Below are 115,343 nucleotides of genomic sequence, written 5' to 3' on the forward strand. Positions count from 1 at the left end.
ATGAACAGTTAACGACATTGTTTGATAAAAATGTTTATAAGTATAAATAATGCTTAAATATAAAAACAATTTTGGCGTTATTTTTGTAAAATAAAGAAGACATACTAAAAGATCTTTTATTTAAAATTAGTCGTATATAGTAACTAAAAACAAACTTTTAAATTTTATGAAGAAATTACTTTTATTTTCAATTGCATTATTAGGCTTCACATTTGCATCAAGCGCTCAAAGCATTTCGGAAAATGCTATTGGGTTACGTTTAGGCGACAGTGACGGATTAGGAGCAGAAATCTCTTACCAACACGCCCTTGGTAGTAGTAACAGATTAGAATTAGATTTAGGATGGCGAAATGGCAATAATTATAGCGCTTACAAACTTACAGGCTTATACCAATGGGTATTTCCTTTAGATGGAGATTTTAACTGGTATGTTGGTGCTGGCGGAGGTTTGGCTTCATATTCTGGCAAAAGCAACTCGATTTATGATGATCAAACAAGTTTTTTTGTTGCAGGTGATATTGGGATTGAATATAATTTTGACATTCCGTTAATGCTTTCTTTAGATTTCAGACCAGAAATTGGTAATAATGATTATATCAATAATACTGTTTTTGATATTGCATTAGGAATTAGATTCCAGTTTTAAGTAAATATCTATAAAAATAAAAGGCGCCAAATAAGGCGCCTTTTTTATTGTCTAAATTTTTAATTGATACTATAATACTAAACATTTAGCCAAAGTATCTTCGTAAATAGCTTCATATTGAGGTACAATAGCGTGTAAATCGAATTTTAATGCTGCTTTTCGCGCATTTTCTTTAAAGGTTTTCAACCTATTGGCATCACTTAAAATATAAAGCGCGTTTTTAGTCATATCGGCAACATCGCCCACGTTGCTTAAAAAACCTGATTTGCCATGAATATTCACTTCCGGAATACCTCCAGTATTGCTAGAAATTACAGGAACACTTGATGCCATAGCTTCAAGGGCAGCAAGCCCAAAACTTTCAGTTTCAGAAGGCAATAAAAACAGATCGCTAAAACAAAGAATTTTATCTATTTCGTTACTTTTTCCAAAGAAAATAACCTTATCTAAAATGCCTAATTCCTGACATTGGTATTCTATTTTTTCGCGTTCTGGTCCTTCACCAATCAACATTAACTTTGCTGGTAATTCTTTTTGAATATTATAAAAAATGCTAATAACATCTTGCGATCGTTTTACCGGACGTAAATTACTGATATGCGTAATAATTTTTTCGTGATCTTCTGCCAACATAGCACGCTGGCAATCGGTAAATTTATGATTATATTTTTCTAAATCTATGAAATTAGGTACTACATGAATATCGTTTTTGATTTCGAATAAACGCAAGGTGTCTTCTTTTAAACTTTGAGAAACCGTGGTAACCGCATCCGATTTATTAATACTAAAAGTAACTGCAGGTTTGTAAAACGGATGACTCCCTACCAAGGTAATATCGGTACCATGTAAGGTTGTTACAATAGGCAATAAAATCCCTTCGTCTTCTAATATTTTTTTGGCCATATAGGCGGCATAGGCATGTGGAATGGCATAATGCACGTGTAAAATTTCGATGTTATGAAGTTTTACCATATCCACCAATTTACTAGACAAGGCCAACTCATAAGGTTGATAATGAAATAAAGGATATTCTGGTACATTTACTTCATGATAATGCACATTATTACTCAATAATTCTAAACGTACTGGCTGATTATAAGTAATAAAATGAATCTCGTGCCCACGTTTTGATAGCTCTAATCCTAATTCTGTGGCAACAACACCACTTCCTCCAAACGTTGGGTAACATACTATTCCTATTTTCATGATTTTTTATTTAAAACTTTAAGTGCTCCTTTTTATTCAATAATCGCTTCGTAAATTAAGCGTTGTATTTCTGTTCTAATATTTTCTTTAAGCAACAAGTTTTGTCCCGCATTTGGGTAAGTTCTATTTGCTAAAAACACATAAACAATGTCTTTTTCTGGGTCTGCCCAAGCATAAGTTCCGGTAAAACCAGAATGCCCAAAACTGGTCATAGATATACATCCGCAGGTTGGACCATCGTCGCCTAACTGTGGTTTATCGAAACCTACACCTCTTCTATTTCCATTTTCACAGAAATAGCAGGTATTAAATTTATCGAGTGTTTCCGATACAAAATAACGTTTCCCACCATAATAACCTTTTTGCAAAAATAGCTGCATAATTTTAGCAACATCGTTGGCATTACTAAAAATACCGGCATGTCCACCTACACCATTTTGCATGGCAGCACCCATATCATGTACATAACCATGTACTTCTTGAAAACGATAGTAATCGTCTATCTCTGTAGGTACAATTTTTTTACTGCTTATTTTTCTATATGGATTATACATGGTATAATTAGCGCCTAATGATTTATAAAAATGGTCTTGAACTAAATCTTCTAACGATTGGTCGTAATACTTCTCTATATATTTCTTTAAAATATAATAAGGGAAATCGCTATATCTATATCTAAGACTAGGCAACAGGTCTGAATCTTTAATTATTTTCTGTATAGTATCTTGATAATCAGAACGTAAAAACAAATTATCGGTAACCTCTATATTGAATTTTTCGCTACGCGTAGTTCGATAATATTTTTCACTAGGTTTTTTAGTAATACTATCTAGTGTGTGGGCGTAAAACGGTTCCCAAGGTCGCAATCTCGCATAATGCGACAACATACTTTTTAAAGTAATGTTTTTCTTGTTCGAGTTTTTATAACTTGGTAGAATCTGAGACAGTTTGGTATCTAAACTCACAACTCCTTTCTCTTCTAACTCCATTAAAAGTGGTAAAGTGGCTAGTATTTTTGTTAAGGATGCGACATCATAAATATCATCGGAAGAAACTGGAGTATCGCCATCATAGGTATGTTTACCAAAATTTTTATTGTAAATAACCTTTCCGCCGCGAGCTATTAATAGCTGAATGCCCGGAGTCATTTTATTAGCTACTGCTTTTTGAGCCAACTCATCCACTTTTTTCAGTTTTTCTGAATCCATGCCAGCGCGTTCGGGCACCGTGTAGCTTAACAGTTTTAAAGCGTTAAGATGAATACCATCGCCCACTTTAAAATGCTCACCAATTGAAACGGGCAATTTACCGTTCGCTTCAATGGCACCAAATAGTAATTGAGCCGATTTTTCTTGAGCTATTTTGCTGTTTTGATAACTTACCACCATGCCCTCAATGTTTTCAATACTTAATAAATCTGAAAGCGCATAAGGTTTTACAAATACATCTAAAATAACTTTATGTGTTCTGGCAATTTCGTAAACCCAAGTTAATTCTGTATCTGAAAATTGGTATTTTTTCCAAGGACTTTGATTAGAACCGTGCAACCCAATGATTACGGTATTATAATCTTGTAGTTTCGCCATAAGTTCGTCTAGCAGTTCTGCCTGAACCTGATGCACTTTGGTATATTTTTTAAGTTCATTTAAAAACACAGACCCATCATCGTCACCCATTTGAACATAGGCAATCGATTTCGATTCAAGTTGACGAATTGGCAGCAAATTACCTTCGTTTTTTACAACGGTTATGGCATTTTCAATCAGCTCTTCATATAAAATATCGTCTTTCAGTCTATTTAAGTCTTTCACTAAATTATTGACTTCAATGGGTTTATACGCATTCAAACCCACCTTATATTTAGCCTGCAATATCTTCTTAACAGAAAGCGCTAATCGTTCTTCCGAAATTTCACCAGTGTTATATGCTTCAATTATTTTTGAAATTCCAACACCCACATCTTCCGACATCAGCATCACATCATTCCCTGCTTTAAAGGCTGCCAAATCTATTGCACCTACTTCTTTAAAATCGGCAGCACCTTTCATCGTTAAGGCATCTGTAAATATTAATCCTTGAAAGCCTAAAGAATTTTGTAACAAGTCCGTCACAATCGGTTTAGATAACGAAGACGGATATCCTGAAGGTTCTAAACTAGGTACTTTTAAATGCGCTACCATCACACTTGAAAGGCCTTCTTTAAAAAGCTTTTTATACGGATACAATTCAATCGAATCGATTCGTTTTTCATCAAAGTTTATGGTTGGCAGTGTTTTATGCGAATCTTGATCGGTGTCGCCATGCCCAGGAAAATGCTTGGCATTCGCTAACACACCCGCACTTTGCATGCCTTTCATAAATGCCAAGGCTTTATCGGTAACATTATCTCTGTTTTCACCAAAGGAGCGATTTCCAATAATCGGGTTTAACGGATTGGTATTAATATCAACAACGGGCGCGAAGTTAAAATGAACCCCCAATCGCTTGCAGTGTTCGCCAATTTGTCTGCCTGTTTGTTCAATAAGTTTGTTATCCTTAATGGCGCCTAATGTCATATTCCACGGAAAGGCATAGGTAGAATCTAACCGCATACTTAATCCCCATTCGGCATCCATACCAATTAACAATGGCAATTTAGAAAACGCTTGTAGTTCATTATCTAATTTAGCTTGCCTTACCGGACCACCAAGCGAATAAATAATTCCGCCAATATGATTCTCTTTTATGGTGGCGATAATTTTTTCTTTGGTTGCTTTATCCTGATTAGACATGACTTGTACCATATACAATTGTCCAACTTTTTCGGCTAAAGTCATGGATGAATATACACTATCGACCCATTTTTTTTGTGATAATACATCTTTTGACAACAACGGATTCGCTGTGTTTTGAGCAGCTATGGATGTAATTAAAAAAAGAAAGATTAAACTAACAGAAAATTGACGCATATAAGGTATTGATTAAGGCATGAATAGCAATAAAACTATATTACTAATAATCATGCCAAAATAATACTTTTAAGGTGAAGATAAAAAGACTTTAAGATAGATTTATAATAAGTTTGTAAACACTTTTAATCCATAACAAATTTAACCCCTGCCGATATAATATTTGCCTTAAGCCCTGTGTTTCTACTGTAACTATTATATTTTAAATCGATACTTTTTAATCCTAATTTCCAGATGTGCGATGTTGTAAAAATATCAGTATAACTTACTCCAAAACCATATTGATTCGCCGTAAATTTAGACAAATCATAATCGGAAGTGTAAAATTGACTTGTAGATAGATTTTCTTCATAAGGCGCAAAATAATCGGCAGCCGTTTGATTGTAAAATCTATATGATGGATACAAGGTGAATTTTGATGACACTTTTATGGGTATTTCTATACTTGCGGTATGTGAATTGATGCCCCAATCATCTGTATAATATCTGTAGTACGTTCTTAAAGTTAAAATCTCGTTGATATAATAATTAAGCCTCATACCTAACGGTAGTTTAAATCGACTATTTGGTAGTCTTTCAATATCATCGGCTAATTGAAATACGTCTTTATTACTTGTGGATGTGTAATTGGAAATACTAGCAGCATTGCCTATGTAATAGTTATTAATGTCGCCAAAATAGACCCGTTGCATTGGGTTTCCTAACCACCCTTCTTGCTTTACCAAATCGAAAAACAGGGACATCTGTGCATTTTTACTTAAAATTTGAGAAAAACTTAAGGATACTGAGTAAGAATTTCTCGACTTATTATTTATTAAACTAAAACCATCAATTGGTTGCCAATTTGTACTTGTGTTGCCATTTTGATCCATTATAGTTACACCTTCAAAAAAACCGTCATTAAGATTTCCATTAACTTCAACATAAGAATCCAATTCTGTAGGGTATTTAGGCATCCAAGTATCTAAATATACCTTTCCACTTACACCAAGAGTAGTGTTTTTTTCATTAAAGAGTTTCGTTAAACCACCACCAAAACCAATAGACATATAATCGTATTCTGTAGCAAATGAGGCGTCTGCATTCCAAATGGTATTTCTATCGTCTGAAGCATGCGAATAATCAAAACTTATGCTTCCCCAAACATCTTGTCGAGATGCTCCAGATGAAGCAACCCATGGACTACCAATTACATTACCAGCCTCAGCCCTATCATCATCTTCGTCATCATCATCGCCACCGCGACTTGAAGCGCCACTAATATCAAACGGGTTTAAATTACTTGAAGATGCCGAGGTATACGCAGAAATACCAGCGTCTATAGTTAGTACATCATTATCATTTAAAGGAACACTTATTACAACAGTGGGTGTAAAATCTGTTAATTTTTCTGAGCCAATACCACCTGTTACCGAGGCATTATTGCCGTCTTGAGAATAATAACTTGTTAAGAAATCTACTTCGGCCGTTTCTAAAACACGTTTTTTATAGGATGTAGCTTCTTGAGCAAAACCAATTACTGAAGAAAATATAATTATTATGCTTATTAAATTTTTCATCGATTAATTAGTTACATCCACAACCTCCACCCGATTTTCCACCATTTGCTCCAGCAGCAGCCTCTCGATACACTTGAAAATTAGTTTCAAATCTATCCGATTTCTTCTGTGACAACAGCATATCTGGGTCGTTTAGATTGACTTTTTCGTATTCTTTTACAACCGTACAAGATGAGATTGTTACGGTTATGAGCATTATAGTAAGAAGCTTTTTCATTAGTCTTTATTAGGTTTAAGAGTAATATTATTTGAAGTAATCACTTTATTATTGGCATCTACTATGATGCATTCTACCCCATTTAACTGATTCACAAAATCTAAACCAGTATCAATACCCATTACAAAAATAGACGTAGCTAAAGCGTCTGCTAATTCTGCCGTTTTTGTAAAAATGGTGGCACTTAAAATACCTGTTGCCGGATAACCTGTTCTTGGGTCTATAATATGCGTATATAAAACATTATTAAATTTTACATACTTTTCGTAATTTCCAGAGGTTACTACGGCACTGTTGTGCACTGGCATCCAAGAAAATACTTTGTTTTTATTTAATGGATTCACAATTGCTACCATCCAATCATTACCATCGGGTTGCGTTCCCCAAGCATTTAAATCGCCTGATGCATTTACAATTCCAGCGGTTACTCCTTTAGCTTGTAAAAGAGCTTTTGCTTTATCGGCCGCATAGCCTTTTCCGATGGCGCCAAAACCTATTTTCATGCCTTCTAATTTTAGAAAAACAGATTTTTTTGTTTCATCTAAAATTATGTTTTGATAACCAACTTTTGAAACTGAGTTTTTTATGGCTTCATCTGAAGGCATTTCGGTCATACTACCATCAAAAAACCAAACTTTATCCATGGAGGCATAGCTTATATCGAAAGCACCATTGGTTAATTTTGAAATCTTTATACAACGGCTAATTAGTTGAAATAACTCATCATCAACCACCACAGGTTTTATCCCCGCATTTCTATTGATTTCGGATGTTTGTGAATTAGGGTCCCAAGACGATATTAATTTTTCAATTCTTGATATTTCATTTACAGCAATATCAATAAAATTATTTCCTTGATCTTCGTTTTCGGCCACGACAGTAACGTCGAAACGACTTCCCATTAATTTTAATGTTCTTGTGTAGGCGCTTTGAGAATATCCTGTAAAAATTATAAAAAAAGCTATGAAACTGAACAGTGCTTTCAACTTATTTTTCTAATGAATTTAATTTTTTAAAATAATCGGTAGGATTAGATTTTTCGTAACCTGTTTTACCCAATACTTTACCATTTTTATTTAAAACAACTACTAACGGAAAAATACCTTCCTTATTATAAGATTCTGCTAATTTTGAATTTTGAAGTGTTTGCTCATCCGATAGTTTATTCGCTTTTTTTCGAGGAAAATCTGCCTTTAACATCACGAAATGATTTTTAGACAACTTTTTAAATTCTTCGGTACTCCAAATTTCTCTTTCAAGTTTAATACATGGCGCACACCAGTCAGACCCTTGAAATACCAAAACAATATTTTGATTATTTTTTGCTGCTAATTGTTTTGCCTCTTCAAAATTCGTTACCCAATTCTGACCTTGAGCGTTAAAACTAATCACCAAAAAAAAGTTAAACAATACAAATATTTTTTTCATAACGATTTAGAATTTAAGTGTAAAAGTAGGCTAATTGGCATATTAAAGTGTAACATAGGTAACACACTCAAAAAGATTAACGAACTTTAACTTAAAATCGTATAATCAAGTGAGGTTTAACATGATTTAAGATAAAACCATTACAAAAAAAAAGTGATTATTGAATAACCACTTTTTTTAAAAACTCGAAATGCTAGAAATACTTTGCAATTAAATTTACAAATCTATATGTCTGTCGTGGTAACCTAATAAATATAAAACACCATCTAAACCTATACTAGAAATAGAACTTTGTGCATTATCTTTTACAGTTGGTTTTGCATGAAATGCAATACCTAAACCTGCAAGATTAAGCATTGGTAAATCGTTAGCACCATCGCCAACAGCAATGGTTTGATCGATATCAATTCCTTCTTTTTTGGCCAATTCTTTTAAAAACTCCGCCTTTTTTTCGCCATTCACAATTTCTCCAACGTAACCACCAGTTAGCTTACCATCTTTAATTTCTAATTCGTTGGCATACACATAATCGATACCCAATTCCTTTTGCAAATAATGTCCGAAATACGTAAAACCACCAGAAAGTATGGCCGTTTTAAACCCATAACTTTTTAAAGTATCTATTAACCTTCGAGCACCTTTGGTAATTGGTAAATTTACAGCGACGTCTTGAAGCACTTCTTCGCTTAAGCCTTTAAGAAGCTTCATGCGTCTTATAAAACTTTCGTTAAAATCTATTTCGCCTTGCATGGCCGATTCGGTTATGGCTTTTACTTCATCTCCCACGCCAGCTAATTCAGCCAATTTATCAATAACTTCGGCTTGTATAAGGGTGGAATCCATATCAAAACAAACCAAACGTCTGTTTCGGCGGTAAATATTATCTTCTTGAAAAGCGATATCTACATCCAATTCTCTTGAAGCTTTCATAAACTTTTCGGTAAGTTCAGCTTTATCAACTATTAAGCCTCTTATTGAAAGCTCGATACAAGCTCTTGGATATTCTACTTCTTTAACAAGCGATAAACGCCCTGTAAGCCTTTTTATGGCATCGATATTTAAGTTTTTATCTGAAATAATTTTAGAGACTTCAGATATTTGTGCTGCCGATAAGTTTTCGCCTAAAATGGTAATGATATAACGGTCTTTTCCTTGAAGCTTTACCCATTTCTCGTAATTCTCGAGTGTAATGGGTGTGAATTTTGCCGTAATACCCAATTCGTAGGATTTAAACAGTAAATCTTTTAAAACTGCTGCCGAATTTTCGCCGGATTGAATTTGAAATAATATCCCTAAAGACAACGTATCGTGAATATTTGCCTGACCAATATCTAATACTTTAGCACCATATTGTGCCAATACGCCTGTTAAATGTGATGTTAAACCTGGTTTATCTTGTCCTGAAATATTTAATAATATAATTTCATGAGCCATAATGCTACTGTATAAAATTTTTAAACGTTTATTTAATTTGTGAAGATTTCAAACTACAAATATCTTATTTAAGGAATCTGTTGTGCCAACTCTCGCTTGCTGGCACTTCCCAGTTTTCGTTAAATTCGGCAATATTTGTAACAAGATTATTAAAGACAATGGTGTTTTTGGAAACTGCCTTTTCTTTTGCCATCTTTTTAAAATCGGTAAGGGTTTTATAGGCTATAAAATCGCCTTGTTTATAAGACACATTCATTTTATCTAATAAATCTACGCCATATTCTTTCTCTAATTCCTGTATAAAATGAACAGAAGCGTCTACCGAACAGCCTGAAGCCTTATTTAAATTTTGATTTAAGCCGATAACGATAAAACGTTTGTATTTTATGAGATACCCAGATTCTAAATCGCTGCCATGCGCCGTCCAGTTTTCTAGAAACTCATCTAATTTAGCTTGTATTTCTTCAATTTCCTGTTCGGTAAATGAGCGGTTTGCTTGGTAAATCCAAACTTTTGATTCTTCTGGTAATGTATTAAATTCTACTAACATTTTATAAAATAGATAATTTTTTTATTACTTTAAAATTTCGATATTCATTAATTTTCGGGTCATACATTTCGGTATCCACATATGAAATTTTAACTTTTGTTTTATTTAATTTGTTTAAATCTCGAAGAACATTTTCGCCTTCGAAATACTCTAACCATAATAATTTATAGCTTCGTTTTAAATCGTCTTTAATCTCGACCATAACGAACATATTGCTTTTTTCAACATTAAAAACAACCCCTGTGATGTCCGTTAATTCGGTAGTTACGACTTTATTAGTTGACTTGCCGTCTCTAGCCAATGCCATAACATAGTCGGAACAATGTGTTAGCATTTTAACACCTACTTGTTCGCCTAATTGCCTCATGGAGTTACTGTCTGTAAAGGCTATGTCTAGATGTTTATCGGCTTCTTCCTTATTATTGGTATAGCTTTGAATGATGCATAATCCGAAATTCTTTGTTATCGTCTCAATTTCCTCATTTTCAAAATCGATGTTCTTCTGCGTAATACAATCGCACGATTCAATGGCTATTTGATCTAATACCTTCGATTTTAAATCATCATTTTGAGAATACGTATAATTATTTAAAACTATACAAACTATTACAAAGCCTATGTTTTTAATCATTTTATAAATCTTCGGCATTCGCAATTAATTCTGCTATATCCATAACCGTAACATCGGCTTCTTTTTCCTTAGCTTTCACACCATCGGTCATCATGGTGTTACAAAATGGACATCCAGCTGCTATAATTTCTGGTTTTATCTGTAAGGCTTCTTCGGTTCGTTCTACATTAACTTCTTTGTCGCCTTTCTCTGCATCTTTAAACATTTGCGCGCCTCCTGCTCCACAACATAACCCTGTTTTCTTGCAGTTTTTCATTTCCACCAATTCTGCTTCAAGCTTTCTAATTAAATCGCGTGGTGCTTCGTAAACATTGTTGGCTCTACCTAAGTAACAAGGATCGTGAAAGGTGATACGCTTGCCTTTAAATTGACCGCCTTCGATGGTTAAACGCCCTTCATCAAGTAATGCTTTTAAAAATTCTGTGTGATGCATTACTTCGTATTTACCACCTAATTCTGGATATTCGTTTTTAATGGTATTAAAACAGTGTGGACAAGCCGTAACGATTTTTTTTATCTCGTAAGCATTTAAAACTTCAATGTTTGTCATGGCCTGCATTTGAAACAAAAACTCGTTACCGGCACGTTTTGCTGGGTCGCCGGTACAACTTTCTTCGGTTCCAAGTACTGCAAATTCTACTTTGGCTTTGTTTAAAAGTTTAACAAATGCTTTTGTGATTTTTTTTGCTCTATCATCAAAACTTCCAGCACAGCCAACCCAAAATAATACTTCTGGTTGCTTGCCTTGAGCCATAAATTCGGCCATTGTGGGCACTTTTAGTAATTCGCTCATACTTTTGATTTAATTTTCACTATTTTTTTTACTTTCTAACATCAAATTTTGATTATACTCCTTGGCTTTTTCCATCAAGCTGGTAGGTAAAATTTGATAAAATAATGGAGAATCAGGATTGTAATTTACCATCACCCATTCATTATTAGTAGTATCATCTTTTAAAATAATTGTTACACTATCTCTTTTCAAAACACTCAAAGTGTTGTTTGAAATGAATTTCACATCCATCCCTTGTGCTTTCATCATAGGTATCATCATTTCTTTTGATTCCTCATTGAATTTTTGTTTATGGAAAGTCATTTTCATATCCATATTAAATGAAACAAAAGCGTATTCTAAATTATCTTCATTGCTTTTGAAAATTTGAGACAATTTATATTTCGGAATTACTTTAGACAATTCTATTGAATAATCCTCATTACCTTCAAACATTGTTTTAATTGCGGATTTCATGGTCGCTTTCGGCAAAATTTCAAATACCTTTGGATGTGTCATTTCAACTAAAGCATCAAAATCTCTATTGTTCATACTCGAGAACATTTTTTGAACTAAACTTTCAATTTGTTCTAAGTCATCATTAATATTTTCTTGTGCTTCACTTTGGTTAAGGCCAACAATTAGAATAAAAAAGAAAAATAAAATTTTACCTACGTGTTTTTTCATTTTGAATAAATTATTCGTTTTTCCAATTTAACCTATCCATTTGATTGTATGGCCATGGTGCCCCATTGTTTTCTATATTGGTCATCATGGTATTTAATTCTGTTGGTGCAGCAGACTGTTCCATAACCAGATAACGGCGCATTTCTACTATAATTGATAACGGATCGATACTTACAGGACAGGCTTCTACACAGGCATTACATGATGTGCATGCCCACAATTCTTCTCTTGTAATATAATTGTCTAGAAGTTGTTTGCCATCTTCTTTAAAGGCGCCTTTATTAGTATCGATATTTTTACCCACTTCCTCTAAACGGTCGCGCGTATCCATCATTATTTTACGTGGTGATAATTTCTTTCCGGTTTTATTGGCTGGACATTCGCTGGTGCATCGTCCGCATTCGGTACAGGTATAAGCGTTTAGTAATTGCACCCAATTTAAATCTAAAACATCGCTCGCCCCAAATTTTGCCGGCACTTCACTTTCGGCTCCCGCTGGTGGCGCTGCAAATGGATCGACGTTAGGATCCATCATCATTTTTACTTCTTTGGTAACCGAGGCTAAGTTATTAAACTGCCCTTGAGGCGTTAGTTTTCCGTAAAACGTGTTTGGAAACGCAAGTAAAATATGAAGGTGCTTAGAATAGTATAAGTAATTTAAGAATACCAATATCCCGATAATATGTATCCACCATGCTGTTCTTTCTATTAAGTGAAGCGAACTTTCTTGTAAATTGCTGAATATGGGCGCGATGAATTGGCTGATTGCGTTACCCGAATTCATATTTTGAAATTGCACATCGGTAGCATTCATTACCAAAAACAGCGTCATTAATACCATTTCGAAATATAAGATGTAATTGGCGTCGTTTTTTGGCCAACTCGTCATTTCATTTTTCCAAAAACGCGCAAGTTTTAAAATGTTTCTTCGAATCCAGAAGACCACAACAGCGACGATTACTAAAACCGCTAAAATCTCGAACGACGCAATTAAAAAGCCATAGACGCTTCCTGCAGATGAAAAGATACGATGTGTACCAAACAATCCGTCGATAATAATTTCTAAGACTTCAATATTTATAATGATAAAGCCTACATACACTACGATGTGTAAAACACCTGCAATAGGACGTCGAACCATTTTACTTTGCCCTAAAGCAATCATGGTCATGTTTTTCCAACGTTGCGCCTTGTTATCACTAACGTTTACATCCTGACCCAATTTAATATTTCTGATTAGTTTTTTTACATTTTTAGTAAAAAACCCAATACCAGCAATAAGGATAATTGCAAAAAGTATATTTGGTAAATAGTCCATCTGTGATTATTTAGTTTATTCCTCTTGGTAAGGAATTTCTTTTTTAGACAATACTCTAAAATAACGTTTTGGATGCAACTTAATGTCCTTTAACAATGCCTCCATTTCTTTAGTTGCTCCTTCTAAATTTTTATACAAGGCTTCGTCTTTTAGCAATTTGCCCATCGAGCCTTCTCCTTTTTCGATAGTTGCTAAAATGGTATTTAATTTGTTTAAGGTACCATTTAAATTCTCTACGGTAGTACCCAAGTTGGCATTTTTTAAATCGGTTGTTAATACGGCTAAATCGGCACTTATGGTTTTAAATTTTTCTAATATCGCTGTGATATTTTTGTCATTATTAGAAATAACAGCATTAACAGAGTTAGAAGTGTTTTTGAAAGATTGTAGGGTGTGATTTAATTCTTGAATGGTGCGTTTTAAACCGGCATCTGAATTATCGTTTACCAACTTATTGATGCTTACCATTAACGTATCGGTAGACTGTAATGTAGAATCTAAATTATCACTAATTCCAGAAAAACTTTTAGACAAACTTGTTACCAGTCCGAATTCCACCGTAGATGGCAACACATCGCCTGGTTTTGCTTGTTCTCCATCTGTACTAATAAGAATGGCAAGTCCGTTACCTCCCATCAAACCAGTTTCGTACATTTTAATGATACTGTTTTTAGAGAATTTTAAAGCTTCATTCACTTCGAAAGACACACGGGTTTTCCCCGAATTATAATCGTAAACAATATCCTGAATTTTACCAACATTATTACCGTTTACCGTAATGGGTGATGATTTATCGAGGGCGTTATAATCGAATTCGGTATAATAAACGTCTGTAGATTCGAAAAGATTTTTTCCTTTTAAGTAATTATATCCAAAAATAAAAAGTGCTATTCCTGCTAATACTAAGACACCTGTTTTAACTTCTTTTGATAATTTCATCTATTTGAGTTATTTGCTTTTAAAGGTAAATTATAATTTACATAATAGCAATTTTGGTAAGTTTCAAAACATCTAATTATGCTCATTTCTAAATTTATGGTTTCACGCACAAATTTAAAATAATTTTAAAAAGAACTACTTTAATTAGCACTTGTTTTTAGCGCATCGTTTAAGCTAATCTTTTTACCATCTTTAAAAGCGACAATAAAACAGGAAGTATATCCTTTTTTTATGGCTTCTTCTTCCAGAGTTTTTGTAATATCGTAATCGGATGTGTTGCCGTAAAAATATTTAAACAACCCATCTTCTTTTTCTCTTGAAATATTATTTAATCCTTTAAAATTATTTGGCTTCGGATCTATGGCTTTTGAAGTTGCGGCAATTTGCACCTTAAAGGTTATGGACTTATCTATTGGTCGTACTTCTACATTTTTTTTGGGAACTTCAACAACTTCTGAAGCCTTTGCTGTGACGGCATCATAATTGTAAACAAAATTACCTACATTCCCATCTAAGCCATGTTTATATTCTAAAATAGCACTTGTGATAGAATTAGACATGTCTTTTTGTCCTGCTGCCGAATTTAAGTAAGCGCCTTCTTCCCTATTTGTTAAAAATCCAACTTCCACCAATACACTAGGCATTACGGTTTGATGCAAAACTATAAATCCTGCTTGTTTAACACCGCGGTTAGTCCGTTTCAATTTATTTGTAAATCGGTCTTGAATTAAACTGGCAAGCATGATACTCTGGTCTAAATATTCTTCCTGACTTATTAAAATACTCATAATGGATTCTGGTGAATTTGGGTCGAAGCCTTTATATTTATTTTGATAATCATCTTCAAGAAAAATTACCGAGTTTTCCTTTTTAGCAACTTCAAAATTGGTTTGGTTTTTATGCGTACCTAATACAAATGTTTCGGTACCATGAGCATCCGATTTATGAGCGTTACAGTGAACCGAAACAAATAAATCGGCATTTGCTTTATTGGCTATTTGACCTCTTTCAAATAAATCAACAAAAACATCGGTTTGTCTGGTATACACAACTTTAATATTCGGGTTTTTCTCTAACTGTTTACCAACATCCAATACTATATTTAAGGCTATTTCGCTTTCTTTATAGCCATTTCCTTTATTTCCATGGTCATGACCTCCGTGGCCAGCATCTAAAACCACAACAAATTTTTCAATAGGTTTTTGTTTATCAACAGTGGTAAAAGACGCAAATGTTAATACTATTATAAATAATACGAAAAGTAAGGGTCTGTTCGTTTTCATAGGTAATTATTATTTTTTAAATCGGTAACTCATAAACATTAACTTTAATTATCGCAGTAAGCAATATATTTTGATAATTATAGTTCTTAAACATTTTTAACGATTAAAAAACCTGATTTATTTTTCAATTTTATTGAGATCAGGTTTAATTTAAAATTTTAATTGAATATTAAATTAATCACAGAAAAATATATGTAATTTTGGCTTTTCAAAAATCGAGCCATACTTTTACAAAAATACACTTAAAAGCGTTGCACACAAACAACTTTAAAATACTTTTTACATTAAGTTTTACAGTGTTTATTAACACGTTAAGCTTTTCGCAAGACACCCCAAATAAAGGAATAGCCATTGATAGAGCCGTTAAAGACACTACTATTGTGGTTACCGATAGCTTGGTAAAAACAACTATTTCTGAAAAAACTCAAGATACTATTTTAAAAGATTCTATAAAACCAAAGAAGGACCTTTTAGAGCATACGGTAAAATATCATGCGGTTGATTATACAAAATTTAACCAAAAAGAACACAAATTATATTTGTATAATGAAGCCACTATAGATTATGGCGACATGAAAATTGAGGCTGGAAATATTACTATTGATTATAATAAAAACACCGTTTATGCTAGAGGCATTAAAGATACTTTAGGTGGTTATACCCAAAAACCTGTGTTTACACAAGGGGCCAATGTTGTAGAACCAGACTCTATTATTTTTAATACCAAATCTAAAAAGGCATTAATATACAATTCTAAAACAGAGCAAGGTGATGGTACTGTAATTGCATCTCTTACTAAAAAAGAAAACGATTCGGTTTACTTTTTAAAGAATGCCAAATATACCACTGCCGAAGATTTGGAAGATCCGGAGTATTACATCAGACTTTTAAAAGCGAAAATTGTACCAGGAAAAAAAATAGTAACAGGTGCCGCGGGTTTATATATTTACGATATTCCTACACCTGTTTGGTTGCCTTTTGGCTTTTTTCCACAGTCTGACAAACAAACTTCGGGAATCATCATACCAAGTTATGGTGAAAATAGCGATCGTGGTTTTTTTTTACAAAACGGAGGTTATTATTTTGCTATTAACGACCATGTAGACTTAACAACCCTTGGCGATTATTATACCAATGGCAGTTATGGTTTACGATTAGAGAGTGCCTACAAGACACGCTATAAATTTAGTGGAAATATAGCTTTTAGTTACGAAAGCCTTATTAATAGCGAACGTGGTTTCTCAGATTACTCTAAATCTACTGTTTATAATTTACGCTGGTCGCATAGTCAAGATTCTAAAGCTAACCCCAATTCGCGTTTCTCTGCTTCGGTTAACTTGGGTAGTAGTAATTATTATCAAACTTCTACAAATCAGGTTAATTTTAGTAATAGGCTTAACAATACTTTATCGTCATCTATTTCATATTCTAAAACATTTCAAGGTACATTACAACCCAATATCAGTTTAACCGCAACCCATTCGCAAAACACCAATACCGAGGAAATTAACATGACGCTTCCAACTTTTCAAGGAAGTTTAGGAAGGTTTTATCCTTTTGAATCTAAAACGGGCGCTAAAAAAGGTATTATTCAAAATATTAACTTACAATATGGTGTAAATGCACAGAATAGCATTACTACCTACGATTCAATCTTCTTTAAAAAAGAAATGTTTGATGCTGCAAAAGTAGGTATGCAACACAGTATTCCATTAAGCACCAATTTTAAATTATTTAAATATTTTAGTGTAAGTGCCAGCAGTAGTTTTAATGAAGTATGGATGTTAAAAACCATCAAAGAGACCTACGATGCTGAAGAGGAAGAGTTTGTTTCAGAAACTGTAAATGGCTTTGATGCCTTTAGAACTTATAATTTTAGCACCAGTTTAGGTACGACGCTTTATGGGATGTTTAATTTTGAAAAAGAAGGCAAAGATCGAAAATTACAGGCCATACGCCATGTGGTTCGTCCGTCTATTAGTTATAACATCAACCCTGCCTTCGATAAATATTATGAATCGGCCGAAGTTGTTAATGCAGACGGCTTAACGCAATCCGAATTAGATGCGATTTATAGCGATATTGACTTAAAATACACGCGTTTTCAGGAGAGTATTTATGGAACCCCAGGAAAAACATTTTCCAGCTCCATAGGCATTTCTGTGTCTAATAACCTCGAAGCTAAAGTTCGTGATAGAGATAGTACTGCAACCGAATCCAAAAAAATTGTCTTGTTAAATAGTTTAAACTTTTCAACCTCCTATAATGTCGCTGGAGATTCATTGCAATGGAGTCCTGTAAGCGTTAGTGGCGGCACGCAACTTTTTAACAACAAATTAAGTCTTAATTTTGGAGCGACTTTAGATCCTTATGCGCTAGATAATAACAATAGCCGAATAAACACCTTTAACATTAATAATGGAGGAAGTTTATTTAGATTAACCAGTGGTAATTTAACGGCTAGTTGGTCTTTAAGCAGTAAAAAGAAAGGCGCCGAGAAGGATGATAAAAATATTGAACAAAACCTACAAGGTGGCGGACGTGCAGACGATATGTTTGGTGTTTCTGAAGATTTTGCAAAAAGGCAAATAAATGAAAAGAAAGAAGAAGGCATCGACAAAAACAATGAGCAAAGTGAATATTACCGGCATAGCATTCCTTGGAGTTTACGCTTAGCCTATGCTGTGAATTATTCCAATTCTACACGGCAAAACGAAATTTCATCGCATTCCCTCATGTTTTCTGGCGATATAAACTTAACCGATAAATGGACCATCGGAGCATCATCTGGTTTCGATTTTAAGAATATTGGATTCACGTCTACACAATTACGTTTTCAGCGTGATTTAAAAAGTTGGAGTATGAATTTTAGTTGGGTTCCTTTTGGTACATATTCGTCTTGGAATTTCTTTATAGGAATAAATTCTAGCATGTTAAAAGACTTGAAATACGAAAAACAAAAACAAGCAGATATTAGTCTGTAGGTGTTGGGTGTTGGGTGTTGGGTTTTAGGTTTTAGGTTTTAGGAATTACGATAACTACCATTTGTTCCCGTAAACATTGAATATTAGCGATAAAAAACAAACCATATACACATGAAAAAAATTATCAATACAGCAAAAGCTCCGGCGCCTATTGGCCCTTACAACCAAGCCATTTTAAGCGGAAACACTTTGTATACTTCTGGTCAGATTGCGATTAATCCAGAAACTAACGACCTCGTATTAAGTTCTATTGAAGCTGAAACAAAGCAAGTGATGCTTAACTTAAAAGCCGTATTAGAAGCTGCAGACATGACCTTTGATCATGTTGTTAAATCGTCTATTTTCATCAGTAATATGGATGATTTTGCTACGATAAACAAGGTTTATGGAAGTTTTTTTGATGAATCTAACGCACCCGCGAGAGAAACGGTTCAAGTAGCGCGCTTACCTAAAAATGTGAACGTAGAAATAAGTATGATTGCTGTAAAGTAATACTATTTTAATTGTGGTTCGAAACCGAAGCATTGCCGTTCGAATATTTAATTAAAAGGGCTTTAAGCTTAGGCACTTCTATAGGTTTTGCTAGAAATTCTTCGATACCCGCCAATTTAGCATTTTCAATATCTTCTTCGAAAGCACTGGCGGAAACCGCAATTATTGGGGTGTTTTTTTGATGGTATTTTTCAGTGGCTTTTATGGCTTTTGTTGCTTCGTATCCGTCCATATCTGGCATATAAATATCCATAAATACCATATCGAAATCTAATATTTTGTACAACTCAACAGCTTCAAGACCATTTTTAACAAAAGTACAATCGGCACCTTGTTGTTCTAACAAGAATTTAATTATTTTCTGACTTGTTCTGTTATCTTCCGCAACTAAAACATTAAATTTTTCTGATAAAACGGGTTGCGCAATTTCTGGTTCTGTTTTTAAATTTAAAGTTTTCTTGAGTTGTAAGCTAAAATAAAATGTAGAGCCTTCATTTTCTTTGCTTTCTAATTTCAGCTCCCCGCCCATTAATTTTACCAACTGATGCGCAATAGACAAACCAAGACCGCCTCCTCTATAATCTCCTTTTGTACTACTAGAGTCATTTTTTGAATCATCAAAAATTTGTTTTATTTCATGTGGTTTTAAACCAATACCAGTATCCTTTATGTAAAAAGTTACAATTTGATCGTCGTCAATGCTAATGGTTTGATCTACTATAATAGATATAACTCCTGCATTTGTAAACTTTAAGGCATTATTAATAAGATTTACTAATACTTGCTGTATCCGTACAGAATCTCCTAAAAGCGAAAACCGCTGTTTTTCATCTAATAGAAACTTATATTCAAAATGCAATTCCTTTTCCCAAGCCTGAAATTCAAAAACTTTAAAAAGATGTGTTAAATCAGATTTTAAATCGAATGCCAAATTATTTAATTTAACTTCACCTAAGCTAACATCCTTATTGTTAGAAACCATATTCACAAGCTGCAAAAGATGCCTCGAAGAATACTCAGCAATTTCAGTTTGCGCTCTTTGATTATCATCTAAATCAGTCATTTTCAACATGTTCAACATTCCCAAAACCGTGCTTAAGGGCGTTCGAATGTCGTAACTCATGTTGGCCAAATACGCCGACTTGTAATCAACAAGTTTATTGGCTTCTTCTAAATCCTGATTTAATTTTTTTACTCTATCCTTTAAATTTCGTTTTACAACATCATTTTTTAATTGATTTTTAAAAAAATATTGCAAAACAAAAACCTGGATAATAACAATTCCGAAAAGGATAATCGATATAATTTTTATATCTAATCGCTTGTTAATAAATAAATACCCTAATAATAAAACACTAATTATTGAAGTAAAAATAATGATAGATAAAACCCTTCTTACTTTCATGGATTTTATAAAACGTTTCAGAAATTTCATTTATTCGATTCTCGGGATAGCAAACTTATCTATAATTATACTAAATAACAAAAGTAATATAAGTATTTAGGCTATATATTATATTTTGTTTTTATTAACTTTACACGCATAATCGTTATGAGATAAAATAAAGTTAATTTAGCAATTACATGCGAATAGAGTACGATATAAAATTAGGGTTTAAGGATGTTATGATTCGTCCTAAACGTTCTACACTAAAAAGTAGGTCTCAGGTTAATTTAGAGCGCGAGTTTAAATTTTTACACAGTCCGATTGTATGGACAGGCATTCCTATTATGGCTGCAAATATGGACACAGTTGGTACTTTTGAAATGGCTCGGGCACTTTCTAAAAAACAATTATTTACGACCATTCATAAGCACTATTCTATTAGCGATTGGAATGTTTTCGCATCAAACTTACCAGAAAACATCGAAAACTATATTGCTGTTAGTACAGGTATTAGTAAGCAAGATTCAGAAATATTGGCATCCATTTTTAAATTCAATCCGTATTTAAAATTTATTTGTATTGATGTCGCTAATGGTTACTCAGAACATTTTGCCGATTTTGTAAAAAAAACACGAAAATTGTATCCAGATAAAGTAATTATTGCTGGCAATGTCGTTACTGGAGAAATGGTAGAAGAATTGTTGTTGTCTGGAGCCGATATTGTTAAAGTTGGCATTGGTCCGGGTTCTGTTTGCACAACGCGAATTAAAACGGGTGTTGGGTATCCGCAGCTTTCAGCCATTATAGAATGTGCCGATGCTGCACATGGCTTAGGCGGACAGATAATAAGCGATGGTGGTTGTTCAACTCCAGGAGATATCGCAAAAGCTTTTGGTGCTGGTGCCGATTTTGTAATGCTAGGCGGCATGTTTTCAGGACACACAGAAAGTGGTGGCGAACTTATTGAAAAACAAGGCAAACCCTATAGAAAATTTTACGGCATGAGTTCGGCAACAGCCATGGAAAAACATGTTGGAGGCGTTGCAGATTACAGAGCTAGCGAAGGAAAAACAGTAGAAGTTCCTTATAAAGGTGATGTTGAAAACACATTACAAGATATTTTAGGCGGTTTAAGAAGCACGTGTACATACGTTGGCGCACAACGCTTAAAAGAGCTTACCAAACGAACCACATTTATAAGAGTTAACGAACAGGAAAATAGAGTGTTTAGCGAATAACTATAAACACTTCTAAAATTTAAAAATGTATATATGAAACAAATAATCACCTTTGGAGAAGTATTAATGCGATTATCGCCAGAAGGAAATAAAAAATTTATGCAAGCTAATTTGCTTGAGTTTTATTTTGGAGGTACCGAGGTTAATGTAGGGATATCAATTGCAAATTTTGGCGAAAAAGTAAAACATATTAGTTGTGTTTCAGACGATTTTGTTGGAGATACTGCCATTTCGTATATACAAAAATTTGGAGTGAGCACATCGGCTATTGTGCGTTCTAGCAAACCTTTAGGCGTGTATTTTCTTGAAGTTGGTGCTGTTATGCGCCCAAGTGCCATTTCGTACAACCGCTCGCATTCGTCTTTTTCTGATATCAAACCAGAAATGGTAAAATGGGAACCTATTTTAAAGAAGGCTAAATGGATTCATTGGACCGGAATTACCCCAGCACTTAGCAAAGGGGCTTATGATACGCTTAAAACTGGACTTAAACTAGCTAAAGAAAAAGGCATAGAAGTAAGCGCCGACCCAACGTATCGTAAAGGACTTTGGAAATATGGCGAAAACCCTAAAGACGTTTTATCTGATTTACTTTCTTACTCAACCATTTTTATTGGAGGCATCAACGAAATAAACGAAGTATTAGAAACCAATTACGGATATTCAAACGAAGATTTTATCGAAGCCAGTAAAGAGCTTATTAAAAAATTCCCATCCATTAAAAAGGTTTTCGATAAAATTAGAACGCCTATTAACTCAAACTGGCATAAAATAAGAGCCAGAATGTGGAATGGTAAAGAATTTAGAGAAACAAGCGATTTCGATATCACACATATTATAGACAGAATTGGAACTGGCGATGCGTTCGCAGCAGGATTAATCTATGGTTTGCAAAAATTTGACGATTGCAAATCTATGGAATTTGCTAGTGCCGCCTGCGCCTTAAAACACACCTACGAAGGCGATGTAAATTACGCGACTGTTCCAGAAGTTATGGGTATTTTAGATGGAAATACATCTGGTAGATTTAACAGATAGCACGAGTACATAGTTGCTAAACCCTAAATGACATTTTTTTAAGCTATTACAAAACTGATTTTTAGTTTAAAAAAAATGTCATTTTTTATTTCAAAAAAAATGCTCCTTAAAATTATCGAAATACCAATTTAAAATTAAAAAAATATGTTTTTTATATTCTTTTAATTTTTTACTTAATATGTTGGCTTTTCGAATAAAAAATCAATTAAATTGTAGATTTAATCAATTTATTTATGGCTCTAAAAATAGTAATTTCACATAAAACATTATACAAATACGACCGTTCGGTGGCACTATCACCACATATTTTTCGTTTGCGCCCTGCACCGCATAGTCGTACTCCTATCGAAGCTTATTCCATAAAAATAAAACCAGAAAACCAATTTTTTAACTGGCAGCAAGACCCGTTTGGAAACTATTTGGCGCGCTTAATTTTTCCTGAAAAAACAAAAGAATTATCTATTGAAGTTGAGATTATTGCCGATTTAAAAACCATAAATCCATTTGATTTTTTCGTTGAAGAATACGCCGAAGAATTTCCGTTTAAATATGATGCCACTATAAAAAAAGAGCTGCTCCCCTATTTAGAAATTACAGAAAACGGAAAGCTATTACAAGAATTTATAAAAACCATAGATAAGACGCCGCGAAAAACCGTTTATTTTTTAATTGACATCAACAGAAAAATATACGAATTATTAAAATATAATATTAGGTTAGATCCTGGTGTTCAAACTTGCGAAGAAACTCTAAAACTTAAAAGCGGCTCGTGTCGTGATTATGCTTGGTTATTTGTGCAGACCTTAAGGCATTTAGGCTTTGGTGCACGTTTTGTTTCTGGGTATTTAGTACAATTAAAATCTGATGAAAAATCCCTTGATGGACCTTCTGGCCCTGAAGAAGATTTTACCGATTTACATGCATGGGCAGAAGTATATCTTCCTGGTGCTGGCTGGATTGGTTTCGATGCAACGTCTGGATTATTAGCTGGCGAAGGCCATATTCCATTAGCCTGTACGCCTTCGTTTGAAAGTGCTGCACCGGTTTCTGGAATGAGCGATGTTTGCGAAACAGAATTCTTCTTCGAAAACTCAGTAACACGCATATTTGAATCGCCAAGAGTAACTAAACCTTATACTGAAGCGCAATGGAATGCCATTAATAATCTTGGGTTAAAGGTTGAAAAAGATTTAACAAAAGGGGACGTAAGACTTACCATGGGCGGTGAACCTACCTTTATTTCTATAGATGATATGGAAGGTGAAGAGTGGAATACCGAGGCAGATGGTGATCATAAACGGGCGCTTGCAAAAAACCTTGCGGCGAAGTTATACGACGAATTTAGTGAAAACGGAATCGTTCATCAGGCACAAGGGAAATGGTATCCAGGTGAACCATTACCAAGATGGAATATAGAATTATGCTGGAGAAAAGATGGTAAAGCCATGTGGCGACATAGAAATAAGGATCTATTTGCTATGTTTTCAAAAAATACGTCCATCCCAAAAGATGCAGACAAACAATTTTTAGAAACACTTACAAGTTTCTTGGGCATTACCGATAAAACAATAAAACCTGTTTTCGAAGACAGTTTCTATTTTCTTTGGGAAGAAGGTAAATTGCCTATTGACATTGATCCTACTCAGGAAGATGGCAATATGCTGGTTAAAAATAAACTGAAAGAAATTTTAAAAGAAGGTGCCTCAAAACCCGTAGGTTATATTGTTCCTATAAATAATTATAAAAACAAATGGTTTACCTGTAATTGGACATTTAGGCGTAAACACATTTTCTTAATCCCCGGTAATTCGCCAATAGGTTTAAGATTACCGCTGGATTCGCTACTAAGAGAACCAAAACAACAAGAGTTTCCTATTTACGAACCCGATCAATTTTCAAAACAGGACGAATTACCGCAATACTTCTATTCTGTTTTAGTGCGTCGCGAAAAGTATTTAAAAAACAAGCTTAATGAGGCTGAAGGTGAATTTTTTATAAGAACTGCCTTGTGTGCTGAAATTAGAGATGAAAAATTACATCTGTTTTTACCACCTACGCAATCTGCGGAAGCATTTTTAAACCTAATTGCAGCTATTGAAGCAACATCGGTGGCATTAAGTATACCCGTTGTTTTAGAGGGTTACAGTGCGCCAAAAGATAACCGCTTAGAATCTTTAAAAATAACCCCAGATCCAGGTGTTATTGAAGTTAATGTGCATCCTTCAAAAAACTGGACGGAGCTTACAAACACCACATTTAAATTGTATGACTATGCCAAACAATCACGCCTTGGTACTATTAAATATATGATTGATGGTAAACATACGGGCACTGGTGGTGGTAATCACGTTACTTTAGGCGGCATTTCACCTGCCGATAGTCCGTTATTAAGAAAACCCAGTTTATTAAGAAGTTTACTAACCTTTTGGCAACATCATCCAGGATTATCCTATTTATTTTCGGGTGCGTTCGTTGGGCCTACTAGTCAGGCACCACGTATTGATGAAGGTCGATTAGAAAATTTATATGAATTAGAAATAGCCTTTAATAACATCCCAAAAGATGGCGACGTACCTTTTTGGTTAACAGATAGGTTATTCCGCCATTTATTAACCGATTTAACAGGAAACACGCATCGAGCAGAATTTTGTATTGATAAATTATATTCGCCAGATTCTTCTTCCGGACGTTTAGGTATCTTAGAACTTCGTGCGTTTGATATGCCGCCGCATCCGCAAATGAGTTTAATGCAAAATTTATTGGTTAGAACCTTGGTGGCTTGGTTTTGGAAAACACCTTACGAGCACAAATTAATTCGTTGGGGAACCGAGTTACACGACAAATTTTTAATAGAACATTTTGTAAAAGAAGATATTAAAAGTATTGTAGAACAATTAAATTTAGCCGGATATGAGTTTAGCGAAGACTGGTTCGATCCGTTTTTCGAATTCAGATTCCCGCTACTTGGGCTTCAAACCATTGGCGATGTTCATTTAGAATTAAGGGCAGCCATAGAACCTTGGAATGTTTTAGGTGAAGAAATGACTGGCAGTGGTACATCGCGTTACGTAGATTCTTCAACAGAGCGTGTACAAATTAAGGTTTCTAATTTTATTAATGAAAGATATATACTAACTTGCAACGGTGTTAAAGTACCTTTAAAGAAAACAAATGTAAAAGGTGAATATGTCGCAGGAATTAGGTACAAAGCTTGGAACCCCTATTCTTCACTACACCCAACCATAGATGCTGACACATCGCTTGTTTTTGATATTGTAGACACTTGGAACAAACATTCCATTGGTGGCTTCACGTATTTTGTTTCGCACCCTGGCGGTCGTTCGTACGAAACGTATCCAGTTAATAGCTATGAAGCAGAATCAAGACGCATTAATCGTTTTTGGGGTATTGGGCACACACAAGGAGATTTGGTAAAAGAAGAGGAATACGTAATTGATGAAAAGGAAGTTGAAAACTTTAGAATTAAAACACACACTAAAAAATTCAACTACAAGGAATTAGAAATTAATTCTGAATTTCCGAATACGCTCGATTTAAGAAAAAAGTAAGTAACACATTAAATGACAACCCATTCAAGTATATTATTTCAAAATTATTTTTCCGATTTTAAGAACTACGATGAAGTTCTTAAACAAAATATGTCTATTAATCCGAATTGGGAAAAATTATTAAATAATCTTACCCAAATGGGAACCGATGCCTTAATCTCTAAACAGACAGAGATGGATTGGTTAATGGATGAAAACGGTGTTACTTATAATGTGTATAACGATCCTAAAGGTATGCATCGGTCTTGGGAATTAAACATCGTACCATTTCTTATTCATCAAAAGGAATGGGAAACCATCGAAAAAGGCATCAAACAGCGTTCGGAATTGTTAAACCTTATCTTAAAAGATATTTATGGTAAACGCGAACTTATAAAAAATGGTATCATTCCGCCCGAAGTTATTTATGCACATCGGGGCTTTTTAAGGCAATGCGACCAAATTCAATATAAAACCACAAAAAACTTATTAATTCATTCTGCCGATGTAGCCCGTGGTCCTGACGGAAGAATGTGGGTGGTTAATGATAGAACTCAGGCACCTTCAGGTATGGGCTATGCTTTAGAAAACAGATATTCTACCAGCAGAATTTTACCAGGTATTTTTAAGGATATTCATGTAAAGCAGCCTTCGAGTTTCTTTGCCGATTTCAACCAAATGCTTATTGATGCGGCGCCGCAAAACAACGAGAATCCTAACATTGTAATTTTAACGCCAGGGCCATTAAACGAAACGTATTTTGAACACGCTTATTTGTCGTCGTTTTTAGGATATCCACTAGTAACAGGAAACGATTTAGTTGCTAGAGGTGGCAAAATCTGGATGAAATCTTTAAAAGAACTTAAACAGGTTGATGTTATTTTAAGACGTGTAGATGATGTGTTTATGGATCCTTTAGAGCTTCGTGAAGACTCTTATTTAGGCGTGGCAGGTCTTTTAGATGTTGTAAGGCAAGGTCAAGTGACTATTATAAACCCTATAGGTAGCGGCGTGTTAGAAAATTCGGGGTTAATTCCCTTTATGAACGCCATTTGCAAATACTTTTTTAAAGAAGAATTAATATTACCTCAAATTGCATCGTGGTGGTGCGGACAAGAAAAAGAACGTAATTATGTTTTAAACAACTTAACCAATTTGGTAGTGAAACGTATAGACCGCTCTAATCGAGAAAGCATTTATTTCTGCGAGTTTTTAAAAGCAAATCAGCTGGAAAACTTAAAAAAGGAAATTTTATCTAATCCCTACAGTTTTGTGGCTCAGGAAAAAATTTCGTTTTCTACAGCACCCGATTTTGTAAAAGATAAATTAGAACCTCGAAAAGTCATGTGTCGTTTGTTTTCAATTGCTAAAAACAACGAATATTCCGTAATGCCAGGAGGTTTGGTGCGTGTAGCTCCAGAAAGAGAAAATTTATTTGTTTCGAACCAACGCGGAGGTGTAAGTAAAGATTTTTGGATTGTGGCAGACGAACCACAAACTAACATACAAAATTACTCTTGGGACAATACCTGTAAAATTTCGGTTTCTGGCATTAACGATTTACCAAGTAATACGGCCGAAAATTTATTTTGGTCTGGAAGGTATTTAGGCAGAGCTTTGGTAACTGCCCGATTTTTACGCACCGTGCTTAATAAAATGAGCAACGAACAGTATAATAAAAACAAAACCCAATCAGAAAGTTTGTTGGCTTTATTTCAATCGGTTACCAACATCACCTCTACATTTCCTGGTTTTATTGGGGAAGAGGGTGAAGAAGCTTTAAAAGATCCCTTAAAAGAAATTGTTTCTTTAATGATAGACAAGGAAGTTATGGGCAGCTTCGCACAAACGCTTTCAAGCTTTAATAACTCGTATTATTCGCTAAGAAATTTATGGTCGAAAGACATGTGGCGCGTGTTTGATGGCATCCAAAAAATATGGACTAGATTTGAAAAAGAAGACGATAAAACAACCACACCTGCACTTATAAAAGTATTAGATAGAATCATTACCCGACTCATTGCCTTTATGGGACTTATTGAAGAAAGTATTTTAGTAGAACAAGGATTGCTGTTATATTTTATTGGTTTGCAAACCGAACAAGCCACGATGAACATTGCAAAATGCCGCTCGCTTTTAGTGGTAAATTACAAACATCAACCACAATACGAAATTTTAGAAGCCATATTAACAAGCCACGAAAGCTTGAATATTTATCGCTATAGCTATCGCTCGTATTTAAGTATCGAAAACGTAATCAATCTTATTTTATTAGATAAAGAATACCCAAAATCGCTTGCTTATCAGCTTAGACGTATTCAAAAAGATATCGATCGCTTACCACATTCTGAAGTGACTGGGAAAGCAACGGACTGTCAAAAATATATTTCGGAAGCGAATTTTAAAATTAGAAGTTTAAACATAGATGCGCTTTTAGAATTAGATGCCGAAGGTGTTATCAGGCAAAATCTAGATGATGCACTTTCAGAATTAAGCGATTTACTTCATGAAACTTCGTTAGCGGTTTCCGATACGTATTTTAATCATGCTTACCAACAAAAACAACTGGTGAATCAAAATTTTCAATTTTAATTTATGACTTTTCAACTTTCTCATATCACAACCTATAATTACGAGTCTGGGGTTACTTTTTGTCATAATATAGCCACTATAAAGCCTAAAAACATGTTAGGCCAAACCTTGGTAGAATATAAACTGGAAATTAGCCCTACGCCATCTGAAATCACAGAGCGCACCGATTTTTTCGGGAATACCATTACCCGATTTTCGATTCAGAAACATCATACCGAATTAAAAGTTTCGGCATTAAGTAAAGTAATTCGAGATTATGATTCACAGCCAAATATAGAAACCTCTGTTTCGGGGAAAACAATAACCTTAGATGCGGCATTACATGCTTTAAAATTAAATACACCCGAAACAATCGATATACGCCAATATGTTTTAGAATCTACATTTATTACTAAAATTTCTGAAGACATTAAAGCCTATGCCGAGGTATCGTTTAAACCTAACAGACCGGTTTTTGAAGCTGCTTATGAACTGATGCAACGCATTTACACCGATTTTGAATTTGATTCGGAATTTAGCACCATTGCAACCCCTATTCATGAAGTAATGAAAGAAAAAAAGGGCGTTTGTCAAGATTTTGCACAAATCGCCATTGCCTGTGTGCGTGCAGTTGGTTTGCCTGCCCGATATGTAAGTGGCTATATTGAAACCTTGCCTCCACCAGGTAAAGAAAAATTGGTGGGCACCGATGCCTCTCATGCATGGTTTTCGGTTTACATCCCTACTTTTGGATGGATTGATTTTGACCCAACAAATAATCAAATACCAAAAAATCAGCATATTACTGTGGCTTGGGGACGCGATTATTACGATGTGCCACCTCTAAAAGGTGTTATTTATAGCACTGGAAAAAACAAAATGAAAGTAGCTGTTGATATAAGACCAGCGGTTTAGAATAATTTGGGAGTTTGTTACTATATCTTTAAGTAATTATAAACTTTTTATCTGTGTTGTATTGATTACGGAACACGTTTAACATGCCGATTTATAGTTATGGCGAACCAAATCAAAAAAACTGAAGCTGCAAATCCAGAATGATCCGTTTTTGAAGAGCTTTCAAAATAGAAACTATTCATTAATGAGGCAAGCAATCCCATTACTCCCATTGCCATAAACAGATATTTGTAAACTTTCATACGTATGTTTTTAGTTTTAATATTGCATCGCCATTGCTTTACCTAAGGACTCTCCTAATTCAAAAAAGTACCCAAATGCTAGCATCAGCATTATTAAAAATAGTACGATATACCAATAATGTAATGTTTTTAATTTTTTCATAATAGCCCAACGATTTGATTATCAACGCTATTATTAGTTGCTAATAAATAAAGTTTGTTACAATTTATCTTAAATTTAATTTTTAAGTAATTGTACTAACAAGCTTATTGGTAGCGATTATGTATATGAAATGCGGTGCATGGTTTGAAAATAATTAACTCTTTTTACCACGTTTTCTTTAATTGTTCTTTATTTATTAAAATCAAAATTCCACCAATAACAAATCCGCTAATCAGTCCACCAAAATGAGCTGCATTATCAATTCCTCCGAAAAATCCAAATAATAAACTTACACCTGCATAAAGTCCCAAAAACATCCAAGTCATTCCACGCATATAATTTGGATATATTTTAAAGACGGTAAAAGCTAAAATCAGTCCGTAAAGTCCAAAAATGGCTCCTGATGCTCCTACACTAATTGTATTTTGGTGCCAAAAAATACTTGCAAGACTTGCAAGTAATCCACATATGATATAGATTATTATTAGCCTTGCAGTGCCCAGAACTTCTTCTAATAAACTACTTCCAAGAGCTAAGCCAATTAAGTTCATTAATAAATGTAAAACTCCACTATGAATAAACATTGAAGTTAATAATCTCCAATATTCTCCGTTTAAAACTTCCAATCTTCTATTACCACCAATTTCAAGCAATTCTAATGGCGTAGGTGAAACTATGTTAAGTCCATAAAAAATCATAACTACGAACACGAAAATATTGAAAAGTAAAAGAATCGCCGTCGCTTTATTTAGACCAAATGGATTTAAAAAATCTAAAAAATATTTTAAATCATCATCTTTTAAAGGTTTATTTTTCTTGAAATCGTTTAGTTCGTGTTGGTCAATTTTTGGTATTAAAACCATAAATAAAAGAATTATGGCTCCAATTCCAAATGAACAAAAAATCCAACAAAACGAGTTTCCGAGTCTGTTATTAAAATTGTCAGTTCTTGGAATTAGAATTACTTCTTCCTTTTCGTTAATCTCTGTGAATCCTCTTTGAACAGCTTCCATAAATCCATCTCGCTTATCTGAATTACCAAGTTTTTCAAAATAAGTTACATTATTAAAATCATATATATTAAAATCCCTTTTTGAATTAATGATAAACTTTCTATATTCTAAATTTTTAATGGCATCAGAAACACGATTGCTTAAATTCTTCTTAAACTCTATGCCATACCATATAGAATTTGAATATTTAAAAGGGCTAGCGAAATAGCGATAAAAATTTAAATCGTTATTATATCTACCAGATGTTCGTGATGTAGAATATGAGAGGCTTGCTTTTCTGTCCACTTCAAAAGAGTATATATCAAAGTATTTTTCATTTCTAAATTTTTGGATTTCTTCAACTTTTTGAATTTTAATTAAATCAAAAGAGCTTTTTTCAATATAGTTTTGACTAATTATTATTGGGACAGCAATTGCAGCGGCCATAGCAAATTGATAACCGAAATATCCATTATCCCTTTTACCTCTAATATTTAATATCCGAATTCTTCTTCTTAACCAGATTAGTATTGGAATCCATGGAAGAGTAAATGGTATCCAAAAATTCAACAAATCTTCTTTAAGTGGTAGAATTCCTAATTTAATATCAAATGTCCAACGAAAAACATTATAAAAAATAATGGTTGCGATTCCAACAATTAAAAATGGAAAATATACTTCTTGAAGTTTAATCTTAATAGTATTCAATCTTTGAAGTTCATTTTAATTACATGATGACTTGTTTGAGAAATAGTTTATGAATTTTTCAATACCTAAAATAACAAATAAAAACTACTAAAAAACGCAATATAAAATTAATTACTCATGAAAGACTAATTGCAAAAGTTTAAGCGGATTTTTATTTAATATCTATTTGATTTTCATTAATAGTGTCATTAATGAGTGCTTCATAAATGTAATCTGGTGTCCGTTTTTTTAGTTTATCCATTTCATTTTGGAAATGATTGGTTAGATACGCCTTTTCCTTTTCATTCAAATTTTCTAAAACCCCTACTCTACCGTAAAAACTAATGTTTTCATCATCTTTATGGACAAGAACTATTAACGGATAGCCATTTTGCGCCTCAAACATTTCTAAGTTATTTTCCACTCCCTTTTTCGGATTTGGACGGTCTAAAAAATAGGTGAAGCTTATGTTTTTTTCGGTTGTGCTGTCGAAAGGGTCGCTTGTTAGAATCGCTTGATTTATAATTCCTTGAACTTCATAAAAATCAGCTTCGTTATAGTCTGAGTATTTCTTATCGGACTTACAAGATAAAAGTCCGATAAGAAATATTAATAATAGAGTTTGTATTTTTCTCAAATTGATTAATCCGTTTTGTGTAAAATTGAGTTTATTATTGATTTTTAGATAATTCCATCAAAACTTGAATGGCTTTGTCCGCGTCTTTTTTATCAACGAAAATATGGTCATGATAATATCCGGCAATGACATTGCAGCTAATATCATTTTTTGCTAATTCTGTGGAAAATATAGCCGTTAAACCTACTGCATCAAGAGAGGAGTGAATCATAAGTGTAATCCAAGAAGCAATATATTCATAGCTCAAATTTAGCTGGTCTGCTTTTTCTTTCTCTATTACAATGGTTGTTCCTTCCTTTTCTTTGAATTCACAAATAGTATCTCTTCGGTCAATCTTACTGATATCCTTTATAGTCGAAAAGACATATTCTCCATCGTTTAGTTTTGGAGTCATTCCTTTAATTAATTGAGTTAAATTTGTTTCTCCAGCCATTTAATGTTTTCTTTTATACTTTATAAGTGAGATTACTGATGCGATAGTCTAGGTATTTCTTTTGTTTTTAAAATGGGTTAAAGAGATCTATTTTTTTGGTTTAGTTCTTCTTAAGTTATTTTTATCAGACTCAAAATCAGAACTCCGATTAATATAATATTTGTCCAAAAAGCAAAGCTTTCCATTTGCTCATTTTCGTCAGTCTTTAATATTAATTCTTTTGCCATTGCTACTTTTTCGGGTTCAATATTTTGGGTTTTAGTTATTTTAAAATCAAAATTACTTTCTTTTTCTGTAATAACATTTAAGTATTCAATTCCGTTTTGTTTGTTTTTTGCGACAATCCAAAATTCATTGTTACCATCATTCTCAATCCAAAAATCAGATTTTTTATTAGGTTTCAATTCTTTGTCATAAGTGACATGGACGCTAGTTCCGTTCCAGTTATTGTCCCAGAAAGCAATGGCATAAATTTTTAAGTTTTTAGCTGTCAGATTTTCAATTTGAATATTTTCTGGTGTTGAAGCAGCAAAATTTCTTTTAAAAAGAGAATTTATGATTAAAGCTGAAATACCTATTATAATTCCAAAAATGGTAAGCAATTTTAACCCGTTTACCTTGTTAGATGAAACGAAATATCTAATTATTAAAATTAGAGTAATTAGGAAAGCTGAAAATAGTAGAATGCTCATTTTTTAAATTAGTGGCAACATTTATGTTTCTATAATTTTTCTTGTTTGTTTAGGTGGATTTTCCATAGGAAAATCAGATGCTATCAAACAAAGCAACGACCAAACTGTCTTGTCCTGAAAACATGGCTACAGGCTAAAATTGAATTTTCTCCAAAAGTTCGATGGATTCAATTTCAGTTAATTGATTTTTTCTATCTCTATTATTTGATAAATTGAGTGAGATTAATTTATTATTTTTTACCGTGTAAAGTAAATACGAAATTTTGTCGTTATTATCATTCTCGAGCATATTCTTAATGTTTATCTTCCAAATAATATATTTTTTTTCGTCATTTCTTTTTGTTTCAGAAACTTCTGTTTTTCTTACATTTGGTGTAGACCAATAAGCATATTCCCATTTATAGAATTTATCTAAAAGCTCTTGTTCACTCAAGTCCTCTTGATAAAATTCAAAATATTCTGATTTTCTTACAGAAATCATTTAGCTCAATTTTTCTTTTTTGTTTGTTAAATGAAATTGCCCGGATTCTTCAATATGTCCTATAAATTTCCAATTTCCAGGTATTTCAAATGATTCTTTATTGATTACAAAAAGTGACATTTTTTAGGCATAAGAAATAATCGAAATAAGTATTAGCAATGAGGTTAATAATTTTCTAGAATTCAACTTCATATAATATTAAGCTTTATAGTTAGGGGTTTGGAAAATGTTGTACAACAACGTTCCCAGGCTTTACGTCTGTTGCGGACTAAAGAAGCCGAAACTTTCGGTTTTACACTGACTTTAAAGATACAAAACAAACTTTAAATTAAGCCCAAAACCCGCAATAGCGTAAAACCTGTGTTGGCAGATCGTTTTTTCTTATTCTAGTTTCAGGTTGTTCTCTTTTAGAAAATTTTGCAATTTTTCTTCCCAAATTGGAAACTTTTTGAATTCGTCTTTTCTGGTTTTTATAACTTCAAATCCTTTGTTTAAAGTTTCTTTATCTTTTAATATTTTGATTGCGTCCATTATTGAAAATAGTCCATAAGCACTTTGATTGGTTTTCATTTTTTCAATAAATGAGTTTTTAATCAAGATTAAACTTTTTTTGTCTTTTAATTCTTCAACGAAACTTGATAAGCCTAAATCGTCAATTTCAACTATGCTTTTTTCTAAAGCTATTAAATATTTCTCGTTTGAATATTTTTTTAATTCTATTAATATGTGAACTAATTTTGCTTCTTCATTCCAAGTTAAACCACTTTCCATATCTTTTAAGAAATTAGTGTCGTCATAAATATTTTTATGAATAATTTCGGCTTCTCCATTTAGCATTAATCCATTAAATAAGAAGTTTTCAACTTCTATTTTAGAATGATTTTTTTTATAATTTTCAAAAATGTTATATGAAATTATTTTGTTTGTTAGCCATAATTTTTCCAATGAAGGATAAAATAATTCACAATTATTCATTTCAATTTGATTGTAAATTGTACTTAAACAATGATTTCGACAATCATCCTTTTTCAAATCTTCAATTTTAAGTTGAATAACTTTTTCAACTGTTTTTACAGTTTCTGGAGTGCAAGATTTTGCTAAGGCAAACATATATTGAAAATCATCAAACTTAATATTGTTTTCTAATATTTCTCTAAATTGCTCGTTTGGGAATTCTTCAATTGCAGGCAAAGCATTTATTCCGAAACTTTTGATTAATTCTATGTCACTTTCTTTTTTGTATTTTGCTATTGTAACTAATAGAGTAGAAGACTTATTTTCTACTACAATTTTTCTTATTGGATTATAAAACTCTTCAGTTTGCGGAATCCAATAATGTATGCTTTCCAATAATTTTATGTTAATTGGAATTTTACTTAATACTTTACGAACTAAAATTTCTTTGTTAGTTATTATTTCCTCTTTTGAATAATTTCGATTAAATGTCAAACTTTGAAACATAAAATTTGGAAAACTAGCACTACTTGATAGACATTCAGTTGCATAAACTAACGTATCCTTTGAATCAATTAAATCATCGTAAATATCAAATACTTTTTTACTTTTTCTATTTATTAATGTTTCAATAGATATTCCTTTCGTGAATGTATTTTTACCATTTAATGAAAGAAAAACTAATTCATCTTCGGTTGCTTTTTTATCAAGCAATTTTGAAATTGAATCATTTTTCCAACCCATTGCATTGAAAGTTTTATAATCTTCGAAAGGTTTAATAAAACTTTCTAATTCTTTTGAAATTTGAGAATTACAATTAAAGAAATTAAAAAGTAAAATGCTTAAAATTAGTCTTTTCACGATTTTTAGGTTTAAAATGTCTGCAAACGTTTATGTGTAAAGTTGCGTGCTTGTGTGCGAGGATTTTCGGAAGGAAAATCGGATGCTAGCAAACAAAGCAACGACCAAACGGTTGAACTAAAATAAGCAATGTTTTTTACACTGTTGGCAGTAGTATTTATTTAATTTCTCCAGATGTTTCCATTCAGAATTAGTTTTCCTTTTTTTATTTTAAAATGGTAAAGCACTGTGCTATCGACTGGATTCCCCTCCTTTATACCGGCTTTCCAGACTCCAAGCGAATTGAAGATGTCATAAATTCTTTGATTTAGTTTTTCATTCTTAAACTCTGATTCAACATTGACAACTTTTCCTTGGCAGTTTATATAAATAGCTACAACTTTTGACTCTTTTACTTTTGGGAAATCATTATCTAAATTTATTTCACGTACAAGTCTGTCATATATTTGTGATATGCTAACTGGACTTACTGGCTCCGTTTGTCCACCCAATTCACTCATTAGGAGGTATAGCTCATTTTGATTACAGAAACCTTCTATTTTTTTTGCATTGTTTTCAACTTCATGCGTCTGTCCAATACAGGTGTTTGAGGTTAATATTGCTAAAATGATAATTAGGAGTTCTCTCATTTTTTTATATTACTGCCAACGTTTATGTGTTAGGAACGTTGCGTGCTTGTGTGCGAGGATATTCCGAAGGAAAATCGGATGCAAGCAAGCAAAGCAACGACCAAACGGTTTAACTAAAATAAGCAATGTTTTTTACACGGCTTAGCCGACGTTTTTATTTTCCAGATTATTTATTTTTCCAGCTACTTTTAAACATTTTTCGTAATTTCCAGGAACACCAATAATTTCAGTTTCAATTTCGTTAAGTTTTTCTGCAATTTTTGTTGTATCAGATTTTGATTTTACAAGTTTGAGAATTATTGGAGTGTAACCTTGATATTCATCTCGTAGAGCATCATCATTTATTCCAATTGGATCCCAGTCTTCCCACAATATTTGATCAATTTCTTGATATAGATTTAAATACTTTCCTTTACTTCTGAATTTTTCTTTTAATTCGTTTTTGTCAAGATTATAAATTCCATTTTCGAGATAATTTTTCCATAATTGAACATTTTTTAGATTAATATCATATCCAATTATTGGATTATCCCAATCAAAAATGACATTACTCATTTCATCTCCATTCCAATCAAAATATTCAGACGCAAAAAGAGAAAAAGCAATTGTATTTAAATCTTCTGCATCAAGTTTTTTGGCAATAAAATCTTCGCATAATTTTATTAAATGCTCTTTTTGGATTTCAAATTCGCCGTCATTAAGTTGTTTAATATAAACACTTGTTGTATCAAATCCTGTTTTAGTTTGACTATTTTTTACGTCAGATTTTAATTCTTCTACCGTAATTTTATTTTCAAAATATTTTTTTAAATTTTGTTCGGTCATTTTTGATAAAATGTTGGCTAACTAGTTATATAACAACCAATATTACTGATACCCCATAATTACATTGAGATAAAGTAACAACTTGGTTGCTGCTATATTGTAAATATAAAAAGAATATTTGTAAATAAATACGTGATTTTAGCAATAAATAAATACTACTAATTGCTTACTACTTTTCCTGTGGAACCCGTTTTGTTGGGGGTTAATTGGTAAATATAATCTGGATGTAAGCCCGCTTCTTTTCTATGTGATACATACAAAATAGCGGTGTCTGTTTCTTTGGCTATTTTATTAATAAGTTCGGTAAATAATCTTGCATCGCTATCGTCTAAGCCATTAGTTGGTTCGTCTAATATGAGTAATGGCGGTTGCTTTACCATGGCGCGCGCTATTAATACCAATCGCTGATGTCCTGCCGATAATTCCAAAAAGTTGGTTTTGCGAATATGGTACATGTGTAACACATGCAACCATTGCTGCGCTATTTTTACTTGCTGGTTAGTGGGTTCTTTATATAAGCCTACCGAATCGAAAAAGCCAGAAACTATCATATTCCCAATGGAATCTAAGCGTTTAAAACCACGAAGCATTTCTGAAGAAAAATACCCTATTTTCCTTTTAATATCCCAAACACTTTCGCCACTCCCTTTTTTTACACCAAACAAGGTAATATCCTGTCCGTAAGCCTTTGGGTTCTCGCCATAAATCATACTTAAAATGGTGCTTTTTCCCGAACCATTCGCACCAATTAATTGCCAGAATTCGCCTTGTTTTATTTCCCACGAAATACCATTTAAAATGGGCCGTTCGTTATAAGCCACAGAAACCTTATCGAACTTAATTAGTGGGTTAATAGCTTCTGAAACCATACGATATGGTTCTGGTAATGCCTCGACAAAGCTTAAGGATTTTTTTGTGCTTTTAACTTGTTCTGGATGAAAGGCTACCAAAGATTCGCCTTGTAATTGATATGTATTGTTTATAAACGGCAATATATCGTCTACTCTATTTGTAATTTGAATGATGAGAGTTTTTTGACTTAATTGCGTTAGCGTGTGCACAATTTCGGCTTGTTTAACGCAATCTAAATTACCAAATACATTATCTACGATTACATAATCTGGATTTTGCGAAATAATATGCGTGAGTAAGGCCTTTTTACGTTCGCCTTCAGAAGAGTGTAACAAACTATTTTTAGTTTCGGTAATAACATTAAAATGCCCATGACGAATTTCTTCGTCAATAAAGGCATTTAACGTTAGTTCTGAAAAAATAGCAGGTTTTAAATGAGCACCTAACTTTAAAATATTACCCGTAACAATAAGCTCTATAAGTTTGGGCTTATCATCATTATTAGTAATATAAATGGCAAGGTGTTTAATCAAATATTACTGTTTTAATTTTTTTGTATGAAAAGCTACTAAACCTTCAATAGGTCTGCGTTCAAAATTACCTACGGTAAAGCCCATTTCTTTCGCTACTTCTTTTATTTGATCTTGCGAAAAATACGCGATAGAACCGGCAAAATGCACTGGAATAGATTTAAGCTCTTCTTTATATTGCATGATATAATTTTTAACAAAAACTCGAATACCCTTTTTTATAAGCGCTAAAATGTATTCTGAATCTTTATTTAAAAACATAAACTCTGCAAAATTGGCTAAATATGCATTCGGGTTTGGTTGCTTGTAGATGTTATATTTAATATAATCTGCTTCTAAATTATACTTGCTTGCAAAAGACACTTTAATATCTTCTGGCATTTGGTTGAAATAATAATCTCTTATTAATTCTTTCCCGTAATAATTACCAGAAGCATCGTCCATTAAAATATAACCTAATGATTGTACGCGCTGATGCAGTTTTTTACCATCAAAATAACTACAATTAGACCCAGTACCCAAGATACAAACCACTGCTGCTTCGGTATCGTGATTTATGGTGCCGTAAACTGCTGCCATAGTATCTTCTTCAACCGATATTTCTGCATTTACAAATACTTCTGTAAGTGCAGCTCTAACAAGTTCTTTACCCCTATCTGTACCACAACCAGCACCGTAAAAGAATACATGTGTAACTTCTTTTTTGTGTGCTTTTAAATCGGGATGTTTTTTAATTATTTTCTTTAGCTTTTCTTGCTTTAAAATTTCTGGATTAAGACCTTTTGTTCTCAACTTTTCTAAAAGTTGTTTTCCATTATTATCTATAGCAATCCAATCACTTTTGGTAGAGCCACTATCAACAATTAAAATCATATGTTTTTTAAATAAAAAACTCCACAGATTCTTGTAGTTAATTACAATAAAACTGTGGAGTTGTTAATAATTATACTTTTAATTAAACTTTACTTATGTATTGAGCAAGGTCTACTAATTTTGTTGAATAACCGTATTCGTTATCGTACCAAGATACTAATTTAAAGAAATTATCGTTAAGTGCGATACTTGCATCAGCATCAAAAATACTTGTCATTGGTTCTGAAACGAAATCTTGAGATACTACAGCTTCTTCAGTATATCCTAAAACACCTTTTAAATCTCCAGATTCTGAAGCTTTTTTCAATACCGCTTTAACTTCAGCCCAAGTTGCTGATTTTTCTGTTCTTACAGTTAAATCTACTACAGATACATCTGGAGTTGGAACTCTAAATGCCATACCTGTTAATTTTCCGTTTAATTCTGGAATTACTTTTCCAACCGCTTTTGCAGCTCCAGTTGAAGAAGGAATGATGTTTGCTAATGCACTTCTACCACCTCTCCAGTCTTTTTTAGAAGGACCATCAACTGTTAATTGTGTTGCAGTTGTAGCGTGAACTGTTGTCATTAATCCTTCGATAATTCCGAAGTTATCATTAATAACTTTAGCGATAGGCGCTAAACAGTTTGTAGTACATGAAGCGTTTGATACGATAGTATCTTTAGCAGTAATTTTACTATTGTTTACACCCATAACAAACATTGGTGCATCTGCAGATGGTGCAGAAATTGCAACTTTTTTAGCACCTGCTGTAATGTGTTTTCCAGCACCTTCTAAAGTTGTGAAAATACCAGTACAATCTAATACTACTTCTGCTCCAATAGCATCCCATTTTAAATCTTCTGGGTTACGCTCTGCAGTAATTCTAATTTCTTTACCGTTAACAATTAAGTTACCGTCTTTTACATCTACAGTACCGTTAAAACGACCGTGAGTTGAATCGTATTTTAATAAGTAAGCTAAATGCTCTACATCTAATAAGTCGTTGATTCCAACTACTTCAACCTCTGGTCTGCTAACTGCTACTCTAAAAGCAATTCTTCCTATTCTACCAAATCCGTTAATTCCTAATTTTAATTTTGACATAATCTTGTTTATAAATGTTATATGCTCATAATATCTGAGACACGTAATAATTCTAAGTTTATTTTTGTTTTACCTTTAATAGCTTTTTCAAGAGGTGTTAATTCCATCTTACTATTTATTAAACCAACCATATAGTTGCTTTTACCTTCTAGTAAAGACTCTACAGCCTTTACACCCATTCGGCTTGCCAATACACGATCGAAACATGATGGCGCACCACCGCGTTGCATATGCCCAAGTACCGATACTCTTACATCGTACCCTTCCATATTTTGATCTACATAATCTTTAAGCTCGAAAATATTTTTACCAATCTTATCACCTTCAGCTACCACAACGATACTTGAAGTTTTTCCGGATTTTCTACTTCTATTAAGCGATTCTACCAATCTGTCTAATCCTAAATCCTCTTCAGGAATTAAAATCTCTTCGGCACCACCAGCAATACCAACGTTTAAAGCGATATGACCCACATCGCGCCCCATAACCTCTATAAAGAAAAGTCTGTCGTGCGAACTTGCCGTATCTCTAATTTTATCGATGGCATCAACTACCGTGTTTAATGCTGTATCGAAGCCTAGGGTATGTGTGGTACCTACAATATCGTTATCGATAGTTCCAGGAATTCCCATTACCGGAAAGTCGAATTCTTCATTAAAAATCATGGCTCCTGTAAATGTTCCATCTCCACCAATAGCAACAAGTCCGTCTATATTGGCTTTAGAAATCATTTCGAATGCTTTTTGTCTTCCTTCTTTGGTTCTAAACTCTGCAGAACGCGCAGATTTTAAGATGGTTCCTCCTTTATTGATAATACCACGAACGCTACGAGCATCCATTACTTTAAAATCACCATCTATTAAACCTTCGTATCCACGTTGAACGCCAACACACTCTATATTGTGATATGCACATGTTCTAACGACCGAACGAATGGCTGCATTCATTCCAGGAGCATCTCCTCCCGACGTTAAAACTGCTAATTTTTTTATTACTTTAGACATCAATTTTCAATTTTGCAAGGTAAAATTACTAAACAAATACCACATAACGACAGCATTTATTTTATTTTATAAATAGTTGTAAAACTATAACGTTTTAGTTAATAAAAAAAATGAGAAGGCAAAAAAAATCTGTCTTTTTTAATTAAAAAATGGGACTTATTGTTCTGAAACGGACTTAACTTTTATAAAATCTGGGAGGGGATTTACTATGCTTTCTTCTAGTTTTTCTACAGAAACCTCTTCTTCTCTTTTAGCTCTTTTAAATAAACCTCTAATTAACTCTTTAAAGGTATCAAAATCTACATTATAAGACAAACCAAAGCCTTGTGTGTACCCAATGGCTTCTCCAAAATTACGAATACTATTTTCTCGATTAAAAACTTTTGCCATTAAGGTACCGTCTTCATTTAGTAAAAAATCGATTTCCACATCGCCGGCAATAACCGTTTCGGTAGCACCTGCACCACCAACTGGCACTCCTACTTTACCATTTATTAATACACGATCACTAATTTTAGTTTGTATGGTTGCCACCACTCTATCGTCAGTTTGGTAATCGGGTGTGTTTTGGCCCGCTTCATAATTTAGTCCTAAATTAAACTTGCTGTCGCCACTGGCTAAAATACTATTAACAATACCGTTTAATCGTTCGGCGATGGTTCCAGAGAAATTTAGTTCGTCTAAACCTCTTGAAAAAGATCCTGTTGATAATAAATAGAGCGCCTGATCTTGTCTCACACTTTCTGAATCTAATCGATACTGTAACTCCGATTTAATGGTGGTATTAACGTTAGGGAATTCAAAATTAAACTCTGGCAACGGCTGTTCTAAATCGCCGGTTAAATTAATTCCTAATTCTACGGGAATACTTCTATTTATTGGATTATCTAACAATGGCGATGGGTTGGCTTGGGTTTTGTAAACTGCCAACATGTTTATTTGCGCCTTTAGCGGTTCTCCATCCCAGGATATAGAACCCCCAGGTTGTACTATAAATTCTTTTTGAACAATGCCACCATAAGCAAAATTATACACCCCTTCGAATACCGAGAAATCGCCCCACATATTGAATTTTCCGTTAGTATTTATTTCTACCAGCAAACCACCGCGACCACGTCCTTTTAAAGCATGACCACTATTTTTGTTTATAATAATTTCAACTTCGGCATCTTCAGTAATATCTAAATCGAAATCTAGCTCCAACCCTTTTATTTCGTTAAACGCTATATCGACACCCTGTTTTCTGGATAATTTTTCTTCCTTAGTAATAAAACGTATATATGAATTATCTCCGAATGATTCTGTATCACTTAACGGAATTTTAAATACTGTACCGGGTTTGGTTTCGCCAATTACACTAATCACCAATTGGTCTGTTGGCCCAGTAATACTGGCTCGACCTCCTACAAATCCGGTTCCGTAATATAAAGATTCTTCGGCTTCTTTGGTATCTAATACTAGTAACTTATTAGTGTTTAAATTTAAATCTAAACTCCACTTTGATAGGTTTATATGACTTAAGGCTCCGTTTAGCTGCCCCTTGGTTTTATATTTGGTATCGGTTAATTGTAACTTATTAAATATAAAACTCTGGTTTTTTAGGGTAACTGAAGAGTTGTTTGCAAACTGATAATCGACATTTAGGTACGGAATGGTAAACCCTGCTTCATTTAAAGTTAAATCGCCGTTAATGTCGGGACGCTTTAAGCTTCCAACAACATTTACTTTACCACTTGCCAGTCCTCTAATATCTTTTAAAATATCTTCTAATAAAGGATTTAATGGTTGTAAATTGAAGTCGTTAAAGTCGACATTTACATTAATACTGGATTGTTTTCCTGTAACATTGATATCGCCTATAGCACGAAACGATTTTTTTAAATCATCTTTTATAGCAATATCTACGGTATAATTGGTTAAATTTTGGTTTCCTTTAATATTGGCATCAAAAGAACCAAACGCGTAGTTATTTACTTTAAAATCGTCAATTACTATACTAGAATTAGGCAAGTAATTACCGTTTTGTTGTAAAACATCTAATTTACCATTTACATTTCCTGCTAATTTTAAACTGTCAATGTCTGGGATGATTTTTGCCAAATCGACATTTTTAAAAATAAGTCGTAAATCCTTTTGTGTAGAATCTTTTATAAAACCAGAAAATCTAATTTCTTCTTTTTTATGATTAATCAATAATTTATCGAAATTAAATTTCGTTAATTTTTTATCGAATGAAATTTTATTAAATAAATCGCTCTTCTCGTTAATAAACCAGGTATTGTTTTTTAAAGTAACATCAGATTTTTTAAATCCGATAACCGATTCTTTGTCCTTATTAATAGTGTGATAAAAACTTAAGTTGAAGCTATCATTGTTATTTTTACCGCCCTTAAATTCAGAACGCATAAACAAGGTATCGCTAACGGTTACGTTTATTAAACTAAACTTAGAAACATTATAATATTTTGTTGTTAAGCTATCAACTTCAATATAAGTGTTAAAAAGCGGGTTACTATTATCTACCTGAAGTTCGATATTATCGGCAAAATATTCTAACAATTTAATTTTTGGAGACTTAAAGGTTAGTTTAAACTGCTTCTCGTTACTTTCTACACGTCCTTTTATAAAGGTGTTTTTGGCAAGTTCTACTTCTGGGTAAAAAACTTCAATTATTTTGTTGTAGATTTTAAAATTAAAATCGATACTCTGATTGGTTTTTACTTTGTGCGGAATATAGTTTGTATAAATATAACCAATGGAATTTTCAAATAATTTTTTTAAATCTTTAAATACAAAACGACCTTTAAGTTCTCCCTCTACAATGTCGGGCGAGTTTATTTCGATATAGCGAATGTCGTCTTCGAATCTTGAGGAAATATCGAATTTATCAAAATAATAAGTATCGTTCTGATTCTTGTAAGCGGTATTTTTAAATGATATTTTGCCGTAAGCATCATCTAAACTACTGCTATTCATATTCATTTTCACATTACTACTAAAATTAGAAATGGAATCTTTTTTCACAAAATTTAAGGCGTTTAAATTGGCATAATCAACATTCGCCTCAAAATCATATTTTTTTACTTTACCCGAAAAATCTATAAGCCCTAAAAAGTTTAATCGCAAATTTTTATCGTTCGCTATGAGATTTCCGTCAAAAATTCTGTTTCTAACATTACCAACTACTTTAATACCGGAATAGTTGTATTTGTTAAACTCTATTTCGTGTACATCGCCTTTTACTTGGGTATTTACATTTTTAGCAGTAAATCCATAGCCTTTAACATCAAAATTCATAGAGGCTCTTCCAACAATAGGGTCGTTAAGAAAGGTTCCAAAATCGAAATTTTCAAAAATCACGGTTCCATTATACGAAGCATTATCGATATCGTTAATTTTTGAAATTTGTAATTTAGAATCTACAAAGCCTAATTCGGTATCTATTTGAACATTGGCGTTTACCATGGTGGAAGTAACCTGCGAATTACCTACTATTGTAAATTTTCCTAATTTATCGAATGAGGAGGGTATAGAAGCGCCTAACACATTAGGTAACAAAGCTTTTAAATCGTAATACGTAGAAGTTAAATTTCCGAAATTTCCGTTCATGTAAAAATTTCCTTCTTCTTTATTAAACAGGTTTTTAAAAATTATGTCGCCCTCTATTTCTGTGTTAGAACTGGTATACAGTTTTAAATTGGTGGCTTGTAATCTATTTAAGGTTCCGTATAAATCTACGCTTAATCGGGCGGTTTGGTTTTTACCAAATTCGTTATAAAACGTGTTTAACTCGTCTAAAAATATGCTAGAATCTTCAAATTTGGCAGTTACCAAAACTTTATCGGTAAAATATTGTAAATCTTCGCGATTGTACGAAAATCTTAAATCGCCCTTTAGTTCCGATTTTAGTGTTTTTGCATCTAAATTGGAGAACGTCATACTGGTTAAGGTATATGCAAAATCGGTCATCATGTTTTTCATAACCAATCCCCTGCTGTCTTTAAACGCGAGCGTATTAATACGCGCACTTACATCGCTACCATTTATTAAAAAATTAGACGCATTTATATTTAAATTGGTAAACTCTAAAACCTTGGTAGTTTCTCTATTTTCATCTAGCAACCTAAAGGTACTGTCGTAAATAGATACATCGCTCGATGATAATAAAAACGAACTTTTAGTGGTTCGGGGGTTATCATCTTCAAATTTATTAACAAAAACGTCTAAATTGGTATCTTTATAGCCTTTATAAGTCTTTATATTAAAAATTAAATGATCGATATCAATATCACCAAACGTTAATTTACCATTAATCAAATTATTAACACTTATAATGGAGGTGTTTAACTCATTAATACTAATAAGCGTATCATTTTTAAAATCTTGAATATAAATGTGTTTAAGTTCTACATCTCCATTAAATTGCATACTAACCCTATCTATATTTATGTTAGTCTTAAACTCCTTATTTATGCGGTTTGTAGCGTAGTTACCAAGACTGGTTTGCACAAATGGAATAGAAAGCACCAACACCAAAATGATGAAAAGAAGCAGTAAAATGGCTGCTAGTTTATATGCTATTTTAAAAATTTTTTTGATACGTTCTAAAGCTATTTAATGGATAAAGGTAATATATGTTTGATGCCTATTTTGATAATTTAAATTTCTACAAAACGTAAACTACATAAACTATTTTTCGATTTTTGTTAGAAAAATAAATGAGTACTTTTGCAATTACGAATTAAAATAAATTACGGACTTTAATTCTGAATCAAAATTAACAATTATTATGCCTAATTTTTAATAATGTCTTCACAAAATATTTATATTCTTGGAATTGAGTCGTCTTGCGACGATACTGCAGCAGCTGTTATACATAACGGGCGTATTTTAAGCAATATTATTGCTAATCAAAAAATTCATGAAGCCTACGGCGGCGTAGTGCCAGAATTGGCTTCGAGAGCGCATCAACAAAACATTGTGCCAGTGGTACACGAAGCTTTAAAAAAAGCAAACATCACTAAAGAACAATTGCATGCTGTAGCGTTTACCAAAGGTCCAGGACTTATGGGATCGTTACTTGTTGGAACATCGTTTGCAAAATCGTTAGCCTTTGGTTTAAATATTCCACTAATAGATGTGAACCATATGCAAGGGCATATTTTAGCGCATTATATTGATGAAGACGGGTTTAACAAACCTCCGTTTCCTTTTTTGGCTATGACAATATCTGGTGGACACACACAAATAGTGAGAGTAGATGATTATTTTGACATGACCGTAATTGGCGAAACTATCGATGATGCGGTTGGAGAAGCTTTTGATAAAAGCGGAAAAATTCTAGGATTAGGGTATCCTGCAGGACCAGAAATAGATAAACGCGCTAAATTGGGAAATCCGAAGGCTTTCAAATTTACGAAGCCAAAAGTAGACGGACTTAATTTTAGCTTTTCTGGTTTAAAAACAGGAATTCTTTACTTTATACAGAACGAAACACAAGCCAATCCAAATTTTGTTGAAGAGAACATTAATGATATTTGTGCCTCCATACAATATACTATCATCGGAATTTTAATTGACAAATTAAAGCTAGCCGTGAAACAAACAGGCATCAAACACATTGCTATTGGTGGTGGTGTATCGGCAAATTCTGGTATTCGTCAAGCATTAAAAGATGGTGAACAAAAATTTGGATGGACAACCTACGTTCCGAAATTTGAATTTACTACCGATAATGCTGCAATGATTGCCATTGTTGGGTATTTAAAATATTTAGAAGGTGATTTTGCTGAAAAAAATGTAGCTGCTTCAGCGCGATTGAAGATATAATTTTTTAATTCGTAAGTAGGTGAAAGTTTAAATTTGCTTAGCCATAAAAAGTTTTAAACCGCATTTTTAAAATCTTAAAAGAATAAGTTTAAATTTGAAGCTAAATTTAAACCCAAAATCATGACAAAAAACCTACTTTTTGCATTACTTTTTAGTGCTTTTTCTTTTTTAAATGCTCAGAATTCAACCGAAAATGAGCTCGAATTTATTGAAACCCCCGAACAAATAGACAACTATCTGTCATTAAAGAAATCTAAAGACAATAAATTGATTACTTTTAATGAAGAAAAACACAAAACCATTTTGGCTAAAGAGCTTTTTGGACTTCCAAAAGGTGAAATTAAAACGGTAACAACCAACTTTGAAAAAACAGTATATAAAGTTGTAGAAAAAACCAAAACCAGCCATTACAGAGTCGCTTATATTTATTTAGATGGCTCAAAATATAATGTAACCGAATTGAATGAATTAAGAACAAAAATTATAAACCAGTACAAAAATGGCGCTCCTTTCGATTTTCTTGCAAAACGCTATTCTATGGATGGCAATGCCAATAAAGGTGGCGACATAGGTTGGTTTACACAAGGTGATATGCATCCTGAATTTGAAAATGAAATTATTAATGGACACCATGCTTTAAATGACATTTACACGCTTGATATTCCAGAAAAAAATTGGTATTATGTGGTATTGCACACACATGATCCAAAAAATATTTCAGAAATTAAAGTATTAAAAATTGTAGAGCCTATTAAGTAATGCAGCTTTTTTACAATCCAAATATAAACGATACCACTACCCAATTTTCCTTTGAAAAAGAGGAAAGCAAGCACATTGTTAAAGTATTACGAAAAAAAGAAGGCGACACTTTACACATAACCAATGGCGAAGGATGGTTATTTAATGCCGAAATTGTTTCGGCAAATACCAATAAATGTCTAGCGAAGGTGGTTTCTAAAACGTTGCAGCCAAAACGCGATTACCAATTACATTTAGCAGTGGCTCCAACTAAAATGAACGACAGGTACGAATGGTTTTTAGAAAAAGCTACCGAAATTGGTATTGATTCCATTACGCCAATTATTTGCGATCATAGTGAGCGGAAAATAATTAAAGCCGAACGTTACGAAAAGATTTTACAATCGGCCATGAAACAATCGCTAAATTGCTATTTGCCAAAACTTAACGATGCTATTAACTTAAAAGACATTTTAAATCAGGAATTTACAGGCGATTTGTTTATCGCGCATTGTGAAGAAACCGATAGAAAATCGTTAAAGCAACAACTTAAACCTAATCAAAATATCACCATTTTAATTGGACCAGAAGGCGATTTTAGCAGTAAAGAAATTCAAATGGCAATACAAAACAACTTTATTCCTGTAACTTTGGGAACTACCAGATTACGAACCGAAACAGCTGCAATTGTTGCATGTCATTCGGTCGCATTTGTAAATGAGTAATATAAACAGATGAAAAAAGGAATCGTATTTTTTATTTTTAACATTCTAATTTTAACAGTTTCTGCACAAGAAATTGCTTTGGTAAAGTACAAAGGCGGTGGCGACTGGTATGCGAACCCAACGGCATTACGTAATTTAATTTCTTTTTGCAACGACCATATAAACACTAAAATAAAATCAAAACCTCAGGAAGTTGAAGTGGGCAGCATCGATTTATTTCAATACCCATTTGTACATTTAACAGGACATGGCAACGTGTATTTTAGTGATTCTGAAACTGAAAATTTACGGAACTATTTAATATCAGGAGGTTTTTTGCATATCGACGATAATTACGGCTTACAACCCTATATAACCAAAGAACTCAAAAAAGTTTTTCCAGATAAAGATTTAGTTGAACTTCCGTCGAGTCATGAAATTTTTAATAATGCGTTTAAGTTTCCCAATGGATTACCAAAAATTCATGAACATGAAGGCAAGCGTCCGCAAGCTTTCGGTATTTTTTATGAAGACCGATTAGTCGTACTATTTACTTATGAAAGCGATTTAGGCGATGGATGGGAAGACGCCGAAGTACATAACGACCCTGCCGATGTTAGAGAAAAAGCATTAAAAATGGGTGCTAACATTGTTAAATATGCTTTTGAACATTAAATTTTTAAATTAAGATTCACACGAAATCTTAGTGAATTCACAACGACATCAAATAAACAAATAACCAAATAAACACAATGTCCCTAGTGCAACTCACCCACTACAATACGAACTTTTCTAAAAGGCAATTTCCAATTACTTTAATTAGTGATAATGTTAGCAATGCGGCAAATCTGGGAAGTTTATTTAGAATGGCCGATGCCTTTGGAGTGCAGAAATTAATTCTTTGTGGAGGCAACATTAGCTTGGGTAGAAAAATGGCTAAAACATCGAGAGCTACTGAAAATCATGTTAATTTCGAAATTTGTGAATCGGCTTCAAACGTAGTTGATGATTTAAAATCTAAAAATTATCAAATTATTTCCATTGAAATTACCGAGAACAGTACTGCAATTCACAACTTTAAATTTTCAGCAGTAAAACCAATTGCTTTGATTATTGGTGATGAAAATTTTGGTGTTTCAGAAGATATTTTAAAACAATCGGACGCGATAATCCACATCGACATGTACGGACATAATAGCAGCATGAATGTGGTACAGGCAACAAATATTGCTTTATATGAAATAACAAAACAACTTTTATAAACTGTTTTATATATTTACTAAATGAATTCTAAAATAATAGCAAACGGTATTTTAAGAGCAATTGCCATAATTGCCGGAATTGCTTTATTGCTGGTTTTTTTAAACAAAATTCAATCGGTAATAGCATATATCGCCATAGCCTCGGTTATATCGCTTATTGGAAGGCCTATAGTATTGTTTTTACGTCGTCGTTTAAAATTTAAAAACTCCATTGCCGTAATTGTAACCATGGCGCTTCTATTAGGAATGTTTTTAGGATTAGCATGGTTATTTGTGCCGTTAATTATTAAGCAAGGACAAAACTTATCACTGCTAAATATCAATGAGTTACAGAGAAATATTGAATATTTATATTATGAAATAGTGCGCTATTTTAATTTACATCAAATTGATATTGAGGCGTCTATTAAACAATCTAATTTACTTTCAATAATCGATTATTCCTTGATTCCGAATTTGTTAAACTCAATTGTAAGCGGTCTTGGTAGTTTTGGAATGGGTTTCTTTTCGGTTCTTTTTATTTCTTTTTTCTTTTTAAAAGACAGTCAGTTATTCGAAAATGGCATTTTAACTTTTATTCCGGACAGTAAGGAATCTCATTGGAAAAATTCTTCAACTAAAATTAAAGATTTATTGTCCCGCTATTTCGTCGGACTCATTTTTCAAATTCTAATTCTTTTTATCATTTACACTATTGGACTATTGATTGTTGGTGTAGATAATGCCGTGGTAATTGCGTTTTTATGCGCTTTACTTAATCTTATCCCGTACATTGGACCTTTAATTGGAGCTTTTTTGATGCTTATTCTAACCATGACGAGTAATCTTGGATCGTCTTTTAACGAGGTTATTTTGCCAAATGCTTTTTGGGTCTTTATAGTGTTTATTGTCGGTCAATTAATAGATAATTCGCTGAGCCAACCCATTATATTTTCAAAAAGTGTGAAGTCGCATCCTTTAGAAATATTTTTAGTGCTCTTAATTGCTGGAATATTATTTGGAGTGGTTGGTTTAATTGTTGCAATTCCAGCGTATACCTCGATAAAAGTTATTTTAAAAGAGTTTTTATCTGAAAACGAAATTGTAAAAAAACTCACCAAAAACATATAGCACTTATTTGAATTTATCAATTTTAAATACTGATATTCAAGAATTTATAAACACACATCTAAATTCTAGCGTGACTGCTTTAGTGCTGAAAGGAACCCCTTTTCCTACGGTAGACACTAAAGAACTTATAGAACAAATTGAAGCTAAAAGCAGATGTGAAAAAAAGTTACCAACCTGGTTTAACACCAAAAATATTTATTATCCCAACAAACTTAATATTGAACAAACCTCTTCAGAAATTACTGCAAAATACAAATCGCGCTTAATTTCTGGCGATTCAATAATCGATTTAACGGGCGGATTTGGGGTAGATTGTTATTTCTTTTCAAAAGTATTTAAAACCGTTGTGCATTGTGAAATTAATGAGTCCCTTTCTGAAATTGTAAATCACAATTACGCACAGCTACATGTTAATAATATTGAAACCATAAATAATGATGGCATCGCATTTTTAAAATCGAGTACGACAACATTTGATTGGATTTATATAGACCCCTCCAGACGCCATGATAGTAAGGGCAAAGTCTTTTTTTTAAATGATTGTTTACCCAATGTACCAGCTCATCTCGATTTACTTTTTAAGCATTCTAAAAATATCTTAATTAAAACATCGCCACTACTCGATCTGTCGGTTGGCTGCAACGAATTAAAACATGTTAAAACCATTCATGTTGTTGCAGTAAATAATGAAGTTAAAGAATTGCTGTGGACATTAGAATTTGGGTTTGAAGGTGACTTGTTAATACAAACCATAAACATTAAAAATCAAGGTGAAGATCAATTCAATTTTTCCATGGAGGATGAAAAATCGATGGAATCTGAATACTCTGAACCACAAACCTATGTGTACGAACCAAATAGTGCTATTTTAAAAGCAGGAGGGTTTAATGCAATAGCAAATCAATTGAACGTTTATAAACTTCACAAACATTCACATTTATACACCAATAACACTTTAATAGATTTCCCGGGAAGGCGATTTGAAGTTCTGAATGTTTTACCGTACAATAAAAAAGCGCTAAAAAATTTGAACTTAGCGAAAGGCAATATTAGTACGCGGAATTTTCCAGAAACAGTAGAACAATTACGCAAAAAGCTAAAAATTAAAGATGGGGGAAATCACTATCTATTTTTCACCACCGATTTACACGACAATAAAATTGTTTTAATTACAACAAAAGCAGACTGATAATTATTTTTCTATCGCCTCAATTTTCTTTATTCGATACATTTTAGTTTATCCATAAAAAACTCTTTGTATTCGATGTTTGTTATTTCACGAGAATATTTAGTTCCTTTAAGATAAACAGATTTAATAGGAGACTTCTCTAACAGTGACATTTGTGAATTTGAAATAATGCTTTTAAAACTAAAATCACCGCAATCCATATCCCAAGAATGATAAAATGTGATGGTATGATTGTTTTCAAGTTTTATTTTTACATAAGATCTATTATTCGGAAGGTAGCTAGCACAACCTAAATCTTCTTTTAAATTAAAAAAAACATTGGTAGCTCTGCCTCTTTTGAACAACTCAACGGTCATATTTTTCGTGAGTTGATAAGGATCAGTTCGTAAAATTTTAATTCTATCAATGGCATCAAATTCATTCATTGCATAATGGCAGGTATTACGGAACGTAATTCTTTCTAATCGTTCCTTTTCTGCACGTTCGTCCTCAATTTGATTAACCGTAACAGTTTTAGGCTCAACATTGGCCGCTTTAATCTGCGCGATGGAATCTTGTTTGGCGCGTTCTAAACGTTCTGTCTCTAACCTTCTTGATAACGCTTCTTGTTCTTTTAACCTTTGCTGTTCTGCTGCTCGAACTTGAGCGATGGAATCTGGTTTAGCTCGTTCCAAACGTTCTGTTTCTAGACTATTTGCTAAAGCTTCTTGCTCTACTAATCTTTTTTGTTCAGCTACTCGAACTTGTGCGATAGAATCTTGTTTAGCAAGTTCCAAACGTTCTGCTTCCAGCCTTCGTGCTAATGCTTGTTGCTCAATTAATCTTTGCTGTTTTGCCGCTTTAACTTGCGCAATAGAATCTTGTTTGGCGCGTTCCTTTTGTTCCGCTTCTTTCTTTAAAGCTAATGCTTCTTTTTCAATGGCGATTTGATTCATTTTAGCTAAAACTTGCGCAATCGAATCTTGTTTAGCGCGTTCCAACCGTTCTGCTTCCAGCTTTCTTGTTAATGCTTCTTTTTCGATTAATCTTTGCTGCTCTGCTGCTTTAACTTGGGCGACAGAATCTTGTTTTGCACGCTCCTTTTGTTCCGCTTCCTTCTTTAAAGCTAATGCTTCTTTTTCAATGGCGATTTGATTCATTTTAGCTAAAACTTCTGCAATAGAATCTTGCTTAACACGTTCTAAACGTTCAGCTTCCTTCTTTAAAGCTAATACTTCTTTTTCAATGGTGATTTGATTCATTTTAGCTAAAACTTCTGCAATAGAATCTTGCTTAACACGTTCTAAACGTTCAGCTTCCTTCTTTAAAGCTAATACTTCTTTTTCAATGGTGATTTGATTCATTTTAGCTAAAACTTCTGCTATAGAATCTTGTTTGACACGTTCTAAACGTTCAACTTCCTGCCTTCTTGCTAAGGCTTCTTGCTCTTCTAATCTTTGCTGTTCCGCTGCTCTAACTTGTGCAATGGAATCTTTTTTGGCACGTTCCTTTTGTTCTGCTTCTTTTTCAATTGCTAATTGATTCATTTTAGCTAAAACATCCGCAATGGAATCTTGTTTGACACGTTCTAATCGTTCTACTTGCATCCTTCTTGCTAATACTTCCTTCTCTACTAATTTTTGCTGTTCAGCTGCTTTAACTTGCGCAATAGAGTCTTGTTTAGAGCGTTCCTTTTGTTCCGCTTCCTTCTTTAAAGCTAGCGCTTCTTTTTCAATGGCGATTTGATTCATTTTTGCTAAAACTTCCGCAATAGAATCTTGTTTCGCTCGTTCTAACCGTTCTGCTTCTAGCCTTCTTGTTAATGCTTCTTTTTCGATCAATCTTTGCTGTTCTGTCGTTTTAAATTGCGCTATAGAATCTTGTTTTGCACGTTCCTTTTGTTCTGATTCTTTCTTTAAAGCTAATGCTTCTTTTTCAATGGCGATTTGATTCATTTTAGCTAAAACTTCTGCAATAGAATCTTGCTTAACACGTTCCAACCGTTCTGCTTCTAGCCTTCTTGTTAATGCTTCTTTTTCGATCAATCTTTGCTGTTCAGCTGCTCTAACTTGTGCGATGGAATCTTGTTTTGCACGTTCTAAACGTTCAGTTTCCTGCCTTCGTGCTAAAACTTCTTGCTCTACTAATCTTTGCTGTTCTGCCGCTCTAACTTGTGCAATGGAATCTTGTTTGGCACGTTCTAAACGTTCAGTTTCCTGCCTTTTTGCTAATGCTTCTTTTTCGATCAATCTTTGCTGTTCTGCTACTTTAACATGCGCAATGGAATCTTGTTTCGCACGTTCCAACCGTTCTGCTTCTAGCCTTCTTGTTAATGCTTCTTTTTCGATCAATCTTTGCTGTTCAGCTGCTCGAACTTGTGCAATGGAATCTTGTTTGACACGTTCTAAACGTTCAGCTTCCTGCCTTCTCGCTAAGGCTTCCTGCTCTACTAATCTTTGTTGTTGAGCTGACTTAACTTGTGCAATGGAATCTTGTTTCGCACGTTCCTTTTGTTCCGCTTCATTCTTTAAAGCTAATGCTTCTTTTTCAATGGCGATTTGATTCATTTTCGCTAAAACTTCCGCGATGGAATCTTGTTTTCCTCTTTCTAAGCGTTCTACTTCTAGCCTTTTTGCTATGGCTTCTTCCTCTTTAATTTTCTGTTGTACTTCGGCATCTCCTTTATTTACAATCGCCTGTATCCTGCTCTTTCTTAATTCCTCTTGTTTAATAAGTTTTAATCGCTCCGTTTCTTGAAATTCATAAAATAAATCATCTATTTCATCATTAAATATTAAATTTTGTGAATCCACAAATCCCGTCCAATCTTTATACTGCACTTTATACTTGTCCTTGCCTTCATAACTCAAAACAAAACAATCTTCGTTCGTTTCAAATTGCGCAATTATTTGCGCTTTATTGTCGAAATGTTTATACAATTCCCCATCCTGAGAAAATTGCGTTAGAATCTTAATTTCCTGTGAAAAAAAAATTGAGACAGTACCAAAATAGATTAAAATGAAGTAATAATATTTAGTCATTTATGAGTGAAATATTTATTTTGATAGAATATAAGGCCTTAAACAAAGATAAGATTTTAGAAGGCTTAAAATCAATTTACTTTACTAAAAAATGTAAGTTTTTTACTAATTTAAATTAAGCTGAATGAACTTTAATACATTTTATAAAAATATAGATCTTAATACGTGATAAATCTAAATGTTTCTTTGGTATTGGTAGTTAATAGATAAATTCCTTTTGGTAAATCCGAAACGTCTAATACATGGTGGCTCTTAAAACCTGTGAATGCTTTTAACTCTCTACCAAATATATCGAAGATTTTTAATGTAACTATCTGCTTATTTATTACCGTAATAATTAATTGTTTTGAAACTGGATTTGGGTAGAATTTTAACCCTTTATAGTCAAAATCGAAAGTGGATTTATCTCCAATGCTCAATGTTTTAAAATCTACAAATGCATCCATTGCGACAGACGGACTTCCATCAGAATCCCAAGCGCCTTTTGAATAAGACTTCCAACCATTATGTGCAATAGGTTCCCAATAAAAAACACCTAATCCACCAGCCTCTCTTGTTTTTTCAAGGATAAACACTAAAAACTGATAAGCTATATTTGGAGTAGTGGAGTTAAAACCTACTTCTGATATCATCACTTCTTTACCATATCTAGATTTCATATCTATCATATTGGAATAGGTGTCATTAACCAAATTAATCCAGTTATTTGAATCTGGATATAGCGACATGCCAATAATATCAAACTGAGCACCGCTACTAATTAAGCCACCAATATTCCATTGATACAAATTATTATCGTACCCATTCGACAAATGAACTATGGTTTTAATAGTGCTATTGAAGTTTTTAACCGCATTATTTCCTGCAGCTATAAATTTAGCATAATTAGAAAAGCCATTTATTGAAGGTTTGCCTGTTGGCCAAAGCAATCCGTTATTAGTTTCATTTCCAAGTTGTACCCATTTAGGTGTAATACCCTCTGCTGCAAGTGCAGTAAGAATATTAGTAGTATGATTGTATATAGCTGTTTCCAATTCAGCAACTGTCAAACCATCCCATGCAGCCGGTTTATTTTGTTGTCCTGGATCTGCCCAATAATCGCTGTAATGTATACACACCATCACGTCCATACCCTCTGCACTGGCCAGTTTTGCCTTATATACCAAATCAGGAATATCACACCATCCATTCGCTTCAGAAATACTTGGATCTACCCAAACTCGTAATCTAACCGCATTAATTTCAAATTGATTTAGCAAAGGCATTAAATTTTTAGTAATACCAGCATTATCTTTCCACACAAAACCAGAAGATTCCATTTCGGACATCCAGCTAACATCAACTCCTTTTATGATAGCATCAGTTCTTGGAACTACAGCACTGGTGTCTTGCAGCAAAATACTGGGAGTATTCCAGTAACCAGACCAAGCAATTCCTGTCCAACCACCACTGGCAAACAGAATGGACTTTACTTGATAGTAATATCCTGTGTCTAAATTAGCCGACAATATGTTATTGCTACTAATAAATAAATTTACTACCCCAGTAACATTCGTTCCAGCTTGTTGGTTTTCTAAAGTTATTTCGGCAATCGTTTTTTTAAATGAATTCGTTCCGTCAAGTAATTCTAAGGCTAGATAAATATGATTACCTGCTGAACCCGTTTCGCTGGAATATTTATAGTTTATTATTACATTACCTCCTACTAATGGATTGATTTCGACAGGATTTGTGGAGAAAGAAGTAATTTCAATAGACTGCGAAAATACCATTAGCGGCAAAATTAAAAAAACAAAAAATGTATAAATTTTGCTCATAACAATTCCACAAATTATATAAGCTCAAAGATAATTCTTTAATTCTAAATAATTATTTTTAAGCTCTTTAAAATAAAGGCCTTTAAAAATAACTTTATTTACACAAAAACACTAGTAACGTTCTTAAGTTTTAATAAGTATCGAAAAGTGAATTAATCTTAAAGTTTTCTAGACTTTTTTCGTCGGTAATTTCTGTTTCCGAATCAAAATAAACGCGGTATTTTTTGAATGGCAACATATCAAAATAATTGATTGAAAATTTTCCTTCCGTCGTTGAACTTATCCGAACATCTTTTGCCAAAACATTCGATACAATCTCTACTACAAATTTACCATTAGCTGCTTTTGAAATTGTATAATTAAATGTTGGCTGCGTTAATTCGAGCTTTTTTTCTGTTTCGAAAAAGAAAATGCTTTCATCAAAAACATGTGTGTTATCATCTAATAATTCGGCCACTATTAAAATATTTGATTTGTTGTATTTTGAAACAATCTGATTCAAATTCTCACTAAAATAAATGGCGCTTGTATTTAATTTTATGTCGATTTCTTTTTCCAAAGAATTTAATAATTCACCATTAAAATTCAGCAGTTTTAAATTAAGTTTAGCGCTTTTATTTTCTAATTCATCTGAAACAATGTGAACTTGTAATTGATTATCCTTCACAAAAAACAAAGATTTTATGGGCTTGTATAATTCTTTTACCTTAAAATGTGAAGCTTTCCAATTTCCGTAATAATCGATACTAGACCAAGAAGCTACAGGCCAACAATCGTTTATTTGCCAATAAAGCGACCCCATACAATAAGGCATATTTCTACGATGTGCTTCAATGGCAATTTGCATTCCTTTAGCTTGCAAAAGCTGACTCACATATAAAAACGATTGAAAATCCTTAGGTTTTCTATACATCGATTCCATATAAAACTCGATGTTTTTATTCCCAATAATGGAACGCTGATGCGATTGCATCACCTCCGAATAAATATCCCAATCTTCTTCTAAGGTATATTTTTTTACCGTTTCAAATTCTGGAAAGGATTGAAATCCGTATTCCGACATAAACCTTGGAACGTACTCATTAAAAGTAGAAAATGCTGCTTGTTGCCCCCAAACTTTCCAATAGTGATAATCTCCAGAAGTTAATGTTTGGTCTTCTCCTTGCACAGAACTTGGTGACGATGCCCAGTAAAATGTATCTGAATCTAATTCCTTAACAAGGTCGGGTAATATGTTATGAAACACATCGGTATAGCCCTTCCAAACTTTATTTAAGACCTCTCCACCCTGGTTATTGTAAATATCATTAATCCAACCCCAATTTTTCCAACCCACCAAATTTTCATTATTGCCACACCATAATGCTATACTTGTGTGGTTTCGTAATCGCTTCACATTGTAAATCGCTTCTTGCTTTACACTTTCTAAAAAAGCAGCATCGCCAGGATACATCGCGCAAGCAAACATAAAATCTTGCCATACTAAAATGCCGTTTTTATCGCATAACTCATAAAAAATATCTTTTTCATAAATACCGCCTCCCCAAACTCGAATCATGTTATAATTAGCATAAACCATATCTTGAATAATACGCTCGTAATCTTGAATAGTAACGCGGTTTAAAAACACATCTTGCGGAATATAATTCGCCCCTTTCATAAAGACCGGATGCCCATTTAATTTAAAATAGAAACTTGTTCCTATGCTATCGGGTTGCTGAACCACTTCAAGGGTTTTAAGCCCAATGTTTTTTGAATTGGATGCGAGCAATCGGCCACCTTTAGTGACTTCAATATCAATTTTATAAAGTTTTTGATTTCCTAATCCGTTTGTCCACCACAATTCAGGGTTCTCTATTATTACTGGAATTTCAATTTTGTTGATTCCTTTTTTTAAATCCATTTTGTGACGGACTGATAAAACCGAATCAATTTTAATGTTTAAAAAGGATTTAAAGTCGTCTGTGGCCTCTAATTCTACAGCCACATTTAGCTGCGCAACATCATTGGTAAGTTCTGTTTGTTTGATATAAACATCTTTAATGGATGCTTTATTCCAAGCAAGTAAGAGAATGTCTTGCCAAATGCCGCTTGAAACCAATCTCGGGCCCCAGTCCCAACCAAAGTGATATCCTGCTTTTCGGCTAAAAACAGCTACTTGTTTGTCGCCTAATCCGCCATTTACCGATTGATCGTTCACGGCGTTTGGTAGTCTGTACCCCAAGGCATCCCGTTTTTCTAATCCTAATCTAATCGGCGAATCAAAAACAATTTTCAATTGATTTTCCCCTAATTTTAAAAACGGTTTACTATTCAATTGATAACCAACAAACATATTATCGGTACCAAAAACCAACGAATCATTTATATAAATCTTTGCGTAGGTATCGAGTCCCTTGAACTCTAATTCAATAGTTTCTTTATTAAAAACTTTATTATCAACCTTAAACGTTGTGTAATATTCCCAATCCGTTTTATCAATCCATTGCAGTTGTTTTTCATTCAGTCTGTAAAACGGATCTTCAATTACCCCATTCGCCAATAAATCTGTATGCACCGTTCCAGGTACGCTCGCTTTCAACCAAACAGAATCCTGAACAGCTTTAAACTGCCAATTCGTATTAATATTTTTTGAAATGATATTGCGAGAACTCTTGCAAGACGTTATACCCATTACTAACACTATTAATATTAAATACGTATTAATTTTATCGAACATATTATTTGAAAAGTATTTTTAGCTAATTGCTGCTTCTATGTTTAAAACACGAATATATTAGTAAATTACTAAAAAATCCGCGTGTAATGGATATTCTATTAATGATTATTTCTACAATGAAAACTTATTTTTTCAATAACGAATAAGTAATTCTATTTCGAGTCGTTTTGAGATACGACACTTATAAAAACAAAAAAGCCTCACTAAAATAGTGAAGCTTTTTGTGAGCCCGACAGGATTCGAACCTGTGACCGCCTCCTTAGAAGGGAGGTGCTCTATCCAGCTGAGCTACGAGCCCTCATCACGAAATACAAAACCAGTTTTGTTTTCCGGAGTGCAAATATAAAATTAACTATATATCTAACAAAGATTATTATTGATATTTTTAATGTCAAATTAAATTTATTTTCATTCTTCTATTTTATAATTAGAAATACACGAATTAAATAGTAATAATCTTCTTCAATTTAAATTTAAGTCAATATCTTTAGACACCTAATTTATATTGCCCATGATTGCTGAATTAAAAGAAAACTACGGTTACCTTTTTGAAGATAATTTATTAATTGAGATTAATAACTCTGGAACTTTTAAAGAAATCCCTGAAGGTTTCCAACTTATAGATATTGGAGACTATATAAAATCGATGCCATTATTAATAAGTGGTGCCATAAAAATTATGCGTGAAGACGATAAAGGTGATGAACTTCTACTCTATTTTATTGAACGCGGAGACACCTGTGCCATGACTTTATCTTGTTGTATGGGTAAGAAAAAAAGTGAAATTAGAGCCATTGCCGAAACACCAACCAAACTTATCATGATCCCCATTGAGAAAATGAGTGAGTGGATGGGAAAATATAAAAGCTGGCAAAATTTTATTCTGCAAAGTTATCATGATAGAATGTCTGAACTTTTGGAGGCCATCGATACTATTGCATTCTTAAATATGGACGAGCGATTGCTTAAATATTTACGTGATAAAGCGATGGTAAATCATGACGATTTAATTCATGTAACCCACCAAAATATTGCTTTCGATCTGCACACCTCGCGAGTAGTAATTTCCAGATTATTAAAAACTTTAGAAAACAAAGGAAAAATAATACTAAACAGAAATAGCATTAAATTATTAGACCTTTAAGGATTAAGTAACAATTGTTACGGAACTAAACTGCTTAACATTATAGCTTTGTAGTGAAAATTTAAACTATGTCTATCATTGATTATTTGGGCTATTTTGCTGCTTTTTTAATAGGCATTGTACTTGGTCTTGTTGGTGGCGGAGGCTCGATTTTAACCGTTCCTTTACTTGTGTACCTTCTAGGGTATAATCCAGTAGTAGCAACTGCGTATTCATTATTTGTAGTCGGAACGTCTTCTGTAGTTGGTGTCATTCAAAAACACCAGAAACGCTTAGTCGATTTTAAAACAGGTTTAGCATTTTCATTTCCCTCATTCTTAGCTGTTTATATTTCAAGAAGATATCTCGTACCCAATATTCCAGATGAAATATTTAAAATAAACAATTTTACGCTAACAAAAGAAATGGCCATCATGGTATTTTTTGCAATAGTCATGCTCATTGCATCAACTTCCATGATAAAAAGAAAAACTAAAAACGAAGATTTATTTACAAAACAGCCCTACTATAAAACTTTTGTGCAAGGATTAGTTATTGGTGTTATAACTGGTTTAATAGGTGCTGGCGGTGGCTTTTTATATGTTCCTGCACTGGTTCTCTGGTCTGGATTATCTATGAAAAATGCTGTAGGAACCTCGTTAGTAATTGTATCTATAAATTCCATAATAGGTTTCTTTGGCGATCTGCATTCATTACAAATTGATTGGCTTTTTTTATTATCATTTTCGTTTTTAACCATTTTAGGAATACTCCTAGGGGGCTATTTATCAAAATATGTATCCAATAAAAAACTAAAAAAAGGCTTCGGCTGGTTTATATTAGTCATGGCCATTTATATTTTTATTAAAGAGTTCTCTCAGTAAGAAACTTGTAACTATTGTTACTACAAAAATTCAAAAAATGACTTATTTTTACAGTTAACAAACAATTGATTATGAAGATTGAACAAATATATACTGGATGTTTAGCACAAGGCGCTTATTATATTGAAAGTAAGGGAGAAGTTGCTATTATTGACCCATTACGGGAGGTATCTCCATATATTAAACGTGCAAAATTAGACGATGCCAAAATAAAATACATTTTTGAAACACACTTTCACGCAGATTTTGTGAGTGGCCATGTAACACTGTCTAAAATGACTAAAGCGCCTATTGTGTTTGGGCCAACAGCAAATCCTTCGTTTGATGCGATTGTAGCGCAAGATGGCCAAGTATTCCAATTGGGCGAAATTACCATTACAGCGCTTCATACACCCGGGCATACCATGGAAAGCACCACTTATTTATTAAAAGATAAAGACGGAAAAGATCATGCTATTTTTAGTGGCGACACCTTGTTTTTAGGTGACGTGGGAAGACCAGATTTAGCGCAAAAAGCAGCTCATATGACGCAGGAACAGTTAGCAGGTATGCTGTTTGATAGTTTAAGAACCAAAATAATGACCTTAGCCGACGATGTAATTGTTTACCCTGCCCATGGTGCTGGTTCTGCCTGCGGAAAAAATTTAAGCAAACAAACCGTTGGGACTATTGGCGATCAGAAAAAAACCAATTATGCGCTACGGGCTAATATGACCAAAGATGAATTTATTAAAGAAGTTACCGATGGTTTACTGCCACCACCACAATATTTCCCTTTAAATGTACAAATGAATAAAGAAGGGTATGATGATATTAGTGACGTTATAGAGCGCGGTACAAAGCCATTAACCCCAAAAGAATTCGAAATAGTTGCCAACAGTACTGATGCTGTTGTATTAGATGTTCGAAAAGAAAATGATTTTATTAAAGGTCACATCCCACGCTCTATTTTTATTGGATTAGACGGTGGATTTGCGCCTTGGGTTGGTGCCCTAATTGCAGATGTAAAACAACCCATACTTTTAATCGCTCCTAAAGGAAGAGAAGAAGAGGCCATCATTAGATTATCTCGTGTAGGTTTCGATAACACTTTAGGTTATTTAGATGGTGGTTTTGAATCCTGGAAAGATGCAGGTTTAGAGTACGACACCATCCTATCTATTCATTCTGAAGAATTAAAAAACAAAATTTTAAAAGAACATGTTCCTGTTTTTGATGTTAGAAAAGAAGGAGAATTTAAATCTGAACACGTTGAAAATGCACAAAATACACCATTAGAATACCTAAACGAATATTTTCATGAATTTCCTGAAAATGAAACTTTTTATATTCATTGCGCTGGTGGATACAGATCGGTAATTGCTGCGTCTATTTTAAAAAGTAGAGGCATCCATAATTTAGTTGATGTTAATGATGGATTTGCTTCCATAAAAAAATCAGGAATACCGGTTTCAAACTATGTTTGCCCTACAACACTGTAATATTCATCATAATTTTTAAAGACATGAGTAAATTTTCAGAAATAATAAACCAAGACAAACCTGTTTTAGTAGATTTTTTTGCTGAATGGTGCGGACCATGCAAAATGATGTCTCCTATCTTAAAAGAAGTAAAAGATAGTTTGGGAGAAGCTGTCTCCATCATAAAAATTGATGTGGATAAAAATCAGGAATTAGCAGCTAAGTACCAAGTAAGAGGCGTTCCTACCCTCCTGCTTTTTAAAAACGGAAAACAAATTTGGAGACAATCTGGTGTGGTTCAAAAAAACGAATTATTATCTATTTTAAAATAGAAACATAGTTCATGGATCTCTCTGAAGATTACTGGGATAATCGCTACAAAACACATAACACAGGTTGGGACATTGGGCACATTTCAACGCCTTTAAAAGCTTATTTTGACCAGCTTACCAACAAAGATTTAAAAATTTTAATTCCTGGTGGTGGCAATGCCTACGAAGCCGAGTATTTATACAAAAAAGGCTTTAAAAATGTGTACGTCGTTGATTTATCCGATACGGCACTACACAATTTTAAAAATAGAGTTCCAGATTTTACACAGGCACAACTGCTACATCTAGATTTCTTTGATTTAGATATGACTTTCGATTTAATTATTGAACAAACATTTTTTTGTGCTATAGACCCTAAGCTACGAAAAATGTATGCTTATAAAATGCGGCAACTTTTAACCGAATCCGGAAAACTCGTCGGACTCTTATTTAACGACCCTTTAAACCTCGAACAGCCTCCATTTGGAGGAAGCAAAAATGAATATTTAACTTATTTTACACCCTATTTTAACATCGCTATTTTTGAACTGTGCTATAACTCTATTGAAAGCAGAAAAAATCGAGAACTGTTTATAAAATTAACACCGAAATAATCTTAAACTGACAAATATCATGATTGTGACACTTTGATTTTTATAGCTTTACGTATCTAAAATTCACAACTATGACACACTTAGCGGTACCGCTTTATAGCTGGACTAATGGCGCCATTATGATTGCCATCTTTGGCGTTGTATGCCTTTCCTTAATTGGAATACTAATCAATTTTATGATGGGTGGAAAAAAAGACAAGGAAAACAACGAATAGTCCTCGGGTCTTTTAAGGTTATACAATAACCCAACTAAGCAATTAAATTTCTTACCATATTAAATAATTTAATTGATTAATTTATTTATTAATTACTGCGCTATACTTGGCAGTAACAATTGTTACTGCATAAGTTTTTACGATAAACTAATTTTATAAATAATTAAAATTCAATACATAATAAATTATATAATAATGGAAACAACACAAAATCAAGAAACATTTTCTATTCCTAGAATTGGTGACAAAGCACCAGAATTTATTGCAACTACAACACAAGGTGAAATTAATTTTCCATCTGATTATAAAGGCAAATGGGTTATTTTATTTAGTCACCCAGCCGATTTTACACCAGTGTGTACCTCAGAATTCATGACCTTCGCACATTTAGAAGAAAAATTCAATAAAGCTAATTGTAAATTAGTCGGACTTTCAATTGATGGATTATACAGCCATATTGCTTGGTTAAGAACTATAAAGGAAAAAATTAAATTTAATGGCATGAAAGACATTGAAGTTAAATTTCCTTTAATAGAAGATATTTCGATGGACATCGCCAAAAAATATGGTATGATTCAGCCCGGAGAAAGTAAAACTCAGGCGGTACGAGCAGTTTTTTTTATTGATCCGAAAGGCATTGTCCGTGCTTTAATTTATTACCCACTAAGTCTAGGTAGAAATTTTGACGAAATTTACCGTGCTTTAATTGCTATGCAAACATCAGACAAATTTGGTGTAGCTACCCCAGCCGATTGGTATCCAGGAAACGACGTCATTATTTCACCTGCCGGTTCTTGTGGTGTTGCTGCCGAAAGAATGAGTGGTACAGACGGATTGGAATGCGAAGATTGGTTTTTCTGCACAAAAAAATTAGACAAAGATTTAGTACTTAAAGAAATACTTAAAAATTAAAACCTTAAAAATTCATTAAAAAAAAGAGCCTCCATAATTTATTGAGGCTCTTTTTGTATTCCCTAATTTTATTCTGAAAATTAAAATTTCTTCTGAAAAAAAACGGTTATATTTCTTCCAGGTTCAGTGATTGGTATTGCTCCAAAATCTGATTGATTATTAAACGAAAAGTTTAAATGATCGTGATAGGTTTGATCGAACACATTTAAAACCGCAACGCCTAACGAAATATCTTTAAAAGGTTTTACACCAAAACGAAGGTCTAAAGTTTCATAACCTGCTGTTTCTATTTCACCAAAACTTTCAGAAATATTACTTTGTTTACTAGTTATTTTGTATTGCACATTCGCCCATGCTTTAGGCTTTTCAAACCCAACCGTAAACATTGTTTTAAATGGCGGTGTTAATGGCAAAGACTCATATAAATCTTTGTTTTTAGCATATACATAAGCAGCTTCAGTTTTTAAATAATAGTCATTTAAAAAATCTAATTTACCCATAACTTCAAATCCTGTTTTATAGGCTTTATCTAAATTCTGAAATACTTTTGGATGAACCGGTTGTACCGTAGGCATAAATTTTCTAGTTAAACTGGCATCTTCTATGGCCACAATATAGTTTTCAAAAAACGAGTAGTAAAAAGACGTTTCGTAACTAAACTTATTGAAAATAGTATTCAATTTTTCATACCCTTTAAATCCAATTTCAAATTGATTATTCGCTTCGGCTTTTAACTCTGGGTTTCCTACATATTCATAAGAATCTTGACCTACCGTAAAATGATTGATAAAACGCTCAATCATATTCGCAGAACGAACACCTCTTCCGTAAGCAGCTTCAATTAAAAAATTATCAGAAATCATTTTCTTAACCGAAATCGTTGCGCTTATATTTTCTTCGGTACGTTTTCTTAAATTATACCTAGCTGCAAAATCAGCTTCAGGATCTTTAATGTTAGAGGTAACAATATCGGCACGTAACCCTGCAGTTAAAATCGTTGAAGGATTAATTGACCATTTGGCTTCGGTAAAAAGCCCTATATCATCAATATAAGAGTCTTGCCAAACCTTATCATAAAATAATCTTGGAGTAGCTAAGGTCATGCTATTCATTATTTTAACGGTTCTGTCTCTACCGCCATCTCTTGCAATATGCATCATATCGATACCCGAATACATATTAAGTTTATTAAACGGTTTCCAGTTCAATTCTACCTTTCCTCCTATGGTGGTGGCTTCAACTGCCGACGATGCCCCAGTCATCATGAACGACGGCCTTAAATTATTCGTCATTAAATGATCGACATAACTGTAGTAAGCCTTTGCTGTTATAGATTTTAAAACGTCTGCAATATTAGACCATTTATAATCTAACGATAAAATACTGCTATTATCGTATTCGGTATCCATAGGTAAACCCGCATGCAATACATCTCTACCAAAAGACTGTCTCCAATGTGCTTGCAAACGTTGCTTTTCGGTGAAGTTATAGCCGAATTTCAAGCCGTAATCTGTACTGCGGAAAGACGATGGTATTTCAATTTGGCTACCATCTTCATAATTACCAAAATCTCTATAACCCACATTTCCAACCACATCATAAGTGTCTGTAACCTGTTGCAGTTGTAACATAGTAACATACGAATTTCCATTAGATTCATACCCACCCGATACTTTACCGTGCAAACCAGCATCTATATGAGATGGTTTTTCGGTTACCATATTAATAATACCTCCAAAAGTAGCGCCATATCGCACGGTATAAGGGCCTTTTATAATTTCTATTTTTGAAATTTCTTCTGGAATAATATGGGTTGTAATAGGATCCATTCTGTTTGGGCACGCATGCATTGCTTTGGTACCACCATCATATTGAATGTTTAATTGTTCGTATTGTGAAGCTCTAAATGACGGATCTATCGCGTAGTTACCTCTTTTAATAACAGAGAAACCGTTTAAATTATTAAATAAATCGGCCACATTTTTAGGCTGAACAATGTTTTTTTGATAGTTGTTCGATACTAGCGTAAGCACAGGGTCAGTTAAGGAATTACCAGTGATAAAAACCTCGTCGAGCTGTACTGTTTTTTGCGTAATAGTATCTTTTACGTTGTCTTTTTTCTCTTGAGAAAAAGACAAGGCATAAACAAGTGTACATAAAAGCACACCATAAAATTTTCTCATTTTTTGTTGTTTAGAAATTAAAATAAATACGATTACAGAAGCTTATTTAAACTTCTGAATTCTTCGTTAAAAAAGATGAGAATTATACTTGTGGAGGATGATCTAAAGCTCTAGAAATAGAATTACAATATAAATTACTGTAGTGATTTATTAAGGTTATTTTTGATGCATTATTAACGAATTCAAAAGAAGATTGTTCAACAATAAACAAGGTAATTTCTTTTAAATTCATAGCTTTAAAAGGCTCTTTATCATCGTTTGTGTTGCTTTCTGCAACTTTCATTAAATGACATTTACCTTCGCATTGCATTTCTGGTTTCTCTTTATTTTCGCAAAGTCTTTCTATAAAATCAGATTTGTCTAAATAATAATAAGCATACGTAAAAGAAACTTGCAAACTATGAAATAAAATAGTTGCCGTTAGTATGCATGATAGTATTATAGATAACATCTTCATTGATACAAAATTACACTTTTTAATTATAAATAATGATACTTTGGTTACCTGTTTAATTGAATATAAACTTGATTTATTATAAATGCTCAAAAGGCTATCTAATACTAAACCAAGTCTACAAATTTATTAAATATGAACCTTAATATTCATTCTTTTTTTAGCAATAAATGTTGCAGTCCATTTAAAAAGGTGTTGTATTTTTGCACTTTAAAAAACTTATAATGGAAGACATGCTCTTTTATGATAGAATGCAATTTGCATTTACTATCACGTTTCACTACTTATTTCCGCAATTAACTATGGGATTATCGCTTATGATAGTCTATTTTAAATGGAAATTTCTAAAAACCAAAATTGATAAATACAACGATGCCGCAAAATTCTGGATGAAGATATTTGCACTTAATTTTGCTATGGGTGTTGTAACGGGAATTCCAATGGAATTTCAATTTGGAACCAATTGGGCCAAATTTTCGGAACTAACGGGTGGCATTATTGGGCAAACGCTCGCGATGGAAGGTATGTTCTCCTTCTTTTTAGAATCCTCTTTTTTAGGACTATTTATTTTTGGTGAAAAATTACTGGGACATAAACTTCATTTTGTAACAGGTTTTCTGGTGTTTTTAGGCTCTTGGGCAAGTGGATTTTTAATCATTGCAACACACTCTTGGATGCAGCATCCGGTTGGCTACGAAATTCTAGATAACGGAAAATTCATTCTTAATAATTTTAGCGCCCTGTTTACTAACGAGTGGTTATGGCCTTCTTATTTACACAATCAAGCGGCATCATTAGTAACAAGTTCTTTTGTAGTTGCAGCAATTGGTGCTTTTTATTTATTAAACAATAAACACGATGAATACGGAAGATTATTTGTTAAAACTGGAGTTGTATTCGGATTGATTTCTAGCTTAATTGTGGCATTTCCAACCGGCGATTTAGCAGCAAAAAATGTTGTTAAACACCAACCCGTAACGTTTGCCGCCATGGAAGGCATCTTTGAAAGTGAAGAAGGCGGTGCAGAAATTGTACTTATAGGGCAACCTAATATGATAGATAAAAAACTTGATAATAAAATAGCGGTGCCTAACATTTTAAGCTTTTTAACCTATCAAAAATGGGATGCGCCGATAAAAGGCTTAAATGAATTTGATGAAAAAGATTACCCAACCAATATTCCCGGATTGTATTATGCGTATCATATTATGGTTGGTTTAGGCACTATTTTTATTGGATTAATGCTAATAGCCGCGGTTCAACTTTTCAGGAAAAAACTATATAACACCAAATGGATATTATGGTCGCTTATGTTCATGCTACCATTCCCATATATAGCAAATACCACGGGCTGGTATACAGCAGAACTTGGTAGACAACCTTGGCTAGTATACAATTTACTTAGAACCGCAGATGGCGCTTCACCAACAGTTTCAGCCGGAAACACCTTGTTTACGCTGTTAGGATTTATTGGACTATACTTACTGTTAGGCCTTTTATTTTTAATGCTGGTTGGAAAAATTATTAATAAAGGACCAGAACTTATAAAACACTAACTATGGAATTATTTTGGTATATCGTTTTAATGACCATGTTAACAATCTATGTGATTTTAGATGGTTACGATTTTGGAGCAGGCATTATTCACTTATTTTTTGCTAAAAAAGAAAAAGACAAAAAAGCAATTACAAATGCTATCGGTCCTTTCTGGGATGCTAACGAAGTTTGGCTAATTGCTGCTGGTGGCGTGCTGTTTTTTGCATTTCCAACGCTGTATGCATCCTCCTTTAGTGGGTTTTACTTACCGCTTATTATGATTTTATGGTTACTTATTTTTAGAGCTATTGGTTTAGAATTACGCGGACAAGTACATAATAAAATGTGGGAAGCGATTTGGGATAAAGCATTTGGAATGGCAAGTTTACTTTTAGCTTTATTTTTTGGAATTGCCCTAGGTAATGTGGTAAGAGGTGTAAATTTAGGAATGGTAACCAACGGCGTATCAACACAAGAAGCGCATTATTTCTTTTTACCCCTTTGGAATTCTACGTTTAGTCCGCAAGCAGAGCATTTAGGCATCATAGACTGGTTTACAATATTATTAGGTGTTATCGGGGTTGTATCTCTAACCATACACGGTGCCAACTGGATAATTTTTAAAACAAATTCCGATTTAAATTCCAAGCTAAAAAAAGTTATTTTTAGCCTCAATTTTTTACTACTTGGCTTGGTTATTATCTCATTATTTATATGGCACATTATAGAGCCGCAACCGTTTCATAATTTTTTAAATCGGCCTTGGCTATTTATTTTTCCAATAATAACCTTCACAGGACTATTTGGATTATTTAAAGTGAAATCATTTAAAAAAGATGGATCAGGGTTTTTATTTTCATCACTTTTTTTATTTGGCGGATTAACCTCTACGGTGGCTTCAATTTTTCCAAAATTATTACCATCAACAAATTCTGTAAATCCAGATCTAACGGTTTATAATGTGGCGGCACATGAGTATGGTTTAACAGTAGGCCTTAACTGGTTTATTATAGCCGCAATTTTAGTGGTTATCTATTTCGTTATTCAATACAAAGTATTTAAAGGAAAAATGGATGATATAGGTTACGGCGACCATTAAAAAGTTAAAAAATAATCAAACTAAGATACGGTTTGATTATTTTTTATATATTTGTTAACCATTTGGTTAAACCATATAGTTTAATATGACAAAAGATAAAGACATCTCTACCGAAAGTAACATTTTAGAAGCTGCTAAACGTGTATTTCAAAATAAAGGAATGGATGGCGCACGTATGCAAGAAATAGCCGATGAAGCCAACATAAACAAAGCCATGCTTCACTACTACTTTAGAAGTAAACAATTACTTTTTGAAGCCGTTTTTAAAAATGCCTTTTCATTATTGTCACCCCAATTAAATGCCATTTTAAACGATGATTCTTCTATTGAAGATAAGATTAAAAATTTTTCTTTCAATTATATTTCCTTCATCATTAAACACCCCTATCTCCCTAATTTTATCATACAAGAGTTAAACAGAAACCCAGAATTTATGTCGACAATTCAAACGATTAGTGGGTTTCCAAACATTGAAAAATTTAAAAACCAGGTTAAAAAAGAGGTTGAAATGGGATTAATAATTCCTATTGAAGCAGAACAGTTATTCATCAATATTATGGCTTTAAATATTTTTCCATTTGTTGCAAAACCATTGGTAAAAGCCTTAATTAACAAAAACGACGCAGACATGAATACCATACTTGAAGCCAGAAAAAACGAGGTTTCAAATTTTATAATTAACGCCATTAAAAGAAAATAAAATGAACAGAATACTATATCTTATAGCTATACTTTTCGCGCTTCCAATGGTTGCACAACAATCCATAACATTGCAGGAATGTTATGATTTGGTAACAACAAATTACCCAATAGCCAAACAATCGCAACTATTTAAACAACAAAACAATTTAGATTTAGAGGTTATTTCCAAAGCCAAATTACCTCAATTAGATCTTTCAGCGCAAGCTACCTATCAATCGGATGTCATTAGTATCCCTATACCAAATACCAGCATTGAACCCCTAAATAAAGACCAATATCGCGCCACCCTTTCTGTGAATCAACTCATATATAATGGTGGCATTATAAACACCTCTTCACAAGTTAAAAATGCACAGCTACAAACGCAACAAAAACAAGTAGAAGTAAGCTTATACCAATTAAAACAAAAAGTAAATGAACTCTACTTTTCAATAATTTTATTAGAAAAGAAAAAACAACTTTTAACCGAAAAGCAAACCCAATTACAAGCGCAACTTAAAGAAGTAAAGTCTGGTGTTAATAATGGCATATTATTGCCTAGTTCAGACAAGGTTTTAGAAGCTGAATTATTAAAAATAGACCAAGAATTTTCAGAAATAAACAGCAACAAATTATCGCTGATCGACAATCTGTCGTCATTAACTGGCACATTGCTTAACCAAGAAACTTCGTTTATAATTCCGTTAACACAAACCACCATAAACGATGAAATTAATCGTCCGGAATTGGATTTATTTCAACTAAAAAAGGAAGAAATAAATTTATCCGAAGCTTTAATTAAAAAACAAAATTCACCAAAACTTGTCGGATTTGCAACGGGCGGTTATGGCAACCCGGGATTAAATATGCTGGATAATTCGTTTCAAACATTCTATACCGTTGGGGTTAAAATAAACTGGAATGTTTTTGATTGGAACATCAATAAAAAACAACGAGAATCGCTGGCTATTAATAAAGATTTGGTTGAAACAGAATTAGAAACTTTTAAATTAAACACAAATATTGAACGCAATAACTACCAGAAAGAAATAAAAAAAATTTCTGATTTAATAAAGATAGATACCAACATTATTGCCTTGCGAAAAACGGTACTTAATGCCACCGAATCGCAACTTCGTAATGGTGTTATTACTACTTCTGCATACATAACAGAATTAACAAACTTAAACGAAGCCGAAAACAGTTTGGCAACCCACCAAATTCAATTTGAATTGGCAAAAGCAAATTATAATATTACATCAGGAAACTAAATAAAACCATTATGAACTTTAACAAATATATTTTAGGCATTAGTTTTATTACAGGCACATTAATATCGTGTAGCAACTCTAATGGAAAAGCCGATGGATACGGAAATTTTGAAGCTACAGAAATCACAATATCAGCCGAAAACAATGGAAAACTAATGCAATTTGACGCAAATGAAGGCGATATTCTTAAAAAAGAGGCATTTTTAGGCTATATTGACACTATTCCACTTTCGTTAAAAAAAGAACAATTATTGGTTTCAAAAGCTGTAACCGTATCCAAATCTAAAGGTGTGTTATCTCAAATTTCGGTACTAAACGCGAGATTAAAAACGGCGAACATCAACAAAACAAGAATTCAAAATTTAATAAAAGATAGTGCTGGAACACAAAAACAACTCGATGATGCTTCAGGCGAAATTGATGTTATTAAACAACAAATTAGAAGCATTGAAATACAAAATGCGCCTGTTGTAAACGAATTAAAAAGCATTGATGTACAATTGCAACAATTAGACGACCAAATTAAAAAAAGCATCATTAAAAACCCAATCAACGGAACCGTTTTGGCTAAATATGCCGAACCAAATGAAATTACATCTTTTGGAAAACCATTGTATAAAATTGCCGATTTAAGCAGCATGGATTTACGTGTTTACGTAAGTGAAACTCAACTTGCGGCTATTAAAATCGGGCAAGAAGTAGAGGTGAAAATTGATGATGCAGATGCGATGAAATCTTATAAAGGAACTATTGATTGGATTGCGTCGGAAGCTGAATTTACCCCAAAAATCATTCAAACCAAAGAAGAACGTGTGGCGCTAGTTTATGCTGTTAAAATAAAAGTTAAAAACGACGGAAGCCTAAAAATTGGCATGCCTGCAGAAATGTGGATAAACAACAATTAATATCAATTTAAAACAACAATATTATGGACAAACATGAATACAATGTAAACATTAGCTGGACACAAGACCGCAAAGGTATGATGTGTTCTCCAGAATTAATGAGTGCAGAATCTACTAAAACAAACTGCATTGAAGTAGCAACCCCGCCACAATTTGATAAAGGCATACCAAACATTTGGTCGCCAGAGCATTTGTTTACTGCCGCCGTTAGCAGTTGTTTAATGACTACTTTTTTAGCTGTTTCTGAATATTCTAAATTCGAATTCATCAGTTTTAAATGTGGTTCAAAAGGCATTTTAGACAAAGTAGATGGAAAATTTGTTATGACAGAAGTACTACTTTATCCAGAAGTTTTTATTTCAGATGAAAGTCAACGCGAACGCGCCTTAAAAATTCTTGAGAAATCTGAAAAAGCCTGTTTAATATCAAACTCCATTACTTCTAAAATAACCATGGAACCTAAAATTACGGTTCAAAATTAGCCCGAAATGAGTATTTCCATCACCAACATATCAAAATCTTATAAAGACGTAAAAGCGCTTCAGAATATTACTTTTGAAGTAAAACCTGGAGAGCTTTTTGGTCTTATAGGTCCCGATGGTGCTGGAAAAACAACGCTTTTTCGAATTTTAACCACCCTTTTATTTGCAGATGAAGGCAGTGCATTGGTAGCAGGTTTTGATGTCGTTAAGGAATATAAAAACATAAGAAATAGTGTTGGCTATATGCCCGGGAGGTTTTCTTTGTATCAAGATTTAACGGTTGAAGAAAACCTCAATTTTTTCGCTACGATTTTTGGAACAAGCATCGAAGAAAACTACGATTTAATAAAAGATATCTACGTACAAATAGAACCTTTTAAAAATCGTAGAGCTGGAAAACTTTCTGGCGGTATGAAACAAAAACTGGCCTTAAGTTGCGCCTTAATTCACAAACCAAAAGTGCTGTTTTTAGACGAGCCAACCACTGGCGTAGATCCTGTATCGCGTAAGGAATTCTGGGAAATGTTAAAACGATTACAACTAAAAGGCATCACTATTTTAGTATCGACACCTTATATGGACGAAGCTGCATTGTGTGATAGAATTGCACTCATTCAAGATGGAAAAATTCTAGAGATTGATACTCCAAAAGCGATTGTAAAGCACTATCCCAAACAAATTTTTAATGTGAGTGCAAATAACATGTACCAATTAATAATGGGTTTAAATGATTATGAACATAAACATAGTGTGTATCCTTTTGGCGAGTTTGTACATTATACAGACAGTAGAACAGACTTTAATCCTGAAGAATTAAAAACGTATTTGGAAACTAAAAATTTATCAAACATACACATTGATAAAACAGCAGCTACTATTGAAGACACCTTTATGGAATTAGCTAAATAGAGGTTATCCTCAAGCTTGTCACACTGAGCGCAGTCGAAGTGCAATCAAAACTATAGTACATCCTTACTTTGCTCAATGTTACAATATAAGACAGAATATGAATAACAACAACGTCATAGAAGTAGAAAACCTAACCAAAATGTTTGGTGACTTTACAGCTGTAAATGCCATTTCTTTTGAAGTAAAAAAAGGCGAAATATTTGGTTTTTTAGGCGCTAATGGTGCAGGAAAAACCACCGCTATGAAAATGCTAATCGGTATTTCGAATCCTACTTCTGGAAACGCTATGGTGGCTGGTTTTGATGTGTTTACGCATGCAGAAGACATCAAAAAGAATATTGGTTATATGAGTCAAAAATTCGCCTTATATGATGACCTAACGGTTAAAGAAAATATTACGTTTTTTGGTGGCATTTATGGATTATCTCGAGCAAGAATTAGAGAAAAGGCTAAAGAATTAATTGACGAATTGGGTTTACAAGACGTAGCAAACCAACTGGTTGGGTCATTGCCTTTGGGTTGGAAACAAAAAATCTCCTTTTCAGTCGCCTTGTTACACGATCCGAAAATTGTGTTTTTAGATGAACCAACAGGTGGCGTAGACCCTATTACAAGGCGTCAGTTTTGGGAAATGATTTATAAAGCAGCTAATACAGGTACCACCATTTTTGTCACCACTCATTACATGGATGAAGCCGAATATTGCGATCGCGTTTCCATTATGGTAAATGGAAAAATAGAAGCTTTGGATACACCAAAAAAACTAAAAGCACAATTTAAGGTAGAAAACATGAACGATGTGTTTTTAAAACTAGCGCGCGGATGAAACGATTTATTGGCTTTATAAAAAAAGAGTTTTACCATATTTTTAGAGATAGACGCTCGCTGTTTATACTTTTCGGAATGCCTATTGCACAAATTTTATTGTTCGGATTTGCCATTACCAACGAAATAAACAATGTAGACATTGCCATTTTAGACCATTCGAAAGATGTCAATACACAAGAAATTATCAATAAAATATCGGCATCAAAATACTTTAGTATCAAACAGATAATTGAACGCGAGGCAGATATTGCTTCTGTATTTCAAAAAGGGCATGTAAAAGCCGTTTTAAATTTTGAGAAAGACTTCAGTCAAAAACTTATTAAAGATAAAAAAGCCACGGTTCAGATAATTACAGATGCCACAGACCCAAATACTGCTAATACCATAAGTAATTATGTAAGTGCCATTCTTCAACAGTATCAAAAACAATTAAATAAAGACATCACAATTGTTTATCAAATCGTTCCAGCATCGCGCATGGTTTATAATCCGGAACTAAAAAGCGTTTATATGTTTGTTCCTGGGGTAATGACCATAATTTTAATGCTCGTTTCGGCAATGATGACCTCTATTTCCATAACCAGAGAAAAAGAATTAGGCACCATGGAAATACTCTTAGTATCGCCACTTAAACCGTTTCAGGTTATTGTTGGCAAAGTGTTTCCTTATATTTTTCTATCTATTATAAATGCTATCGTAATTGTTTTACTGAGCATTTTCATCTTTAAAATGCCCGTTCAAGGAAGTTTGTTTTTATTGGCTCTAGAAAGCATTCTTTTTATTATCAGCGCCTTGGCTTTAGGTATTTTAATTTCAACCATTTCGGCTACACAACAAACCGCTATGATGATTTCGTTAATGGGATTGATGCTTCCAGTAATTTTATTATCCGGATTTATTTTTCCGATTTCAAGTATGCCTTTACCGCTTCAAATTATTAGCAATATCATTCCTGCGAAATGGTTTATCATCATAATAAAAGGTATTATGCTAAAAGGTGTGGGACTTCAATTTATTTGGAAAGAAACTTTGATTCTATTAGGAATGACCGTGTTTTTTATTGGATTGAGTGTGAAGAAATATAAAATTAGATTAGAATAATGAAAATCATCTTTTATATCATACAGAAAGAGTTCAAACAAATCTTTAGAAATAAAGGGATGCTACCTATTATTTTTGTCATGCCATTGCTCCAGTTGATTATATTATCTAATGCCGCAACATTTGAAATAAAGAATATAAAATTTGCATATATTGATAACGACCACTCTTCACATTCTCGTGCTCTAGTCGATGCTTTTGAAGCCTCCACTTATTTTAAAGTTTTAAACAATTTTTCTTCAGAAACGCAAGCAAGTGACGCCATGCTTAATGGCGACGTTGATGTGGTATTAGAAATTCCATCTCATTTTGAACGCGATTTACAAAAAAACAAACATGCTAATTTGGGTATTACCATTAATGCTATTGATGGCTCTGCTGCGGGTGTAGAAAATGTGTATGTTAGCCAAATTGTGCAAACTTTCAATAAAAATATAAAAATGGAGTTGATGACGATATCAGATGCTCAAGTACAGTCTTCAACCATTGAAACTATTCCCTTGTTTTGGTACAACGAAACGCTTAACTATAAAACCTTTATGGTGCCTGGCATATTGGTATTATTAGTAACAATGATTACCTTATTTCTCTCTGGAATGAACATTGTACGAGAAAAGGAAATAGGCACTTTAGAGCAAATAAATGTAACACCCATTAAGAAAAGCCAGTTTATTATTGGCAAGCTATTTCCTTTTTGGGTTATAGGATTGGGACTGTTAACTGTAGGATTAACTATTGCTAAACTTATTTTTAATGTGCCCATGTTAGGCAGTTTAGCATTGATGTATTTTTATACTTCTATTTACATATTGGTGGTTTTAGGAATTGGTTTGTTTATATCGAACTTTACGGAAACCCAGCAACAAGCTATGTTTATCGCTTGGTTTTTTACGGTGATTTTTATTTTAATGAGTGGTTTGTTTACACCCATTGAAAGCATGCCAAAATGGGCCCAAATACTTACCGAATTTAATCCAATTAAATACTTTGTAGAAGTGATGCGCATGGTTATGCTTAAAGGTTCTGGGTTTATGGACATTCTTCCACAGCTATCAAAAACGCTTACGTATGCCATTATTATGAATGGATTGGCTGTTTGGAGTTACAAAAAAACAACCTAATTCCCTGTGTAACTTTTGTTGCTGTAGCATCTTATCAAGAGAATTACCTTTGTATTATGGTAAAAATATATTCTGGCCTCTCAGTCAGAATTTTGGTTGGTTGATGTTAAAGGCACTCTTTTTAGAGTGCTTTTTTCTTAAGTAACATAAGTTGCTGATATGCTTGATTTTATTTCTGAAATTTACATGTAAATTAATTCAGCATATCATGAAAAAGTCAACAATTACAGCCGTTATATTATTAATGTTTTCCGTTTCCTTTTTATTTGCCTGTAATGAAAATGATGACATCAAGGATCCTCCAAACCAAACTATAAATCAAAAAGACAAAGAAGCTTTATTATTTATGTTAGAAGAAGAAAAACTTGCCAGAGACACCTATACTTATTTAAATAATTTATGGTCAATGAATCAGTTTTCTAATATTAAAAATAGTGAACAAACCCATATGGATGCCATTGTAAATTTACTTGAAATTTATCAAATTAATTACACGATTTTACCCGTTGGACAATTTGAAAATGAAAGCATTCAAAACTATTATAATCGGTTTGTTACCCAAGGATCTTTAAGTAGCACCAATGCCTTAAAAGTTGGAGCAACTATTGAAGATTTAGACATCGTTGATTTAGAAGAATACATTAACAGCACAACAAACCCAGATATTATAACCGTTTTTAAAAGATTACAATGTGGTTCTAAAAAGCACCTAAAAAGTTTTAATAAAGGCATAGTAAATTTTGGCGAAACCTATACACCACAATTCTTAACTCAAGAAGCGTTTAATAGCATTTTATCAGAAAGCAATGGCCCATGCTATTAAACACCATCTGGATTCTTAAATTATAGTTATTCTTTTGCCACTTTAGTTACAATACATTACTTATCAATAAATTATATTTATAAAATTTATATTCAAATGTCAAAAATTGTTGTTTTAGGTGCTGGTATTTCCGGCCATGTGGCGGCATCGCATTTACGCAGAAAACTTTCAAAAAACCACGAAGTAGTTGTGGTATCTCCAAACGCTAATTACCAATGGATTCCATCAAATATATGGGTTGGTATTGGCAGAATAAAGTCGGAGAAAATTTTGTTCCCGTTAGCTCCTTTATATAAAAAGAAAGGGATTGGATTTAAGCAAGCAAAAGTAATTTCGTTTTATCCTGAAGGGGATGCTAAAGAGCAGAAACCCTATGTGATAGCAGAATATGTAGCCGGAGAAAATAAAGGACAACAAGAAAAAGTAACCTATGATTATTTAATAAATGCCACGGGTCCAAAATTAAATTTTGAAGCCACCCAAGGTTTAAATCCAGGTTCTAATAAAACCTATTCTGTTTGCACCTATACACATGCAGACCATGCCTGGGAAGGATTAAATGCACTTATTGAAGATATGAAAAAGGGCAAAAAGGCTAAAATTTTAATAGGAACTGGACACGCAAAAGCAACTTGCCAAGGCGCAGCATTTGAGTATATTTTAAATGTAGAACAAGAATTAAGGCGCCATAAAGTACGAGATATGGCAGAAATAACTTGGATTTCGAACGAATACAAATTAGGTGATTTTGGAATGGATGGCATGTTACTTAGCTATGCGAGCATGACCATGAAATCGAGTGAAATGGTTGAAATGATTTTTGAAGACAGAGAAATTAACTGGATTCTTGGTGCAGGAGTTAACAAAATTGAAGATGGTATTGTACACTACGAAAATTTAGAAGGTGAAACTAAAACCGAAACATTTGATTTTGCCATGCTTATCCCATCATTTTCAGGACATGGTTTTAAAGCATTCGATAAAAACAATCAGGATATAACCGAAAAGCTTTTTAAAGGATTTATGATTGTAGATGCCGACTACACACCTAAACCTTATGAAGAATGGACAGTTCAAGATTGGCCAGAAACCTATCAAAATCCTAGCTATAAAAACATATTTGCACCCGGTATAGCATTTGCACCACCACATAGTATTTCAAAACCTAGAAAAAGTAAAAATGGTACCGAAATTTTTCCTTCACCGCCTAGAACAGGAATGCCCTCTGGCATTACAGCCAAATTAGTGGCCGACAATATTATTGATTCAATAAAAAAAGGTGAAGAATCACTACACCATAAAGGCTCTATGGGTAATATGGGAGCTGCTTGTATTGCCTCGGCTGGATTTGGATTAACTCAAGGCAGTGGCATTAGTATTACCACCTACCCAATTGTTCCAGATTACGTTAAATATCCAAAAACACAAGGACGACATTTAGGAAAAACATTTGGCTCTATTGGTTTAGCGGGACATTGGCTAAAATTAGCATTGCATTATGCGTTTATTTATAAAGCAAAAATGAAACCATTTTGGTGGTTGATTCCTGAATAGGAATCAAACTATACGAAGCTTATTCCTGAATAGGAATCAAACTACAAAATGTTGATTCTTGAGTAAAAGGAATCAAAATTTGCTAAATAGTTCAAAATAACACAACCATAAAACTTATATAATGACAAAACGAATATCTCCAATACAGCGATTTAAAATGATGAATCCAATAATTCAATTATTTAAATTCTTCATTTTAAGCATAAAAGTGATGGTTATTGTTGCCGGTGGACACGGTGGCACGAGAAAAACTCGCTGACAATTTGTAGAAGTTGTTAGATTTTAATTGATTGATAGCTAAAAGTACTCTTATAGGGTACTTTTTGCTTTTGTACCTAAAACAACCAACATAAAAATTTTCTTCCAAACTGATATTTATCAGTGCTCAACATTTGGTCTTGTTCTAATTTAAGGCATTATTATTTTTTTTAAAATCACTTAAAAACAAGAATAACAGATGAAACATTCATAGATGCCTATATATAAACCGTCAGTAACTTAGGTTACTTACAACACTTCTTGTCTACCCTACATTTGCAATATCAAATTACAAACAATGAATACTAAATTATTTAAAATATCTTTCGTGTTTTTAAGCTTTGTCTCAGTACTTCAGGCGCAGCAAGTAGTGCCTATCTCTAAGTCTGAAGTATTGAACAAAGTTTCAGAGAACAATCAGTCACTTAAAATTTCGAACGAAGATTTTAAAAGTGCACGCGCAGATTACAGACAAACCAATGCCATTTTTTTGCCTAATATTACGGCTTCGCATACGGGTATCTCTACTACCAATCCGTTAATGGCGTTTGGTTCTAAATTAAATCAGGAAATCTTAACGCAAAACGATTTTAATCCTGCGTTATTAAACAATCCAGATCAAATTCAAAACTTTGCCACAAAACTAGAAATTCAACAACCATTAATTAATATAGATGGCATTTATCAGCGTAAAGCGGCTAAGGCTAAAATGGAAGCCATGTCGTTACAATCGCAACGAACTAAAGAGTATTTATCTATAGAAGTAGAAAAGGCTTATATGCAACTGCAATTGGCTTACCGAGGTGTTGCCGTTTTAGAAAAAGCATTAGAAGCAGCTAACTCCAACAAATCGCTGGCCGAAAATAGTTTTAAACAAGGCTATTTACAACGTGCCGATATTTTAAACGTAGAAGTGCACGTAACCGAAGTAAAAAACCAGTTACAAACGGCTAAAAGCAATGTGCAAAATGCCTCTAATTATCTGTCGTTTTTAATGAATGATGAATCTTATGTTATTTATCAACCAAGTGATTCTTTAGCTATTAACAAGATAGATGATAAAAACAATGTCATGATTTCTCAAAATCGCTCTGATATTAAAGCCATGGAATCGGTTACAGAAGCTTACGAAGCTATGAATAAAGCTGATAAAATGGCATTTCTACCACGCTTAAACGCTTTTGGTAGCTATGAAATTTATGACGACCAAGTGTTTCAAGGTGATGCTAATGGGTATTTAATTGGTGCACAATTAAGCTGGGATATTTTTAAAGGATCGCAACGCATTGGAAAAGCACAAAAAAGCAGAGCCGAATTTGAAAAATCGAAACTACAATTCGAACAATATGTGTCGCAAAGCCAACTGGAATTAAACAAAGCAAAACGGGCGCTTACTGATGCTGAAAACAGATTGCATTTAACCTCTTTGGCAATGGAGCAATCTAAAGAATCCTTAAGAATTAGAACCAATAGATTTAAAGAAGGCCTAGAAAAAACATCTGATTTATTAATGGCAGAAACCCAATATGCCCAAAAACAATTAGAATATTACCAAACAATTTTTGAATACAATTACACACAAGCATACTTAGATTTTTTAACTAAAGAATAATTTCCAATAATGAAAACAAACATTAATATAATTGCCCTAGTAACTTTAGCACTATTTGTTATAAGTTGTGGTAAAGACGAAAAAAAGGCCTCGAGCGAAAGTGCAATTCCTGTAAAGGTTAGTGCTTTAAATGAGAACATAACCAATTCTTTTTTAACAGCAAGTGGTACGATTGAAGCTGTAAATAGTGCCAATTTAAGCACACGAATGATGGGCTATGTCACTAAAGTTCATGTAAAAGTGGGCGATAAAGTTAATAAAGGCCAGTTGTTAGTATCTATAAACAATACCGATTTACAAGCTAAAAAAGCACAAGTAAATGCAGGTATTACTGAAGCGACTGCAGCTTTTAACAATGCGAAAAAGGATTATAACAGGTTTAAAAATTTATTGGCAGACAATAGCGTATCACAAAAAGAATTTGATGATATGACCGCGCATTACGAAATGGCAAAAGCCCGTTTAGAAGGCGCTAACCAAATGAAAAACGAAATTAATGCACAATTTGCATATTCGAATATAACAGCACCTTTTAGTGGTATTGTTACTGGCAAAACTATTGAAGAAGGTAATATGGCAAATCCTGGGATGCCTTTAATTTCGGTTGAAGCACCAGGGAATTTTGAAGTAGTAGCGAATGTACCAGAAAGTGATATTTCTAAAATAGCATCGGGTACATTGGTGAATGTACTTGTAAAGTCCATTAACAAAACGGTAAAAGGTAAAGTTACTGAAGTAAGTAATTCGGCCAAAAATACGGGCGGACAATACGTGGTTAAAATTGCTTTAGATAAAACGGATGTTCCTATTTTATCTGGAATGTTTGTAACCGTACAATTCCCTACGGAAACTCAAGAAAAAACAGATGTGGTTTTAGTACCAAAAGATGCGTTAGTTACTAAAGGTCAGCTTTCTGGTATTTATACCGTAAGTGAAAGTAATACAGCCTTATTACGCTGGTTGCGCTTGGGCAGAACTTTTGGTAATCAGGTGGAAGTATTATCTGGTTTATCGGCCAACGAAGCGTACATCATTTCTGCCGATGGAAAATTATATAATGGCGCAAAAGTAATCCCATCCCCAGCCCTTCCCTGAGGGAAGGGAGTTTAATAAATGACTTTAAAAAAGAATAGAAATACATTAAAAAAAACAGACTCAAATAGCCCCTTTGGGGTTTGGGGATAGTAATAAATAACGCGTTAAGGATAGCAGTGAAAATCCTTTTTTTTGAAATTATAATCGTCATTTTCTCGCAAGAGATTGCTACAGCAAAGTAAAAAATGACGTCGCAATGACGAAACAAAAAAAAGATTGTAACGGATAGCCTGTTAAAACGCCCAAAAAATATATGAACATGCAAGACGGAATTTCGGGCAAAATTGCTCATTTTTTTATCAACTCTAAGCTAACAATCTTGTTAATGATTGGGTTGATGATTATAGGAATATACAGTTCGTTTTTAATACCACGAGAGGAAGAACCACAAATTAACGTGCCCATGGCCGATGTAATGGTTGGTTACCCTGGGGCAAACCCTACCGAGGTTGAAAACCGCGTAGTGAAGCCTTTAGAAAAAATTATTTCGAACATTAAAGGTGTTGAGCACGTGCATAGTATGGCTATGAACGGGCAAGCGGTTATGGTGGTTCAGTTTTATGTTGGTGAAGACACAGAACGCTCGTATGTGAAGCTTTACGACGAATTGATGAAACACGAAAACATGTTTCCGGAAGGTGTTTTTAAACCCATTGTTAAAACGCGTTCTATTGACGATGTGCCCATGCTTGGGCTAACGCTTTGGAGTGAAAATTATGATGATTTTCAACTGCGCCAAATAGCCGAAGAATTAACATCGGAAATTGAAAAAGTAAAAGATGTATCTATTACCAAAGTAATTGGAGGAAGAAACCGCGAGCTAAAAGTGGTTTTAGATAAAGATAAAATGGCTGGAAACGCTGTAGATGCATTAGGCATTATGCAAATGATTAAAGCCAATAATAGCAGCTCGCAATCGGGTAGTTTTGTGAATAACGATACCGAATATTTAATAACTACCGGACGCTTTTTAGAAACGGCTGAAGATGTAGAAAATTTAGTGATTGGCGTGCATAAAAACATGCCTGTTTACTTGAAACAGGTGGCTACGATACAAGACGGACCATCGTCGCCTAAAAGCTATGTGTCATTTGGTTTGGGTAACACTAACGAAGCGTATAACGATTTTAAATCGGAATATCCAGCGGTTACTATTTCCGTTTCTAAAGTTAAAGGTGCCGATGCGATGAAAATTTCTGATAAAATTTTAACGCACATCGAAAAATTAAAAACAACCTTAATTCCAGACGATGTTCATGTTGATGTTACCAGAAATTATGGTGAAACGGCATCGCATAAAGTAGGTGAATTGTTATTACACTTAGGTGTTGCCATTTTAGCGGTGACTATTTTAGTAATGCTTGCCATGGGGTGGCGTGGTGGCTTAGTGGTGTTCTTTTCGGTACCATTAACGTTTGCATTGACCTTATTCGCTTATTACATGCTGGGGTATACTTTAAACAGAATTACCTTATTTGCCTTGGTTTTTGTGGTTGGTATTGTGGTAGACGACAGTATTATTATTGCCGAAAACATGCACAGGCATTTTAAAATGAAACGTTTACCTTTTAAACAAGCCGCGATTTACGCTATTAATGAAGTTGGAAATCCAACCATATTAGCAACCTTTACAGTTATTGCTGCCATTTTACCAATGGCCTTCGTTTCTGGAATGATGGGACCATACATGAGCCCAATGCCTATTGGAGCTTCTATTGCTATGATTCTTTCGTTATTTGTGGCTTTAACGGTAACGCCATATTTAGGGTATCATTTGCTTCAAGAAAAAGACGAACAAGCCCATAAAGAAGAAGATGGTTTAGAAACGAGTGCGATTTATAAAATCTACAAAAAAATAGAACAACCGTTTTTAGATAATTCTAAAAAACGAAATGTCATGTTAGGTATTACTGTAGTGCTACTTGTAGGATCTGTTTTAATGTTTTTTACAAAATCTGTTGCGGTAAAAATGCTGCCTTTTGATAACAAGAATGAATTCCAGGTAGTAATTGATATGCCAGAAGGCACCACCTTAGAACGAACTGCGGTAGTGACTCAAGAGATTACACAATATTTAAAATCGATACCCGAAGTTGTTGATTACCAAAACTACATTGGCACCTCGGCCCCTATTACATTTAACGGTTTAGTACGTCATTACGATTTACGTGGTGGTAGTAATATGGCAGATATTCAAGTGAATCTTTTACACAAAGAAGATAGAGATTTACAAAGTCATGACATTGCTAAAATTGTGCGTCCGAATATTCAAAAAATCGCGAAAAAACACAACGCGAATGTTAAGATTGTAGAAGTTCCGCCAGGGCCACCAGTACTTTCTACCTTGGTTGCCGAGGTTTACGGACCAAACTATGATGAGCAAATTAAAGTTGCAGATCAGGTTAAAAGCATTTTAGAAAATACGGTTGATGTGGTAGATGCCGATTGGATGGTTGAAGCAAATCAAATTGAATACCGATTGGAAGTAGATAAAGAAAAAGCCATGTTACACGGTATCGCACCACAGCAAGTGGTTGGTAATTTAACCTATTTACTACGCGAATATCCAATAGCTAATCTGTACGACGAAACCTCTAACGATAATGTCAGTATTGTGCTTTCTTTAGACGATAAAGATAAAACCTCGCTGTACGACATTCAAAATTTAAAAATTAAAGGTAATCGTGGAAATGTAATTCCGGTAAGCGATTTGGTTTCAATCAAAAAAGAAACTTTAGACCATACCATTTATAGAAAGGATCAAAAACGCGTTGTTTATGTGTTAGCAGATATGGCAGGAGCTTTAGAAAGTCCGGTATATGCTATTTTAGGAATGAATGAAAAACTACAACAAATAAAACTTCCTAAAGGATACCAAATAAATGAATTGTATATGGAATCGCCTACCGAAGAAACCGATTTTACGGTGAAATGGGATGGTGAATGGCAAATAACCTTGGAAGTATTCCGCGATTTAGGCGCTGCTTTTTTAATTGTAATCGTTATTATTTACATGCTTATTGTGGGTTGGTTCCAAAACTTTAAAACACCGTTGGTAATGATGGTAGCTATTCCGCTTTCGTTAGTGGGGATTGTTTTAGGACATTGGGTTTTAGGCGCCTTTTTTACAGCCACCTCGTTTATTGGTATGATTGCTTTGGCTGGTGTTATGGTTAGAAACTCGGTACTTTTAATCGACTTTATTGAGATTCGATTGAATGACGGCGTTCCGCTAAAACAAGCCATCATTGATGCCGGAGCCGTTAGAACTACCCCTATTTTACTAACCACTGGTGCCGTTGTTATTGGAGCGTCTATTATTTTATTCGACCCTATTTTTCAAGGTTTAGCCATATCGTTAGTAGCAGGTGCTATTGTATCTACATTATTAACGCTTATTGTAGTACCATTAATTTACTACATCACCGAACGTAAAAAATGGGAAAAGAACGAAACTTTAGAAAATAATAATTAAATATAAAAACATGAAACTAGTTATTATTACCGCGATTAAACAATTTGAAAAAGACATCATTTCGCAACTTAAAAAAGCCAATGTTAAAACCTTTTCCTTTAGAGATGTTACAGGATATCGGGATAGCACTGAAGATGCTGTAGAATCAAATTGGTTTTCGAGTGAAATGAATCAAACAGAATCCATCTTATTTTATGCATTTGTAAAAAAAGATTCTATTGATTTACTTTTCAAATTGATTGAAGAATTTAACAGCAAACAAAAATCGCTATCTCACATTCATGTGGCTGTAGTGAACATAGAAAAATCAAATTAAAAAATAGAATATGAAAAATAGAGTTTTTAGAGCCGTTGTAGGTTCGTTTATACTTATAAGCTTAGTGTTGGCTGTATATGTAAATATTAACTGGTTGTGGTTTACGGTTTTTATTGGCGTTAATATGTTACAGTCTTCTATAACGCAATGGTGCTTATTAGATACTATTTTAGCTAAATTTGGCCTAAAAAATTAACAACATAAATAAGTAGAAAATAAAAACAATACGTGCTAAGTTAACACGTATTGTTTTACTATTTCAGTGAATTCCTTAATTTGTTGTTGTTCCCACAATTCGTCTTTATTCAATTCTTTTGCCAACATTGTTGCTACAACAGGTAATATTTCTAAAGTTGCTCGGGCATCTAAAAACAAGGTTCTAACACGTCGCGCCAACACATCTTCGAGTGTTCGTGCCATTTCATTACGAACTGCCCAAATTATTTCGGCCTTGGTAAATGGCAATCGCGGATGCAGTTTTTCTCCAAGTTCTGGATTCTCTTTAATTAAATTTTCTATAAAATCTTTATCACTTCCGTAAACGTAAAGATGATTTGCTTTGTCTGTAGAATTTATAGCACCATGAATTTTTAAAGATTTGGTTTTACAGACTTTTTTTGGCAATTTACCTATGGCTATGGCCTTATTTAAAGTGTCTTGTGCCATTTTTCGATACGTTGTCCATTTCCCTCCGGTAATCGTAATTAATCCGGAATTAGACACCATAATTTTATGACTTCTAGATATTTCCTTAGTTTTTTCTGAATTGTCTTTAGGCGCTGCCAGTGGTCGTAAGCCCGCAAAAATGCTTAATACATCTTCTCTACTAACTTTTTTAGCCAGATAACTATTTGTGGTAGAAATTATAAAATCTATTTCTTCGGGTAATGCTTTAGGTTCTAAACTATGACTATCAAGTAGCGTATCGGTTGTTCCAACAATAACTTTATTATGCCAGGGCACTAAAAACAAAACCCTTCCGTCATTGGTTTTTGGAATCATAATCGCATCGTCTCCAGGTAAAAAAGTTCTATCTAACACTAAATGCACGCCTTGACTGGGTCGGATGCTATTTTTTACATCAGCATTGTCCATTTTCAAAATATCATCGGTAAAAACACCCGTAGCATTAATGACTACCTTCGCGTTAATGGTATAAGTAGTATAGGTATCGGTATCCCTTGCCCTAACACCTATAACTTCACTATTATCATTTTTAAGTAATGCTTCTACTTTAAAATGATTTAATACAGTGGCTTCATGTTCAATACAGGTTTGAGCAAGATTTACCGCCAATCTGGAATCGTCAAATTGACCATCATGATAAATGACGCCTCCTTTTAAACCTTCGGTTTTAATAGTTTTTAATCTGGATAAGGTATCTTTTTTATTTATGAAGACGGACTTCCCAAAACTTAATTTTCCTGCTAAAGCATCATAAATTTTAAGTCCGATTATATATTTTACTCGTCCCCACCAGGTATAATTAGGAATTATAAATGATTGATTTTGTACTAAATGAGACGCATTTTTTAATAACAAACCGCGTTCGTATAATGATTCTTTAACCAAATCGATATTACCTTGAGCCAGATAACGCACGCCTCCATGAACGAGTTTAGTGCTTCTGCTTGAGGTTCCATTAGCAAAATCGATTTGCTCTAATAAAAGTGTTTTATACCCACGTGTTGTACTATCTAATGCAATTCCTAAACCGGTTGCGCCACCGCCAATTACAATAACATCCCAATGGGTTTCATTTTTTAATTGATTAATTAAATGCGCTCTTTTAAATGGGTTTATTTCTTCCAAACAATTCTTTTTTAGTCAAATTTAAACAGCTCTAATTTCGTGAAAATAAAACGTATATTTTTTAAAATACCATTAAAATTTACGCATATAATACTACTTTAAATTTAGGTGTTAGAATAAAAAACTATCGATTCCTTTATAACTAACTGTGTTATTAGCTATACTGAAATAATTTTTATCTCGATGATTGGTTTACATACTTATACCACACAAAATTCAATATAAATACTAATTAGTTTTATATTATTATGTGTAAGATTAGCTATTTTTTTAGGAAAAGATATATAAAGCTTGCAAATTGCTAAATGTGTAATTAAGAGTTTCATTTCAATATTTTTAAAATGAAACTCTTAATTTTTACAAGTTTTTCAACTCACCAAGAATACTTTCTAATGATTTTTTAGCATCAGCAAAAAGCATCTTGGTATTATCTTTGAAGAATAAAGGGTTTTCTATACCTGCATATCCAGCATTCATACTTCGCTTTAAAACAATGACGTTTTTAGTTTTTGAAACATCTAATATAGGCATGCCATAAATTTTACTCGTAGGATCATCCTTTGCTGAAGGATTCACCACATCATTGGCTCCAACAACAATGGCTACATCTGTTGAAGCTAAATAATCGTTTGACTCTTCCAAATCAAGTAATTTATCATAACTCACATCAGCCTCTGCTAGTAAAACGTTCATATGTCCAGGCATTCTACCCGCAACTGGATGTATGGTGTATTTAAGTTCGACACCTTTATTAATTAGTATATTCTCAACATCTTTAACAATTTTTTGCGCCTGTGCTACTGCCATTCCATACCCCGGAATAATAGCAACTCGTTCTGAATAAGCAAGCTGAATGGCTAAATCGGACGCCGAAATTTCTTTTATAGTGCCATATACCGCATTAGACCCAGCATCTTCTTTTTTTGCCGAAAAATTACCAAACAAAACCCCTATTAAAGTGCGGTTCATGGCGGTACACATTAACAATGTTAAAATAATTCCGGATGAGCCCACTAAAATTCCACCTAACAACATAAGTTTATTATCAGTCATAATTCCAGAAATGGCAGCAGTAATACCTGTTAATGAATTTAAAAGTGAAATTACCACTGGCATATCGGCTCCACCAATAGGTGCTACAAAGGTTACGCCATAGATTACTGAAAGTACTGTAAATAAAATTAAATGTGTCGTAGTAAGTTTTCCTTCGTAAGCAAAGAAGCTTATTAATCCAATAGCTACAATTAGCAAACAAATATTTACAATTGTGGCATAAGGTATTTGCAGGTGTTTATCCTTAAGCTTACCACTTAATTTACCATAGGCTACCATCGATCCTGTAAAAGCAACAAATCCTAAAAATAGATTTGTTAATACCACAGTCAAATCTGTGTAATTCCCAATGGAGTTATTATTAATTAACCAAATCAACGAAATTAAAGCCGCTGAAAAGCCTCCAAAACCATTAAATAATGAAACCATTTCTGGCATTGCTGTCATTGGTACTTTTTTCGCAGAAATTACCCCTATAATACCTCCAATTAAAAGGCCTATTCCAATAAATAAATAATTATTGTTTTGTGTTTCTAAGGGATAAAAAATGGCCACAACAATTCCCAAGCCAACACCAAGCGCCGCAAGTTTATTACCATTGTTAGCAGACTCAGGATGCGATAATTTACGTAAACCTACAATTAATAAAATAGAGCTAATAAATAATACAATATCAAATAAAACTATCATTATTTATTTCTTTTTTTGTTAAACATTTCTAACATTCTGCCAGTAACAGCAAATCCTCCAAAAGCGTTAACAGCTCCAAAAATGATTCCGAACGTTGCTAATATTAAGGTTATATAATTATCGGAAGGCGTTACGCGAATTAATAATATAGCACCAATTAATATTAGTCCACTTATGGCATTCGAACCCGACATTAAAGGCGTATGCAAGACGGTTGGTACTTTTGATATGATTTCAAAGCCCAAGAAGATTGCAAAGGCCAAAATATAAATCATGTTTAAATTAGTTGTAATGAATTGAAGTATATCAGTCATTGTTGGTTAGTTTTTAATTATCGGTTATTATTGAAACAAAAAGGTTTGAGCAAATGATTGCATCCTACCATTTTGCGTACATATTAGTGTAAATAAATTTAAGATTGATTAACAATTTGATATGCAAGAAGCGGTGTAAATTTCGTCTTGATTATTGGTTTTTAATTTTAAATCTGAATCGGAAATGTGATTTAAAAAATTATAAACATTATTTGCAAAAAGTGTGGAAGCATCAACTACGGCAGCGTCAGATAAATTTGAATTACCAACTATATGCACATAATTATGAATAATCGTTTTACCATCTTCGGTTAACTCGCAATTCCCGCCAGCATCCGAAGCTAAATCAATAATTACCGAGCCTCTTCGCATGTTTTCAACCATTTCCTTGGTTACTATTACTGGAGCTTTTGTACTTCTAACGGTTGCTGTACAAATAATAACATCGGCATCCGTGATATGTTTAAACATCATTTCGCGTTGTTTCTTAATGAATTCTTCGCTTTGTTCTGCCCCATAACCTTGACTGGTAGCTTGATTAGCACCTTCTACTTTTAAAAATTTCCCGCCTAAACTTTTAACCTCATCTTCCGTCTCTAATCGTGTATCAACAGCTTCAACAACAGCTCCTATTCGTTTTGCTGTAGCAATTGCTTGCAACCCTGCAACACCTGCTCCAATAACAAGAACTTTTGCTGGTTTTATGCTTCCCGCAGAGGTTATTAACATTGGAAAATATCTAGGCAACAAATCTGCTGCTCTTAAAACTGCCTTGTATCCTGCTATCGATGACATAGATGATAATACATCCATTGATTGTGCGATGGATGATCTAGGAATCATATCCAAACTGAAGGCTTTAATTCCATGCTTTTCTAATTGAACTGAAACATCTTTAAAAATATAAGGCTTAAAATGTGAAATGTAAATGGTGCCTTTTTTTAACTTTGGATATTCTTCTTCTTTTATAGGAGTGAACGAAATTACAATATCTGAATTTTCAAAAATTTCTTCTCTACTTTTGATAGATGCCCCTGCAGCCTCAAAATCTGCATTCGCTATAAAAGACGTTCTACCAGATTTTGTTTCTACTTGTACTTCGTATCCTTTTGCTATTAGTTTTTGAACCACAGAAGGTACCAATCCTACTTTTTTATCATACCACTCTTTTAAAATACCTATGACCATAATGAAAAATTAAAATTCAGCACAAATAAAGGGTATTTTATTAATTTTTCACCCATTAAAATTAAAAAATATCTAGTCTTTTATTTAAAAACTTCAGCGTTTTCTATGGAGAAATCAGTAATTATTTATAATAATTTGTCGGGTGAAGAATTTTCCAAAGTTGGGGAAGCTTTAACCTTACATTAAACGAATATTCGAGATGTTTAGGAAAGCCAAATCCAAGCATTAGTCAAAGGCTATAAAATTACCTTATTACCAATAACTTAAATACGTAAAAAGTACTTATTCTAATCTATAGATGGTTTTAATTTGATGTTTATGTCGGAGTTTTTTCCCAGCCAGAGACTCCTGCAGATACAATAAACTTCATAACATCTGTAGAACTTAAATCTATGGCTTTAATATGTTCTTTTGGGACAATAAATAGTTCGCCAGAAAAATTATAAGAGTGTGGAAAATACACCGCAACTTTGTCTTTTTCGTTTAAGAGTTCTAGGTTTTCTTCTGTAATGAACCCTAACTTTTCTAAGTTTGAAATTAAATTCACTTTGACCAAAACAGGCTGGTTAAATTTTTTTTCTTTTCCTACAAATGCTGAAAATAAATCATTTATGGCAGAATATAATAAATTTAACAATGGCACTCTTTCCAGAGTTTTTTGAATGAACAGATTAAAAGGTCTTGCAATAAAAGATTTGCCTAAAAATCCGACCAGAATTAAGAATAATATTAAAGTGACAAAACCTAAGCCCGGTATATTAAAATCAAAAATTTTGATAAGTACTTTTTGTAAGGTTTCGTCTATAAGGGTGAAAATTGAATAGATTATATATATGGTTATAGCTAACGGTGCGATATATAATATTCCGTGGAGTAAATAATTCATTAATCTTTTCATGGTAAATTGGTTTTTCTATTAAATTTATTAATTAATTATTAGATTTTATTCTTTTCAATAATTTTTCAAATTCTACGGCCCAAAAAATAATTGTTGATACAGCTAAGGTAATTCCTAATTCTATCCAAGTAAGTGGTTGTGTTTTAAACACATCATTAAAGAAAGGAAGGTAAATAATCATTAATTGCAGAGCAAAAGTTATTATTAAAGCACCTACTAAAGGCTTATTTGAAAATATACCGATTATAAAAATAGATTCTTTCTCTGAACGAATAGCCATTACGTGTCCCAATTGACTAAAGCACAAAACTGTGAAGACCATGGTTTGCCAGTTAGAATTTTCATGGTGTATGGCCCAGGCCTGAATTCCTAAAGTAATAACACCCATTAAGAATCCTACCCAAAGAATATGCATTGCCATACCTCCTGCAAAAATGCTTAATTTCGGACTTCTTGGAGGTCGTTTCATAATATCTATTTCTGCAGGTTCTGATGCTAAGGCGAGTCCGGGTAAACCATCGGTAATCAAATTAACCCACAAAATATGTATGGCAAGTAACGGGATTGGCAAGCCTAAAAATGGCGCTAGAAAAATCGCCCATATTTCACTTGAGTTACCCGTCATAATATATTTGATGAACTTTAATATATTATCAAATATTTTTCGTCCATGTTTTACTGCTACTACAATGGTTGCAAAATTATCATCCAATAGAATCATGTGGGAAGCCTCTTTTGTTACTTCGGTGCCATTAATTCCCATGGCAACTCCAATATCTGCGTTTTTAAGTGCGGGAGCATCATTCACACCATCACCTGTCATAGCAACAAATTGATGTTTATGCTGCAAAGCTTTGACGATTTTTAGCTTTTGCTCAGGATTTACACGAGCATATACACGAACTTTTTCAACAATATTTTCAAATACATCATCAGATAATGCATTTAGTTCAGAACCATTTAATACCAAATCATCTTCAGAAGAAACAATACCTAATTGTTTTGCAATTGCCTGTGCGGTTAATTTATGATCTCCAGTAATCATAACAGGAATTATTCCTGCATCTTTACATTCTTTTACGGCTTGTTTAACTTCTTCTCGTGGCGGATCTATCATCCCTACAAAGCCTATAAGTGTTAATTCTGTTTCTATTTCATCTGCGTTAATATGCTTTGGCATCGAAGGTAATAGCCGTACGGCATATCCTAAAACGCGATGCCCTCTTTCTGCCATTTTGTTGGCTTTATATTCAAAATCAGGGATAAGTGATTTTTGACTATCAACCAGTTTCTCTAGCAATACATCTACGGCTCCTTTAGTTATGACTAGGATTCCTTTATCTGTTTTATGAAACGTAGTCATGCACTTTCTGGTAGAATCGAATGGCATTTCAGCTATTCTTGCATATTTTTTTTCTAAATGTATTCTTTCAATATCTTTTTCATACGCATATTCAACTAATGCAACTTCGGTAGAATCTCCTAGCCACCTACCTTCATTATCTTTTGAAACATCATTGTTTAAAGCTATTGCATTTAGCAAAGTATGTTCTCTTTCATTGAAAACATCCGGCGAATTTGTAGCGGATATTTCAAAAACTTCCTGCACTGTCATTTTGTTTAAAGTAAGTGTTCCTGTTTTATCAGAACAGATATAGGTAACAGACCCCAATGTTTCTACCGCCGGAAGTTTTCTTATTAAGGCATTATTCTTCACTAATTTTTTAGCACCTAATGCCAGTGTGATAGTTACCAAGGCAGGCATGGCTTCAGGTATGGCGGCAACCGCAAGAGAGATAGACAGGATTAACATATTTAGGATAGTTTCACCACGCAACAAGCCTATTGTAAAAATAACTATGCAAATAATGAGTATTACAACCGAAAGTTTTTTTCCAAAGGCATTCAATCTTTTTTGCAAAGGGGTAAGCGTTTCTTCGGTTTGAATCATTTTAGCAATACGCCCTAATTCTGTATTCATACCAGTTGCAACAACATAAGCCAAAGCCCTTCCGTTAGAAATAAAAGTTCCCTTATAGCCCATATTGGTGCGGTCGCCCAAAGCATAATCACTTTGAGGTGGTAGTTCATCTAATGTTTTTTCAACATTATGAGATTCGCCCGTTAACGCAGATTCATCTACTTTAATTTGATGGGTTTCAATAAAACGAACATCAGCAGGAATAATATTTCCAGCTTCCAGAGAGACAACATCTCCGGGGACAAGTTCCGCAGATGGAATATCGATTAATTTCCCGTCACGCAGAGTTCGAGCATGACTCGCCATCATACTTTTTAGGGCCTCCATTGCTTTCTCCGCTCTATATTCTTGTACAAAACCTACAATGGCATTTAAAATTATAATAACAAGAATAATTATAGTATCGGTTACATCTCCTATAATTCCAGAAATAACTGCCGCAGCAATAAGAATCAAAATCATAACATCTGTTAATTGATGCAAAACCATCTGCAAAATGGTTTTCTTTTTTGTATCCTCAATTTCATTTTTTCCGTATTCTATCAGCCTCTGACTACTATTAATAGTACTAAGCCCAGAAGAACTAGTATTTAATAGTTGTGAAATTTCTCTTATTGGTAGTAAATGCCAGTTCATTATTTTGTTGTGCTAACTTTATAATATAAAAATACCATCATCATAATAAAAACGAGAACTATTAAAACTGTATCTATTGCAAGTTTCCATTTTCTTTCCGATTTAAAAACTATTCCTGTAATACCAATAGCCGTAATTATAATTGTTCCAAGAACAGGTATAATATGATTTGAGCTAGAAGCCATTAAAAGTGGTCCTTTGGTATATAATATATCGTCTAATGCCAATATTCCTATATTAAAAATATTACTTCCAAATATGTTACCAATGGCTAGATCAATGGTTCCCATGCGTATGGCTGCTACAGAAACAACAATTTCTGGTAAAGATGTAGAGCCTGCTAGAAATAATGTTCCAAAAAAGCTTTGACCCAAGCCAGTTGTATTGGCAATATGTTCGCCAAAATAAGGAAGTGCCATTGCAGCCATCATTACGAATAAGGCATTTTTTACGTATTTAGAGATAATTTGTTTCTTAGTATAATTTTCGGTTTGAGGATGCTTATGATCTATGGATTGCTTTTTTTCATATTTGTATAATACGCGGATGGCAAAGAAATATAATAGTAGAAAAATTAAACTTGAACCGCCAATCCAGCCAATTCTTCCAAAAACACCAGGCATAATAATAGCTAAGGCCACAAAACTTAACATAATGATGCCCATGGAACCCGCAATAATATGTCCGGGTTGTACGGCCGATGTGAGTGGTTTATTTGGATTATAGAATAAGTCCATAATCGAAATTATAAGAATGTTGAAAGCACAACTCCCAACAATATCACCTACAGCAAGATTTGGTGCGTCTACAATAACAACCGAACTTATACCCGACATCAATTCTGGAATTGAGGTTACTGAAGCCATTAAAATGATACCCATAAACATCTTGCCCCAACCCAGCATATCTGCAAGGATATCACCATATTTAGATAGTTTGGCACCACTTATAAGTATGACGACAGTACAAATAGAAAAGCCTAAAATATTTAAGTATAAATTATCCATTTTGGGCAGGTGTTTTAAATCGATTGCTTTTTATTTCATAATTTGAAAAGGTTTAACTAACAAAGAATATCTTAATTCCCTATGATGTATTGTTTTATGATTATTATTCCAAGACTATTTTATGAAACAGTTGAATAACACTGACTATTTTACAAAATTAGAAATTACTAATTAGACGATGCGTTTTGAAAAGCTCACTATGCAAATTTTTGATGCTAATTTTACATTTTAGTACATTTCCCATAACAACAACATAAGGTTTCAATTTTTCCGCCATTAGAAAAATCTGTGAGTAGATAATTAATCTTTCGTAGAATTCTGATTAATATCTACCCACAAAATTTATCGATTAGAAATAGTTTAAAAAAGGGTTTTATTGCTTTCTAAACAAACTATTTAACTTGGAAAAACAAGAACCGGTGTATTTGTATAATTTACCATTTTCTTTGCTAAACTTTTATCGAAAATGCGTTCAATAAAGTTTCTTTTTCTAGACACCATGGCTAGCATATCTGGTTTCGTATTTTCCAAAAATTCTAACAATTCATCTTCGGCATTTTCGCTATAAAGGAGTTCAGAATGAAGCGTTTTAATCCCAATGGTTTTCGAAGCTTCATTCTCCATACTTAAAAGATATTTACGTTCTAGTTCTACATTATTTATGTCTTCACAGATATGAACAACGCTAAGCTTAGCCTTATAATACGTCACTATTTTTTTAATAAACTCGAGGCAGGACATATCTTTTGTATGAAAGTTTGAGGCAAACACTACTTCAGATAAATCATTAAATTTAGCCTCTCTAGGTATTGTCAAAACCATAGATTTTGTGTTTCTAATAAATTGAGAGGCAAGACTTCCAAATATTTTGTTTTCTAATCCATTATTGCCAATAGTACCCATAACAATCATAATTGGATTCTCTTTTTCTATATAATCTTTAATAAATAGAGTTTTTACTGGTATAATATCATAATCACATTCCAGACCAAAAGATTCGATTTCTTTTTTAAGCTTTTCTAATTTTTCTTCTGCTTGCTCCTCTAGTTCATTAAACGTATCTACAAGAACACTTGGGTTTACCTCTGTTGAGGCAATACCACCAATTTCAATAGCATGTATTATTTTAATTTTTCCTTCTATCACTTTAGCCATAGCTATAGCATAAGCCATGGCGTTTTTTGCACAGGCTGAAAAATCTGTTGGATATACAATTAGTTTTGAGTTCATTTTTACAGGTTTTAATATATTGTTTCTTTTTCACTTTATAGTTCAAGTAAATTTGATAATTGTATTAGTTAATATTTTAAATATATATTTTAATCATTAATTCTGCAATGATAATTATCAGTACAAATAAGCCATATAAACGAATTCGTTCATTTAATTCTTAGGATTATAGACGTTCATTTAGCAGTTTTGTTAGTGCTTAAGATATTATGCGCACCTTGTCCAACAATTGAATAATGGGGTATTCATTTTACCTGTTGGAAGCATGTTAACAACAGAAGTGGCGTTTGGAATAATGTTTTAACAGACGAAAACTAAATCCATTTTAAAAACCATTTACTTGTACAACAAGTAGTAGATATTTCACAATTCTGTCAACACATTTTTAAAAATAATTTTGTATCCGCTATGTTGTCCTTTTAATAGCATTTTTTATTTCATTTGAAATAAATAAAAACGCAAAAACCTGTTAATTATACGATTAACAGGTTTTTGATAGTAATTGATCTATTATTTTGTCGGGATGACAGGATTTGAACCTGCGACCACACGGCCCCCAGCCGTGTACGCTACCGGACTGCGCCACATCCCGTTTTAAATTGTGCCCAAAGAAAACACATTTTATTAAATTTTTAAAAAAAATTAAAAAAAAAGCCGAAATATTAATTTCGGCTGTAGTTTTAAATAGTTACTAATTATAACTTGGTGTAGAAACTTCGAAGGTTGTGTCTTTTGAGGCTAAATAACGCTCTGCATCAAGCGCTGCCATACATCCTGTTCCTGCTGCCGTTACTGCTTGTCTATATACATGATCTGCAGCATCGCCAGAAACAAAAACCCCTTCTATATTTGTTTTAGAGCTCCCAGGTTTATTGATAATATAACCTGTTTCATCTAATTTTAAGAAGTCTTTAAAAATATCGGTATTTGGTTTATGCCCTATCGCTACAAAAAACCCAGTAGCAGGAATAACCAATTTCTCTTTAGTTTGGTTATTAACCACACGAACACCTGTTACAACTTGTCCGTCTCCTAAAACTTCATCGGTTTCTGTATTAAACATGATTTCTATATTTGGCGTATTTTTTACTCTGTTCGCCATAATTTTAGAGGCTCTAAATTCGTCACGTCTCACCAACATGGTTACTTTTTTACAAAGCTTAGATAAATAATGCGCTTCTTCGCATGCAGAATCTCCAGCACCCACAATTACCACTTCCTGATTTCTGTAAAAGAACCCATCGCAAACAGCACAAGCCGAAACACCGCCACCCAATTTTAAATATTTTTGCTCAGATTCTAAACCTAAATATTTAGCAGAAGCTCCTGTTGAAATTATTACGGTATCGCAATGTATTTCTTTTGTATCGTTAACCCAAACTTTGTGTATATCACCAGAAAAATCAACTTTAGTAATCCAGCCATTGCGCACATCTGTTTCAAAACGCTCTGCTTGTTTTTGCAACTCCATCATCATCTCTGGTCCTGTAATTCCTTCTGGATACCCAGGGAAATTTTCAACCTCATTGGTAGTAGTTAATTGTCCACCAGGTTGTGTTCCTTGGTATAAAACAGGTTTCATATTTGCTCTCGCCGCATAAATTGCCGCTGTATAACCTGCAGGTCCAGAACCTATAATTAAACATTTTACTTTTTCTATATTATCAGACATAACTTAAACTTATTTTATACTAACAAAAGTAGAATTTTTGTAGCAAATCCTACCCCAAAATCATCAAAAGATATTATCAATTTATAATTATTTATTATCATAATGTATAGCTTCATTCAACTTTTTAGCTATCAGTAAACATATTCTTAACAAATTTTATTGTTAATAACCATTATACTTACTAATTGTGTTTCTGTGCTTTTATTTGAATAGATTTGACCTGAGTTTAGACTTTCGAAACGCAATTATGTAATTGAAAAATCTTTACTCAAATTTGAACGATCGCTAAGAGTAATTAACTTTAATATAATCATTAAACAAAAACAGCCTAAGAAAATTCTTAGGCCGTTTTATAAATGTTTATTTATACTAATTTTTAATCTATTGAAAATAAAACATCTCCTTTAGAAACGGTATCTCCAGATTCGAATTTAATTCCTGAAATGACACCATCTTTACTAGCTTCGAAGTTGTTCATCATTTTCATTGCTTCTAGAACAACTACAATTTCTCCAGCTTTCACAGTATCGCCATTTTTCTTTTTAAACTCTACAATCATACCTGGTATTGGAGCAGTAATAGCGCCTTCAACAACAACTTCTTTCGGCTCTTTCTTTTTCCAAACAGATCTTGTAGATGTGTTTGTTTTTGGAATTGATACTGTAAATGACTCACCATCTACTAATACTTCCATATCACACATGATACCAGAATTATTACCGCCTCCTGCTTTAAGTTCACCTGAGAGTGCTTTAGCTATTAACTCTTCTTCTTTCTTAACATCTTCTAAGGTTTTTGCCTTCATATCTTCTGGCATTTCTTCTAAACCGTATTTGATTTTTAAGAATTTTTTACCTGTTACAGGGTATAATGCCAATAATACTTCATCATCAATATCTTTAGCTAATCCTTTAGCAGCAGCTTTTACAGCATCCATTTCTGGTTCTAAAACACTACCTGGTCTTACTTCAATATGTTGCTCGCCTCTAGGGTAATCTTTTAAAGCTTTCTTTCTAAGTTCTGGATTAATTGGTAAAGTTGTTTTACCGTATAAACCATAACATAAATCTTTTACTTCTTGTGTAATTCTAGAATACTCACCTTCAAAAGAATCGAACAATACATTGTTAACTGTTTGAACTCCAACAATTTGACTTGTAGGTGTTACCAATGGGATTTGTCCTAAATCTTTTCTAACTTTAGGTAACATTTTAAATACATCATCTAATCTATGTAATGAATCCATTGCTTTTAATTGATTCACAAGGTTAGAAAGCATCCCTCCTGGTGTTTGATGTAAAATTACATCGGTATCAATAATTGAATACTTAGGACTGTTATCTAAGTGCTTATATTTAGGAATTACTTTTTCCATTTGCGCACTAATAGCCGATAATTTTTTAATATCTAAACCTGTATCTCTATTAGTACCTAATAATGAAATTACCAATGGCTCAATTGCGGCATGCGATGTTCTATATGCATAAGGAGACATACATGTATCCACAATATCAACACCTGCTTCAATAGCTTTAAAAATTGCTAAATCGCCCATACCCGATGTAAAGTGGGTATGCAAGTTTAAAGGAATATCAGTGATTTTTTTAAGTTCAACCACTAAGTTATAAATATCGTAAGGCGCAATTAAACCAGCCATATCTTTAATACAGATAGAATCTACTCCAAACTCCATTAACTCTTTAGCTTTGTTTACATAATAATCAATGTTATAAACTTCGCCACCTAATCTAGGTTCTGTTAATGTGTAACAAATAGTACCTTGAAAGTGTTTACCATTTCGTTTAACAACTTTTGCCGCAGTTTCAAAATTTCTGTAATCGTTTAATGCATCAAAACATCTAAAAATGTCCATACCATTGTCGCATGCACGTTGGACAAAGTTATCTACAACATCGTCGGCATAGTTTCTATATCCAACCACATTTTGCCCTCTTAACAACATAAAAAATGGTGTTTTAGGCATGTATTTTTTAAGTGTTCTTAAACGTTCCCATGGATCTTCACCCAAATACCTGTGCATAGTATCGAAGGTTGCTCCACCCCACGTTTCGATGGCGTGAAAACCTACTTCATCCATTTGTTCAGCAAAAGGAATCATATCTTCGGTTCTTCCTCTTGTTGCAAATAATGACTGGTGTCCGTCTCTAAAACTTAAATCTTGTATTTTTATAGGGTTTTCAGCTTTTGGTCTGTCTGCACTATAATCCATTTTGGTCATTTGCAATACCCCGTGTTTATCAAATATCATTGTTCTGTAATTTTAAATTATATAAGTCTAGCTCCTATTGTTCTGCCGTTGCTAAATAGTAATTTTCTATCGTTCATTCTTCTCATTAATCCCATTTTACCCCAGCCATATTGAGATACTATTTTATTTTTATCTTCTTCTTCTTCCATTCTAAGATAAATTGTTGCTGCAATTACAGCTGCTTTTCTCTTTTTTTCAAGTAATGTCATAATATTAATATTTATTGAGGAATGTTTCCGTGTTTTTTTGCTGGTACTAATTCTACTTTAGATCTTAACGCTTCTAAAGCCATAATTAATCTTTCTCTAGTTTCGCTTGGTAAAATTACTTCGTCGATGTAACCTCTTTCTGCTGCCAAGTATGGCACGCCAAAAGCAGTTTCGTACTCTTCAATTTTCTCTTGTGTTTTTGCTGCTTTATCTTCTGCGGCTGCAATTTCTTTTTTATAGTTAGAAATAACTTCTACAGCACCTTTAGCACCCATTACAGCTATTTCTGCAGTTGGCCACGCGAAAACCATATCAGCTCCTAAGTGTTTTGAACTCATTGCTACATAGGCTCCACCATAATCTTTTCTTACCACAACCGTAAACTTAGGAACGGTAGCTTCTGAATAACTCCATAATAATTTAGCACCATGTCTGATAATTCCGTTCCACTCTTGTTGCACACCTGGTAAATATCCTGGAACATCAACAAATGTTATGATTGGAATATTAAACGCATCACATGTACGAATGAATCTACTAATTTTATCTGATGCATCAATATCTAAACAACCAGCTAAAAAGTTAGGTTGGTTTGCAATGATACCTACAGAACGATTGTTAAGTCTTCCAAACCCTACGATACAATTTTCAGCAAAATGTTCGTGTACTTCATAAAAAACGCCTTGATCTAATACTTCTTCAATGATTACTTTCATATCGTAAGCCATTTTAGAATCGTCTGGTATTATGGTATCCAGCATATCACAAGATCTTCTTGGGTCGTCTTCCATTTCGATTACTGGCGTTAACTCCATATTATTATTAGGAAGATAATCTAGTAATTCTCTAATTTGTTCGATACAATCTGCATCATCTTCGCAAGCAAAATGTGCGTTTCCACTTTTTGTATTGTGAACCATAGCACCTCCCAATTCTTCGAAAGTAGTTTCTTCACCGGTTACCGTTTTAATTACATACGGACTGGTAATAAACATATTACTTGTTTTCTTAACCATAAAGATGAAGTCGGTCATTGCAGGTGAATAAACAGCACCACCAGCACAAGGGCCCATGATAGCTGATATTTGAGGAATAACACCCGATGCTCTTGAGTTTCTAAAGAAAACATCTCCGTAACCTTTTAAAGCATCAACACCTTCTTCTACTCTCGCTCCACCAGAATCATTTAAACCAACTATTGGTGCTCCAGCTTTCATGGCTAAATCCATGATTTTACAAATTTTTGTAGCGTGCATTTCGCCTAAAGCGCCACCACCAGAAGTAAAATCTTGAGAAAACGCAAAAACTACTCTACCATTAACTGTACCATGACCAATAATTACACCATCTGATGCAAATTCAACCTTTTCCATTCCAAAATTTGTAGAACGATGTTTTACAAAAGAGTCAATTTCATAAAAACTATCTTCATCAAATAGTAGGTTTATTCTTTCTCTTGCTGTTAGTTTTCCTTTTGCATGCTGCTTTTCAATTCTAGCTTCGCCACCCATTAAAGCAACTTTTTCTCTTTTAGATTTTAAGAAGGCAATTTTATCAGTAACTTTCATATTAATTTCAGGTTTTTTTCTTGTAAAAATGTAATGCACATTGTGTGCTAAATACCTACCCAAAATTATCCTATAAGAGACTATTTAATTATGACAAATGTCATATCTCGGAATTCAACGGATTTTAACCGAAATAATTTTTTGCAAATTATTTACATAATTTTCATTTTTAGCAATACTTTTTACCATTTTTTTAATTTTTAGTGTATTTTTTATAATGTTTTTTGAATTTTATTCAATTTATTATTTTTATGATAAAACCTAGGCTATTAGCGCCTCAAAACTTCATTAAAAAACAGTTTTAGATGTATTTTCTTGCATATAAATACCATCTACAACGATTTCGAAACAGGATAAAATAAGTCGAAAAAAAATTGATAGAAAAAAAAATTTTTTTTCTAAAAGATGCTTTTTTAATAAAAAAATGAAGTTTTTTCGATTTTTAGGCAGAATAAATCGCTTCAAAAAATCTAAATACAAAAAAACAACGATATTTTTTGTAACAATAGTTACTCTAAATACATTTAATATTTTGTGTCTATAAAATACTAAAAAAAACACTTAATTCTAATTTTGTATCTTTAGGTAACTAATACTAAATATCTTTTATTTATGAAACTAATCATCCTTCTTTTCTGTATTGCCCTAATTTTTTCTTGTAAAAACGACTCCAATAATGAAAACAGTGATGCAAATTTTGACACTGAAAAAACGTCACTACAAGGTGCCTGGAAATTAGTAAGCTACCTAAACTATAAAGAAAATGGCGACATTGATACCATTCTTTCTTCTTTAGAAAACAAGCAAATAAAAATGTATTCTGACACCAAGGTTATGTGGAGTAGAGAGCGTGCCTCTGACACATTAGACTGGTTTGGCTACGGAGATTATACTATAAAAGATAGTATTCTTACCGAAATATTGGATTTTGGTTCTAAAACTATGAATGCTATTATTAAGGATAAAAAAGAGTTTGTTTATAAAATTATTATAGGTGAAGACCATTTTAGTCAAATTCAAACAGATAGCTCGGGAGCGCCCATTTATGCCGAAAATTATATAAAATTAGAATAATTAAAAATGCCGAACTTTAATGCTCGGCATTTTTTTATTATATACTATTTGAAATTATTTTCTAACAGATTTAACGATAGCCAAAGCAGCTTTAACGTCTTGCTCTAATTTAACGTAATCTTTATTTGCAATAATGTCTTTAGAAATTAATTGAGATCCCATACCAACACAAGTAACTCCAGCATCGAACCATCCTTTCAAGTTTTCAACAGTTGGTGAAACACCTCCGGTTGGCATAATGCTTGTCCATGGTTGTGGGCCTTTAATGCCTTTTACAAAATTTGGTCCGTAAATATCGCCAGGGAATAATTTTACTATCTCGCAACCTAACTCTTCAGCTCTAGCTATTTCAGTTAAAGTTCCACATCCTGGAGACCATAATACTTTTTTACGGTTACAAGCAATTGCGATATCTTCTCTTAAAACAGGCGTTACAATAAAGTTAGCACCTAAAGACATGTATAATGTTGCTTGTCCTGCATCTGTAACAGAACCAACACCCATAATCATACCTGGTAATTCTTTAATAGCATATTTGGTTAATTCACCAAAAACCTCGTGAGCGAAATCACCACGTGCTGTAAATTCCATTAATCTTGCGCCACCATCGTAGCAAGCTTTTAATACTTTTTTACTTAGCTCTATATCGCTATGGAAAAATAAAGGAATCATCCCTGTTTCTTTCATTGCTTGAGCCACTTCTAATCTTGAAAATTGTGCCATTAGTTTTATTATTTATTTTTATTGTTTATTTCTTATTCTTCGAATACTTAAACTTTTGAAATTGGGAATTGTTTTTAAAATGTAAATTTCCTAGTCCCAGTTTAATATTTTTTTAAAATCATATGCTTCAGGATTTGGAACATATTTTTTAGCTTCTTCATAATCCTTTTCTTTTATATAGAAAAGGTTATTGATAAATAGTTGCGCCATATCAGAATTGATATCCACTAATCTAGGTGGGATTTTGCCATTCTCATCTTCAAAATCCTTTAAATATAATGGTGTAATGTCGCCACGTGAATTCGCGCTAACAATACAACCCGTATTGCCTTCATCAAATAATTTTTTAACACCAATACCAAGTAAGGTACATAAGGTTAAATCGAATGCAATTGGCGGACAACATCTTAATTCGTAACCAAGTTCTACCGGTCTTGATTTTATATCCAACCCTAATTCTTTCAATTTAACTTGTAATAAATAATTGAAAATATGCGACTTACTAACATTACCTAGTTCTGGGTGTCCGTGATCATCATACGTGAAATTGATACCAGAATTAATGATTTCATCTTGTTCCATAAAATGAAAAACACCTTCACTAACCAACGCAACGCCATATTCTATACCCTGAATTTTACATTTAATGATTGAAGAAATAATCATGTTAATGATTTTCTCGAAAGTGATGTTCGTTTTGTTGAACATTTCAGGAATAATCATCATTTGATAATGACAAGCAGAAGCGATTCCGAATGCTAAATGACCTGCAGAACGCCCCATAGCAGCTACCACAAACCAATTTTCGCTGGTTCTGGCATCTTCATAAACCGTATTACCAATGCGAACGCCTTCGTCTTTTGCCGTATGAAAACCAAAGGTTGGATTTCTATCTGGCAGTGGTAAGTCGTTATCTATAGTTTTAGGAACATGAACATGGGCTACATCTAAATTCTGAGTATTTACATATTTGGTTAATCTATTAGCTGTAGAAGCCGTATCATCGCCACCAATAGTAACCAATAATTTTACATTATGCTTTTTAAAAAAATGAGCATTAAAATCGCTGTCTTTTGGTTTAAACCTACTCATAATTAAAGTAGAACCACCGCGACTAAAAATACGATCGGCATGATGAAAATCAAAATGTACTAGCGAGGGGTTGTCAGAGAGCAATCCTTTATAGCCGTGATGCACTCCTATAACGTTGTAGCCGTCTTTCAAAAAAGTTTTGGCCAATGTGCTAATAACTGTATTAATACCAGGTGCCGGACCGCCACCACAGATTATTGCAATAGATTTTTCCATATAGTTATTAAAAGGTTTTAGTTTAGTTAATAATTTCAAATTTATTTAAACCTACAAGGTTTTTGAAAACCTTGTAGGTTTATGTATTTAAAATCTATTATTATCTAGCAACTCTACCAGAAGCATCACCACCCATAAGTTTGGTTACTTCGTCTACTGTTACTAAGTTAGCATCACCTTTAATAGTGTGTTTTAAGCAAGATGCCGCCACTGCAAAATCTAAAGCATTTTGATCGTTATCTGGGTACGTTAATAATCCGTAGATTAATCCACCCATAAAAGAATCTCCACCACCTACACGGTCAACGATATCGGTAATTTGATATTGACGTGTTTGTAACATTTGTTTTCCATCGTATAAAACACCTGCCCATGTATTGTGAGACGCAGAAATAGAACCTCTTAAAGTTGTAATAACTTTTTTAGCTCTTGGGAATTTTTTCATCATTTGTTGACAAACTGACAAGAACGCTTCAGCTTTTACATCATGACCATGAGTTTGAACTGCTGCTCCAGCTGGTTTAATACCAAAGTGCATTTCAGCATCTTCTTCGTTTCCTAAAACAACGTCGCAATAAGACGTTAATTCAGTCATAATTTCTTCTCTTTTTGCAGCGTCGCAATATTTCCAAAGCTTAGCACGGTAATTCAAATCTGTCGAAATAGTAACACCTAATTTGCTAGCCGCTTTAACAGCTTCTAAACAAACATCGGCAGAACTTTGAGAAATTGCAGGTGTAATACCAGTCCAATGGAACCACTCTACGCCTTTAAATACTTCTTCCCAGTTAATCATACCAGATTGGATAGTTGACATAGAAGAATAAGCTCTATCGTAAACTACTTTACTACCTCTAGAAACTGCACCAGTTTCTAAGAAATAGATACCAAGGCGCTCACCACCCCATACAATTTTATCTACACCAACACCTCTTTTACGCATTTCCATCATGGCACACTCGCCAATATCGTTTTTTGGTAAACGAGTTACAAAATCTACAGAAACACCATAATTAGCTAATGAAACTGCAACGTTAGACTCCCCACCACCGTAAACAACGTCGAAATTGTCAGCTTGAGAAAATCTTAAAAATCCTTGAGGTGCTAATCGAAGCATGATTTCACCAAATGTTACTACTCTACTCATGTTAAATGTTATTGATTTAGTTAATTAAATTATTGCTCAATCGTTTAAGCAATTTTGTTGATACACTTTAAAACTCTAAGTTAAACTTTATTTTAATTTAAACCTCACAGTTTTGGTAATTTCAACTAAAACGTTATTTTTGCTTAAACGATTAAGCAAATATATAAAAAATTGGTAAACCAAAAAAAAATAACCATAAAAGACATTGCGAATGTCTTAAATATTTCTCCAGCAGCGGTTTCTAAAGCTTTGCACGACGATCCTCGTATTAGCGCAAAAACCAAAGCTGAAGTAAAAAAGGTTGCCAAACAATTAAATTACCAACCAAACCATTTAGCGAGCGCCCTTCGAAAAGGAAAAAGCAACCTAGTGGGTGTTATTGTGCCAAGAACCAATAGCAACTTCTTTTCGTCTGTAATACAAAATATTGAGGAGGTTTTAAACAAGGAAGGTTATAATATAATAATTACTCAATCTAATGAATCGTATAAAAAAGAATGCAGTAATATTGACACCTTATTGTTTACTCAAGTAGACGGCATTATTGCTTCTATGGCGAATGAAACCACAGACTTAGCCTATTATGAAAAAATTAAATCGAAGGGCATCCCTTTAATTTTATTCGACCGCGGTGAAAACGATTTAAATGTAGATTATATTGGTATCAACGATTATGATAGCAGCCATATGATTGTTGAGCATTTAATCAATCAAGGATGTAAAAGGATTGCGCATATTGGTGGTTATAAGCGCACACGTATTTTTAATAACCGTATTAGAGGTTATATTGATGCGATTAAAAAACACCACCTGCCTTTAGATGAAGAACTGCTTTTAGAAAGTAGCCTTACCACTGAAGATGGAAGAGACAAAATGATGCAACTGCTTGATTTAAAACATAGACCTGATGCCGTTTATGTGGCCGGTGATTATGCTGCTTTAGGTGCTCTGCAAGTTTTAAATGAGCAAAATATTGCTGTTCCAAATGAAATAGCTTTGGTAGGATTTGGGAATGAACCCTTTACCGCAATGCTAACACCAACGGTTTCTAGCATCGACCAACATAGTATTGAAATTGGCAAACAAGCCGCATTAACATTTTTAGAGCGTGTAAAAAACCCCGATTACAAACAAACGCTTAACAAAATTATTCTGGATGCAGAATTAATCGTTAGAGATTCTTCCAACATTAAAAAAGACTAAATTTTAGCGTCAATTAAAAACTAACTTTTTGATAAACCCTGCAAAAAGCTGGCGTATTGTGGGTTATTAGGATACAACTGTACCAGTCGCACTAAAATGTTTTTCGCCTTGTTCTCTTGTCCGTATTTGGAGTAATGATACGCCAACGCATACAAGATACTTTCGTTATTGGCATCAATTTTTAAGCCTTTAACAAGTATGTTTTCTGCATTTTTTTGGTCGTTATTTTTATCGTAGAGTAAACTCAGATTATAATATACCCGCGTGTTTTCTGGCATTTTAACCTGAGCTTTTTGCAGCTGAACAATAGCGTCATTAATGCGATTTAACTCGGCATACATTAACCCCAGAGAATAATATGTTGGACCAAAATCTGGCTCTTGAGCTATAACTGTTTTAAAGGCGTCTTCTGCTTTTTTGAAATTTTTTACGTTGTAATATAAATTTGCTAATGTTAATCGCGCTTGGTTATTTAAATTATCCAAGGCTAAGGCACTTTCATAACCTGCGATTCCTTTCTCTATCTCCCCTCTTTTTAAATAATAGTTGGCTCTTTTAACGCGACCACCTACAAAATCTGAATTCGTATCTAAATGTGTAAAAAACTCTTTTTTCACTTTTTCATATACTGTTTTATAAGCTTCTGGCAGGTTACTTTCGTTTAAACCACCTAAAGTTGTAAAGGCTTTTATACGTACACTTCGTTTCGGGTCTTTTAAAAGTGGTAAAATTGAATTAACATAATCTGTATTATTAATTTCACTTAAAACATCTAAGGTGGCACCGCGCACCACAGCAGACCTATCGTTTAACCACGATAAATACTGATTAATAAAATTCTCTGTATTATATGAAGCCAAGGCTTTTACTGCCGAAGCCCTCACAATTTCGACTTCGTTTTTGTCGTTTATTAACTCCAATAATCCAATTTCTGCATGAGGTTGCCTTCTTATTCCCGGAACTAATTTATCTGAAAAATGTAAAGAATCTACCGCGCCGTATAATTTTTGAAACGCTTCCCATGCCCATTTATCATCTTTTTTATGACAGCCTGCGCAAGCATTTGTCGTTCCGTATTTTACACTTATATCTGGACGAGGTACTCTAAAACTATGATCGCGTCTAAAATCGTTACCCATATAATATTTACCGGGCATGTGGCAATTTATACATTGCGAAGCTTCGGTATTCATTTTATGAAAATGATGCTTTGGGGTATCATATTTATCGGTTACGTGGCATTGCGCACACAAGGCATTTCCATCAAATTTTAATTTTAAGGAATGGGAATTATGACAATTATTACAGGTTACATTGTTCTTATACATTTTACTTTGAACAAAGGAACCATAAACGTAATCTTCATCTAAAATTTGACCGTCTGGTTGATAGATAGGTTCTTCTATTAATTGCGGAAAATAATGATCTAACATAGTGCCGGCAAAATTAAATGCTTGAGAAAACTGCTCGCGTCTCATATGGCATCGGGCACATTGATCTACCAAATCTTTAGGCGCCGTATTTAAAGTCATACGCATCCTTCCGGAAGAAACATAATTGTCTCCAAGGCGATTCACATCTTCAACATGTTGCTTACCTGGGCCATGACACGCTTCGCAATTAACGTTAATAATCGCGTATTTGGTATTGTAACTTTCGGTTTTATAATCGTAATTTTTTCGAACATTTGTTGAATGGCAATCGGAACACATATTATTCCAATTTAATCCGCCTCTAGACCAATGCAACCATTCTGAATGCACTACTTTAAAATCTGGATACAAATCGAACCATTTGTTTTTTTCCGTATCCCAGGCTGTTCTTAAACACTGATAGTGTCCGTTTGGAAATTGTACAATATATTGCTGCAGCGGCGTAATTCCGAACGTATACACAATTTTATAATCGTGATTTTTTCCGTCAGGACCTTCGGTGTTGACATAAAAATCTTTTCCTTTCTTAAAAAATAGAGACGTAACTCCCTGACTTTTAAATGTATTATTATTAAAATCTCCTAAAACGGTTATACTATCTGCAATTTGCATTGCCAAATCATGATGCGACCCTTTCCAATCTTTAAATTCATCTTCATGGCATTCTTTACAATTATTATCTCCTAGAAAGTGGCTGTCTGGAATTTGAGCTGTGGAAACAAAAATAGCATCATCTGAAACGTCTACATATTTCGGTTTCTTATTACAAGAAACAACCAAAACACCTACTAATACTAAATAACATAGTCGTTTAATATTAATTTTAGCTTCAATATTTACATTACAATACATAGGAATTTCATATAATACAATTCATAAAAAAAGAAAACAAATATTGAAAATTATATTCATTTCCACATGCTTTTACTATTAAAATAATTAAATAGTTTTCTATCAACGTCATCACGACAAGTACAATTTTACTCAACCGCCAAAAAACGACATTATGAAACAAATATAAAAAAACATACTAGTACCTACTAGTTTGTATTAACTTTTTTTATACTTTTGTTTTATGGGTATAATTAAAGTAAAAAAGCAAATTGGTGTTCCTAAATACAAACAAATTGTTACTTCTATTGAGGATGCTATTATATCTGGGTCGTTAAAAAAAGGAGATCAAATCCCCTCGATAAACTACATACGCGATAACCAAAAAGTTTCTAGAGATACAGTTTTATCTGCATTTAACGAACTTAAAACAAGAGGCATTATCCAGTCGGTTGTTGGAAAAGGCTATTATGTATTAAACGACAACATCGCCGTATCTCAAAAAATATTTTTATTGTTTGACGAGTTGAATTCGTTTAAAGAAGATTTATATAATGCTTTTATCAATAATCTTGATGCAAACACGCGGGTCGATATTTACTTCCATCATTTTAATAATGAAATGTTTAGTAAATTAATTTACGAAAATATTGGTGCTTATAATTACTATGTTATCATGCCTGCCAATTTAAAAAACACGCAAAAAGTGATTGAAAAACTGCCTACAGATAAAGTCTATATTTTAGATCAAACACACGAAGAACTCAATCAGTATGCCGCTATTTTTCAAAATTTTGAAAAAGACATCTATGCAAACCTCAGCAAAGTTTTAGAACGAATAAAAAATTACAAAAATTTAATACTTCTTTATTCTGAAGACAGACAACCACAAGGCATGTTAAAAGGTTTTAAAGCATTTTGTAAAACCAATAGTATCAAAAACAGCGTTATCAATTCACTTGAAAATATTAGTCTTAATAAAGGCGATGTTTTCGTTATTCCAGACGATAAAAACCTGTTAAGAATTATCAAGAAAATTAAAGAGGAAAAATTAATGCTCTCAAAAGATATTGGCATCATTTCCTATAACGACACTTTACTTAAAGAAATTGTTGAAGGAGGCATCACCACGATTTCGACAGATTTTAATGAAATGGGCAAACGATTAGCAGACATGATAGGCAATAAAGAACACTTGCAAATTGAAAATACCAACACCTTAATTCTTAGAAATTCCTTATAAACTAAACTAAAAATAGAATGAATACTAAATTAGTAAACACCATTAAAAACAGTTTCTTAAATAAATTCAAAACAGAACCTGTTATGATTTTTTCACCTGGACGAATTAACATTATAGGTGAACATACCGATTATAATGACGGTTTTGTTTTTCCTGCCGCCGTAGATAAAGGCATTGTTGCCGCTATACAAAAGAGCGACTCAAATACGTGTGTAGCTTATGCCGCTGATAAAGATGAAACCATTGAGTTTTCACTATATACACTTAAGCCAATGGCGAAAGGGTCTTGGCAAAATTATATTCTTGGGGTTGTTTCAGAGCTTCAAAACCGTAGTAAACTTATTGGAAACTTTAATATAGCATTTGGTGGTGATATTCCTGGTGGCGCCGGTATGTCTTCTTCAGCAGCATTAGAAAACAGTGTTGTTTTCGGGCTTAATGAAATTTTCAATTTGGGATTATCTAAACACGAAATGATTTTAATTTCGCAAAAAGCAGAACATAATTATGTAGGCGTTAAATGCGGCATTATGGACCAGTATGCCAGTATGTTTGGTATTGAAAATAATGCCTTACTATTAGATTGCCGAACCATTAAATCGAAACCCTTTGAAATTGATTTTAAAGATTATGAGCTTATTTTAATAAATACAAACGTAAAACACAGCCTATCTGATAGTGCCTATAACGACCGACGTTCTGTTTGTGAATCTGTCGCCGAAATGCTGAATGTAAAAGCCTTAAGAGATGCAACAGAATTCGATTTAGAAACAATAAAAGATAAAATAACGCCAGAAAACTATCAAAAAGCTCTGTATGTTATTCAAGAAAACGAACGTGCAGTTCGCGCCTCCAAAGCCATGCAACAAAATGATTTAGAAACACTTGGAAAACTAATCTATGCATCACATGAAGGATTGCAAAACCAATACAAAGTAAGCTGCGAAGAGTTGGATTTTTTAGTTGAGCAAGCAAAAATGAACGAACATGTTTTAGGAGCAAGAATGATGGGTGGTGGTTTTGGTGGCTGTACTATTAACCTAGTATCGAAAAAAGAATCTGAAAACTTTAAAAAACAAGCCTCTGAAGCCTACAAAGCTAAATTCAACAAAGCATGCTCTGTTTATGCCGTTAAACTATCGGACGGAACACACCTGATTAACTCATAACTAACTTTTGCAATGAACACCGATTTACAAGATTATTCACATAAAAGACTCAATATTTTAACGGGCGAATGGGTTTTAGTATCGCCACATCGTGCTAAACGCCCTTGGCAAGGACAAAATGAGGCTATTGCCAACGAACATCGACCTGCACACGACCCTCGTTGTTATTTATGTGCTGGAAATACTCGAATTAATGGTGAAATAAATCCCGATTATACAGATGTATTTGTTTTTACCAACGATTTTGCTGCCTTACAAACCGATTCTAAAACCTTTAAAATTGAAGATGGATTACTTAAAGCCGTGAGTGAACAAGGTATCTGTAAAGTGATTTGCTTTAGTCCGGACCACTCAAAAAGTTTGGCAGATATGGATGCCAAAGATATTGAAAAAGTAGTCTTTGCATGGCAACATGAATATAAAGAACTTGCGAAAAACGATTTAATTAATTACGTTCAAATTTTTGAAAACAAAGGTGCTGTGATGGGATGTAGCAATCCGCATCCGCATGGACAAATATGGAGTCAAACAAGCCTTCCAAATGAAGTTTATAAAAAAGATAAACACCAATTAAACTACTATACAAAAAACAATAGCAGTCTTTTAGGCGACTATTTGAAACAAGAATTAATTAAAAAAGAGCGTATCATTTTTGAAAATGATTCATTCGTGGTATTGGTTCCTTTTTGGGCTATTTGGCCTTTTGAAACTATGATTGTTCCAAAAAGACAACAATCCAATATTTTAGAATTAAAAGAAGATGAAACATTACAATTCGCAGAGGCTATTTCCGTATTAACGAAAGCTTACGATAAATTATTCAACACGTCGTTCCCCTATTCTAGCGGCATACACCAAGCACCAACCGATGATAACGATTATAGCCATTGGCATTGGCACATGAGTTTTTATCCCCCACTTTTAAGAAGTGCAACCGTTAAGAAATTTATGGTTGGGTATGAAATGTTCGGGTCTCCGCAACGCGACATCACTGCAGAAATTGCGTGTAACAAATTGAAAGAACTTATTTAATATTTAAAATCTAAAAATTAAACTAAAGCGGCTGTTTATGAAAAATAGCCGTTTTTTTATTCGCTAATGTTACAACGTAAAATTTAAACTTGATTGGGATATTACCATTGAAAAATAAGCAATCGTGATAAAAATCATGTATTAAAACAGGTTTAATAGCTACTTTTATACTTACAGTCGCTTTGACTTTATTAAACCCACAAACTAAACTCATATTATGTTTGCATCATTTCCTTTTATTACAGGATTAATTGCTTCCATTTTACATGTTATTACAGGTCCAGATCATCTTGCGGCCGTTTTACCATTTGCTATCGAATCAAAGAAAAAA

97 protein-coding genes and 2 tRNA genes (2 of these 99 cut by a window edge) are annotated in these 115,343 nt (G+C 33.4%); 46 read left to right on the plus strand and 53 right to left on the minus strand.

Features of this window, described 5'->3' with window-relative positions:
- Window positions 1–18, minus strand: the 5' portion of a protein-coding gene (locus ACFQ0I_RS11530) for an FAD-binding and (Fe-S)-binding domain-containing protein (protein ID WP_379942411.1). The gene continues 2,904 nt to the left of window position 1, outside the view; only the first 18 of its 2,922 coding nucleotides appear in the window; the start codon lies at window positions 16–18; the stop codon falls past the left edge of the window.
- A 148-nt stretch (window positions 19–166) separates the two neighbouring features.
- Here ACFQ0I_RS11530 and ACFQ0I_RS11535 point away from each other — a divergent pair, with 148 nt between their 5' ends.
- Window positions 167–646 carry an outer membrane beta-barrel protein gene (locus tag ACFQ0I_RS11535; protein ID WP_379942413.1) on the plus strand — a complete coding sequence of 160 codons (480 nt, stop codon included), beginning with the start codon at window positions 167–169 and terminating at the stop codon, window positions 644–646.
- A gap of 69 nt (window positions 647–715) precedes the next feature.
- On the opposite strand, the gene bshA is transcribed toward ACFQ0I_RS11535, so the two are convergent.
- From bshA to ACFQ0I_RS11605, 14 genes are all read right to left on the minus strand, one after another.
- On the minus strand, window positions 716–1,852 hold the full coding sequence (bshA, locus tag ACFQ0I_RS11540; protein ID WP_379942415.1) for an N-acetyl-alpha-D-glucosaminyl L-malate synthase BshA: 1,137 nt from the start codon (window positions 1,850–1,852) through the stop codon (window positions 716–718).
- A 32-nt stretch (window positions 1,853–1,884) separates the two neighbouring features.
- Window positions 1,885–4,800, minus strand: a complete 2,916-nt coding sequence (locus tag ACFQ0I_RS11545) for a glycoside hydrolase family 3 N-terminal domain-containing protein (RefSeq protein ID WP_379942417.1) — start codon at window positions 4,798–4,800, stop codon at window positions 1,885–1,887.
- A 125-nt stretch (window positions 4,801–4,925) separates the two neighbouring features.
- Entirely contained in the window at window positions 4,926–6,359 is a 1,434-nt protein-coding gene (locus ACFQ0I_RS11550; protein ID WP_379942419.1) for a DUF3570 domain-containing protein, read from the minus strand.
- Between the two features lie 7 nt (window positions 6,360–6,366).
- Window positions 6,367–6,576, minus strand: a complete 210-nt coding sequence (locus tag ACFQ0I_RS11555; RefSeq protein ID WP_379942421.1) for a DUF4266 domain-containing protein — start codon at window positions 6,574–6,576, stop codon at window positions 6,367–6,369.
- Window positions 6,576–7,478: an FAD:protein FMN transferase gene (locus ACFQ0I_RS11560; protein WP_379942423.1), complete on the minus strand. Its 903-nt coding sequence runs from the start codon at window positions 7,476–7,478 to the stop codon at window positions 6,576–6,578. The genes ACFQ0I_RS11555 and ACFQ0I_RS11560 overlap by 1 nt, the downstream gene beginning before the upstream one ends.
- 85 nt (window positions 7,479–7,563) lie before the next feature.
- A complete protein-coding gene (locus tag ACFQ0I_RS11565) occupies window positions 7,564–8,004 on the minus strand; it encodes a thioredoxin family protein (RefSeq protein WP_379942424.1) in 441 nt (146 codons plus the stop codon).
- Window positions 8,005–8,220: 216 nt separating this feature from the next.
- Entirely contained in the window at window positions 8,221–9,438 is a 1,218-nt protein-coding gene (serB, locus tag ACFQ0I_RS11570) for a phosphoserine phosphatase SerB (protein ID WP_379942426.1), read from the minus strand.
- Window positions 9,439–9,502: 64 nt separating this feature from the next.
- Window positions 9,503–9,988: an ABC transporter ATPase gene (locus ACFQ0I_RS11575; RefSeq protein WP_379942428.1), complete on the minus strand. Its 486-nt coding sequence runs from the start codon at window positions 9,986–9,988 to the stop codon at window positions 9,503–9,505.
- A 1-nt stretch (window position 9,989) separates the two neighbouring features.
- Window positions 9,990–10,619 (minus strand): hypothetical protein, encoded by a 630-nt coding sequence (locus ACFQ0I_RS11580; RefSeq protein WP_379942430.1) that lies wholly within the window; start codon window positions 10,617–10,619, stop codon window positions 9,990–9,992.
- 1 nt (window position 10,620) lies between these two features.
- On the minus strand, window positions 10,621–11,412 hold the full coding sequence (locus tag ACFQ0I_RS11585) for a (Fe-S)-binding protein (protein WP_379942432.1): 792 nt from the start codon (window positions 11,410–11,412) through the stop codon (window positions 10,621–10,623).
- A gap of 9 nt (window positions 11,413–11,421) precedes the next feature.
- Window positions 11,422–12,078: a hypothetical protein gene (locus tag ACFQ0I_RS11590; RefSeq protein WP_379942434.1), complete on the minus strand. Its 657-nt coding sequence runs from the start codon at window positions 12,076–12,078 to the stop codon at window positions 11,422–11,424.
- 10 nt (window positions 12,079–12,088) lie between these two features.
- Window positions 12,089–13,396, minus strand: coding sequence for a 4Fe-4S dicluster domain-containing protein (locus ACFQ0I_RS11595; RefSeq protein WP_379942436.1), 1,308 nt, complete (start codon window positions 13,394–13,396; stop codon window positions 12,089–12,091).
- 15 nt (window positions 13,397–13,411) lie between these two features.
- Entirely contained in the window at window positions 13,412–14,335 is a 924-nt protein-coding gene (locus tag ACFQ0I_RS11600; protein ID WP_379942438.1) for an MlaD family protein, read from the minus strand.
- Between the two features lie 140 nt (window positions 14,336–14,475).
- On the minus strand, window positions 14,476–15,618 hold the full coding sequence (locus ACFQ0I_RS11605) for an N-acetylmuramoyl-L-alanine amidase family protein (RefSeq protein ID WP_379942440.1): 1,143 nt from the start codon (window positions 15,616–15,618) through the stop codon (window positions 14,476–14,478).
- Between the two features lie 200 nt (window positions 15,619–15,818).
- On the opposite strand from ACFQ0I_RS11605, the gene ACFQ0I_RS11610 reads away from it, so the two are divergent.
- Together ACFQ0I_RS11610 and ACFQ0I_RS11615 are read left to right on the plus strand one after the other, a co-directional pair.
- The gene (locus ACFQ0I_RS11610; RefSeq protein ID WP_379942442.1) at window positions 15,819–18,602 is read left to right on the plus strand and encodes a putative LPS assembly protein LptD; all 2,784 of its coding nucleotides are present in this window, start codon (window positions 15,819–15,821) and stop codon (window positions 18,600–18,602) included.
- Window positions 18,603–18,713: 111 nt separating this feature from the next.
- On the plus strand, window positions 18,714–19,094 hold the full coding sequence (locus ACFQ0I_RS11615; RefSeq protein WP_379942444.1) for a RidA family protein: 381 nt from the start codon (window positions 18,714–18,716) through the stop codon (window positions 19,092–19,094).
- A gap of 7 nt (window positions 19,095–19,101) precedes the next feature.
- Here ACFQ0I_RS11615 and ACFQ0I_RS11620 read toward each other — a convergent pair whose 3' ends face one another.
- Window positions 19,102–20,499 carry an ATP-binding protein gene (locus tag ACFQ0I_RS11620; RefSeq protein WP_379942446.1) on the minus strand — a complete coding sequence of 466 codons (1,398 nt, stop codon included), beginning with the start codon at window positions 20,497–20,499 and terminating at the stop codon, window positions 19,102–19,104.
- Between the two features lie 179 nt (window positions 20,500–20,678).
- On the opposite strand from ACFQ0I_RS11620, the gene ACFQ0I_RS11625 reads away from it, so the two are divergent.
- The 5 genes from ACFQ0I_RS11625 to ACFQ0I_RS11645 all read left to right on the plus strand — a co-directional run bounded on the left by ACFQ0I_RS11625 (window position 20,679) and on the right by ACFQ0I_RS11645 (window position 29,791).
- Window positions 20,679–21,719: a GMP reductase gene (locus ACFQ0I_RS11625; protein ID WP_379942447.1), complete on the plus strand. Its 1,041-nt coding sequence runs from the start codon at window positions 20,679–20,681 to the stop codon at window positions 21,717–21,719.
- 33 nt (window positions 21,720–21,752) lie between these two features.
- Window positions 21,753–22,757: a sugar kinase gene (locus tag ACFQ0I_RS11630; protein WP_379942449.1), complete on the plus strand. Its 1,005-nt coding sequence runs from the start codon at window positions 21,753–21,755 to the stop codon at window positions 22,755–22,757.
- Between the two features lie 233 nt (window positions 22,758–22,990).
- Window positions 22,991–26,326 carry a transglutaminase family protein gene (locus tag ACFQ0I_RS11635; protein WP_379942450.1) on the plus strand — a complete coding sequence of 1,112 codons (3,336 nt, stop codon included), beginning with the start codon at window positions 22,991–22,993 and terminating at the stop codon, window positions 26,324–26,326.
- Between the two features lie 12 nt (window positions 26,327–26,338).
- The gene (locus ACFQ0I_RS11640) at window positions 26,339–28,897 is read left to right on the plus strand and encodes a circularly permuted type 2 ATP-grasp protein (RefSeq protein WP_379942451.1); all 2,559 of its coding nucleotides are present in this window, start codon (window positions 26,339–26,341) and stop codon (window positions 28,895–28,897) included.
- A gap of 3 nt (window positions 28,898–28,900) precedes the next feature.
- Window positions 28,901–29,791, plus strand: coding sequence for a transglutaminase family protein (locus ACFQ0I_RS11645; protein ID WP_379942453.1), 891 nt, complete (start codon window positions 28,901–28,903; stop codon window positions 29,789–29,791).
- 65 nt (window positions 29,792–29,856) lie between these two features.
- Here the strand turns inward: ACFQ0I_RS11645 and ACFQ0I_RS11650 are convergent, their stop codons facing one another.
- From ACFQ0I_RS11650 to ACFQ0I_RS11715, 14 genes are all read right to left on the minus strand, one after another.
- Window positions 29,857–30,033 carry a hypothetical protein gene (locus ACFQ0I_RS11650; protein WP_379942454.1) on the minus strand — a complete coding sequence of 59 codons (177 nt, stop codon included), beginning with the start codon at window positions 30,031–30,033 and terminating at the stop codon, window positions 29,857–29,859.
- A 306-nt stretch (window positions 30,034–30,339) separates the two neighbouring features.
- On the minus strand, window positions 30,340–31,875 hold the full coding sequence (locus ACFQ0I_RS11655) for a rhomboid family intramembrane serine protease (protein ID WP_379942455.1): 1,536 nt from the start codon (window positions 31,873–31,875) through the stop codon (window positions 30,340–30,342).
- A 151-nt stretch (window positions 31,876–32,026) separates the two neighbouring features.
- A complete protein-coding gene (locus tag ACFQ0I_RS11660) occupies window positions 32,027–32,491 on the minus strand; it encodes a hypothetical protein (RefSeq protein ID WP_379942457.1) in 465 nt (154 codons plus the stop codon).
- Window positions 32,492–32,525: 34 nt separating this feature from the next.
- Window positions 32,526–32,924 (minus strand): ACT domain-containing protein, encoded by a 399-nt coding sequence (locus ACFQ0I_RS11665; protein WP_379942459.1) that lies wholly within the window; start codon window positions 32,922–32,924, stop codon window positions 32,526–32,528.
- Between the two features lie 110 nt (window positions 32,925–33,034).
- On the minus strand, window positions 33,035–33,616 hold the full coding sequence (locus tag ACFQ0I_RS11670; RefSeq protein ID WP_379942461.1) for a hypothetical protein: 582 nt from the start codon (window positions 33,614–33,616) through the stop codon (window positions 33,035–33,037).
- A gap of 133 nt (window positions 33,617–33,749) precedes the next feature.
- Window positions 33,750–34,097: a hypothetical protein gene (locus tag ACFQ0I_RS11675; protein WP_379942463.1), complete on the minus strand. Its 348-nt coding sequence runs from the start codon at window positions 34,095–34,097 to the stop codon at window positions 33,750–33,752.
- 381 nt (window positions 34,098–34,478) lie between these two features.
- Window positions 34,479–35,795 (minus strand): hypothetical protein, encoded by a 1,317-nt coding sequence (locus ACFQ0I_RS11680; protein WP_379942465.1) that lies wholly within the window; start codon window positions 35,793–35,795, stop codon window positions 34,479–34,481.
- 278 nt (window positions 35,796–36,073) lie between these two features.
- A complete protein-coding gene (locus tag ACFQ0I_RS11685) occupies window positions 36,074–36,541 on the minus strand; it encodes a hypothetical protein (protein ID WP_379942467.1) in 468 nt (155 codons plus the stop codon).
- Window positions 36,542–36,682: 141 nt separating this feature from the next.
- Complete coding sequence (locus ACFQ0I_RS11690) at window positions 36,683–37,366, minus strand: hypothetical protein (RefSeq protein ID WP_379942468.1); 684 nt, start codon at window positions 37,364–37,366, stop codon at window positions 36,683–36,685.
- Between the two features lie 158 nt (window positions 37,367–37,524).
- Window positions 37,525–38,751 carry an ATP-binding cassette domain-containing protein gene (locus tag ACFQ0I_RS11695; RefSeq protein WP_379942470.1) on the minus strand — a complete coding sequence of 409 codons (1,227 nt, stop codon included), beginning with the start codon at window positions 38,749–38,751 and terminating at the stop codon, window positions 37,525–37,527.
- Between the two features lie 3 nt (window positions 38,752–38,754).
- The gene (locus ACFQ0I_RS11700; RefSeq protein ID WP_379942472.1) at window positions 38,755–39,621 is read right to left on the minus strand and encodes a BadF/BadG/BcrA/BcrD ATPase family protein; all 867 of its coding nucleotides are present in this window, start codon (window positions 39,619–39,621) and stop codon (window positions 38,755–38,757) included.
- Window positions 39,622–39,703: 82 nt separating this feature from the next.
- Window positions 39,704–40,708: a type I glyceraldehyde-3-phosphate dehydrogenase gene (gap, locus tag ACFQ0I_RS11705; RefSeq protein ID WP_379942474.1), complete on the minus strand. Its 1,005-nt coding sequence runs from the start codon at window positions 40,706–40,708 to the stop codon at window positions 39,704–39,706.
- 17 nt (window positions 40,709–40,725) lie between these two features.
- A complete protein-coding gene (gene pfkA, locus ACFQ0I_RS11710; RefSeq protein WP_379942476.1) occupies window positions 40,726–41,712 on the minus strand; it encodes a 6-phosphofructokinase in 987 nt (328 codons plus the stop codon).
- A 156-nt stretch (window positions 41,713–41,868) separates the two neighbouring features.
- Window positions 41,869–46,140, minus strand: coding sequence for a translocation/assembly module TamB domain-containing protein (locus tag ACFQ0I_RS11715; RefSeq protein ID WP_379942478.1), 4,272 nt, complete (start codon window positions 46,138–46,140; stop codon window positions 41,869–41,871).
- A gap of 378 nt (window positions 46,141–46,518) precedes the next feature.
- Here ACFQ0I_RS11715 and tsaD point away from each other — a divergent pair, with 378 nt between their 5' ends.
- The 7 genes from tsaD to ACFQ0I_RS11750 all read left to right on the plus strand — a co-directional run bounded on the left by tsaD (window position 46,519) and on the right by ACFQ0I_RS11750 (window position 52,544).
- Complete coding sequence (tsaD, locus tag ACFQ0I_RS11720) at window positions 46,519–47,541, plus strand: tRNA (adenosine(37)-N6)-threonylcarbamoyltransferase complex transferase subunit TsaD (protein WP_379942480.1); 1,023 nt, start codon at window positions 46,519–46,521, stop codon at window positions 47,539–47,541.
- Between the two features lie 120 nt (window positions 47,542–47,661).
- Window positions 47,662–48,300: a peptidylprolyl isomerase gene (locus ACFQ0I_RS11725; protein WP_379942482.1), complete on the plus strand. Its 639-nt coding sequence runs from the start codon at window positions 47,662–47,664 to the stop codon at window positions 48,298–48,300.
- On the plus strand, window positions 48,300–49,004 hold the full coding sequence (locus ACFQ0I_RS11730) for a 16S rRNA (uracil(1498)-N(3))-methyltransferase (RefSeq protein WP_379942484.1): 705 nt from the start codon (window positions 48,300–48,302) through the stop codon (window positions 49,002–49,004). The genes ACFQ0I_RS11725 and ACFQ0I_RS11730 overlap by 1 nt, the downstream gene beginning before the upstream one ends.
- A 9-nt stretch (window positions 49,005–49,013) precedes the next feature.
- On the plus strand, window positions 49,014–49,658 hold the full coding sequence (locus ACFQ0I_RS11735; protein ID WP_379942486.1) for a DUF4159 domain-containing protein: 645 nt from the start codon (window positions 49,014–49,016) through the stop codon (window positions 49,656–49,658).
- 77 nt (window positions 49,659–49,735) lie between these two features.
- A complete protein-coding gene (locus ACFQ0I_RS11740) occupies window positions 49,736–50,245 on the plus strand; it encodes a TrmH family RNA methyltransferase (RefSeq protein WP_379942487.1) in 510 nt (169 codons plus the stop codon).
- Between the two features lie 21 nt (window positions 50,246–50,266).
- A complete protein-coding gene (locus ACFQ0I_RS11745) occupies window positions 50,267–51,355 on the plus strand; it encodes an AI-2E family transporter (protein ID WP_379942489.1) in 1,089 nt (362 codons plus the stop codon).
- Between the two features lie 7 nt (window positions 51,356–51,362).
- Window positions 51,363–52,544, plus strand: a complete 1,182-nt coding sequence (locus ACFQ0I_RS11750) for a THUMP-like domain-containing protein (RefSeq protein WP_379942491.1) — start codon at window positions 51,363–51,365, stop codon at window positions 52,542–52,544.
- Window positions 52,545–52,573: 29 nt separating this feature from the next.
- Here ACFQ0I_RS11750 and ACFQ0I_RS11755 read toward each other — a convergent pair whose 3' ends face one another.
- The 4 genes from ACFQ0I_RS11755 to ACFQ0I_RS11770 form a co-directional block, all read right to left on the minus strand.
- A complete protein-coding gene (locus tag ACFQ0I_RS11755) occupies window positions 52,574–55,564 on the minus strand; it encodes a hypothetical protein (RefSeq protein WP_379942492.1) in 2,991 nt (996 codons plus the stop codon).
- A 158-nt stretch (window positions 55,565–55,722) separates the two neighbouring features.
- Window positions 55,723–57,336, minus strand: a complete 1,614-nt coding sequence (locus tag ACFQ0I_RS11760) for a glycosyl hydrolase 53 family protein (protein ID WP_379942494.1) — start codon at window positions 57,334–57,336, stop codon at window positions 55,723–55,725.
- 175 nt (window positions 57,337–57,511) lie between these two features.
- The gene (locus ACFQ0I_RS11765) at window positions 57,512–60,100 is read right to left on the minus strand and encodes a beta-mannosidase (RefSeq protein ID WP_379942495.1); all 2,589 of its coding nucleotides are present in this window, start codon (window positions 60,098–60,100) and stop codon (window positions 57,512–57,514) included.
- A 224-nt stretch (window positions 60,101–60,324) separates the two neighbouring features.
- Window positions 60,325–60,398 (minus strand) — tRNA-Arg (locus ACFQ0I_RS11770).
- 213 nt (window positions 60,399–60,611) lie between these two features.
- Between ACFQ0I_RS11770 and ACFQ0I_RS11775 the strand changes: the two genes are divergently transcribed.
- The 7 genes from ACFQ0I_RS11775 to ACFQ0I_RS11805 all read left to right on the plus strand — a co-directional run bounded on the left by ACFQ0I_RS11775 (window position 60,612) and on the right by ACFQ0I_RS11805 (window position 65,619).
- A complete protein-coding gene (locus ACFQ0I_RS11775) occupies window positions 60,612–61,244 on the plus strand; it encodes a Crp/Fnr family transcriptional regulator (RefSeq protein WP_379942497.1) in 633 nt (210 codons plus the stop codon).
- Between the two features lie 68 nt (window positions 61,245–61,312).
- Window positions 61,313–62,107: a sulfite exporter TauE/SafE family protein gene (locus ACFQ0I_RS11780; protein WP_379942499.1), complete on the plus strand. Its 795-nt coding sequence runs from the start codon at window positions 61,313–61,315 to the stop codon at window positions 62,105–62,107.
- Between the two features lie 71 nt (window positions 62,108–62,178).
- On the plus strand, window positions 62,179–63,588 hold the full coding sequence (locus tag ACFQ0I_RS11785; RefSeq protein ID WP_379942501.1) for an MBL fold metallo-hydrolase: 1,410 nt from the start codon (window positions 62,179–62,181) through the stop codon (window positions 63,586–63,588).
- A gap of 23 nt (window positions 63,589–63,611) precedes the next feature.
- Window positions 63,612–63,899, plus strand: coding sequence for a thioredoxin (gene trxA / locus ACFQ0I_RS11790; RefSeq protein WP_379942503.1), 288 nt, complete (start codon window positions 63,612–63,614; stop codon window positions 63,897–63,899).
- Window positions 63,900–63,910: 11 nt separating this feature from the next.
- Window positions 63,911–64,492 (plus strand): methyltransferase domain-containing protein, encoded by a 582-nt coding sequence (locus tag ACFQ0I_RS11795; RefSeq protein WP_379942504.1) that lies wholly within the window; start codon window positions 63,911–63,913, stop codon window positions 64,490–64,492.
- A 71-nt stretch (window positions 64,493–64,563) separates the two neighbouring features.
- Complete coding sequence (locus ACFQ0I_RS11800) at window positions 64,564–64,707, plus strand: hypothetical protein (protein ID WP_379942506.1); 144 nt, start codon at window positions 64,564–64,566, stop codon at window positions 64,705–64,707.
- Between the two features lie 195 nt (window positions 64,708–64,902).
- Window positions 64,903–65,619 (plus strand): peroxiredoxin, encoded by a 717-nt coding sequence (locus tag ACFQ0I_RS11805; protein WP_379942508.1) that lies wholly within the window; start codon window positions 64,903–64,905, stop codon window positions 65,617–65,619.
- An 80-nt stretch (window positions 65,620–65,699) separates the two neighbouring features.
- Here the strand turns inward: ACFQ0I_RS11805 and ACFQ0I_RS11810 are convergent, their stop codons facing one another.
- Window positions 65,700–67,802, minus strand: a complete 2,103-nt coding sequence (locus tag ACFQ0I_RS11810) for a TonB-dependent receptor (protein ID WP_379942510.1) — start codon at window positions 67,800–67,802, stop codon at window positions 65,700–65,702.
- 82 nt (window positions 67,803–67,884) lie between these two features.
- Window positions 67,885–68,259 carry a hypothetical protein gene (locus tag ACFQ0I_RS11815; protein ID WP_379942512.1) on the minus strand — a complete coding sequence of 125 codons (375 nt, stop codon included), beginning with the start codon at window positions 68,257–68,259 and terminating at the stop codon, window positions 67,885–67,887.
- A gap of 221 nt (window positions 68,260–68,480) precedes the next feature.
- Here ACFQ0I_RS11815 and ACFQ0I_RS11820 point away from each other — a divergent pair, with 221 nt between their 5' ends.
- The 18 genes from ACFQ0I_RS11820 (at window position 68,481) to ACFQ0I_RS11905 (ending at window position 87,518) form a co-directional block, all read left to right on the plus strand.
- Complete coding sequence (locus ACFQ0I_RS11820; RefSeq protein ID WP_379942513.1) at window positions 68,481–69,812, plus strand: cytochrome ubiquinol oxidase subunit I; 1,332 nt, start codon at window positions 68,481–68,483, stop codon at window positions 69,810–69,812.
- 2 nt (window positions 69,813–69,814) lie between these two features.
- Window positions 69,815–70,891 carry a cytochrome d ubiquinol oxidase subunit II gene (gene cydB / locus ACFQ0I_RS11825; RefSeq protein ID WP_379942514.1) on the plus strand — a complete coding sequence of 359 codons (1,077 nt, stop codon included), beginning with the start codon at window positions 69,815–69,817 and terminating at the stop codon, window positions 70,889–70,891.
- 85 nt (window positions 70,892–70,976) lie between these two features.
- Window positions 70,977–71,591: a TetR/AcrR family transcriptional regulator gene (locus tag ACFQ0I_RS11830; protein WP_379942515.1), complete on the plus strand. Its 615-nt coding sequence runs from the start codon at window positions 70,977–70,979 to the stop codon at window positions 71,589–71,591.
- A gap of 1 nt (window position 71,592) precedes the next feature.
- The gene (locus tag ACFQ0I_RS11835) at window positions 71,593–72,843 is read left to right on the plus strand and encodes a TolC family protein (protein WP_379942517.1); all 1,251 of its coding nucleotides are present in this window, start codon (window positions 71,593–71,595) and stop codon (window positions 72,841–72,843) included.
- 11 nt (window positions 72,844–72,854) lie between these two features.
- The gene (locus ACFQ0I_RS11840; protein WP_379942519.1) at window positions 72,855–73,748 is read left to right on the plus strand and encodes an HlyD family secretion protein; all 894 of its coding nucleotides are present in this window, start codon (window positions 72,855–72,857) and stop codon (window positions 73,746–73,748) included.
- A gap of 23 nt (window positions 73,749–73,771) precedes the next feature.
- Window positions 73,772–74,230, plus strand: a complete 459-nt coding sequence (locus ACFQ0I_RS11845; RefSeq protein WP_379942520.1) for an OsmC family protein — start codon at window positions 73,772–73,774, stop codon at window positions 74,228–74,230.
- A 6-nt stretch (window positions 74,231–74,236) separates the two neighbouring features.
- Window positions 74,237–75,139, plus strand: coding sequence for an ABC transporter ATP-binding protein (locus ACFQ0I_RS11850; protein WP_379942521.1), 903 nt, complete (start codon window positions 74,237–74,239; stop codon window positions 75,137–75,139).
- Window positions 75,140–75,236: 97 nt separating this feature from the next.
- Window positions 75,237–75,965, plus strand: a complete 729-nt coding sequence (locus ACFQ0I_RS11855; RefSeq protein WP_379942523.1) for an ABC transporter ATP-binding protein — start codon at window positions 75,237–75,239, stop codon at window positions 75,963–75,965.
- On the plus strand, window positions 75,962–77,068 hold the full coding sequence (locus tag ACFQ0I_RS11860; protein ID WP_379942525.1) for an ABC transporter permease: 1,107 nt from the start codon (window positions 75,962–75,964) through the stop codon (window positions 77,066–77,068). Before ACFQ0I_RS11855 ends, ACFQ0I_RS11860 begins: the two co-directional genes overlap by 4 nt.
- Entirely contained in the window at window positions 77,068–78,189 is a 1,122-nt protein-coding gene (locus tag ACFQ0I_RS11865; RefSeq protein ID WP_379942527.1) for an ABC transporter permease, read from the plus strand. The genes ACFQ0I_RS11860 and ACFQ0I_RS11865 overlap by 1 nt, the downstream gene beginning before the upstream one ends.
- A gap of 208 nt (window positions 78,190–78,397) precedes the next feature.
- Window positions 78,398–79,012: a DUF2202 domain-containing protein gene (locus tag ACFQ0I_RS11870; protein WP_379942529.1), complete on the plus strand. Its 615-nt coding sequence runs from the start codon at window positions 78,398–78,400 to the stop codon at window positions 79,010–79,012.
- A 96-nt stretch (window positions 79,013–79,108) separates the two neighbouring features.
- Window positions 79,109–80,566, plus strand: a complete 1,458-nt coding sequence (locus ACFQ0I_RS11875; RefSeq protein ID WP_379942531.1) for an NAD(P)/FAD-dependent oxidoreductase — start codon at window positions 79,109–79,111, stop codon at window positions 80,564–80,566.
- A gap of 121 nt (window positions 80,567–80,687) precedes the next feature.
- Window positions 80,688–80,825 (plus strand): hypothetical protein, encoded by a 138-nt coding sequence (locus ACFQ0I_RS11880; protein WP_379942532.1) that lies wholly within the window; start codon window positions 80,688–80,690, stop codon window positions 80,823–80,825.
- A gap of 297 nt (window positions 80,826–81,122) precedes the next feature.
- Window positions 81,123–82,436 carry a TolC family protein gene (locus tag ACFQ0I_RS11885; protein WP_379942533.1) on the plus strand — a complete coding sequence of 438 codons (1,314 nt, stop codon included), beginning with the start codon at window positions 81,123–81,125 and terminating at the stop codon, window positions 82,434–82,436.
- Window positions 82,437–82,445: 9 nt separating this feature from the next.
- Entirely contained in the window at window positions 82,446–83,531 is a 1,086-nt protein-coding gene (locus ACFQ0I_RS11890) for an efflux RND transporter periplasmic adaptor subunit (RefSeq protein ID WP_379942535.1), read from the plus strand.
- A 259-nt stretch (window positions 83,532–83,790) separates the two neighbouring features.
- On the plus strand, window positions 83,791–87,006 hold the full coding sequence (locus ACFQ0I_RS11895) for an efflux RND transporter permease subunit (protein WP_379943040.1): 3,216 nt from the start codon (window positions 83,791–83,793) through the stop codon (window positions 87,004–87,006).
- 10 nt (window positions 87,007–87,016) lie between these two features.
- Window positions 87,017–87,322, plus strand: a complete 306-nt coding sequence (locus ACFQ0I_RS11900) for a hypothetical protein (protein WP_379942537.1) — start codon at window positions 87,017–87,019, stop codon at window positions 87,320–87,322.
- 10 nt (window positions 87,323–87,332) lie between these two features.
- Entirely contained in the window at window positions 87,333–87,518 is a 186-nt protein-coding gene (locus ACFQ0I_RS11905) for a YgaP family membrane protein (protein ID WP_379942539.1), read from the plus strand.
- A 35-nt stretch (window positions 87,519–87,553) separates the two neighbouring features.
- Here the strand turns inward: ACFQ0I_RS11905 and ACFQ0I_RS11910 are convergent, their stop codons facing one another.
- From ACFQ0I_RS11910 to ACFQ0I_RS11970, 13 genes are all read right to left on the minus strand, one after another.
- Window positions 87,554–89,134 (minus strand): glycerol-3-phosphate dehydrogenase/oxidase, encoded by a 1,581-nt coding sequence (locus ACFQ0I_RS11910; RefSeq protein ID WP_379942540.1) that lies wholly within the window; start codon window positions 89,132–89,134, stop codon window positions 87,554–87,556.
- 357 nt (window positions 89,135–89,491) lie between these two features.
- Window positions 89,492–90,877 carry an NAD(P)(+) transhydrogenase (Re/Si-specific) subunit beta gene (locus ACFQ0I_RS11915; RefSeq protein WP_379942542.1) on the minus strand — a complete coding sequence of 462 codons (1,386 nt, stop codon included), beginning with the start codon at window positions 90,875–90,877 and terminating at the stop codon, window positions 89,492–89,494.
- Window positions 90,877–91,191 (minus strand): NAD(P) transhydrogenase subunit alpha, encoded by a 315-nt coding sequence (locus ACFQ0I_RS11920; protein ID WP_379942544.1) that lies wholly within the window; start codon window positions 91,189–91,191, stop codon window positions 90,877–90,879. Before ACFQ0I_RS11920 ends, ACFQ0I_RS11915 begins: the two co-directional genes overlap by 1 nt.
- Window positions 91,192–91,299: 108 nt before the next feature.
- Entirely contained in the window at window positions 91,300–92,379 is a 1,080-nt protein-coding gene (locus ACFQ0I_RS11925) for an NAD(P) transhydrogenase subunit alpha (RefSeq protein ID WP_379942546.1), read from the minus strand.
- A gap of 316 nt (window positions 92,380–92,695) precedes the next feature.
- Window positions 92,696–93,277, minus strand: coding sequence for a DUF502 domain-containing protein (locus ACFQ0I_RS11930; protein ID WP_379942548.1), 582 nt, complete (start codon window positions 93,275–93,277; stop codon window positions 92,696–92,698).
- Window positions 93,278–93,308: 31 nt separating this feature from the next.
- Window positions 93,309–95,894 (minus strand): calcium-translocating P-type ATPase, PMCA-type, encoded by a 2,586-nt coding sequence (locus tag ACFQ0I_RS11935; protein ID WP_379942549.1) that lies wholly within the window; start codon window positions 95,892–95,894, stop codon window positions 93,309–93,311.
- Entirely contained in the window at window positions 95,894–96,901 is a 1,008-nt protein-coding gene (locus ACFQ0I_RS11940; protein WP_379942551.1) for a sodium:calcium antiporter, read from the minus strand. Before ACFQ0I_RS11940 ends, ACFQ0I_RS11935 begins: the two co-directional genes overlap by 1 nt.
- Before the next feature lie 396 nt (window positions 96,902–97,297).
- Entirely contained in the window at window positions 97,298–98,131 is an 834-nt protein-coding gene (locus ACFQ0I_RS11945; RefSeq protein WP_379942553.1) for a universal stress protein, read from the minus strand.
- Between the two features lie 518 nt (window positions 98,132–98,649).
- Window positions 98,650–98,723 (minus strand) — tRNA-Pro (locus tag ACFQ0I_RS11950).
- Window positions 98,724–98,822: 99 nt separating this feature from the next.
- A complete protein-coding gene (gene trxB / locus ACFQ0I_RS11955) occupies window positions 98,823–99,803 on the minus strand; it encodes a thioredoxin-disulfide reductase (protein WP_379942555.1) in 981 nt (326 codons plus the stop codon).
- A 376-nt stretch (window positions 99,804–100,179) separates the two neighbouring features.
- Window positions 100,180–102,072 (minus strand): pyruvate carboxylase subunit B, encoded by a 1,893-nt coding sequence (locus tag ACFQ0I_RS11960; RefSeq protein WP_379942557.1) that lies wholly within the window; start codon window positions 102,070–102,072, stop codon window positions 100,180–100,182.
- A 17-nt stretch (window positions 102,073–102,089) separates the two neighbouring features.
- Window positions 102,090–102,281, minus strand: coding sequence for a hypothetical protein (locus ACFQ0I_RS11965; protein WP_379942559.1), 192 nt, complete (start codon window positions 102,279–102,281; stop codon window positions 102,090–102,092).
- A gap of 11 nt (window positions 102,282–102,292) precedes the next feature.
- Window positions 102,293–103,849 carry an acyl-CoA carboxylase subunit beta gene (locus ACFQ0I_RS11970; RefSeq protein WP_379942561.1) on the minus strand — a complete coding sequence of 519 codons (1,557 nt, stop codon included), beginning with the start codon at window positions 103,847–103,849 and terminating at the stop codon, window positions 102,293–102,295.
- A gap of 612 nt (window positions 103,850–104,461) precedes the next feature.
- Between ACFQ0I_RS11970 and ACFQ0I_RS11975 the strand changes: the two genes are divergently transcribed.
- A complete protein-coding gene (locus tag ACFQ0I_RS11975) occupies window positions 104,462–104,923 on the plus strand; it encodes a hypothetical protein (RefSeq protein ID WP_379942563.1) in 462 nt (153 codons plus the stop codon).
- Between the two features lie 54 nt (window positions 104,924–104,977).
- On the opposite strand, the gene ACFQ0I_RS11980 is transcribed toward ACFQ0I_RS11975, so the two are convergent.
- The 3 genes from ACFQ0I_RS11980 to ACFQ0I_RS11990 all read right to left on the minus strand — a co-directional run bounded on the left by ACFQ0I_RS11980 (window position 104,978) and on the right by ACFQ0I_RS11990 (window position 108,101).
- On the minus strand, window positions 104,978–105,646 hold the full coding sequence (locus tag ACFQ0I_RS11980; RefSeq protein ID WP_379942564.1) for a bifunctional 4-hydroxy-2-oxoglutarate aldolase/2-dehydro-3-deoxy-phosphogluconate aldolase: 669 nt from the start codon (window positions 105,644–105,646) through the stop codon (window positions 104,978–104,980).
- A gap of 90 nt (window positions 105,647–105,736) precedes the next feature.
- Complete coding sequence (locus ACFQ0I_RS11985; RefSeq protein WP_379942566.1) at window positions 105,737–106,954, minus strand: 6-phosphofructokinase; 1,218 nt, start codon at window positions 106,952–106,954, stop codon at window positions 105,737–105,739.
- A 100-nt stretch (window positions 106,955–107,054) separates the two neighbouring features.
- Complete coding sequence (locus tag ACFQ0I_RS11990) at window positions 107,055–108,101, minus strand: PfkB family carbohydrate kinase (RefSeq protein WP_379942568.1); 1,047 nt, start codon at window positions 108,099–108,101, stop codon at window positions 107,055–107,057.
- A 171-nt stretch (window positions 108,102–108,272) separates the two neighbouring features.
- Between ACFQ0I_RS11990 and ACFQ0I_RS11995 the strand changes: the two genes are divergently transcribed.
- Window positions 108,273–109,304 carry a LacI family DNA-binding transcriptional regulator gene (locus ACFQ0I_RS11995; protein ID WP_379942570.1) on the plus strand — a complete coding sequence of 344 codons (1,032 nt, stop codon included), beginning with the start codon at window positions 108,273–108,275 and terminating at the stop codon, window positions 109,302–109,304.
- 20 nt (window positions 109,305–109,324) lie between these two features.
- Here the strand turns inward: ACFQ0I_RS11995 and ACFQ0I_RS12000 are convergent, their stop codons facing one another.
- Window positions 109,325–111,589 carry a tetratricopeptide repeat protein gene (locus ACFQ0I_RS12000; RefSeq protein ID WP_379942572.1) on the minus strand — a complete coding sequence of 755 codons (2,265 nt, stop codon included), beginning with the start codon at window positions 111,587–111,589 and terminating at the stop codon, window positions 109,325–109,327.
- Window positions 111,590–111,812: 223 nt separating this feature from the next.
- On the opposite strand from ACFQ0I_RS12000, the gene ACFQ0I_RS12005 reads away from it, so the two are divergent.
- From ACFQ0I_RS12005 to ACFQ0I_RS12020, 4 genes are all read left to right on the plus strand, one after another.
- Entirely contained in the window at window positions 111,813–112,811 is a 999-nt protein-coding gene (locus ACFQ0I_RS12005; protein ID WP_379942574.1) for a GntR family transcriptional regulator, read from the plus strand.
- A gap of 17 nt (window positions 112,812–112,828) precedes the next feature.
- On the plus strand, window positions 112,829–113,980 hold the full coding sequence (gene galK, locus ACFQ0I_RS12010) for a galactokinase (RefSeq protein ID WP_379942576.1): 1,152 nt from the start codon (window positions 112,829–112,831) through the stop codon (window positions 113,978–113,980).
- A 12-nt stretch (window positions 113,981–113,992) separates the two neighbouring features.
- Window positions 113,993–115,012 carry a UDP-glucose--hexose-1-phosphate uridylyltransferase gene (locus tag ACFQ0I_RS12015; RefSeq protein ID WP_379942578.1) on the plus strand — a complete coding sequence of 340 codons (1,020 nt, stop codon included), beginning with the start codon at window positions 113,993–113,995 and terminating at the stop codon, window positions 115,010–115,012.
- A gap of 217 nt (window positions 115,013–115,229) precedes the next feature.
- Window positions 115,230–115,343, plus strand: partial view of an urease accessory protein UreH domain-containing protein gene (locus tag ACFQ0I_RS12020; protein WP_379942580.1) — the 5' portion only. Its footprint extends 591 nt past the window's final position; the window shows 114 of its 705 coding nt (coding positions 1–114); it begins with the start codon at window positions 115,230–115,232; its stop codon lies beyond the right edge, outside the window.

Origin of the sequence: Mariniflexile aquimaris (assembly GCF_042676825.1) — a bacterium.
GTDB classification, from domain to species: Bacteria; Bacteroidota; Bacteroidia; order Flavobacteriales; family Flavobacteriaceae; genus Mariniflexile; species Mariniflexile aquimaris.

Bases quoted from the DNA above. Each gene is read 5' to 3' on its own strand.
- ACFQ0I_RS11535 (WP_379942413.1), top strand. From the start codon at position 167: ATGAAGAAATTACTTTTATTTTCAATTGCATTATTAGGCTTCACATTT.
- bshA (WP_379942415.1), bottom strand. From the start codon at position 1,852: ATGAAAATAGGAATAGTATGTTACCCAACGTTTGGAGGAAGTGGTGTT.
- ACFQ0I_RS11545 (WP_379942417.1), bottom strand. From the start codon at position 4,800: ATGCGTCAATTTTCTGTTAGTTTAATCTTTCTTTTTTTAATTACATCC.
- ACFQ0I_RS11550 (WP_379942419.1), bottom strand. From the start codon at position 6,359: ATGAAAAATTTAATAAGCATAATAATTATATTTTCTTCAGTAATTGGT.
- ACFQ0I_RS11555 (WP_379942421.1), bottom strand. From the start codon at position 6,576: ATGAAAAAGCTTCTTACTATAATGCTCATAACCGTAACAATCTCATCT.
- ACFQ0I_RS11560 (WP_379942423.1), bottom strand. From the start codon at position 7,478: ATGGGAAGTCGTTTCGACGTTACTGTCGTGGCCGAAAACGAAGATCAA.
- ACFQ0I_RS11565 (WP_379942424.1), bottom strand. From the start codon at position 8,004: ATGAAAAAAATATTTGTATTGTTTAACTTTTTTTTGGTGATTAGTTTT.
- serB (WP_379942426.1), bottom strand. From the start codon at position 9,438: ATGGCTCATGAAATTATATTATTAAATATTTCAGGACAAGATAAACCA.
- ACFQ0I_RS11575 (WP_379942428.1), bottom strand. From the start codon at position 9,988: ATGTTAGTAGAATTTAATACATTACCAGAAGAATCAAAAGTTTGGATT.
- ACFQ0I_RS11580 (WP_379942430.1), bottom strand. From the start codon at position 10,619: ATGATTAAAAACATAGGCTTTGTAATAGTTTGTATAGTTTTAAATAAT.
- ACFQ0I_RS11585 (WP_379942432.1), bottom strand. From the start codon at position 11,412: ATGAGCGAATTACTAAAAGTGCCCACAATGGCCGAATTTATGGCTCAA.
- ACFQ0I_RS11590 (WP_379942434.1), bottom strand. From the start codon at position 12,078: ATGAAAAAACACGTAGGTAAAATTTTATTTTTCTTTTTTATTCTAATT.
- ACFQ0I_RS11595 (WP_379942436.1), bottom strand. From the start codon at position 13,396: ATGGACTATTTACCAAATATACTTTTTGCAATTATCCTTATTGCTGGT.
- ACFQ0I_RS11600 (WP_379942438.1), bottom strand. From the start codon at position 14,335: ATGAAATTATCAAAAGAAGTTAAAACAGGTGTCTTAGTATTAGCAGGA.
- ACFQ0I_RS11605 (WP_379942440.1), bottom strand. From the start codon at position 15,618: ATGAAAACGAACAGACCCTTACTTTTCGTATTATTTATAATAGTATTA.
- ACFQ0I_RS11615 (WP_379942444.1), top strand. From the start codon at position 18,714: ATGAAAAAAATTATCAATACAGCAAAAGCTCCGGCGCCTATTGGCCCT.
- ACFQ0I_RS11620 (WP_379942446.1), bottom strand. From the start codon at position 20,499: ATGAAAGTAAGAAGGGTTTTATCTATCATTATTTTTACTTCAATAATT.
- ACFQ0I_RS11625 (WP_379942447.1), top strand. From the start codon at position 20,679: ATGCGAATAGAGTACGATATAAAATTAGGGTTTAAGGATGTTATGATT.
- ACFQ0I_RS11630 (WP_379942449.1), top strand. From the start codon at position 21,753: ATGAAACAAATAATCACCTTTGGAGAAGTATTAATGCGATTATCGCCA.
- ACFQ0I_RS11635 (WP_379942450.1), top strand. From the start codon at position 22,991: ATGGCTCTAAAAATAGTAATTTCACATAAAACATTATACAAATACGAC.
- ACFQ0I_RS11640 (WP_379942451.1), top strand. From the start codon at position 26,339: ATGACAACCCATTCAAGTATATTATTTCAAAATTATTTTTCCGATTTT.
- ACFQ0I_RS11645 (WP_379942453.1), top strand. From the start codon at position 28,901: ATGACTTTTCAACTTTCTCATATCACAACCTATAATTACGAGTCTGGG.
- ACFQ0I_RS11650 (WP_379942454.1), bottom strand. From the start codon at position 30,033: ATGAAAGTTTACAAATATCTGTTTATGGCAATGGGAGTAATGGGATTG.
- ACFQ0I_RS11665 (WP_379942459.1), bottom strand. From the start codon at position 32,924: ATGGCTGGAGAAACAAATTTAACTCAATTAATTAAAGGAATGACTCCA.
- ACFQ0I_RS11670 (WP_379942461.1), bottom strand. From the start codon at position 33,616: ATGAGCATTCTACTATTTTCAGCTTTCCTAATTACTCTAATTTTAATA.
- ACFQ0I_RS11675 (WP_379942463.1), bottom strand. From the start codon at position 34,097: ATGATTTCTGTAAGAAAATCAGAATATTTTGAATTTTATCAAGAGGAC.
- ACFQ0I_RS11680 (WP_379942465.1), bottom strand. From the start codon at position 35,795: ATGGGTTGGAAAAATGATTCAATTTCAAAATTGCTTGATAAAAAAGCA.
- ACFQ0I_RS11685 (WP_379942467.1), bottom strand. From the start codon at position 36,541: ATGAGAGAACTCCTAATTATCATTTTAGCAATATTAACCTCAAACACC.
- ACFQ0I_RS11690 (WP_379942468.1), bottom strand. From the start codon at position 37,366: ATGACCGAACAAAATTTAAAAAAATATTTTGAAAATAAAATTACGGTA.
- ACFQ0I_RS11700 (WP_379942472.1), bottom strand. From the start codon at position 39,621: ATGATTTTAATTGTTGATAGTGGCTCTACCAAAAGTGATTGGATTGCT.
- gap (WP_379942474.1), bottom strand. From the start codon at position 40,708: ATGTCAAAATTAAAATTAGGAATTAACGGATTTGGTAGAATAGGAAGA.
- pfkA (WP_379942476.1), bottom strand. From the start codon at position 41,712: ATGTCTAAAGTAATAAAAAAATTAGCAGTTTTAACGTCGGGAGGAGAT.
- ACFQ0I_RS11715 (WP_379942478.1), bottom strand. From the start codon at position 46,140: ATGCAATTTAATGGAGATGTAGAACTTAAACACATTTATATTCAAGAT.
- tsaD (WP_379942480.1), top strand. From the start codon at position 46,519: ATGTCTTCACAAAATATTTATATTCTTGGAATTGAGTCGTCTTGCGAC.
- ACFQ0I_RS11725 (WP_379942482.1), top strand. From the start codon at position 47,662: ATGACAAAAAACCTACTTTTTGCATTACTTTTTAGTGCTTTTTCTTTT.
- ACFQ0I_RS11730 (WP_379942484.1), top strand. From the start codon at position 48,300: ATGCAGCTTTTTTACAATCCAAATATAAACGATACCACTACCCAATTT.
- ACFQ0I_RS11735 (WP_379942486.1), top strand. From the start codon at position 49,014: ATGAAAAAAGGAATCGTATTTTTTATTTTTAACATTCTAATTTTAACA.
- ACFQ0I_RS11740 (WP_379942487.1), top strand. From the start codon at position 49,736: ATGTCCCTAGTGCAACTCACCCACTACAATACGAACTTTTCTAAAAGG.
- ACFQ0I_RS11745 (WP_379942489.1), top strand. From the start codon at position 50,267: ATGAATTCTAAAATAATAGCAAACGGTATTTTAAGAGCAATTGCCATA.
- ACFQ0I_RS11755 (WP_379942492.1), bottom strand. From the start codon at position 55,564: ATGACTAAATATTATTACTTCATTTTAATCTATTTTGGTACTGTCTCA.
- ACFQ0I_RS11760 (WP_379942494.1), bottom strand. From the start codon at position 57,336: ATGGTATTTTCGCAGTCTATTGAAATTACTTCTTTCTCCACAAATCCT.
- ACFQ0I_RS11765 (WP_379942495.1), bottom strand. From the start codon at position 60,100: ATGTTCGATAAAATTAATACGTATTTAATATTAATAGTGTTAGTAATG.
- ACFQ0I_RS11775 (WP_379942497.1), top strand. From the start codon at position 60,612: ATGATTGCTGAATTAAAAGAAAACTACGGTTACCTTTTTGAAGATAAT.
- ACFQ0I_RS11780 (WP_379942499.1), top strand. From the start codon at position 61,313: ATGTCTATCATTGATTATTTGGGCTATTTTGCTGCTTTTTTAATAGGC.
- ACFQ0I_RS11785 (WP_379942501.1), top strand. From the start codon at position 62,179: ATGAAGATTGAACAAATATATACTGGATGTTTAGCACAAGGCGCTTAT.
- trxA (WP_379942503.1), top strand. From the start codon at position 63,612: ATGAGTAAATTTTCAGAAATAATAAACCAAGACAAACCTGTTTTAGTA.
- ACFQ0I_RS11795 (WP_379942504.1), top strand. From the start codon at position 63,911: ATGGATCTCTCTGAAGATTACTGGGATAATCGCTACAAAACACATAAC.
- ACFQ0I_RS11800 (WP_379942506.1), top strand. From the start codon at position 64,564: ATGACACACTTAGCGGTACCGCTTTATAGCTGGACTAATGGCGCCATT.
- ACFQ0I_RS11805 (WP_379942508.1), top strand. From the start codon at position 64,903: ATGGAAACAACACAAAATCAAGAAACATTTTCTATTCCTAGAATTGGT.
- ACFQ0I_RS11810 (WP_379942510.1), bottom strand. From the start codon at position 67,802: ATGAGAAAATTTTATGGTGTGCTTTTATGTACACTTGTTTATGCCTTG.
- ACFQ0I_RS11815 (WP_379942512.1), bottom strand. From the start codon at position 68,259: ATGAAGATGTTATCTATAATACTATCATGCATACTAACGGCAACTATT.
- ACFQ0I_RS11820 (WP_379942513.1), top strand. From the start codon at position 68,481: ATGGAAGACATGCTCTTTTATGATAGAATGCAATTTGCATTTACTATC.
- cydB (WP_379942514.1), top strand. From the start codon at position 69,815: ATGGAATTATTTTGGTATATCGTTTTAATGACCATGTTAACAATCTAT.
- ACFQ0I_RS11830 (WP_379942515.1), top strand. From the start codon at position 70,977: ATGACAAAAGATAAAGACATCTCTACCGAAAGTAACATTTTAGAAGCT.
- ACFQ0I_RS11835 (WP_379942517.1), top strand. From the start codon at position 71,593: ATGAACAGAATACTATATCTTATAGCTATACTTTTCGCGCTTCCAATG.
- ACFQ0I_RS11840 (WP_379942519.1), top strand. From the start codon at position 72,855: ATGAACTTTAACAAATATATTTTAGGCATTAGTTTTATTACAGGCACA.
- ACFQ0I_RS11845 (WP_379942520.1), top strand. From the start codon at position 73,772: ATGGACAAACATGAATACAATGTAAACATTAGCTGGACACAAGACCGC.
- ACFQ0I_RS11850 (WP_379942521.1), top strand. From the start codon at position 74,237: ATGAGTATTTCCATCACCAACATATCAAAATCTTATAAAGACGTAAAA.
- ACFQ0I_RS11855 (WP_379942523.1), top strand. From the start codon at position 75,237: ATGAATAACAACAACGTCATAGAAGTAGAAAACCTAACCAAAATGTTT.
- ACFQ0I_RS11860 (WP_379942525.1), top strand. From the start codon at position 75,962: ATGAAACGATTTATTGGCTTTATAAAAAAAGAGTTTTACCATATTTTT.
- ACFQ0I_RS11865 (WP_379942527.1), top strand. From the start codon at position 77,068: ATGAAAATCATCTTTTATATCATACAGAAAGAGTTCAAACAAATCTTT.
- ACFQ0I_RS11870 (WP_379942529.1), top strand. From the start codon at position 78,398: ATGAAAAAGTCAACAATTACAGCCGTTATATTATTAATGTTTTCCGTT.
- ACFQ0I_RS11875 (WP_379942531.1), top strand. From the start codon at position 79,109: ATGTCAAAAATTGTTGTTTTAGGTGCTGGTATTTCCGGCCATGTGGCG.
- ACFQ0I_RS11880 (WP_379942532.1), top strand. From the start codon at position 80,688: ATGACAAAACGAATATCTCCAATACAGCGATTTAAAATGATGAATCCA.
- ACFQ0I_RS11885 (WP_379942533.1), top strand. From the start codon at position 81,123: ATGAATACTAAATTATTTAAAATATCTTTCGTGTTTTTAAGCTTTGTC.
- ACFQ0I_RS11890 (WP_379942535.1), top strand. From the start codon at position 82,446: ATGAAAACAAACATTAATATAATTGCCCTAGTAACTTTAGCACTATTT.
- ACFQ0I_RS11895 (WP_379943040.1), top strand. From the start codon at position 83,791: ATGCAAGACGGAATTTCGGGCAAAATTGCTCATTTTTTTATCAACTCT.
- ACFQ0I_RS11900 (WP_379942537.1), top strand. From the start codon at position 87,017: ATGAAACTAGTTATTATTACCGCGATTAAACAATTTGAAAAAGACATC.
- ACFQ0I_RS11905 (WP_379942539.1), top strand. From the start codon at position 87,333: ATGAAAAATAGAGTTTTTAGAGCCGTTGTAGGTTCGTTTATACTTATA.
- ACFQ0I_RS11915 (WP_379942542.1), bottom strand. From the start codon at position 90,877: ATGATAGTTTTATTTGATATTGTATTATTTATTAGCTCTATTTTATTA.
- ACFQ0I_RS11920 (WP_379942544.1), bottom strand. From the start codon at position 91,191: ATGACTGATATACTTCAATTCATTACAACTAATTTAAACATGATTTAT.
- ACFQ0I_RS11925 (WP_379942546.1), bottom strand. From the start codon at position 92,379: ATGGTCATAGGTATTTTAAAAGAGTGGTATGATAAAAAAGTAGGATTG.
- ACFQ0I_RS11930 (WP_379942548.1), bottom strand. From the start codon at position 93,277: ATGAAAAGATTAATGAATTATTTACTCCACGGAATATTATATATCGCA.
- ACFQ0I_RS11935 (WP_379942549.1), bottom strand. From the start codon at position 95,894: ATGAACTGGCATTTACTACCAATAAGAGAAATTTCACAACTATTAAAT.
- ACFQ0I_RS11940 (WP_379942551.1), bottom strand. From the start codon at position 96,901: ATGGATAATTTATACTTAAATATTTTAGGCTTTTCTATTTGTACTGTC.
- ACFQ0I_RS11945 (WP_379942553.1), bottom strand. From the start codon at position 98,131: ATGAACTCAAAACTAATTGTATATCCAACAGATTTTTCAGCCTGTGCA.
- trxB (WP_379942555.1), bottom strand. From the start codon at position 99,803: ATGTCTGATAATATAGAAAAAGTAAAATGTTTAATTATAGGTTCTGGA.
- ACFQ0I_RS11960 (WP_379942557.1), bottom strand. From the start codon at position 102,072: ATGATATTTGATAAACACGGGGTATTGCAAATGACCAAAATGGATTAT.
- ACFQ0I_RS11965 (WP_379942559.1), bottom strand. From the start codon at position 102,281: ATGACATTACTTGAAAAAAAGAGAAAAGCAGCTGTAATTGCAGCAACA.
- ACFQ0I_RS11970 (WP_379942561.1), bottom strand. From the start codon at position 103,849: ATGAAAGTTACTGATAAAATTGCCTTCTTAAAATCTAAAAGAGAAAAA.
- ACFQ0I_RS11975 (WP_379942563.1), top strand. From the start codon at position 104,462: ATGAAACTAATCATCCTTCTTTTCTGTATTGCCCTAATTTTTTCTTGT.
- ACFQ0I_RS11980 (WP_379942564.1), bottom strand. From the start codon at position 105,646: ATGGCACAATTTTCAAGATTAGAAGTGGCTCAAGCAATGAAAGAAACA.
- ACFQ0I_RS11985 (WP_379942566.1), bottom strand. From the start codon at position 106,954: ATGGAAAAATCTATTGCAATAATCTGTGGTGGCGGTCCGGCACCTGGT.
- ACFQ0I_RS11990 (WP_379942568.1), bottom strand. From the start codon at position 108,101: ATGAGTAGAGTAGTAACATTTGGTGAAATCATGCTTCGATTAGCACCT.
- ACFQ0I_RS12000 (WP_379942572.1), bottom strand. From the start codon at position 111,589: ATGTATTGTAATGTAAATATTGAAGCTAAAATTAATATTAAACGACTA.
- ACFQ0I_RS12005 (WP_379942574.1), top strand. From the start codon at position 111,813: ATGGGTATAATTAAAGTAAAAAAGCAAATTGGTGTTCCTAAATACAAA.
- galK (WP_379942576.1), top strand. From the start codon at position 112,829: ATGAATACTAAATTAGTAAACACCATTAAAAACAGTTTCTTAAATAAA.
- ACFQ0I_RS12015 (WP_379942578.1), top strand. From the start codon at position 113,993: ATGAACACCGATTTACAAGATTATTCACATAAAAGACTCAATATTTTA.